Annotated in this window: 99 protein-coding genes and 1 tRNA gene (2 of these 100 running past the window's edge); 40 read left to right on the top strand and 60 right to left on the bottom strand. The window is 51.7% G+C overall.

The annotated features are described in order from the left end of the window. On the bottom strand, nucleotides 1-1,197 hold the 5' portion of the coding sequence (locus OGV57_RS03040) for an ABC transporter substrate-binding protein (protein WP_054528247.1). Its footprint begins 432 nt before the window's first position; 1,197 of the gene's 1,629 nt are visible here — the first part of the coding sequence; it begins with the start codon at nucleotides 1,195-1,197; its stop codon lies beyond the left edge, outside the window. 270 nt (nucleotides 1,198-1,467) lie between these two features. On the opposite strand from OGV57_RS03040, the gene yccA reads away from it, so the two are divergent. Both yccA and tusE read left to right on the top strand, forming a co-directional pair. Beyond that, nucleotides 1,468-2,127, top strand: a complete 660-nt coding sequence (gene yccA, locus OGV57_RS03035; protein ID WP_003035917.1) for an FtsH protease modulator YccA — start codon at nucleotides 1,468-1,470, stop codon at nucleotides 2,125-2,127. Between the two features lie 88 nt (nucleotides 2,128-2,215). Continuing rightward, entirely contained in the window at nucleotides 2,216-2,545 is a 330-nt protein-coding gene (tusE, locus tag OGV57_RS03030) for a sulfurtransferase TusE (RefSeq protein WP_003035914.1), read from the top strand. Here the strand turns inward: tusE and yccX are convergent. Next, nucleotides 2,542-2,823, bottom strand: a complete 282-nt coding sequence (gene yccX / locus OGV57_RS03025; RefSeq protein WP_054528246.1) for an acylphosphatase — start codon at nucleotides 2,821-2,823, stop codon at nucleotides 2,542-2,544. The two genes, tusE and yccX, sit on opposite strands and share 4 nt — an antisense overlap. Before the next feature lie 94 nt (nucleotides 2,824-2,917). On the opposite strand from yccX, the gene rlmI reads away from it, so the two are divergent. Beyond that, nucleotides 2,918-4,108: a 23S rRNA (cytosine(1962)-C(5))-methyltransferase RlmI gene (rlmI, locus tag OGV57_RS03020; protein WP_054528245.1), complete on the top strand. Its 1,191-nt coding sequence runs from the start codon at nucleotides 2,918-2,920 to the stop codon at nucleotides 4,106-4,108. Between the two features lie 57 nt (nucleotides 4,109-4,165). Continuing rightward, nucleotides 4,166-4,483: a heat shock protein HspQ gene (hspQ, locus tag OGV57_RS03015; RefSeq protein ID WP_003035905.1), complete on the top strand. Its 318-nt coding sequence runs from the start codon at nucleotides 4,166-4,168 to the stop codon at nucleotides 4,481-4,483. 61 nt (nucleotides 4,484-4,544) lie between these two features. On the opposite strand, the gene OGV57_RS03010 is transcribed toward hspQ, so the two are convergent. After that, complete coding sequence (locus OGV57_RS03010) at nucleotides 4,545-4,958, bottom strand: CoA-binding protein (protein WP_003035903.1); 414 nt, start codon at nucleotides 4,956-4,958, stop codon at nucleotides 4,545-4,547. A 172-nt stretch (nucleotides 4,959-5,130) separates the two neighbouring features. Here OGV57_RS03010 and OGV57_RS03005 point away from each other — a divergent pair, with 172 nt between their 5' ends. Next, on the top strand, nucleotides 5,131-5,793 hold the full coding sequence (locus OGV57_RS03005) for a DUF2057 family protein (RefSeq protein ID WP_054528244.1): 663 nt from the start codon (nucleotides 5,131-5,133) through the stop codon (nucleotides 5,791-5,793). Between the two features lie 93 nt (nucleotides 5,794-5,886). Then, the gene (mgsA, locus tag OGV57_RS03000; RefSeq protein ID WP_003035897.1) at nucleotides 5,887-6,345 is read left to right on the top strand and encodes a methylglyoxal synthase; all 459 of its coding nucleotides are present in this window, start codon (nucleotides 5,887-5,889) and stop codon (nucleotides 6,343-6,345) included. Nucleotides 6,346-6,377: 32 nt separating this feature from the next. Here the strand turns inward: mgsA and helD are convergent, their stop codons facing one another. Then, a complete protein-coding gene (gene helD, locus OGV57_RS02995) occupies nucleotides 6,378-8,432 on the bottom strand; it encodes a DNA helicase IV (RefSeq protein WP_054528243.1) in 2,055 nt (684 codons plus the stop codon). 125 nt (nucleotides 8,433-8,557) lie between these two features. Here helD and OGV57_RS02990 point away from each other — a divergent pair, with 125 nt between their 5' ends. Together OGV57_RS02990 and yccS are read left to right on the top strand one after the other, a co-directional pair. After that, nucleotides 8,558-9,004 (top strand): YccF domain-containing protein, encoded by a 447-nt coding sequence (locus tag OGV57_RS02990; RefSeq protein ID WP_003035892.1) that lies wholly within the window; start codon nucleotides 8,558-8,560, stop codon nucleotides 9,002-9,004. Nucleotides 9,005-9,022: 18 nt separating this feature from the next. Continuing rightward, the gene (gene yccS / locus OGV57_RS02985; RefSeq protein WP_286530734.1) at nucleotides 9,023-11,176 is read left to right on the top strand and encodes a YccS family putative transporter; all 2,154 of its coding nucleotides are present in this window, start codon (nucleotides 9,023-9,025) and stop codon (nucleotides 11,174-11,176) included. On the opposite strand, the gene OGV57_RS02980 is transcribed toward yccS, so the two are convergent. Further along, nucleotides 11,154-11,768, bottom strand: coding sequence for a TfoX/Sxy family DNA transformation protein (locus tag OGV57_RS02980; RefSeq protein WP_003035889.1), 615 nt, complete (start codon nucleotides 11,766-11,768; stop codon nucleotides 11,154-11,156). The two genes, yccS and OGV57_RS02980, sit on opposite strands and share 23 nt — an antisense overlap. A 217-nt stretch (nucleotides 11,769-11,985) precedes the next feature. Between OGV57_RS02980 and sulA the strand changes: the two genes are divergently transcribed. Beyond that, nucleotides 11,986-12,495: an SOS-induced cell division inhibitor SulA gene (gene sulA, locus OGV57_RS02975; RefSeq protein ID WP_032936288.1), complete on the top strand. Its 510-nt coding sequence runs from the start codon at nucleotides 11,986-11,988 to the stop codon at nucleotides 12,493-12,495. A 357-nt stretch (nucleotides 12,496-12,852) separates the two neighbouring features. Further along, nucleotides 12,853-13,899, top strand: coding sequence for a porin OmpA (gene ompA / locus OGV57_RS02970; protein WP_003035883.1), 1,047 nt, complete (start codon nucleotides 12,853-12,855; stop codon nucleotides 13,897-13,899). A gap of 88 nt (nucleotides 13,900-13,987) precedes the next feature. Here ompA and matP read toward each other — a convergent pair whose 3' ends face one another. Further along, nucleotides 13,988-14,440: a macrodomain Ter protein MatP gene (matP, locus tag OGV57_RS02965; protein WP_003035881.1), complete on the bottom strand. Its 453-nt coding sequence runs from the start codon at nucleotides 14,438-14,440 to the stop codon at nucleotides 13,988-13,990. Between the two features lie 185 nt (nucleotides 14,441-14,625). On the opposite strand from matP, the gene OGV57_RS02960 reads away from it, so the two are divergent. Next, a complete protein-coding gene (locus tag OGV57_RS02960; RefSeq protein ID WP_054528242.1) occupies nucleotides 14,626-16,386 on the top strand; it encodes an AAA family ATPase in 1,761 nt (586 codons plus the stop codon). Between the two features lie 68 nt (nucleotides 16,387-16,454). Beyond that, a complete protein-coding gene (fabA, locus tag OGV57_RS02955; protein WP_003035875.1) occupies nucleotides 16,455-16,973 on the top strand; it encodes a bifunctional 3-hydroxydecanoyl-ACP dehydratase/trans-2-decenoyl-ACP isomerase in 519 nt (172 codons plus the stop codon). Nucleotides 16,974-17,080: 107 nt separating this feature from the next. Here fabA and rmf read toward each other — a convergent pair whose 3' ends face one another. The 6 genes from rmf to rlmKL all read right to left on the bottom strand — a co-directional run bounded on the left by rmf (nucleotide 17,081) and on the right by rlmKL (nucleotide 25,006). Further along, entirely contained in the window at nucleotides 17,081-17,248 is a 168-nt protein-coding gene (gene rmf, locus OGV57_RS02950) for a ribosome modulation factor (RefSeq protein WP_003035871.1), read from the bottom strand. Nucleotides 17,249-17,504: 256 nt separating this feature from the next. Next, nucleotides 17,505-18,068: a membrane integrity-associated transporter subunit PqiC gene (pqiC, locus tag OGV57_RS02945; RefSeq protein WP_003035868.1), complete on the bottom strand. Its 564-nt coding sequence runs from the start codon at nucleotides 18,066-18,068 to the stop codon at nucleotides 17,505-17,507. Continuing rightward, nucleotides 18,065-19,705, bottom strand: a complete 1,641-nt coding sequence (gene pqiB / locus OGV57_RS02940; protein WP_003836843.1) for an intermembrane transport protein PqiB — start codon at nucleotides 19,703-19,705, stop codon at nucleotides 18,065-18,067. Before pqiB ends, pqiC begins: the two co-directional genes overlap by 4 nt. A gap of 4 nt (nucleotides 19,706-19,709) precedes the next feature. Continuing rightward, a complete protein-coding gene (pqiA, locus tag OGV57_RS02935; protein ID WP_003035862.1) occupies nucleotides 19,710-20,963 on the bottom strand; it encodes a membrane integrity-associated transporter subunit PqiA in 1,254 nt (417 codons plus the stop codon). Between the two features lie 14 nt (nucleotides 20,964-20,977). Continuing rightward, complete coding sequence (locus OGV57_RS02930) at nucleotides 20,978-22,885, bottom strand: ABC transporter ATP-binding protein (protein ID WP_054528241.1); 1,908 nt, start codon at nucleotides 22,883-22,885, stop codon at nucleotides 20,978-20,980. Nucleotides 22,886-22,897: 12 nt separating this feature from the next. Continuing rightward, nucleotides 22,898-25,006 (bottom strand): bifunctional 23S rRNA (guanine(2069)-N(7))-methyltransferase RlmK/23S rRNA (guanine(2445)-N(2))-methyltransferase RlmL, encoded by a 2,109-nt coding sequence (gene rlmKL, locus OGV57_RS02925; protein ID WP_054528240.1) that lies wholly within the window; start codon nucleotides 25,004-25,006, stop codon nucleotides 22,898-22,900. Nucleotides 25,007-25,104: 98 nt separating this feature from the next. Here rlmKL and OGV57_RS02920 point away from each other — a divergent pair, with 98 nt between their 5' ends. Next, nucleotides 25,105-26,211, top strand: a complete 1,107-nt coding sequence (locus tag OGV57_RS02920) for a YcbX family protein (protein ID WP_054528239.1) — start codon at nucleotides 25,105-25,107, stop codon at nucleotides 26,209-26,211. Here the strand turns inward: OGV57_RS02920 and zapC are convergent. Continuing rightward, nucleotides 26,208-26,750 carry a cell division protein ZapC gene (gene zapC / locus OGV57_RS02915; RefSeq protein WP_003035852.1) on the bottom strand — a complete coding sequence of 181 codons (543 nt, stop codon included), beginning with the start codon at nucleotides 26,748-26,750 and terminating at the stop codon, nucleotides 26,208-26,210. The two genes, OGV57_RS02920 and zapC, sit on opposite strands and share 4 nt — an antisense overlap. Before the next feature lie 165 nt (nucleotides 26,751-26,915). Then, on the bottom strand, nucleotides 26,916-27,926 hold the full coding sequence (gene pyrD, locus OGV57_RS02910; protein WP_003035851.1) for a quinone-dependent dihydroorotate dehydrogenase: 1,011 nt from the start codon (nucleotides 27,924-27,926) through the stop codon (nucleotides 26,916-26,918). Nucleotides 27,927-28,292: 366 nt separating this feature from the next. Here pyrD and ssuE point away from each other — a divergent pair, with 366 nt between their 5' ends. Genes ssuE through ssuB form a run of 5 tightly spaced genes read left to right on the top strand, consistent with a single transcriptional unit; the run spans nucleotide 28,293 to nucleotide 32,543 of the window. Then, entirely contained in the window at nucleotides 28,293-28,868 is a 576-nt protein-coding gene (gene ssuE, locus OGV57_RS02905) for an NADPH-dependent FMN reductase (protein ID WP_054528238.1), read from the top strand. After that, entirely contained in the window at nucleotides 28,861-29,835 is a 975-nt protein-coding gene (locus OGV57_RS02900) for a sulfonate ABC transporter substrate-binding protein (protein WP_003836853.1), read from the top strand. The genes ssuE and OGV57_RS02900 overlap by 8 nt, the downstream gene beginning before the upstream one ends. Continuing rightward, the gene (gene ssuD, locus OGV57_RS02895; protein WP_054528237.1) at nucleotides 29,832-30,977 is read left to right on the top strand and encodes an FMNH2-dependent alkanesulfonate monooxygenase; all 1,146 of its coding nucleotides are present in this window, start codon (nucleotides 29,832-29,834) and stop codon (nucleotides 30,975-30,977) included. Before OGV57_RS02900 ends, ssuD begins: the two co-directional genes overlap by 4 nt. Before the next feature lie 10 nt (nucleotides 30,978-30,987). Then, complete coding sequence (ssuC, locus tag OGV57_RS02890) at nucleotides 30,988-31,779, top strand: aliphatic sulfonate ABC transporter permease SsuC (protein ID WP_003035843.1); 792 nt, start codon at nucleotides 30,988-30,990, stop codon at nucleotides 31,777-31,779. After that, on the top strand, nucleotides 31,776-32,543 hold the full coding sequence (ssuB, locus tag OGV57_RS02885) for an aliphatic sulfonates ABC transporter ATP-binding protein (RefSeq protein ID WP_003035840.1): 768 nt from the start codon (nucleotides 31,776-31,778) through the stop codon (nucleotides 32,541-32,543). The genes ssuC and ssuB overlap by 4 nt, the downstream gene beginning before the upstream one ends. A 71-nt stretch (nucleotides 32,544-32,614) precedes the next feature. Here ssuB and pepN read toward each other — a convergent pair whose 3' ends face one another. After that, nucleotides 32,615-35,227, bottom strand: a complete 2,613-nt coding sequence (gene pepN, locus OGV57_RS02880) for an aminopeptidase N (protein WP_054528236.1) — start codon at nucleotides 35,225-35,227, stop codon at nucleotides 32,615-32,617. Between the two features lie 266 nt (nucleotides 35,228-35,493). Between pepN and pncB the strand changes: the two genes are divergently transcribed. The 4 genes from pncB (at nucleotide 35,494) to aspC (ending at nucleotide 41,315) form a co-directional block, all read left to right on the top strand. Beyond that, a complete protein-coding gene (gene pncB, locus OGV57_RS02875) occupies nucleotides 35,494-36,696 on the top strand; it encodes a nicotinate phosphoribosyltransferase (RefSeq protein WP_003836860.1) in 1,203 nt (400 codons plus the stop codon). Between the two features lie 167 nt (nucleotides 36,697-36,863). Further along, nucleotides 36,864-38,264 carry an asparagine--tRNA ligase gene (gene asnS, locus OGV57_RS02870; protein WP_003035832.1) on the top strand — a complete coding sequence of 467 codons (1,401 nt, stop codon included), beginning with the start codon at nucleotides 36,864-36,866 and terminating at the stop codon, nucleotides 38,262-38,264. Between the two features lie 600 nt (nucleotides 38,265-38,864). After that, nucleotides 38,865-39,941, top strand: coding sequence for a porin OmpF (gene ompF / locus OGV57_RS02865; RefSeq protein ID WP_016149871.1), 1,077 nt, complete (start codon nucleotides 38,865-38,867; stop codon nucleotides 39,939-39,941). 183 nt (nucleotides 39,942-40,124) lie between these two features. Beyond that, complete coding sequence (aspC, locus tag OGV57_RS02860) at nucleotides 40,125-41,315, top strand: aspartate transaminase (protein WP_003035825.1); 1,191 nt, start codon at nucleotides 40,125-40,127, stop codon at nucleotides 41,313-41,315. A 53-nt stretch (nucleotides 41,316-41,368) separates the two neighbouring features. Here aspC and OGV57_RS02855 read toward each other — a convergent pair whose 3' ends face one another. The 7 genes from OGV57_RS02855 to cmoM all read right to left on the bottom strand — a co-directional run bounded on the left by OGV57_RS02855 (nucleotide 41,369) and on the right by cmoM (nucleotide 52,031). Next, nucleotides 41,369-42,016: an MBL fold metallo-hydrolase gene (locus tag OGV57_RS02855; protein ID WP_003035823.1), complete on the bottom strand. Its 648-nt coding sequence runs from the start codon at nucleotides 42,014-42,016 to the stop codon at nucleotides 41,369-41,371. 28 nt (nucleotides 42,017-42,044) lie between these two features. Beyond that, entirely contained in the window at nucleotides 42,045-42,593 is a 549-nt protein-coding gene (gene mepK, locus OGV57_RS02850; RefSeq protein WP_003035820.1) for a peptidoglycan L,D-endopeptidase MepK, read from the bottom strand. A gap of 177 nt (nucleotides 42,594-42,770) precedes the next feature. After that, complete coding sequence (gene ldtD / locus OGV57_RS02845) at nucleotides 42,771-44,522, bottom strand: L,D-transpeptidase (protein WP_054528235.1); 1,752 nt, start codon at nucleotides 44,520-44,522, stop codon at nucleotides 42,771-42,773. Between the two features lie 245 nt (nucleotides 44,523-44,767). After that, nucleotides 44,768-49,228 (bottom strand): chromosome partition protein MukB, encoded by a 4,461-nt coding sequence (mukB, locus tag OGV57_RS02840; RefSeq protein WP_071684546.1) that lies wholly within the window; start codon nucleotides 49,226-49,228, stop codon nucleotides 44,768-44,770. Continuing rightward, entirely contained in the window at nucleotides 49,228-49,932 is a 705-nt protein-coding gene (gene mukE / locus OGV57_RS02835; protein WP_003035809.1) for a chromosome partition protein MukE, read from the bottom strand. The genes mukB and mukE overlap by 1 nt, the downstream gene beginning before the upstream one ends. Further along, entirely contained in the window at nucleotides 49,913-51,235 is a 1,323-nt protein-coding gene (mukF, locus tag OGV57_RS02830; RefSeq protein ID WP_003836877.1) for a chromosome partition protein MukF, read from the bottom strand. Before mukF ends, mukE begins: the two co-directional genes overlap by 20 nt. Then, nucleotides 51,228-52,031: a tRNA uridine 5-oxyacetic acid(34) methyltransferase CmoM gene (gene cmoM, locus OGV57_RS02825; protein ID WP_003035803.1), complete on the bottom strand. Its 804-nt coding sequence runs from the start codon at nucleotides 52,029-52,031 to the stop codon at nucleotides 51,228-51,230. The genes mukF and cmoM overlap by 8 nt, the downstream gene beginning before the upstream one ends. A gap of 135 nt (nucleotides 52,032-52,166) precedes the next feature. Here cmoM and elyC point away from each other — a divergent pair, with 135 nt between their 5' ends. Then, nucleotides 52,167-52,943 carry an envelope biogenesis factor ElyC gene (gene elyC, locus OGV57_RS02820; protein ID WP_032936335.1) on the top strand — a complete coding sequence of 259 codons (777 nt, stop codon included), beginning with the start codon at nucleotides 52,167-52,169 and terminating at the stop codon, nucleotides 52,941-52,943. Here the strand turns inward: elyC and OGV57_RS02815 are convergent. The 14 genes from OGV57_RS02815 to OGV57_RS02750 all read right to left on the bottom strand — a co-directional run bounded on the left by OGV57_RS02815 (nucleotide 52,920) and on the right by OGV57_RS02750 (nucleotide 68,791). After that, nucleotides 52,920-53,813, bottom strand: coding sequence for a YcbJ family phosphotransferase (locus tag OGV57_RS02815; RefSeq protein ID WP_003035798.1), 894 nt, complete (start codon nucleotides 53,811-53,813; stop codon nucleotides 52,920-52,922). The genes elyC and OGV57_RS02815 overlap by 24 nt on opposite strands. 164 nt (nucleotides 53,814-53,977) lie before the next feature. Then, a complete protein-coding gene (kdsB, locus tag OGV57_RS02810) occupies nucleotides 53,978-54,724 on the bottom strand; it encodes a 3-deoxy-manno-octulosonate cytidylyltransferase (protein WP_003035796.1) in 747 nt (248 codons plus the stop codon). Next, nucleotides 54,721-54,903: a protein YcaR gene (gene ycaR, locus OGV57_RS02805; RefSeq protein WP_003035793.1), complete on the bottom strand. Its 183-nt coding sequence runs from the start codon at nucleotides 54,901-54,903 to the stop codon at nucleotides 54,721-54,723. Before ycaR ends, kdsB begins: the two co-directional genes overlap by 4 nt. 51 nt (nucleotides 54,904-54,954) lie before the next feature. Beyond that, nucleotides 54,955-56,187 (bottom strand): winged helix-turn-helix domain-containing protein, encoded by a 1,233-nt coding sequence (locus tag OGV57_RS02800; protein WP_044712538.1) that lies wholly within the window; start codon nucleotides 56,185-56,187, stop codon nucleotides 54,955-54,957. Between the two features lie 41 nt (nucleotides 56,188-56,228). Then, nucleotides 56,229-57,206, bottom strand: coding sequence for a tetraacyldisaccharide 4'-kinase (gene lpxK / locus OGV57_RS02795; protein WP_044712540.1), 978 nt, complete (start codon nucleotides 57,204-57,206; stop codon nucleotides 56,229-56,231). After that, nucleotides 57,203-58,951 carry a lipid A ABC transporter ATP-binding protein/permease MsbA gene (gene msbA / locus OGV57_RS02790; RefSeq protein WP_003035784.1) on the bottom strand — a complete coding sequence of 583 codons (1,749 nt, stop codon included), beginning with the start codon at nucleotides 58,949-58,951 and terminating at the stop codon, nucleotides 57,203-57,205. Before msbA ends, lpxK begins: the two co-directional genes overlap by 4 nt. Nucleotides 58,952-58,987: 36 nt before the next feature. Next, nucleotides 58,988-61,252: a ComEC family protein gene (locus OGV57_RS02785; RefSeq protein WP_054528233.1), complete on the bottom strand. Its 2,265-nt coding sequence runs from the start codon at nucleotides 61,250-61,252 to the stop codon at nucleotides 58,988-58,990. Between the two features lie 206 nt (nucleotides 61,253-61,458). Next, entirely contained in the window at nucleotides 61,459-61,743 is a 285-nt protein-coding gene (ihfB, locus tag OGV57_RS02780) for an integration host factor subunit beta (protein WP_003035780.1), read from the bottom strand. A gap of 159 nt (nucleotides 61,744-61,902) precedes the next feature. Then, nucleotides 61,903-63,576, bottom strand: a complete 1,674-nt coding sequence (gene rpsA, locus OGV57_RS02775; RefSeq protein WP_003035776.1) for a 30S ribosomal protein S1 — start codon at nucleotides 63,574-63,576, stop codon at nucleotides 61,903-61,905. Between the two features lie 113 nt (nucleotides 63,577-63,689). Continuing rightward, a complete protein-coding gene (cmk, locus tag OGV57_RS02770) occupies nucleotides 63,690-64,373 on the bottom strand; it encodes a (d)CMP kinase (protein ID WP_003035772.1) in 684 nt (227 codons plus the stop codon). A 171-nt stretch (nucleotides 64,374-64,544) separates the two neighbouring features. Further along, nucleotides 64,545-65,306 (bottom strand): metalloprotease LoiP, encoded by a 762-nt coding sequence (gene loiP / locus OGV57_RS02765; RefSeq protein WP_049001090.1) that lies wholly within the window; start codon nucleotides 65,304-65,306, stop codon nucleotides 64,545-64,547. Between the two features lie 138 nt (nucleotides 65,307-65,444). Beyond that, on the bottom strand, nucleotides 65,445-66,728 hold the full coding sequence (gene aroA, locus OGV57_RS02760; protein WP_054528232.1) for a 3-phosphoshikimate 1-carboxyvinyltransferase: 1,284 nt from the start codon (nucleotides 66,726-66,728) through the stop codon (nucleotides 65,445-65,447). Nucleotides 66,729-66,797: 69 nt separating this feature from the next. Continuing rightward, nucleotides 66,798-67,886 (bottom strand): 3-phosphoserine/phosphohydroxythreonine transaminase, encoded by a 1,089-nt coding sequence (gene serC / locus OGV57_RS02755; RefSeq protein ID WP_016149863.1) that lies wholly within the window; start codon nucleotides 67,884-67,886, stop codon nucleotides 66,798-66,800. Between the two features lie 212 nt (nucleotides 67,887-68,098). After that, nucleotides 68,099-68,791, bottom strand: coding sequence for a DUF421 domain-containing protein (locus OGV57_RS02750; RefSeq protein ID WP_054528231.1), 693 nt, complete (start codon nucleotides 68,789-68,791; stop codon nucleotides 68,099-68,101). Between the two features lie 136 nt (nucleotides 68,792-68,927). On the opposite strand from OGV57_RS02750, the gene ycaO reads away from it, so the two are divergent. The 4 genes from ycaO to pflA all read left to right on the top strand — a co-directional run bounded on the left by ycaO (nucleotide 68,928) and on the right by pflA (nucleotide 75,219). Then, a complete protein-coding gene (ycaO, locus tag OGV57_RS02745; RefSeq protein WP_003836899.1) occupies nucleotides 68,928-70,688 on the top strand; it encodes a 30S ribosomal protein S12 methylthiotransferase accessory factor YcaO in 1,761 nt (586 codons plus the stop codon). Nucleotides 70,689-71,093: 405 nt separating this feature from the next. Further along, nucleotides 71,094-71,951, top strand: coding sequence for a formate transporter FocA (gene focA, locus OGV57_RS02740; protein WP_003035756.1), 858 nt, complete (start codon nucleotides 71,094-71,096; stop codon nucleotides 71,949-71,951). Between the two features lie 59 nt (nucleotides 71,952-72,010). Further along, nucleotides 72,011-74,293 (top strand): formate C-acetyltransferase, encoded by a 2,283-nt coding sequence (gene pflB / locus OGV57_RS02735; protein WP_003035753.1) that lies wholly within the window; start codon nucleotides 72,011-72,013, stop codon nucleotides 74,291-74,293. A 185-nt stretch (nucleotides 74,294-74,478) separates the two neighbouring features. After that, on the top strand, nucleotides 74,479-75,219 hold the full coding sequence (pflA, locus tag OGV57_RS02730; RefSeq protein WP_003035751.1) for a pyruvate formate lyase 1-activating protein: 741 nt from the start codon (nucleotides 74,479-74,481) through the stop codon (nucleotides 75,217-75,219). A 43-nt stretch (nucleotides 75,220-75,262) separates the two neighbouring features. Here the strand turns inward: pflA and OGV57_RS02725 are convergent, their stop codons facing one another. Continuing rightward, on the bottom strand, nucleotides 75,263-76,684 hold the full coding sequence (locus OGV57_RS02725; protein WP_003035749.1) for an amino acid permease: 1,422 nt from the start codon (nucleotides 76,682-76,684) through the stop codon (nucleotides 75,263-75,265). 220 nt (nucleotides 76,685-76,904) lie between these two features. Then, the gene (locus OGV57_RS02720; RefSeq protein WP_046671307.1) at nucleotides 76,905-78,053 is read right to left on the bottom strand and encodes an MFS transporter; all 1,149 of its coding nucleotides are present in this window, start codon (nucleotides 78,051-78,053) and stop codon (nucleotides 76,905-76,907) included. A 383-nt stretch (nucleotides 78,054-78,436) separates the two neighbouring features. On the opposite strand from OGV57_RS02720, the gene ycaC reads away from it, so the two are divergent. After that, on the top strand, nucleotides 78,437-79,063 hold the full coding sequence (gene ycaC, locus OGV57_RS02715; RefSeq protein ID WP_003035746.1) for an isochorismate family cysteine hydrolase YcaC: 627 nt from the start codon (nucleotides 78,437-78,439) through the stop codon (nucleotides 79,061-79,063). A 109-nt stretch (nucleotides 79,064-79,172) separates the two neighbouring features. On the opposite strand, the gene OGV57_RS02710 is transcribed toward ycaC, so the two are convergent. From OGV57_RS02710 to lrp, 8 genes are all read right to left on the bottom strand, one after another. Next, nucleotides 79,173-80,036, bottom strand: coding sequence for a dimethyl sulfoxide reductase anchor subunit family protein (locus tag OGV57_RS02710; protein WP_049015937.1), 864 nt, complete (start codon nucleotides 80,034-80,036; stop codon nucleotides 79,173-79,175). 1 nt (nucleotide 80,037) lies between these two features. Beyond that, nucleotides 80,038-80,655, bottom strand: a complete 618-nt coding sequence (dmsB, locus tag OGV57_RS02705; RefSeq protein ID WP_003836904.1) for a dimethylsulfoxide reductase iron-sulfur subunit DmsB — start codon at nucleotides 80,653-80,655, stop codon at nucleotides 80,038-80,040. 10 nt (nucleotides 80,656-80,665) lie between these two features. Beyond that, the gene (gene dmsA, locus OGV57_RS02700) at nucleotides 80,666-83,110 is read right to left on the bottom strand and encodes a dimethylsulfoxide reductase subunit A (protein WP_003836906.1); all 2,445 of its coding nucleotides are present in this window, start codon (nucleotides 83,108-83,110) and stop codon (nucleotides 80,666-80,668) included. A 236-nt stretch (nucleotides 83,111-83,346) separates the two neighbouring features. After that, the gene (gene serS, locus OGV57_RS02695; protein WP_003836908.1) at nucleotides 83,347-84,639 is read right to left on the bottom strand and encodes a serine--tRNA ligase; all 1,293 of its coding nucleotides are present in this window, start codon (nucleotides 84,637-84,639) and stop codon (nucleotides 83,347-83,349) included. 92 nt (nucleotides 84,640-84,731) lie between these two features. Further along, nucleotides 84,732-86,075, bottom strand: a complete 1,344-nt coding sequence (gene rarA, locus OGV57_RS02690) for a replication-associated recombination protein RarA (RefSeq protein ID WP_003836910.1) — start codon at nucleotides 86,073-86,075, stop codon at nucleotides 84,732-84,734. Between the two features lie 10 nt (nucleotides 86,076-86,085). Continuing rightward, nucleotides 86,086-86,697, bottom strand: a complete 612-nt coding sequence (lolA, locus tag OGV57_RS02685) for an outer membrane lipoprotein periplasmic chaperone LolA (RefSeq protein ID WP_003831898.1) — start codon at nucleotides 86,695-86,697, stop codon at nucleotides 86,086-86,088. Between the two features lie 111 nt (nucleotides 86,698-86,808). After that, a complete protein-coding gene (gene ftsK, locus OGV57_RS02680; protein WP_054528229.1) occupies nucleotides 86,809-90,831 on the bottom strand; it encodes a DNA translocase FtsK in 4,023 nt (1,340 codons plus the stop codon). Nucleotides 90,832-90,965: 134 nt separating this feature from the next. Beyond that, nucleotides 90,966-91,460, bottom strand: coding sequence for a leucine-responsive transcriptional regulator Lrp (lrp, locus tag OGV57_RS02675; RefSeq protein WP_002439523.1), 495 nt, complete (start codon nucleotides 91,458-91,460; stop codon nucleotides 90,966-90,968). Between the two features lie 547 nt (nucleotides 91,461-92,007). Here lrp and trxB point away from each other — a divergent pair. From trxB to infA, 5 genes are all read left to right on the top strand, one after another. Next, entirely contained in the window at nucleotides 92,008-92,976 is a 969-nt protein-coding gene (gene trxB / locus OGV57_RS02670; protein WP_003035727.1) for a thioredoxin-disulfide reductase, read from the top strand. A gap of 114 nt (nucleotides 92,977-93,090) precedes the next feature. Then, on the top strand, nucleotides 93,091-94,857 hold the full coding sequence (gene cydD / locus OGV57_RS02665; protein ID WP_048233376.1) for a heme ABC transporter permease/ATP-binding protein CydD: 1,767 nt from the start codon (nucleotides 93,091-93,093) through the stop codon (nucleotides 94,855-94,857). Further along, nucleotides 94,858-96,579: a heme ABC transporter ATP-binding protein/permease CydC gene (gene cydC / locus OGV57_RS02660; RefSeq protein WP_016149854.1), complete on the top strand. Its 1,722-nt coding sequence runs from the start codon at nucleotides 94,858-94,860 to the stop codon at nucleotides 96,577-96,579. It abuts the gene before it with no gap. A gap of 44 nt (nucleotides 96,580-96,623) precedes the next feature. Further along, complete coding sequence (gene aat / locus OGV57_RS02655) at nucleotides 96,624-97,328, top strand: leucyl/phenylalanyl-tRNA--protein transferase (protein WP_003035721.1); 705 nt, start codon at nucleotides 96,624-96,626, stop codon at nucleotides 97,326-97,328. Nucleotides 97,329-97,613: 285 nt separating this feature from the next. Then, nucleotides 97,614-97,832 carry a translation initiation factor IF-1 gene (gene infA / locus OGV57_RS02645; RefSeq protein WP_002211347.1) on the top strand — a complete coding sequence of 73 codons (219 nt, stop codon included), beginning with the start codon at nucleotides 97,614-97,616 and terminating at the stop codon, nucleotides 97,830-97,832. A 79-nt stretch (nucleotides 97,833-97,911) separates the two neighbouring features. Here the strand turns inward: infA and OGV57_RS02640 are convergent, their stop codons facing one another. Then, on the bottom strand, nucleotides 97,912-98,823 hold the full coding sequence (locus OGV57_RS02640) for a LysR family transcriptional regulator (protein WP_003847025.1): 912 nt from the start codon (nucleotides 98,821-98,823) through the stop codon (nucleotides 97,912-97,914). 108 nt (nucleotides 98,824-98,931) lie between these two features. Here OGV57_RS02640 and OGV57_RS02635 point away from each other — a divergent pair, with 108 nt between their 5' ends. The 3 genes from OGV57_RS02635 to OGV57_RS02625 all read left to right on the top strand — a co-directional run bounded on the left by OGV57_RS02635 (nucleotide 98,932) and on the right by OGV57_RS02625 (nucleotide 100,723). After that, nucleotides 98,932-99,792: a pirin family protein gene (locus tag OGV57_RS02635; protein WP_003847027.1), complete on the top strand. Its 861-nt coding sequence runs from the start codon at nucleotides 98,932-98,934 to the stop codon at nucleotides 99,790-99,792. A 16-nt stretch (nucleotides 99,793-99,808) separates the two neighbouring features. Next, nucleotides 99,809-100,486 carry an isochorismatase family protein gene (locus OGV57_RS02630; protein ID WP_016149852.1) on the top strand — a complete coding sequence of 226 codons (678 nt, stop codon included), beginning with the start codon at nucleotides 99,809-99,811 and terminating at the stop codon, nucleotides 100,484-100,486. A gap of 149 nt (nucleotides 100,487-100,635) precedes the next feature. Continuing rightward, nucleotides 100,636-100,723: transfer RNA gene (locus OGV57_RS02625), tRNA-Ser, on the top strand. 141 nt (nucleotides 100,724-100,864) lie between these two features. Here OGV57_RS02625 and rlmC read toward each other — a convergent pair. The 10 genes from rlmC to OGV57_RS02575 all read right to left on the bottom strand — a co-directional run bounded on the left by rlmC (nucleotide 100,865) and on the right by OGV57_RS02575 (nucleotide 109,730). Continuing rightward, nucleotides 100,865-101,992 (bottom strand): 23S rRNA (uracil(747)-C(5))-methyltransferase RlmC, encoded by a 1,128-nt coding sequence (gene rlmC / locus OGV57_RS02620; RefSeq protein ID WP_054528228.1) that lies wholly within the window; start codon nucleotides 101,990-101,992, stop codon nucleotides 100,865-100,867. A 41-nt stretch (nucleotides 101,993-102,033) separates the two neighbouring features. Beyond that, the gene (locus OGV57_RS02615; protein WP_003035378.1) at nucleotides 102,034-102,522 is read right to left on the bottom strand and encodes a YbjO family protein; all 489 of its coding nucleotides are present in this window, start codon (nucleotides 102,520-102,522) and stop codon (nucleotides 102,034-102,036) included. Between the two features lie 59 nt (nucleotides 102,523-102,581). Beyond that, nucleotides 102,582-103,427, bottom strand: coding sequence for a putrescine ABC transporter permease PotI (potI, locus tag OGV57_RS02610; protein ID WP_003035376.1), 846 nt, complete (start codon nucleotides 103,425-103,427; stop codon nucleotides 102,582-102,584). Beyond that, entirely contained in the window at nucleotides 103,424-104,377 is a 954-nt protein-coding gene (gene potH, locus OGV57_RS02605) for a putrescine ABC transporter permease PotH (RefSeq protein WP_044701670.1), read from the bottom strand. Before potH ends, potI begins: the two co-directional genes overlap by 4 nt. Before the next feature lie 9 nt (nucleotides 104,378-104,386). After that, nucleotides 104,387-105,520: a putrescine ABC transporter ATP-binding subunit PotG gene (potG, locus tag OGV57_RS02600; RefSeq protein WP_049016260.1), complete on the bottom strand. Its 1,134-nt coding sequence runs from the start codon at nucleotides 105,518-105,520 to the stop codon at nucleotides 104,387-104,389. Nucleotides 105,521-105,658: 138 nt separating this feature from the next. Continuing rightward, on the bottom strand, nucleotides 105,659-106,771 hold the full coding sequence (gene potF, locus OGV57_RS02595) for a spermidine/putrescine ABC transporter substrate-binding protein PotF (protein ID WP_003035370.1): 1,113 nt from the start codon (nucleotides 106,769-106,771) through the stop codon (nucleotides 105,659-105,661). A gap of 433 nt (nucleotides 106,772-107,204) precedes the next feature. Next, the gene (locus tag OGV57_RS02590) at nucleotides 107,205-107,681 is read right to left on the bottom strand and encodes a type III secretion system chaperone family protein (protein ID WP_003035368.1); all 477 of its coding nucleotides are present in this window, start codon (nucleotides 107,679-107,681) and stop codon (nucleotides 107,205-107,207) included. A gap of 90 nt (nucleotides 107,682-107,771) precedes the next feature. Then, nucleotides 107,772-108,674, bottom strand: a complete 903-nt coding sequence (rimK, locus tag OGV57_RS02585) for a 30S ribosomal protein S6--L-glutamate ligase (RefSeq protein ID WP_003836932.1) — start codon at nucleotides 108,672-108,674, stop codon at nucleotides 107,772-107,774. Between the two features lie 59 nt (nucleotides 108,675-108,733). Then, complete coding sequence (nfsA, locus tag OGV57_RS02580; RefSeq protein WP_054528227.1) at nucleotides 108,734-109,456, bottom strand: nitroreductase NfsA; 723 nt, start codon at nucleotides 109,454-109,456, stop codon at nucleotides 108,734-108,736. Then, nucleotides 109,440-109,730 carry a YbjC family protein gene (locus OGV57_RS02575; RefSeq protein WP_032948923.1) on the bottom strand — a complete coding sequence of 97 codons (291 nt, stop codon included), beginning with the start codon at nucleotides 109,728-109,730 and terminating at the stop codon, nucleotides 109,440-109,442. Before OGV57_RS02575 ends, nfsA begins: the two co-directional genes overlap by 17 nt. Before the next feature lie 172 nt (nucleotides 109,731-109,902). On the opposite strand from OGV57_RS02575, the gene OGV57_RS02570 reads away from it, so the two are divergent. Then, nucleotides 109,903-110,166 (top strand): GrxA family glutaredoxin, encoded by a 264-nt coding sequence (locus OGV57_RS02570; protein ID WP_003035358.1) that lies wholly within the window; start codon nucleotides 109,903-109,905, stop codon nucleotides 110,164-110,166. Between the two features lie 34 nt (nucleotides 110,167-110,200). Here the strand turns inward: OGV57_RS02570 and OGV57_RS02565 are convergent, their stop codons facing one another. Next, a complete protein-coding gene (locus tag OGV57_RS02565) occupies nucleotides 110,201-110,581 on the bottom strand; it encodes an inner membrane protein YbjM (protein ID WP_003035356.1) in 381 nt (126 codons plus the stop codon). A 269-nt stretch (nucleotides 110,582-110,850) separates the two neighbouring features. On the opposite strand from OGV57_RS02565, the gene OGV57_RS02560 reads away from it, so the two are divergent. Next, nucleotides 110,851-112,536: an aspartate:alanine antiporter gene (locus OGV57_RS02560; protein WP_003035354.1), complete on the top strand. Its 1,686-nt coding sequence runs from the start codon at nucleotides 110,851-110,853 to the stop codon at nucleotides 112,534-112,536. 61 nt (nucleotides 112,537-112,597) lie between these two features. Here OGV57_RS02560 and OGV57_RS02555 read toward each other — a convergent pair whose 3' ends face one another. Further along, the gene (locus tag OGV57_RS02555) at nucleotides 112,598-112,897 is read right to left on the bottom strand and encodes a hypothetical protein (protein ID WP_193146821.1); all 300 of its coding nucleotides are present in this window, start codon (nucleotides 112,895-112,897) and stop codon (nucleotides 112,598-112,600) included. Nucleotides 112,898-113,062: 165 nt separating this feature from the next. On the opposite strand from OGV57_RS02555, the gene OGV57_RS02550 reads away from it, so the two are divergent. Both OGV57_RS02550 and OGV57_RS02545 read left to right on the top strand, forming a co-directional pair. Continuing rightward, nucleotides 113,063-114,274, top strand: a complete 1,212-nt coding sequence (locus OGV57_RS02550; RefSeq protein ID WP_054528225.1) for a multidrug effflux MFS transporter — start codon at nucleotides 113,063-113,065, stop codon at nucleotides 114,272-114,274. A gap of 164 nt (nucleotides 114,275-114,438) precedes the next feature. Next, nucleotides 114,439-115,236 (top strand): SDR family NAD(P)-dependent oxidoreductase, encoded by a 798-nt coding sequence (locus tag OGV57_RS02545; RefSeq protein WP_054528224.1) that lies wholly within the window; start codon nucleotides 114,439-114,441, stop codon nucleotides 115,234-115,236. A gap of 12 nt (nucleotides 115,237-115,248) precedes the next feature. On the opposite strand, the gene OGV57_RS02540 is transcribed toward OGV57_RS02545, so the two are convergent. Next, on the bottom strand, nucleotides 115,249-115,343 hold the 3' end of the coding sequence (locus OGV57_RS02540; protein WP_054528223.1) for a DMT family transporter. 820 nt of this gene lie beyond the right edge of the window; 95 of the gene's 915 nt are visible here — the last part of the coding sequence; the start codon falls outside the window, past its right edge; its stop codon occupies nucleotides 115,249-115,251.

The raw sequence follows: 115,343 nt of genomic DNA, 5'->3' as shown, positions 1-115,343 counted from the left end.
ACGCTGGTGCGTTTCGAAAGTGTTGTAGAGCAAATTCAAGCTAAGCGGATGCTCAGGACCAAAACCGGCTTCAGCAAGCAGTTTTTTGGCTTCAGCAATACGTTTTTCGAGCGGCCATGACGCATACTCCGGTGCATGCAGTTTCACCCCACCTATTTCCGGCTGGCTGATAACCCACGCTGCTCGCTGCCCCTGCCCCATCACCTTTTGCGCAATGATGTCTTTATCCAACGCCATATTCAGCGCCCGGCGCACGCGCGGATCATTAAACGGCGCGCGGGTTGTATTGAACTGATAGTAATACGTTGAAAGCTGGGGAGAGACATGCAGTTCATCGCCCATCGTTTTTTTCAGTTGGGCGAACTGATTGACCGGTACGCTATAAACAATGTCGATTTCACCGGCCTTATAGCGATTTACGTCAGCCGACTCTGAGCTGATGGGCAAATAAGTAACTTTATTAATAACCGTATGCCGATCGTCCCAGTAATGTGGGTTACGCTCGGCAACGATGCGCTCATTGACCACCCATTGCGATAGTTTGTACGGCCCACTGCTGACAAAATGTTCTGGTCGGGTCCACTTGTCGCCAAAACGCCCAATCAGAACTTTATCCAGCGGCACCAGCGATGGATGCGCCAGCATCGCCAGAAACGCCGCCGTCGGTTGCGTCAGGGTAATTTGCAGCGTGGTATCATCCAGGGCTTTTACCCCTAGTGTAGCGGGATCTTTATTCCCTTGGGCAATATCAACCGCGTTCGCAACATGCATATTGCCCAGATACGAAGCATAAGGTGAAGCCGTTTGCGGCGAGACCAGACGCTGCCAACTCCAGACAACATCCGGTGCGGTAATCGCAGAGCCATCAGACCAGGTAATGCCCGGACGTAAATGAAAGGTCCAGATAGTATTGTCTTTATTCTCCCAGGATGCCGCAAGGCGGGGCTCGATAGACCCATCCTGATTAACAGCAACCAGACCGTCGAACATATCGCTGATTAAATTAAACTCAACGTTGCTTTCGACTTTATGCGGATCCAGCGATGCCGGCTCACTGCCGTTATTTCTCACCAGTTCCTGCTTTTCAGCCAATGCTGTTCCTGCGGGAACATGAGCTGCCCATGCCGCGCCGTTTATTGATATCATACAGGCGGCCAACAGCGTAAACGTAAATACCTTCGATTTGTGTTGAGTCATTCCCTGCACCTTATTGTTCTGTTTTATGTAGACACCGCTGTCACTGTCAGAGAGATTCAGGAATAACGCAATATTTTTCAGTAACCTATAAGATGTCGATCTGACATTTTCAAACAATAAGTGGTAACATCTAGTTTAGACACTTTTGCTGAAATAATATGCTTAAGTCTGGCGGGTTAAAATGCGTAAAGATGGGTAAAACCGCTGTGTCATTCCCCTTGATTTCATTATCCTCCATCATTAATTACATCTGTCATAAGAGAGTGACTCATGGATCGTATTATTAGTTCTTCGCGCGACCGTACATCGCTACTCAGCACGCATAAAGTGCTGCGCAATACCTATTTTTTGCTCAGCCTGACGCTGGCGTTTTCTGCCATCACCGCAACGGCAAGCACCGTGCTGATGCTGCCATCCCCGGGTCTAATCCTGACGCTGGTGGGTATGTATGGTCTGATGTTCCTGACATATAAAACTGCGGATAAGCCGGTCGGAATTCTGTCTGCTTTCGCATTCACCGGCTTCCTGGGCTACATTCTGGGACCGATTCTGAACACCTACCTGTCTGCAGGCATGGGTGATGTTATCGGTATGGCGCTGGGCGGCACTGCTCTGGTCTTCTTCAGCTGTTCTGCCTATGTGCTGACCACCCGTAAAGACATGTCCTTCCTCGGCGGTATGCTGATGGCAGGTATCGTGGTGGTGCTGATTGGTATGGTTGCGAATATCTTCCTGCAACTGCCAGCTCTGCATCTGGCCATCAGCGCGGTGTTTATTCTGATTTCTTCAGGCGCTATCCTGTTTGAAACCAGCAATATCATCCGTGGCGGTGAAACCAACTACATCCGTGCAACGGTCAGCCTGTATGTTTCGCTGTACAACATCTTCGTCAGCCTGCTGAGCATTCTGGGCTTCGCCAGCCGCGACTAAGTTGTCAACTCGCACTATCCAGCCCCGCTTATGCGGGGCTTTCTTTTTTGGTAAACTGCCGCCAGTTTGACTAACGTAGTGACGAATTATGTTGATCTTTGAAGGTAAAGAAATCAGTACCGATAGCGAAGGCTATCTGAAAGATACCACGCTGTGGAGCGAGCCGCTGGCGGAGAAAATCGCCGAAAACGAAGGCATTACGCTCTCCGCAGAACACTGGGAAGTGGTGCGTTTTGTCCGCGATTTTTATCTGGAATTTAATACCTCCCCCGCTATCCGCATGCTGGTAAAAGCGATGGCCAACAAGTTTGGCGAAGAGAAAGGCAACAGCCGTTATCTCTACCGCCTGTTCCCAAAAGGTCCGGCCAAGCAGGCGACTAAAATTGCCGGCCTGCCGAAACCGGTGAAATGTATTTAATAACGGATACTAAATCCCTTTAGTTCGTCGCCAGGACGATGGGGTTCGCTGAGAACTCTGTCTACCCTGGCGCTTCGCGGCCCCCCGGCTTTCAACCACCTCATCAGTTGTTCCACCCGGTCACCTTCACCGCAGGCGACAACCTCTACGCTGCCGTCATCCATATTCTTCGCGTATCCGGTCAATCCCAGCCGTTGTGCTTCATGCTGGGTGGTGTAGCGAAATCCTACCCCCTGAACCCGGCCATAGACCCAGGCGATTATGCAGACTTTCGACATTGCGGTTCTCCTTATCATCACAGCGCGCGTTGCAAATATGCGTAAAACTCAGGACAATGGCGCCCATTTCTTTGAATTGACAGAATAGTAAATTATGAGTGTACGTTTAGTGTTAGCCAAAGGGCGCGAAAAATCATTACTGCGCCGCCATCCGTGGGTATTTTCCGGTGCTGTCGCACGTATGGAAGGTAAAGCCAACCTCGGTGAAACCATCGATATTGTTGACCATCAGGGTAAATGGTTAGCACGCGGCGCGTACTCACCCGCGTCGCAGATCCGTGCACGCGTCTGGACATTTGACAAGTCTGAGTCCATCGATATTGATTTCTTCACCCGTCGTCTGCAGCAGGCGCAGACATGGCGTGACTGGCTGGCGAAAAAAGACGGTCTGGACAGCTACCGTCTGATCGCCGGCGAATCCGATGGTCTGCCGGGTGTCACCATTGACCGCTTCGGCAACTTCCTGGTGTTGCAGTTGCTCAGTGCGGGGGCTGAATACCAACGCGCAGCGCTGATTAGCGCTTTGCAAATTGTTTTCCCGGGCTGCGCCATTTATGACCGTAGCGACGTAGCGGTGCGTAAAAAAGAAGGTATGGAGCTGACTCAAGGGCCAGTAACGGGCGAGCTTCCGCCAGCACTGCTGCCAATTGAAGAGCACGGCATGAAGCTGCTGGTTGATATTCAGCATGGTCACAAAACCGGCTACTACCTCGATCAACGCGATAGCCGCCTGGCCACGCGTCGTTATGTGGAAAATCAGCGTGTGCTGAACTGTTTCTCTTATACCGGTGGATTTGCGGTTTCAGCATTAATGGGTGGATGCCGTCAGGTCGTCAGCGTTGACACCTCTCAGGAAGCGCTCGATATTGCCCGCCAGAACGTGGAACTGAACAAGCTGGATCTGAGCAAAGCTGAGTTCGTGCGTGATGATGTGTTCAAACTTCTGCGAGCTTATCGCGATCGTGGTGAGAAATTCGACGTCATCGTGATGGATCCGCCGAAATTTGTCGAAAACAAAAGCCAGTTGATGGGCGCCTGCCGCGGCTATAAGGACATCAATATGCTGGCTATTCAGTTGCTCAATCCGGGCGGCGTACTGCTGACTTTCTCCTGCTCTGGGCTTATGACCACCGATTTATTTCAGAAAATCATCGCTGATGCCGCAATAGATGCTGGTCGTGATGTACAATTTATAGAGCAGTTCCGTCAGGCCGCCGATCACCCGGTGATCGCTACCTACCCGGAAGGGCTGTATCTGAAAGGGTTTGCCTGTCGCATCATGTAACTTGAAAAGTGGAATATTACCCTTACATAGAGGGTATCTATTTCCCGGGAGGTGACTATGATTGCCAGCAAATTCGGTATCGGCCAGCAGGTCCGCCATTCCCTGTTAGGTTACCTCGGAGTGGTCGTGGATATCGACCCGGAATATTCGCTTGATCAACCGTCAGCCGATGAGTTGGCGGTTAACGACGAACTTCGCGCCGCTCCCTGGTATCACGTGGTGATGGAAGACGATAATGGTCTGCCAGTACATACGTATCTGGCCGAAGCACAACTGAGTAGCGAGCTACAGGAAGAACATCCGGAGCAACCGTCGATGGATGAACTGGCGCGAACAATTCGAAAACAGCTTCAGGCCCCGCGCCTGCGCAATTGATGCAAACACAGACCCGATTAGCTAATCGGGTCTGTGCGTTTTGTTCGGCTACAGATCCACCTTACTTCGCCAGTCCCAGCCGCGGGATCTCAATCGCCGGGCAACGATCCATCACCACCGTCAACCCTGCATCACGAGCCAGTACGGCTGCTTGCTCGTTAATCACGCCGAGCTGCATCCATAGGGTCTTCGCGCCGATGGCAATTGCCTCCTGAGCAACACCCCACGCCGCTTCGGAATTACGGAAGACATCTACCATATCCACTTTCTCTGGTACATCTGCCAGCGTCGCATAGCCCTGCTGCCCCAGCAGTGTTTTTCCGGCAACTTTCGGTGAAACAGGAATAACGTGATAGCCCTGATCGAGTAAATATTTCATAACCCGATAGCTTGGGCGATCGGGTTTATCGCTTGCTCCCACCAGTGCAATCGTGCGGGTCGTTGTCAAAATGCCAGCAATATCGGTCTCTTTCATCGTTTTCCTCCAGGCTGTTTAGCAAAGTGTACGACAAACCGGACTTTGCGACCATTCATCCCATACTGGCGCATGAGAGCTAAACTCAAAAATATGTCTATATGTTAGTAAACATGATTATCGAAAAATTTAGATACATCTTATACAGATTTTTTCTGGACAGGAGAAACCTATGAAAGCCGGCATTGTGACAGCCTTAATTGCCCTGTGTTTGCCGGTAACCGTTTTTGCTACCTCTCTACGTCTGTCTAATGATATTGACCTTCTGGTGCTGGACGGAAAAAAAGTCTCCAGCTCATTACTGCGTGGTGCCGACAGTATTGAGCTGGAAAATGGTCGGCACCAGCTCGTGTTTCGCGTAGAAAAAACCATTCGCCTGTCCAGCCACGAAGAACGTCTGTATATTTCGCCCCCGCTGGTCATCAGCTTTGATACCCAACTCGTCAGTCAGGTTAATTTTCACCTGCCACGTCTGAGCAACGAGCGAGATGCAACGCATTTTGACGATGCCCCACGCGTAGAACTGCTGGATGGGGATTCCATGCCTATACCGGTTAAGCTGGATATTCTGTCAATCACATCCACCACAAAAATCGTAGATTATGAAATGGAAACAGAGCGCTATAACAAAGCGGCTAAGCATGCGTCTTTACCGCAATTTGCCACGATGATGGCCGATGACAGTTCGCTGCTTTCCGGGGTATCTGAACTGGACCGCGTGCCGCCTCAGTCACAAACGCTGACTGAGCAGCGCTTAAAATATTGGTTTCAACAGGCTGACGCACAAACGCGAAGTAACTTCTTACAATGGGCTGAGAAACAGCCCCCATCGTGACATTTATGTTCGCATACGCATTTTTTTTGTCTTTCTCTTGCAGCGTCAAGTGCTTCCAGTACTCTGTAACAAGGTTAACTTGGGAGCTGTACTATGGAATTAACGACTCGCACATTACCAGCGCAGAAACATATTGCGTTGGTCGCACACGATCACTGCAAAAAGATGTTGATGAGCTGGGTTGAACGCCACCAGCCATTACTGGAAAAACACGTTCTGTATGCTACAGGAACAACAGGAAATTTAATTCAACGCGCGACAGGAATGGACGTCAACGCCATGCTGAGCGGCCCGATGGGGGGTGACCAGCAGGTGGGTGCGCTAATTTCAGAAGGGAAAATTGATGTGCTGATTTTCTTCTGGGATCCGCTCAACGCCGTTCCCCACGATCCTGATGTCAAAGCCCTGCTACGCCTGGCCACAGTCTGGAACATTCCGGTCGCCACCAACGTGTCAACGGCTGATTTTATTATCCAGTCGCCAAACTTCAACGACGCAACGGATATCTTGATCCCGGATTACGCCCGTTATCTTGCAGAACGCCTCAAATAAACGCTAAGCAGGCGGCAACTGCCGCCTGCTTTTCAGGGTTTCCGGGTCACCGGAACGTCTAATTGCTTAAGCTCATCAACAAAACATGATGGCGCGTCTTTGCTAAACAGTAGCCATACCCGATGTCGTGCACGCGTTAGCGCCACATACAGCAACCGCCGCTCTTCAGCATCAGGAAAATCTTCAACAGCCGGGAGTAACGCCTCTTCCATAATCGACTCACGAGCCGGAGCCGGAAAACCGTCATTCCCGTCATGAAGCCCCATAACAATGACGTAATCCGCCTGCTGCCCTTTGCTGGCATGAATAGTCATAAAATCCAACTGCAGCTTGGGCCAGCGGGTGGCCGCTTTGTCCAGGCTGGCTGGCTTCAGATGATGGTACCGCGCCAGCACCAGAATTCTCTCTTCAGCTTTCACAAAACCCGACAGCTTATCCAGCAACAGATCTAACTGACTTTCATCGAGCAACGTGACAGCTTTTTTATCACCGGTCGTCAGACTGTTCAGCGGTTTCGTGAGCTGATGTGGGTTTTGCTGGATAAACTGGTTTGCGACTTCGCCAATCCGGCTATTAAAACGGTAAGTCGTATCCAGATTACAGCTATCGCCCTCACCAAAATTTTGCTGGAATGCGGTCGTCAGAGAAAGCTGTGCTCCGCTGAACCGGTAAATGGCCTGCCAGTCATCTCCCACGGCAAACAGCGTGGTCTGCGAGTTTTGCTTTCGCAAGGCGGCTAACAGGGCGGCGCGCTGAGGGGAAATATCCTGAAATTCATCGACCAGAATATGTTTCCACGGACTGATAAACCGCCCCTTCTCCAGAATGACAATAGCCTGATGGATCAACCCGGAGAAATCGACGGCATTCTCATCCTTCAGGGCACTCTTCCAGGCCTTGAGCAGCGGCGCCATTAGCTTTATGCGTTTACTGAACAGATCGCGGATCTCCTCCGAAGCATTAGCAATCATCTCCGCCTGTGCTCCACCATGCATCCGCATCAAACTAACCCAGCGATCCAACCGGGAGGCCAGACGGCGCTGTAATTTTTCGTCATCCCAGAAGTTACCTTCGGGTACAGACCACAGCATTTCTTCTTCTAACCATTGTCGCCAGCCTTTAGCCTGAGCCTTTTTCTCACTGCACTGCTGACGCCAGGTCGTTATAAAGAGTTGACTGCGAGCGGCGGCATCATTTTCCAGCTTGCTCACTGTTGGAACTTTTTTGCTACCTTGCGAAATAATGTACAACGCCAGTGAATGGAACGTCCGTGCAGTGACCTCGTCCGTATGCAGACGCTCACGAATGCGGTCATCCATCTCCTGGGCTGCTTTGCGTCCAAACGCCAGCAACAGGATCTGTTCTGGCGCGGCTTCTCCTCGTGCAAGCAGCCAGCCCGCACGGGCGACCAATACGGATGTTTTGCCGCTTCCGGCCCCCGCAAGAACCAATAAAGATTGCTCACCGTTCACTACCGCACGCGCCTGAGCCGGATTCAACGGCGAAGATTCAATATGCTGGAAAAACTCAGCATACTCTTCCAGCATTGCCTCGGTGTACGCCTGATTGTGCTGTAAGCGGCAGGCTTCAATGTCCTTCAACCATGCCAGGCATTGACGTAACGCCTCCCGGCAATTTTCAAATTCTTCCAGCCGATTAACCGGGAGCGGTAACGCGGCAAAGGCACGGCGAATCTGCTGCTGCAGCCCTGACGTTTGTTCGCGCGTCAGCCATTTACTTTCACTAGTACGGGCCGCTATCGCATCCAACTGCTGCTGTAAAACCCCCGCAGCAACGTCACTCATTTCCTGGCTCCACTGTTGCCAGAGTGCATTCAAATGATGATGGAAGCGCTGGGTTTCCGCCCACTCTGTACCGTGAAGACGGACCACCTTCTCATCCGGGAGTACAAACTCCAGCTCGCCCCACACCAGACCACGTTTGCAATGAATAGCCAGTAACTGATTGAAGGGAATAAGATACTCGTGACGATCGCCGGAAACTTTAATCCCGGCATTGAGAATAACGGCCCGATCGTAAGGGTGTTGTGCCAGACGTTTTCCAAGAGAAGTAGCTTTCAGTTCCATAAGACTCAAGCGGATCCACACGAAGAGGTTTGCTTATCAGTGTAACCGCCAGAGAAAACGTGCTCCAGCCCAAAAAAACGTTACAATTGCCGAATTCACAGAAAACCAGAGTTAACCGAGGGTTTATGCGTACTGTTCTGAATATTTTAAATTTTGTGCTTGGGGGGTTCGCCACCACCCTGGCCTGGTTACTGGCAACGCTGGTCAGTATCGTGCTTATTTTTACTTTACCCTTGACCCGTTCATGCTGGGAGATAACCCGACTTTCGCTGTTTCCCTATGGCAACGAAGCGATACATGTCGATGAACTGAATCCTGCCGGTAAAAGCGTCCTGTTGAATACCGGCGGCACCGTGCTCAATATTTTCTGGCTAATTTTCTTCGGCTGGTGGTTGTGTCTGATGCACATTGTCTCTGGTATTGCTCAGTGCATAACGATTATTGGTATTCCGGTTGGCATTGCGAACTTTAAAATCGCTGCCATTGCGCTCTGGCCGGTGGGTCGCCGGGTAGTTTCAGTAGAAGTTGCCCGTGCAGCGCGTGAAGCCAATGCACGTCGTCGCTTTGAATAATCAGGACCAATGGCCTTTATGTTAAGTCCTCTGCTCAAACGCTATACCTGGAACAGCACCTGGCTGTACTACGTGCGGATTTTTATCGCGCTATGCGGTACAACGGCGCTGCCCTGGTGGCTGGGTGACGTCAAGCTGACCATCCCTCTCACGCTAGGTATGGTCGCTGCCGCACTTACCGATCTCGATGATCGTCTCGCGGGCCGACTGCGCAATTTAATCATCACGCTGGTGTGCTTTTTTATTGCCTCAGCCTCCGTTGAACTGCTCTTCCCATGGCCCTGGCTGTTTGCTATTGGGTTAACGCTTTCCACCAGCGGTTTTATTCTGCTGGGGGGATTAGGCCAGCGCTATGCAACCATCGCTTTTGGCGCGTTGCTCATCGCCATTTACACGATGCTGGGCACCTCGCTTTACGATCAGTGGTATCAACAACCAATCCTGCTGCTCGCGGGCGCTATCTGGTATAACCTGCTGACGCTCACCGGGCATCTTCTGTTCCCCATCCGCCCCTTACAGGACAATCTGGCCCGCAGCTACGAACAATTAGCGCACTACCTGGAACTGAAGTCGCGTCTTTTTGATCCCGACATCGAAGATGAAAGCCAGGCGCCGTTGTATGATTTAGCCCTCGCTAATGGGCAACTGATGGCAACGCTAAACCAGACCAAAGTGTCGCTGCTGACTCGCCTGCGCGGTGACCGTGGACAACGGGGAACACGTCGCACGCTACATTACTATTTTGTGGCGCAGGATATTCATGAACGCGCAAGCTCCTCACATATTCAATATCAAACGCTACGCGATCATTTCCGTCACAGCGATGTGATGTTCCGCTTCCAGCGGTTGATGTCGATGCAAGGACAAGCCGGTTCACAATTGTCTCGTTGTATTTTATTGCGCACGCCTTACCAGCACGATCCGCACTTTGAGCGCGTCTTCACCCATATAGATGCCGCACTTGAGCGCATGCGCGCCAGTGGTGAGCCTGCAGATCTGCTCAATACGCTGGGATTCTTACTATCGAACCTGCGGGCTATCGATGCGCAACTGGCCACAATTGAGTCTGAACAGGCTCAGGTACTCTCGCGCAATGAGTCTGAAAATCAGCTTGCTGATGACAGTCCCCATGGATTCAGCGATATCTGGTTACGCCTGAGCCGTAATTTCACCCCAGAGTCCGCACTGTTCCGCCATGCCGTCCGCATGTCGTTAGTGCTCTGTGTTGGTTATACCATTATCCAGGTAACCGGCATGAATCACGGATACTGGATCTTGCTGACCAGCCTGTTTGTCTGTCAACCAAACTACAATGCCACCCGACATCGCCTGGCGCTCAGGATTATCGGCACGTTGGTTGGGATTGCCATCGGTTTACCGATCCTGTGGTTTGTGCCCTCTTTAGAAGGGCAGCTAATACTTTTAGTGATCACTGGTGTACTGTTTTTTGCCTTTCGCAACGTCCAGTATGCGCATGCCACCATGTTTATCACGCTGCTGGTATTACTGTGCTTTAACCTGCTCGGCGAAGGCTTTGAGGTTGCGCTGCCGCGTGTCATCGATACGCTAATTGGCTGTGCTATCGCCTGGGCGGCTGTCAGTTTCATCTGGCCAGACTGGCGTTTTCGTAATCTACCACGGGTAATTGAGCGGGCGACTGACGCTAACTGCCGCTACCTTGATGCAATTCTCGAACAATATCATCAGGGTCGTGATAATCGTCTGGCCTACCGTATCGCTCGCCGTGACGCGCATAACCGTGATGCTGAACTCGCCTCCGTGGTGTCAAACATGTCGAGCGAGCCGGATGTGACGGCCCAAACCCGCGAAACGGCGTTCCGTTTACTGTGTCTCAACCATACGTTTACCAGCTATATTTCTGCGCTTGGCGCACATCGCGAACAGTTGACCAATCCAGACGTTCTGGCATTGCTGGATGACGCGGTTTGCTATGTTGATGATGCCCTTCACCATCAACCCGCTGACGAGCAACGCGTATACCAGGCGTTAGAAGGGCTGAAGCAGCGAATTCAGCACCTGGAACCACGCCCGGACAGTAAAGAGCCTCTGGTCGTTCAGCAAGTTGGGTTATTGATCGCTCTGCTCCCGGAAATCCGGCGATTACAGCAGCAAATTGCCGTACTACCTTCTAATACCCCGGTTCCGGCGTAAGAGAACTTACCCACTCCACCAGCTCCTGGCGACGCGTCGCCGGGAGCGCGGCTTCATGTATCCCCCCTACCGCGCCTTCAAGGGCATAGAGTACTTTTACCGTCAGAGCCGGGTTATTTTGCCGAAGTTTCAGCCAGCACATTTGTGCTCCCAACGACCGCATGGTCCCCTCATCTTTAATTCCAACTTCATTCAGCAGAGTCTCCAGATGAAACGTCATATTCGGCAATTCCCGCAGACGATGCTGGGTAAAGCGACTCTGTTTTTCCTTAACCGCTGCATCCAACGAATATCGCGATAACGACACCAGTTGCTGCTGGTTTTGCCACAGGGCATCGTTCACCTGGTAATAATTAAGTACAAGAGGACGTCCCCGCTTAATAAATGTCAGCCAGACAGGAGAATTTTGTACACAATACTGGGCGCTCTGTTCACAGGCGCGAAGATACAACTCACCATTGGCGACCATGGCAAAGACCGTATCGCCAACCGTCAGACTGTAGCCACCAAACAGTGAGCGATAGTGAATTGTCCCCAGAGAAGCCAGATATTCCTGCGATTTATAGATCCTTGCATAAGAAAGCTCTTTCATAAAAATCCTTTTTAAATCATAACGTAAGCAAATGATTTTCAGTAGCGGATCCGTTAATGACGAAAATAGGCAACTTATGCGTATGGAGCAAGATGAATTTTATTTTTCCCGTGACGACAACTAAAAATTGCGAACCTGTTTCCGAAAATAAGGTTGATCTTTGTTGATAGCAGGGTTACTGTATATCCATACAGTAACTCACAGGGCTGGATTGATTATGTACACTTCAGGCTATGCAAATCGTTCTTCGTCGTTCTCTTCCGCATCAAGCAGCATTGCGCGCGTTTCATCAGAGAACGCAACCGCTGGGCTTATCAGTGAAGTGGTCTATCGCGAGGACCAGCCCATGATGACGCAACTACTGCTGCTTCCTCTGCTGCAACAGTTAGGGCAGCAATCACGCTGGCAGCTGTGGCTGACGCCTCAGCAAAAATTAAGCCGGGAGTGGGTGCAGTCAGCCGGACTTCCATTGACAAAAGTAATGCAGATTAGCCAACTCTCCCCCTGCAATACGCTAGAATCGATGATTCGTGCGCTACGCACGGGTAATTACAGTGTTGTCATTGGCTGGCTGGCGGAAGAATTAACGGAAGATGAACATGCCGAACTGGTCAAAGCGGCTGATGAAGGAAATGCGATGGGTTTTATCATGCGTCCTGTTTGCGCACAGTCACTTGCGGGGAGACAGCATTCCGGGCTAAAAATTCACTCGAATTTGTATCATTGAGTAAAATTAGGATTTATCCTGGAATTTTTTTTCATGCTTCAATTTGCCTTTGAGCTTTAACGCGTTTTTCGTCCGAACGCCTGTCTCAAGCGGTTTTCAGGAAATCCTCAGTGCATTTAGTCATCAATAAATGTTAAATATTATGTATACAAGCCTTTTTTTTTCATATGCCTGACGGACTTCACACTTGTAAGTTTTCAACTACGTTGTAGACTTTACATCGCCAGGGGTGCTCGGCGTAAGCCGCAGATATCGGTAGAGCAACTATTGAACTGGTCCCCGGGTGAAGGATTTAACCGTGTTATCTCTCTTCGGAGATATTCATGGCGAATTTTGGATGATAACGAGGCGCAAAAAATGAAAAAGACAGCTATCGCAATTGCAGTGGCACTGGCTGGTTTCGCTACCGTGGCGCAGGCCGCTCCGAAAGATAACACCTGGTATACTGGTGCTAAACTGGGCTGGTCTCAGTACCATGACATTGGCAACAACCAGATCGACAACAACGGACCGACCCACGAAAGCCAACTGGGTGCTGGTGCGTTCGGTGGTTATCAGGTTAACCCGTACGTTGGTTTTGAAATGGGTTACGACTGGTTAGGTCGTATGCCGTACAAAGGCAACACTGAAAATGGCGCATTCAAAGCTCAGGGCGTTCAGCTGACCGCTAAACTGGGTTACCCAATCACTGACGATCTGGACGTTTATACCCGTCTGGGTGGTATGGTTTGGCGTGCAGACGCTAAAAACAACCAAGGCTTCAAAGACCACGACACTGGTGTATCCCCAGTATTCGCTGGTGGCGTAGAGTATGCAATTACTCCTGAAATCGCTACCCGTCTGGAATACCAGTGGACCAACAACATCGGTGACGCGAACACCGTTGGTGGTCGTCCGGATAACGGCCTGTTGAGCGTTGGTGTTTCTTACCGTTTCGGCCAGCAGGAAGAAGCAGCTCCAGTAGTTGTTGCTCCGGCTCCGGCTCCAGAAGTACAGACTAAGCACTTCACTCTGAAGTCTGACGTTCTGTTCAACTTCAACAAAGCAACTCTGAAACCAGAAGGCCAGCAGGCTCTGGACCAGATGTACAGCCAGCTGAGCAACCTGGATCCGAAAGACGGTTCCGTAGTGGTTCTGGGCTTCACTGACCGCATCGGTTCTGACGCTTACAACCAGGGTCTGTCCGAGAAACGTGCTCAGTCCGTTGTTGATTACCTGATCTCTAAAGGTATTCCTTCTGACAAAATCTCTGCACGTGGCATGGGTGAATCCAACCCAGTTACTGGCAACACCTGTGACAACGTGAAAGCTCGCGCTGCACTGATCGACTGCCTGGCTCCGGATCGTCGTGTTGAGATCGAAGTTAAAGGCATCAAAGACGTTGTAACTCAGCCTCAGGCTTAAGTTATCGTCTTATAAAAAACCCCGCTATGCGGGGTTTTTTTTCATCTGTTTCCACTCAAAACAAGCCTCTTGTTACACCAGCCAACCGCTAGTCTTTTCCCAGCAACGCCTGTAAATCCTGTTTCAATGTCGACATTTTGTTCGCGTACTTCTCTTTATGCTCTGCGTCTTCAATCAGCTGCACTATAGTTTCAGAAAGCGTTTTTCCGCGCCGCTGCGCAAGACCTGCCAGACGCTGCCAGACCATAAACTCCAGATCGATCGATTTCTTACGCGTATGTTGATGTTCTGCATTAAAGTGCCGCTTACGCCTCGCCCGGATCGTTTGCTTCATACGATTGAGCAGTGCAGGGTTCATGTATTCTTCAATCCAGGCGTTGACCCGAACCGGTTCATTTTCGAGGGTTAGCAACAAATCAACGGCTTCTTTGGCAGCGCTGGCTTCCACATAGCGGGTAATCAACTCCCCCTCGCGATGCTTCTTCACCAGGTACTTCCATTTCCATCCGCTTTCAAGATTTTCAAGTTGTTGATATTTCATTGCGATCTCAATGTTACCGTGTAACTCTTATCAGAATATCAGCTTTTTCGGCATCTGAAGAAAAGAATATCCAGCCTGTGAACTGCCGCGCGTCATCACAACCGTTTCGCGGCGCTTTCCAGGTGTTTAGTGGTGAGGGTTACGGTATAATCTCGTTTTTTACAACAGACTAAAAAACATCAACTTTGACCATTACGAAACTTGCATGGCGTGATCTGGTTCCTGATACCGACAGTTATCAGGAAGTATTTGCACAGCCGCACGTCACTGACGACACCGACACCTTACTTAGTGATACTCAGCCACGTTTACAATTCGCGCTAGAGCAGCTTCTTCAGCACTGGACAACATCCTCGTTCATGTTGGTTAAAGCACCGGAGGAGCTTGAGTATCTCAACCTTATTGCAAAGGCTGCACGTCCCTTGCACACGGATGCAGGAAGCCTGACTGGCGGTCATTACGACATCTCCGGTCACACTATTCGTTATCGTACAGCTGAAAAAGCGGAAGACAATTTTGCGACGTTGACGCAGGTGGTCAGCGCTGACTGGGCCGAAGCTGAACAACTGTTTGGCTGTCTACGTCAGTTCAATGGCGAAATTACGCTGCAGCCAGGTCTGGTACATCAGGCCAATGGGGGGGTGCTGGTTATCTCATTGCGCACGCTGTTGGCCCAACCTCTGTTGTGGATGCGTCTGAAAGCCATTGTCAGCCACGAGCGTTTTGATTGGGTGGCTTTTGATGAGTCTCGCCCACTGCCTGTCTCTGTTCCGCCTATGCCGCTTAAACTGAAAGTGATTTTGGTGGGTGAGCGTGAATCGCTGGCGGATTTCCAGGATATGGAACCAGAGTTGGCTGAGCAGGCCATTTACAGCGAGTTTGAAGATAATCTGCAGATCGTGGATGCCGAAACCATGACGCAGTGGTGTCAGTGGGTCACGCATACTGCCATGCGCAATAATTTGCCTTACCCCGCTCCTGATGCCTGGCAGGTTTTGATCCGTGAAGCCGTTCGCTATACCGGTGAACAGGATACATTACCTCTTAACCCGCAGTGGATCACCAGACAGTTCAAAGAGGTGGCCCCGTTATGCAAGAGCGAAACCTGCAACGCTGAGCAGTTCAGCCTGATGCTGGCTCAGCGCGAATGGCGTGAGGGATTCCTGGCTGAACGCATGCAGGATGAAATTCTGCAAGAGCAGATCCTTATCGAGACAGAAGGCGAGCGTATTGGCCAGATCAACGCCTTGTCGGTGATTGAGTTTCCAGGCCACCCACGCGCATTTGGCGAGCCTTCTCGTATCAGTTGCGTCGTGCATATTGGCGACGGCGAGTTTACGGACATTGAGCGCAAAGCCGAGCTCGGCGGAAATATTCATGCCAAGGGTATGATGATTATGCAGGCGTTCCTGATGTCGGAACTCCAGCTTGAGCAGCAAATCCCCTTCTCTGCCTCGCTGACCTTTGAGCAATCTTACAGCGAAGTGGACGGTGACAGCGCGTCTATGGCAGAACTGTGCGCATTGATCAGCGCCCTCGCCGACGTGCCTGTTAATCAAAGTATCGCCATTACCGGTTCTGTCGATCAGTTTGGTCGGGCGCAACCTGTCGGTGGTCTGAATGAGAAAATTGAAGGTTTCTTCGCCATCTGCCAGCAGCGTGAGCTGACGGGCACGCAGGGCGTTATCATTCCTTCGGCTAACGTCAGACACCTCAGCCTGCATCCCGCGCTGCTGCAGGCCATAGAAGAAGAAAAATTCACTATCTGGGCGGTGGACGACGTAACTGATGCGCTGCCACTGTTGTTAAATCTGGTGTGGGATGGCGAAGGCCAGACAACGCTGATGCAAACCATTCAGGAGCGTATTGCCACGGCTACGCAACAGGAAGGTCGTCACCGTTTTCCATGGCCGCTACGTTGGCTGAACTGGATTATTCCGAACTGATCGGACTTGTTCAGCGTACACGTGTTAGCTATCCTGCGTGCTTCAATAAAATAAGGCTTACAGAGAACATGGTAGATAAACGCGAATCCTATACGAAAGAAGACCTTCTTGCCTCTGGTCGCGGTGAACTGTTTGGCGCAAAAGGGCCACAACTGCCAGCACCAAGCATGCTGATGATGGACCGTGTCATCAAGATGACCGAAACCGGTGGCAACTTTGACAAAGGTTATGTTGAAGCTGAACTGGATATCAACCCAGACCTGTGGTTCTTCGGTTGTCACTTTATCGGCGATCCGGTGATGCCGGGCTGCCTGGGTCTCGACGCCATGTGGCAGCTGGTTGGATTCTATCTCGGCTGGCTGGGCGGCGAAGGTAAAGGCCGTGCGCTGGGCGTAGGTGAAGTTAAATTCACCGGCCAGGTTCTGCCGACTGCGAAGAAAGTCACTTACCGCATTCACTTCAAACGTATCGTTAACCGTCGCCTGATCATGGGCCTGGCTGATGGTGAAGTGCTGGTTGATGGCCGTCTGATCTACACCGCAAACGATCTGAAAGTGGGTCTGTTCCAGGACACTTCCGCGTTCTAATCCAGGACTGCGTAGCAGCCAGACATTAACGTTTCTCCGTTTTATCTGGTGTGCAAAAAGGCGAAACCTCCGCTCTGCGGAGGTTTCTTTTATCTAAAGAGACAGAATCAGGCCATTAAAACCCTATCCCCCATGGCTTCTCGCCAGCCTCCCAGCCAGTATGACCTCTGATTCAGCGTCTGATAGGGACACATTTCTTTTGAGCGTCCGGCAATGCCGGCCTGATATCCACGTTGATGTGCCCGTTCCAGGCGATCTCGTTTTTGTCTCTTCATGCCTCGTTTCCCTCATTTTTTGGTCTGGTGGAAAAGAAAACAGTGATTACTAAGTGTGCAATCACACTAAACGAATACCCCTAAACATTAGGCTCGTCAATGCGCAAAATTCACGCCAGTGTCATATTTGTGAGCTAGCCTCTAAATCATTTGTACAAAAATAGTCAGTCAGAACAGCTATCTCCACGGCTAAAAAAATAAAAAAAACCGCCCCGGGCGGTGAGCCAGGGGCGGCATAATTTACAATTATTTAAGCTTATGGGATGCGTTTCAGCTCTTGAGCAATAGCCGTCGCTTCCTGACTCCAGGCGTTAGCAAGAACCTTCACCATCTCATCGTAGCCGTCTTTAGTCTGTACAGCTTCGATGTGGAATGGACGTTTGATCAGTTGTCCCTGATGATTCAGCAACCATTCTCCACTCACGATAACCTTACCATCGTAACGACCGTGGAAGCCGGTTACGGTGACGTTCAGCGTGTCCTGAGTGCTTCCCAGCGGCTGCGAAGCAACAACCCAGCCAGGCAACTGCATGCTGAGGTTAGCAACCAGCGTATTGCGCAATTGCTGATCTAATGGGCTGGCCCAGAGATTATTATTGGCTATAACATATTGCACATCGCTGGTCTGGTAAACCACCCCATTACCGGCCAGATAATCAGGTACCGCAATCTGTTCAACCCACAGCAGACGGTTTCCCTGATTGGCGGAGCTCTGCACACCGCCTTGTGCGATAGGGAGCTGGTAATAGCTTTTATTCTCTCCGCTGGAGCTGCATGACGTCAACCAGACCGCCATCATCACCACTAGCCACTTTTTCATTGTTTCGCCCTCTTCGGCTCTGGATCTTTCTTGTCCTTCGCTTCAAATACCAGCGCATTACTCTTATCGTTCAGCGTTTTCAGTACCGGTTGCAGTTCACGTAGCACCTGATCAAGACGCTGCATATCTGCCACCATCTTGTTGTAGGCCGCAGAACCAGGCTGGAAGCCCTGCATGCTACGATTTAGTTCACGCAGCGTGTTCTGCATATCCGCCGGAAGATCCTGCATCGACTGGCTGGACGTGATCTTGTTCATGTTATCCAGCGTGGTTTGCAGATGCTTCATCGTGCGCTGGCTTTCCGACAGCGTATTGGTTGCCTGCTCAATCATCGGGTTCAGCGGCAGATTATTAATCTTATCCAACGCTTCCATCAGACGCTGTTGGATCTGCGCCAGACCACCGCTCACGGTCGGAATAATTTGATAACCATTAAATTCGCGCACACCAGTAATCGGCGGCTCTTTCGGGTAGAAGTCGAGATCGACATAAAGCGCGCCGGTCACCAGGTTCCCGGTTTTGAGCGATGCCCGTAATCCGCGTTTAAGCAATTCCGCCAGATGAGCACCAACATCAGTATCTTCGCCCAGCTGCGCCTTCAGACGTTCTGGTTCGATGCGTACCAGCACCGGAATGCGGTAATCATTGTTGAACACCTGGCGCATATTCGGTGAGAAGAAAGGTACTTTACTCACCGTACCCAAGCGGATGCCACGGAATTCCAGCGGCGCACCAGGCTGCAGGCCACGAATCGAATCTTTAAAGAACATCAGATAATCGATATGATCGGTATACAGTGAATCCTGAATACTTTTTTGATCGTCATAAAGATTAAACGCTGACTGTTGTGCGACCGGCTCGCCCTGCTCTAAACCTTCTGGCACATCAAAACTTACACCACCGCCAAACAGCGTGGAGAGCGAACCCATTTCTACGCGCATACCTGCTGAGGTAAGATCTACGGCGATCCCGCTGTCTTTCCAGAAACGCACATTACTGGTCACCAGACGATCGTTAGGCGCATTAATGAAAAGCTGATAGCTGATCGTACGCTTTTGCGCATCAAATGTGCTGGTTTCAACCGAACCTACACGATAGCCGCGAAAAAGCACCGGATCGCCCGGACTCAACTGACCGGCTTTTTTGCTGTCCAGAATCACACGGATCCCTTTTGCATCTGGCGGGGCCAGCGGCGGTGAATCCAGCAGTTGGTAATTTTCCAGCTTACTGCCTTTATTACCAGGCTGCAGTTCAATATAAGCCCCGGACAATAGCGTGCCGAGCCCACTTATACCTTCACGTCCAACCTGCGGCTTCACCACCCAAAAGACAGAATCTTTATGCAGCAGCTTTTCCATTCCGGAGTTAAGACGCGCTTTAATCTCCACATGGGTCAGATCATCCGTCAGGGTTGCGCTCTCAACGATGCCGACGTCCACACTGCGGCTCTTAATCGTCGTTTTGCCCCCTTCAATACCTTCGGCATTGGTGGTAATAAGCGTGACCTGTGGCCCCTGATGACTGTAGTGATAAAACAGAACCCACGCGCCAATGAGTGCAGTGACGATAGGAAATATCCACACGGGCGACCAGTTTTTTACCTTTTGCACTTTGGCTTCCCCACTTTTAGATTCCATGCTGTCAGGACTCCTCATGGCCTGGTTCTGGTTCACGATCCCACGACAGACGCGGATCAAATGTCATCGCAGAAAACATTGTCATAATGACGACTAAAGCAAACATCAAAGCACCCATTGCAGGATAAATGTTCATTAACCCTCCCATGCGCACCAGCGCAGAGAGTACCGCAATCACAAAGACGTCGATCATTGACCAGCGACCGACAAATTCCACAACTTCATAAATCAGGTGCATACGTTCACTGTCGCGTTTGCCGTGCCCTTTGGCGTCCCAGCATAGCCAGGCAATGGCGATCATTTTCAACGTCGGCACCATAATACTGGCGATAAAGATAACCGCAGCCACCGGATACGAGCCTTCGCTCCAGATTAAAACCACCCCCTCAAGTATGGTTGACGGCAGCTTTGACCCGAGCAAATCGGTAATCATAATCGGCAGAATATTGGCAGGAAGATAAAGCATGATTGACGTAAACAGTAATGCCAACGTCCATTGCAGACTGTTTTTACGCCGCACATAACCTTTCGTCTGACAGCGTGGGCACACCCGTTCATCAGCGGGAAGTATTGCAGTGCAGCAAGAGCAGGAACGCAGTCCCTGTCGAATACCAGGCACGCCAGGTTTTAAGGCCTGCTTTATGACAGGCATTGGCGCAATATCATCCCATAGCCAGCGACGGTCAACGCACTGAAATGCACGCAACTGTAAAACGCAAAAGAAGCACCACGGAATAAAGCTGCTGCCCACGCCGATATCGCCGTAGGCCATCAGCTTAACAAAGCTCACCAGCACGCCGGCGAGGAAGATTTCTGCCATTCCCCAGCTTTTTAACTGAAACAAAATGCGCGCCAGCCATGCTTTAAGCCGCTCGGGCATCTGAACCCGGTTTACCAGTAGCAGGATCGTCAGCAGGCAAAAGGCCGGAACCAGCTGAACGAATAAGATAAAGAAGGTGCCGAGACTGGCGTAATCTTCAGAAAAGAGCACGCTGGGAATTTGCAGCAACGTCACTTCACTACTCACCCCTGCGACGTTCATATTCACAAAGGGAAAGAGGTTTGACAGCAGCAGCATAAATAGTGCGGCTAAAACATAGGCAGTGGGACGCTGCCGGGGCGCGTCCCACTCAACGGTTAACGTAGTGCCACATCGTGGACATGCCGCTTTCTGACCATGCTCAAGGCGAGGTAACGCCACCAGCATGTCACACTGCGAGCACAAAATATGCTTCGCGGCATGGTGATGTTCGCACATAGGTGCTCCTTTAATTATGCGCCATTCTTCAAAGACTCAAGATACTCCCAGCGCTCAAAGGCTTGCTCAAGTTCTTGTTCCGCTTCGTTCAAATTAGCTAACACCTGTTGCGTTTGCTCGTGAGGCTGACTGAAAAACGCGGCGTCAGCAACCTGAGCCTGTAAGGCTTCCAGCTTAGCTTCCAGTTCTTCAAGCAACGCGGGGAGCTGCTCCAGTTCGCGCTGCAGTTTATAGCTTAGTTTGCTGGTGCCGCGTTTGACAATTTCTGCTTTAGGAGCGGTTGGCTCCTCTGTTTTTTTCGCAACTGGCTGCTTAAACGCCACATACTGCGATTGCTGACTGCGCGCATCATGATAACCGCCGACATAACGACCAATTTTACCGCCGCCTTCGAAGATCCAGCATTCGGTCACGGTATTATCGACAAACTGACGGTCGTGGCTCACCAGCAGCACGGTGCCCTGGTAGCTATCAATCAATTCTTCGAGCAGTTCCAGCGTTTCGACGTCAAGATCGTTCGTTGGTTCATCGAGAATCAACAGATTGCTGGGTTTCAGGAACAAACGCGCCAATAACAGGCGATTACGTTCCCCGCCAGAGAGCGCACGTACTGGCGTCATCGCACGTTTTGGATGGAACAGGAAGTCCTGCAGGTAACCCAGCACATGGCGAGGTTTACCGTTAACCATCACCTCTTGCTTACCTTCAGCCAGGTTGTCCATCACGGTTTTATCGGGATCCAGTTCGGCGCGGTGCTGATCGAAATAGGCCACTTCCAGCTTGGTACCGACGTGAATGCGTCCGCTGTCAGCCTGAAGCTGACCTAACATCAACTTCAGCAGCGTTGTTTTGCCGCAGCCGTTAGGTCCGATTAGCGCGATCTTGTCGCTACGCTGCACCTGCGCGGAGAAATCTTTCACCAGCTGCTTTCCGTCAACCTGGTAATCCACATTCTCCATTTCGAAAACAATCTTGCCTGAACGGCTAGCCTCTTCGACTTGCATCTTCGCTGTGCCCATTACTTCGCGACGTTCGCCACGCTCGCGACGCATGGCTTTCAGTGCGCGCACGCGACCTTCGTTACGCGTACGACGCGCTTTGATACCCTGACGGATCCAGACTTCTTCCTGCGCCAACTTGCGGTCAAATTCCGCGTTTTGTAACTCTTCTACGCGCAACGCTTCTTCTTTATCCAGCAGATACTGATCGTAACTCCCCGGATAGGTCACCAGCTTGCCGCGGTCAAGATCGACAATACGCGTCGCCATATTGCGGATAAATGAACGGTCATGGGAAATGAAAATAATTGTCCCATTGAAGGTTTTCAGGAACCCTTCCAGCCAGTCGATGGTTTCAATATCCAGGTGGTTCGTCGGTTCATCCAACAGCAGCACGCGCGGGTTGCTCACTAACGCGCGGCCCAGTGCCGCCTTACGTAGCCAGCCGCCGGAAAGCGATGCCAGCTCCATGTCTGCTTCCAGGCCAAGCTGTTCCAGTACTTCATTAATACGGTTTTCCAGCTGCCACAGATTGTGGTGATCCAGCTGTTCCTGAACCTTCGCCAGTTCCTGGAGGTTTTTATCACTCGGATCGGCGATCACCAGATGCGAGATATCGTGATAACGCTTGAGGTAAACCGCCTGTTCTGCAATCCCTTCGGCGACAAAATCGTAGACGCTACCCTGCACGTTGCGCGGCGGATCCTGCTGCAGACGCGCCACAACCAGATCCTGCTCATAAATAATACGCCCATCGTCAAGACCCTGTTCACGGTTCAGGATCTTCATCAGCGTCGATTTGCCCGCGCCATTACGGCCAACCAGACAGACCCGCTCGTTATCTTCGATATGCAGTTCAGCATTATCAAGAAGCGGCGCATCGCTGAACGACAGCCATGCACCATGCATACTGATTAATGACATTTAATTTTCCTTTCAGGCTGCGGTAATCAGCCAGCAATTGTGGATCTGACGGTTACGGGCAAAGTCCTGGGAAAGCGTTTTTTGGGTGATTTCTTGTGCTTTCAATCCCAGTTCAGCCAAACCGTCGAGATCCATACGGAACCCACGTTTGTTGTTGGAGAACATGATCGTGCCGTCTTTACGCAGCAGACGTTTCAGATCTTTCATCAGCGCCAGATGATCGCGCTGCACATCAAACGAGTCTTCCATACGTTTTGAGTTAGAGAACGTCGGTGGATCGATGAAAATCAGATCAAACTGTTCATTGGCATCACGCAACCAGCCCAGGCAATCGGCCTGAATCAAACGGTGAGCGCGACCGCTCAGGCCGTTCAGACGCAGGTTGCGTTCCGCCCATTCCAGATAGGTACGCGACATATCAACCGTCGTGGTGCTACGCGCACCGCCCAATCCTGCATGTACGCTGGCGCTGCCGGTGTAGGAGAACAGGTTAAGGAAGTCCTTACCTTTACTCATCTGCCCCAGCATACGGCGCGCAATACGGTGATCGAGGAATAAACCCGTATCAAGGTAGTCAGTCAGGTTCACCCACAGGCGCGCGTTGTACTCGCTTACCTCAATGAATTCACCCTTCTCATTCATCTTCTGATACTGATTCTTGCCTTTCTGCCGTTCACGGGTTTTCAGCACCAGTTTATTGGGTGCGATTTCCAGTACTGACAGCGTTGCGGCAATAATGTCAAACAGGCGTTGGCGCGCTTTTTGCGCATCAACTGTCTTCGGTGGGGCATATTCCTGAACCACGACCCACTCACCGTAACGATCCACAGCAACGTTGTATTCCGGCAGATCAGCGTCATACAGGCGATAACATTCAATGCCTTCCTGGCGCGCCCATTTTTCCAGTTTCTTGATGTTCTTGCGCAGGCGGTTAGCATAATCTTCCGCGACCGTGGCAGGCTTGCTGTCCGCGGTGGTCTCTGCAACGTGATAGTTTTTCTGCACACAATCCAGCGGGCCGTTTTTCGCCTTGAACTGCTTGTCGGCACGTAATTGCAGGCTGCTGAGCAGATCCGGAGAGGCGCTGAACAGCGACAAATTCCAGCCGCCAAACTGGTTTTTCATCGTACGGCCCAGCAGGCTGTGCAGGGCAATCAGCGCCGGTTCGCTATCCAGACGTTCGCCGTAAGGCGGGTTACTGATAACTGTCCCATACGGTCCTTTCGGCAACGGATTGCTCAGTTTGGCGACATCTTTAACCTCAAACGTCATCAGATCGGCGATACCGGCGCGGCGAGCGTTACTGCGCGCTTTTTCAATCACGCGCGCATCGCTGTCGGATCCATAAAAATGCGAGGTATAGTCAGCCAGTCCCTTACGCGCACGCACCTGCGCTTCGGCTTTAACTTCTTGCCAGACGGCTTCGTCGTGCTGCGCCCAACCGCTGAAGCCCCAGTACCCGCGGTGCAGGCCCGGCGCGCGATCGGTTGCCCACATCGCAGCTTCAATCAGCAGTGTGCCGGAACCACACATCGGATCGAGTAACGGGGTTCCCGGCTGCCAGCCAGAACGCATAACAATAGCGGCGGCCAGCGTTTCTTTAATCGGTGCCTGACCCGCGCGATCGCGATAGCCACGCTGGTGCAAACCATCACCGCTCAGATCGAGCGCAATGCTGGCGGTATCTTTATTCAACCAGACGTTGATGCGCAGCTCCGGAGATTCACGATCCACATTCGGACGCGGCATATTTTTACGGGTAAATGCATCGACAATCGCATCCTTGACCTTTAGCGCGCCGTACTGACTGTTACGAATGGTTTCGTTCAGGCCGCTAAAATGAACGGCAAACGTAGCACCAGGGTTAAATATCTCTGTCCAGTCGATTGCCTGAACGCCGAGGTACAGATCAAGATCGCTGTAGACCTTGCACTCTCCCATCGGCAGGATAATGCGCGAGGCCAGGCGACTCCACATCAGGCTCTGGTAAACAAGCCGCGTGTCGCCCTTAAAATGGACCCCACCCTGAACGACCTGACACTCCAGCGCGCCGAGGTTTTCCAGTTCAGTTTTTAACAGCTCTTCCAGCCCGCGGGCCGTACTGGCAAACAGAGAATTCATAATGTCACTTTTACTCCGAGAAAATTGCTGCGCATTATAGCTAATATGGGCTGTATGTCATAAAGTTGAAGGCTTATTTTCATTCGAGGGGCTGTACAGTGGTCACGTTAACCCGACTTTTTATTCATCCGGTTAAATCAATGCGCGGCATTGGGCTTACGCATGCCCTGGCAGATATTAGCGGTCTCGCCTTTGACCGTATATTTATGATCACTGAACCTGATGGAACGTTCATAACCGCCCGCCAGTTCCCACAAATGGTCCGTTTTACGCCTTCCCCATTCCACGATGGGCTGCATCTTACGGCTCCAGACGGCAGCAGTGCGCTCGTACGGTTTGCCGACTTCGCCACCCAGGATGCGCCAACTGAAGTATGGGGTAATCATTTTACCGCGCGCATTGCGCCAGTGGCTATTAACCAGTGGCTTAGCAGTTTTTTCTCCCGTGACGTGCAGCTACGCTGGGTCGGTCCGCAGCTGACGCGCCGTGTAAAACGACATGTTGATGTTCCTTTATCCTTCGCTGATGGTTATCCCTATCTGCTGGCCAACGAAGCATCTCTGCGCGATGTGCAACAGCGCTGTCCGGCAAGCGTCAAAATGGAACAGTTCCGCCCCAATCTGGTGGTTTCGGGAGCTGGCGCCTGGGAAGAAGATACCTGGAAAGTGATTCGTATTGGCGACGTCATTTTTGATGTTGCAAAACCCTGTAGCCGCTGTATTTTCACTACCGTTAGCCCGGAAAAAGGCCAGAAACATCCATCCGGCGAACCGCTCGCAACACTGCAAACCTTCCGTACTGCGGTAGATAATGGCGATGTCGATTTCGGCCAGAATCTTATCGCACGCAACAGTGGCGTTATTCGCGTCGGCGATGAGGTAGAGATTTTGGCAACCGGCCCCGCCAGAGCGTACGGCGCAGCGGAATCAGACGACACTGCACCCGAACAACAACCTGATGCCACGGTGCTTATTGACTGGCAGGGACAGACCTTTCGCGGAAATAATCAGCAGGTATTGCTTGAGCAGTTGGAAAACCAGGGTATCCGGGTTCCCTATTCATGCCGGGCAGGCATTTGCGGATGCTGTCGAATTCGACTGGTAGATGGCGAAGTTAGCTCGTTGAAGAAATCAGCGATAGGGGACGACGGAACGATTCTGTGCTGCAGTTGTGTTCCCAAAACGGCAATCAGGCTGGAGAGCTAAACCGCCTGCTCAAGGCTGAAACTGTCAACAACGGCCTGCGGTTTCAGTCTGTCATTCATTATTTTAATCGCATCGCCAAGCTGCATCGTACGCCCGGCGATAACCACACCAGGTTGCGCAAGCAGACAAAGCGCGGCGTTTTCCCCCGGCTCAACCACTAACAGGTTTACCTGTTCATCGGTATCGCTTAAATCAACACAGGCAGCGTCACCCACGACCGGTGACCAGTTAATACCGTGTGCAACAAAGTGCCAGCTTTTCGGCATTTGCGGTTTGAGATAACGAATCGCCACCAGCGCATTGAGCACCAGTTCCGCTTTTTGTTCTTTGGCTAAATCCAGGTAGCGACATTTTTCTTCAAAGGAAAAATAAAGCGCGGCGTCATCAACACAAAAACCTGACGGAGAAAATGCATCAGGAGTGAGCATTTTACGAGCAAAACGCGAACGGAATAACATGCCATTGGCTAAATCGAGCATCATACGATCGTGCTCTTCATCATAATACCAGCGCCAGTTATCGTCGGGTTTAATTCGCATCAGTTTCTCTCCTTTCCTTAATCATCACCGTTACGACAGTATCCTTTTGCCGCTTCGTTTATTGCCCTAATAATAAAAGCTCAGAATGTTTAAATAAGCAACAGTAAAGGAATATAAAACAACCAGGGCTAGAAATAAAGCCCTGGTTTGTGATTAAGGTAGCATTCAGATATTGCTGACGATTTCTTTTATCAACGGCGGACCTTTAAAAATAAAGCCCGAATAAATCTGTACGAGGGTTGCACCAGCAGCTATTTTCTCACGTGCAGCAATCACCGAGTCGATACCACCAACACCAATAATCGGCAGCTGGCCTTTTAATTCCTGAGACAACTGGCGAATAATTTCTGTACTTTTTAATTGTAACGGTCGACCGCTCAGGCCACCCATTTGATCGCAATTTTTCATTCCTTGAACGAGAGAACGATCGAGCGTAGTGTTAGTCGCAATTACGCCATCAATATTATGACGAACTAAACTGTCAGCAACCTGGATCAGTTCTTCCACAGAAAGATCCGGCGCGATCTTTACCGCCACTGGAACATATTTATGGTGGATCGTTTGCAGATCATTTTGCTTATTTTTAATTGCCGTCAGGAGATCGTCTAGCGCCTCGCCGTATTGCAGCGTGCGTAATCCCGGCGTATTCGGTGAAGAGATATTAATAGCGATATAACCCGCATAAGCATAGACTTTTTCCATACAAATCAGATAGTCATCTTTGCCGTTCTCTACTGGGGTATCTTTATTCTTACCAATATTAATCCCCAGAATACCGTCAAAATGCGATTTTTTAACGTTCTCAACCAGGTTATCAACCCCGTGGTTATTAAACCCCATACGGTTGATCAAACCTTCTGCATCGACCAGACGGAACAGACGCGGTTTATCGTTACCCGGCTGAGGGCGTGGCGTCACGGTACCAATCTCAATGGAACCAAATCCCATCGCGCCGAGCGCATCAATGCACTCCCCGTCTTTATCCAGCCCGGCAGCAAGCCCGAGCGGATTCTTAAACGTCAACCCCATACAGGTAACCGGTTTTGCCGGTACTTTCTGGCGCACAAGCGCTTCAAGCGGTGTGCCGGTAATGCGACGTAATTGCTGGAATGTCAATTCATGAGCGCGCTCTGGATCGAGCTGAAAAAGGGCTTTACGAACGAAGGGGTAGTACATGAACTCTCCTGGATTCCCGGTGTGCAAACCGGGGGCGTATTATGTGCGATCGCGAGCAAAAAGGGAATTGACCTGCGGCAATAAATAGCAATCGTTTTCCTCGCCCCTGCTTTTTACACCCTAAATAATTCGAGTTGCAGGAAGGCGGCGAGCAGCAAATCCCCAGGAACGTACACCAGTACGTGACTGGGGTGAGCGAGGAAAGCCAACGCACATGCAACTTGAAGTATGACGGGTATATTTATTTTTCGACTTTTCTATCCCGTATAAATCATTTCGATAAACAAAATCTCTCTGCCAGACTGCATAAATTGTTATCAATGTTAAGCAAAAGCAAACAATTAGTTATAAGAGGAGATTAAAATTATGCGCGTCATTACTCTGGCGGGAAGCCCACGCTTTCCCTCTCGCTCCAGCGCGTTACTGGAATATGCCCGAGAAAAACTAAACGGTCATGATGTCGAAGTCTTTCACTGGAACCTGCATAACTTTGCCCCGGAAGACCTGATCTATGCCCGTTTCGACAGTCCGGCGCTGAACACATTTAGCGAACAATTGCAGAATGCAGACGGGCTGATTGTCGCCACGCCGGTCTATAAAGCCGCTTACTCTGGCGCCCTGAAAACCCTGCTCGATCTGCTCCCCGAGCGAGCGCTGGAAGGGAAAGTAGTTTTGCCGTTGGCTACCGGCGGCAGCGTGGCACATTTGCTTGCCGTCGATTACGCGCTGAAACCGGTACTGAGCGCATTAAAGGCCCAGGAGATCCTGCACGGTGTGTTTGCCGATGATTCACAGGTAATTGATTATCAACATAAACCTCAGTTTACGCCCAACCTTCAGCAGCGTCTGGACAGTGCGCTTGATACCTTCTGGCTGGCGTTGCATCGTCGCGATGTCCAACTTCCTCAACTGAACACCCTGCGAGGTGCCGCCCATGCTTGATCTTCTCAAGCGTCACACGTCATGGCTGGCACTGAGTGGGTTGTTGTCGTTGTCAACTCTGGGGCATGCCGCAGAATCGGCCCCCGATGCCCTGCGTATTGGTTACCAGAAAGGAAGCGTCAGTATGGTGCTGGCCAAAAGCCATCAGCTACTGGAGAAACGCTATCCGCAGACTAAAATCTCGTGGGTCGAATTCCCGGCTGGGCCGCAAATGCTGGAAGCGCTCAACATCGGCAGTATCGATCTCGGCAGCACCGGTGATATTCCGCCAATTTTCGCCCAGGCTGCCGGAGCCGATCTGGTTTACGTGGGCGTCGAGCCGCCCAAGCCGAAAGCCGAAGTGATTCTGGTGCCGAAAAATAGCCCGATCCAGAGCGTCGCGCAGCTTAAAGGACATAAAGTCGCCTTCCAGAAAGGGTCCAGCGCCCACAATTTACTGCTCCGGGCGCTGCAACAGGCTGGACTGAAACTTACCGATATTCAACCGACCTATCTGACTCCCGCCGACGCGCGAGCAGCCTTTCAGCAAGGAAACGTTGATGCATGGGCTATCTGGGACCCCTATTATTCCGCCGCGTTACTGCAAGGTGATGTACGTGTGCTAAAAGACGGCTCAGACCTCAAGCAAACCGGTTCGTTTTATCTCGCCGCCCGTCCCTATGCCGAGAAAAATGGCGCATTTGTTCTTGGCGTACTGGATACCTTTAGCCAGGCCGATGCGTTAACCCTCAGCCAGCGCCAGCAAAGTATTACCCTGCTGGCCAAAACCATGGGACTGCCAGAACCGGTGATTGCGTCTTATCTGGATCACCGTCCGCCAACCACCATTGTGCCAGTCAACGCCTCTGTTGCAGCCCTGCAACAACAAACCGCCGATCTGTTTTATGACAACCGTCTGGTGCCGAAAAAAATCGATATTCGCCAGCGTATCTGGCAACCCACTCAGCAGGCAGGAGAAAAATTATGAGTCTGAACATGTTTTGGTTTTTACCCACCCATGGTGACGGTCATTATCTTGGAACGGAAGAGGGTTCGCGCCCTGTCGATCACGGTTATCTGCAACAAATCGCGCAAACGGCCGATCGTCTTGGGTTTACCGGCGTTCTGATCCCAACTGGTCGCTCTTGCGAAGATGCCTGGCTGGTCGCCGCCTCGATGATCCCGGTCACCCAGCGATTAAAGTTTCTGGTCGCGCTGCGTCCAAGCGTTACCTCGCCAACGGTTGCCGCACGTCAGTCTGCAACGCTCGACAGACTCTCAAATGGCCGGGCGTTATTTAACCTGGTGACCGGCAGCGATCCACAGGAGCTGGCAGGCGACGGCGTGTTCCTCGATCACACCGAGCGCTATGAAGCCTCTGCGGAATTTACTCAGGTCTGGCGGCGCTTGCTGCAAGGTGAAACGGTGGATTTCAACGGCAAACATATTCACGTTCGCGGCGCGAAGCTGTTTTTCCCTCCCGTACAACAACCCCGACCACCGCTTTATTTCGGCGGCTCGTCTGATGTCGCACAAGATCTTGCTGCAGAACAGGTTGATCTCTACCTGACCTGGGGCGAGCCGCCCGAACAGGTGAAAGCGAAGATTGAACAGGTGCGGGCCAAAGCAGCGGCGCTCGGGCGCAAGATCCGCTTCGGTATTCGTCTGCATGTGATCGTACGAGAGACAACGCACGAGGCATGGCAGGCAGCGGATCGTCTGATAGCCCATCTGGATGACGACACCATCGCCAAAGCCCAGGCCGCCTTCTCAAAAACGGATTCGATTGGTCAGCATCGAATGGTTGCACTGCACAACGGTAAACGCGACAAACTGGAAATTAGCCCGAACCTGTGGGCAGGGGTAGGACTGGTACGCGGTGGCGCAGGGACCGCACTGGTTGGAGACGGTCCTACGGTCGCAGCACGTATTAACGAGTATGCCGCGCTGGGAATCGACAGCTTTGTGCTGTCCGGCTATCCGCATCTGGAAGAAGCGTACAAGGTTGGTGAGCTGCTGTTCCCGCATCTGGATGTCGCGATACCCGAAATTCCGCAACCGCAGCGCCTGCAACAGCAAGGAGAAGCGGTTGCAAACGAATTCATCCCGCGCAAAGTCGCACAAAGCTAAGGAGCGGCTAATGGCAACGACGAAAAACAGATGGTTATTGCGCCTCGCGCCCTGGTTTTTACCGGTAGGTCTGGTGGCGCTCTGGCAGCTCGCATCATCAATGGGCTGGCTGTCCAACCGCATACTACCCTCTCCGGAGGGTGTTATCGAAGCCTTCTGGACGCTTTCCGCCAGCGGCGAGCTTTGGCAGCATCTGGCCATCAGTTCCTGGCGCGCGCTGATCGGATTCTCCATCGGTGGATCGATTGGCCTGACGCTGGGACTGATCAGCGGTCTTTCGCGTTGGGGAGAACGCCTGCTGGATACCTCGGTGCAGATGCTGCGTAACGTACCGCATCTGGCGCTGATCCCGCTGGTGATTTTGTGGTTCGGCATTGATGAATCCGCCAAGATCTTTCTCGTTGCGTTGGGCACGCTGTTCCCGATTTACATCAACACCTGGCATGGGATCCGTAATATCGATCGTGGGCTGGTAGAAATGGCGCGTAGCTATGGGTTGTCCGGCTTTTCACTGTTTGTTCATGTCATCCTCCCTGGCGCCCTGCCCTCAATTATGGTCGGTGTGCGTTTCGCTCTCGGGCTGATGTGGCTGACGCTTATCGTCGCAGAAACCATTTCAGCCAATGCCGGTATTGGCTACCTGGCGATGAACGCCCGCGAATTTCTGCAAACCGATGTGGTCGTGGTGGCCATTATTCTCTACGCCTTACTCGGCAAACTTGCCGACGTCAGCGCCCAATTGCTGGAGCGAGTCTGGCTGCGCTGGCACCCGGCTTACCATATAAAGGAGGCTACCGTATGAATACCGCTCGCTTGAACCAGGGTACGCCGCTGTTGCTGAGCGCCGTGACAAAACAATACGCCGCCAATACGGTGCTCAATCAGTTAGATTTGCATATACAGGCCGGGCAATTCGTTGCCGTGGTTGGCCGCAGCGGTGGTGGTAAAAGCACGTTGCTGCGTCTGCTGGCAGGGTTGGAGTCGCCCACCTCAGGCGCATTACTTGCCGGAACCACCCCACTGGCGGAAATTCAGGATGATACGCGTATGATGTTTCAGGATGCGCGTCTGCTGCCATGGAAGACGGTTATCGATAACGTCGGTCTGGGTCTGAAAGGTCACTGGCACAATGCGGCCCGAGATGCGCTGGCCGCCGTTGGACTGGAGAATCGTGCTCAGGAGTGGCCCGCAGCGCTTTCTGGCGGACAAAAACAGCGCGTGGCCCTGGCCCGGGCATTAATTCATCGCCCTGGTCTGCTGCTGCTGGATGAACCCCTCGGCGCACTGGATGCCTTAACCCGCCTTGAAATGCAGGAGCTGATCGTCTCTTTATGGCAAGAGCACGGCTTTACCGTACTGTTGGTCACCCATGACGTCAGCGAAGCGGTAGCAATGGCCGATCGCGTTTTGCTGATTGAGGACGGAAAAATCGGGCTGGATTTAACGGTGGATATTGCACGACCTCGCCGGATTGGTTCCGTGCGTTTGACAGAACTGGAAGCCGAGGTGTTGAACCGGGTGATGCAGCGTGGCGACAATGAAGTTCAGCTACGCAAGCAAGGTTAAAAATGCCGGATGGCGCTACCGCTTATCCGGCCTACGCGTGAATGGTAGGCCGGACCCATCCGGCAATATTATCAGGCTAACGCTTTAGAGATCTTTTCGAACAGATCGCCTGACAGATTCTCCAGACCTTTCAGCTGTTCCAGCGCCGCACGCATCTTCGCCTGACGTTTTGCATCATAACGTTTTAAGCGAATCAGCGGCTCAATCAGGCGTGACGCCACCTGCGGGTTACGGCTGTTGAGCTCAGTCAGCATGTCAACCAGGAACTGATAACCGCTACCATCTTCCGCATGGAATGCTGCCGGGTTGCTGCCCGCGAAGGCACCGATCAGCGAACGGATGCGGTTTGGGTTACTCATGCTAAAAGAGCGATGCTTCAACAGGCCGCGTACCGTTTCCAGCACGTTTCTAGCCGGGCTGGTGGATTGCAGGATAAACCATTTATCCATCACCAGACCGTCATGGTGCCACTTATTGTCATACTCCTGCATCAACGCGTCACGACAAGGAAGCTGCGCCGCGACTGCCGCGGATAGCGCCGCCAGCGCATCGGTCATATTGTTCGCTTCACGGTACTGCTTGCTTACCAGCGTGTCAGCCAGATGGGTTTCGCCAAAGGCCAGGAATCGCAGGCAGGCGTTACGCAGCGTACGCTTGCCAATATCGGCATGCTCAACGCGGTACTCATCAAGATGATTAGCGTTATAGATGGCGAGGAATTCATCCGCCAGCTCGGCCGCCAGCGTGCGGGTTAAAGCTTCGCGAACTTCGGTTATCGCCACCGGATCAATGATGTCGAACAGTTCGGCAATTTCATTTACTGAAGGCAGCGTCAGGATCTCTGCCGCCAGCGCCGGATCGATTTTCTCATCCAGCAAAACTGCGCGGAATGCATCGGCCACGTGTACCGGCAGCGACAGCGGCTGTCCCTGCTGATGGCGGGCAACGTTGAGCTTAATGTAGGTCGCCAGCAGGCTTTGCGCCGCGTCCCAACGAGAGAAATCATTACGCGCGTGACGCATCAGGAAAGTCAGTTGCTGATCGCTCCATTTATATTCCAGTTTTACCGGCGCGGAGAATTCGCACAGCAGCGCCGGAACCGGCTGGAAGTAGACGTTATCAAAGACAAACGTCTGCTCTGCCTGGGTGACGTTGAGTACGGAATTCACCGGGTGCCCGCCTTTTTGTAGCGGGATCACTTTCCCTTCGTTGTCATACAACTCGAGAGCGAATGGAATATGCAGCGGTTGTTTTTCAGCCTGATCCGGCGTGGCCGGCGTGCGCTGGCTAATGGTCAGCGTGTACTGTTCAGTTGATGGGTTATAGTCATCACGCACGGTCAGAATCGGCGTACCGGACTGACTGTACCAGCGGCGGAAATGGGAGAGATCAACGTTAGACGCATCTTCCATCGCCTGCACAAAATCATCACAGGTTGCAGCGCTACCGTCGTGACGCTCAAAGTACAGTTGCATCCCTTTCTGGAAGTTAGCCTCACCCAACAGGGTGTGGATCATACGAATCACTTCCGCACCCTTCTCGTACACGGTCAGGGTATAGAAGTTGTTCATTTCGATGACCATATCCGGGCGGATAGGATGCGCCATCGGGCTGGCGTCCTCAGCAAACTGCAGGCCGCGCATGGTACGCACATTGCTGATGCGGTTTACCGCACGTGAGCCGAGATCGGAACTGAACTCCTGATCGCGGAACACAGTTAAACCCTCTTTCAGGCTCAGTTGGAACCAGTCGCGACAGGTCACGCGGTTGCCGGTCCAGTTATGGAAATATTCGTGACCGATAACGCGCTCAATATCGAGGTAATCTTTGTCGGTGGCGGTATCGGTACGCGCCAGCACGTATTTGGAGTTAAAGATGTTCAGACCTTTATTCTCCATCGCGCCCATGTTGAAGAAATCCACAGCGACAATCATATAGATGTCGAGGTCATACTCGAGGCCAAAGCGCTCTTCATCCCATTTCATGGAGTTTTTCAGCGAGGTCATCGCCCATGGCGCGCGGTCCAGGTTACCGCGATCGACGTACAGTTCCAGTGCCACTTCACGCCCTGAGCGGGTAGTAAAAGTATCGCGCAGGACGTCAAAATCACCGGCCACCAGCGCAAATAAATAGCACGGTTTCGGGAATGGATCCTGCCACTGAACCCAGTGGCGACCATTTTCCAGTTCACCCTGCGCCACGCGGTTACCGTTGGAGAGCAGGAACGGATATTGCGTTTTATCGGCGATTATTTTGGTAGTAAAACGCGCCAGCACGTCCGGGCGATCAAGATACCAGGTAATATGGCGGAAACCTTCTGCTTCGCACTGGGTACACAGCGCATCGCCTGACTTGTACAGCCCTTCCAGCGCGGTATTCGCCGCTGGGCTAATTTCATTCACGATACGCAGCGTAAAACGTTCCGGCAGTTGATTGATGACCAGAGCGCCCTCTTCTTCTTTATACTCTGTCCACAGCTCGTCGTTTACGTGGATCGACACCAGGGTCAGATCTTCGCCATTCAGGCGCAGGGGCGCGTCGGACGCGCCATGACGGACAACCTGGCTCACTGCGGTGACCACGGTTTTTTCAGCATCCAGGTCAAAGGTCAAATCAATATCAGTAATCTGGTAATCCGGCGCACGATAGTCGTGACGGTATTTGGCTTGTGGCTGTTGTGTCATAAAAAAACCTTTAGCATCTTTAATAGAGTCTCGGCTTCAGTCTATTCCTGTTGCGTAAATCGCGCTACGCAGAATGTTCATCTTTTCAGGCACAAACACCCTTTTTGCTACATTTTTATAACACGTGGCACGAATTGCCCTCGACCAGAAAGAGAGCTTATGGTGTGATCGGGGTTCAATAAATCGCTAAACAGGGTATACTCCAGCGGTTTTCTTAGTTGTTTATTGTACTAAACGCTCCCGTGAGAGGATGCTACTGCGCACCTATGACACAATTCGCTTCTCCTGTTCTGCACTCGCTGCTGGATACAGACGCTTATAAGTTGCATATGCAGCAAGCCGTTTTTCACCACTACTATGACGTACAAGTAGCGGCTGAATTTCGTTGCCGTGGCGATGACCTGCTCGGTATTTATGCCGATTCTATTCGTGAGCAGGTGAATGCTATGCAGCACCTGCGACTGCAGGAGGATGAGTACCAGTGGCTCTCCGGCCTGCCTTTCTTTAAAGCTGATTACCTCACCTGGTTACGTGATTTCCGCTATAACCCGGAACAGGTTTGCGTCACCAATGATAACGGTAAGCTAAACATCCGCTTAACCGGTCCGTGGCGTGAAGTGATCATGTGGGAAGTCCCGCTGTTAGCGGTGATTAGCGAACTGGTACACCGTTACCGCTCACCTGAATCAGGCGTCCCGCAGGCACTCGATGAGCTGGAAAGCAAACTAGTAGAATTCTCTGCTTTAACAAAAGATGTCGATATGTCCCGCTTCCATTTGATGGATTTCGGTACGCGTCGTCGTTTTTCGCGCGAAGTACAGCAGGCTATCGTTAAACGCCTGCAGCAAGAGCCCTGGTTTGTCGGCACCAGTAACTACGATCTGGCCCGCCGCCTGTCATTAACCCCAATGGGTACGCAGGCGCATGAGTGGTTCCAGGCTCATCAGCAAATCAGTCCTGAACTTGCCACCAGCCAACGTGTAGCCCTGGCCGCCTGGTTAAATGAGTATCCTGATCAACTCGGCATTGCATTGACCGATTGCATCACCATGGACGCATTTTTACGCGACTTTGGCGTTGAGTTTGCGACCCGCTACCAGGGATTACGCCATGACTCAGGCGATCCGGTGGAATGGGGTGAAAAAGCCATCGCCCATTATGAAAAACTGGGTATTGATCCGCTGAGCAAAACGCTGGTCTTTTCAGATAACCTCGATCTGAAAAAAGCGATTGAACTCTACCGCCACTTCTCTTCCCGCGTACAGTTGAGTTTTGGTATTGGGACACGGCTAACATGCGACATTCCACAGGTTAAGCCGCTCAATATCGTAATTAAGCTGGTGGAATGTAACGGCAAACCAGTGGCGAAGTTATCTGACAGCCCGGGTAAAACCATCTGCCACGATAAAGCATTTGTTCGTGCACTGCGCAAAGCCTTCGATCTCCCGCATATTAAAAAAGCCAGTTAATCCTTCCAGGGAGCCATTTTGGCTCCCTTATTCGCGTTTATTTCCGAAATCTTTCACTCCAGCTACGAATTCTGCTTGTCTGATTGCAGATGCCAGGTAACATAGGTATCCCCCCCATTATGGGTGGACATGTGTTTATATATCCGACTATTAACAGAGAGAATATTATGAGCGTTGTGCCTGTAGCCGACGTACTCCAGGGCCGCGTAGCCGTTGACAGCGAAGTCACCGTGCGCGGATGGGTGCGTACCCGCCGAGATTCAAAAGCTGGCATCTCCTTCCTCGCCGTTTATGACGGTTCCTGCTTTGATCCTGTACAGGCCGTCATCAATAATTCTCTGCCCAATTACAATCAGGACGTACTGCGCCTGACGACGGGTTGTTCAGTTATCGTAACGGGTAAAGTCGTTGCATCACCTGGACAAGGACAGAGCTTTGAAATTCAGGCCACTGAAGTTGAAGTCGCGGGCTGGGTTGAAGATCCTGATACCTACCCAATGGCGGCTAAGCGTCACAGCATCGAGTATCTGCGTGAAGTGGCGCATATGCGTCCGCGCACCAATATGATTGGTGCGGTAGCGCGCGTACGTCATACGCTGGCGCAAGCGCTGCATCGCTTCTTCCACGAGCAGGGTTTCTTTTGGGTATCGACTCCGCTGATCACCGCTTCCGATACGGAAGGTGCCGGTGAAATGTTCCGTGTTTCTACGCTGGATCTGGAAAACCTGCCGCGTAACGATCAGGGTAAAGTCGATTTCGACAAAGACTTCTTTGGTAAGGAAGCCTTCCTGACCGTTTCCGGTCAGTTGAACGGTGAAACCTACGCCTGCGCCCTGTCCAAAATTTATACCTTTGGCCCGACGTTCCGTGCAGAAAACTCTAACACCAGTCGTCACCTGGCAGAGTTCTGGATGCTGGAACCAGAAGTGGCGTTCGCTGACCTGAACGATGTTGCAGGCCTGGCTGAAGCGATGCTGAAATACGCGTTCAAAGCCGTACTGGCAGAGCGTGCGGATGATATGAAATTCTTCGCTGAACGTGTCGACAAGGACGCGATTTCACGCCTGGAACGTTTCATTGACGCTGACTTCGCGCAGGTGGATTACACCGACGCGGTAAGCATTCTGGAAAAATGCGGAAAACAGTTTGAAAACCCGGTTTACTGGGGTGTGGATCTGTCTTCCGAGCATGAACGTTATCTTGCTGAAGAGCACTTTAAAGCGCCGGTGGTGGTGAAAAACTACCCGAAAGATATCAAAGCGTTTTATATGCGCCTTAACGAAGACGGTAAAACCGTTGCTGCAATGGACGTTCTGGCTCCAGGAATCGGCGAAATCATCGGTGGTTCTCAGCGTGAAGAGCGTCTGGACGTGCTGGATGCCCGTATGCTGGAAATGGGTCTGAACAAAGAGGATTACTGGTGGTATCGCGACCTGCGTCGCTACGGTACCGTTCCGCATTCCGGCTTCGGATTGGGCTTCGAGCGTCTGATCGCTTACGTCACCGGCGTGCAAAACGTCCGTGATGTTATTCCGTTCCCGCGTACTCCGCGTAACGCCACCTTCTAAACGTGCGTTATTGTTTCAAAGGCCAGCATTGCTGGCCTTTTTTATACCCTTTTCATGTTATCTGGATACCCACCTCACGTTAAACACAACCATTCAATCCCCTCCACCTGTTACGTAATATTTCATCGCAATACATTTGCACAAAAAATAACCAGTAATTTTATTGTGGATTAGCATTTTCTGATTAAATAGTACATTTTTTAGCCTTTCGCACGGCACTCCAGACGTCCAAAAATCGTTATCTGTAAAATCCAAACTTTCCGGTATTACGGAGAAAAAATAACCTTAGCAAAATTAAATATAAGAAAATCATATAAATAGAAATAAAAACGAGAATTTTCAGCTCAGGGGTATCCGAAGTTTGACGCTGTTCACAAAGTTGCACAAAAATAACATTTTGTTACACATTTTTTCTTTTTGAAACCAAATCTTTATATTTGTAGCACTTTGACGGTAGCGAAACGGTAGTTTGAATGGAAAGATGCCTGTCAGACACATAAAGACACCAAACTCTCATCAATAGTTCCGTAAATTTTCATTGACGGAATTTATTGGCGGCAGTGGCAGGTGTCATATAAAAACCGATGAGGGTAATAAATAATGATGAAGCGCAATATTCTGGCAGTGGTTATCCCTGCTCTGCTGGTAGCCGGGGCAGCTAACGCTGCAGAAGTTTACAACAAAGATGGTAACAAGCTGGATATCTACGGTAAAACCGTTGGTCTGCATTATTTTTCTGACAGCGCTGCTGACGATGGCGATCAGACTTATGCTCGTCTTGGTTTCAAAGGGGAAACTCAGATTAACTCCGAGCTGTCCGGTTACGGTCAGTGGGAATACAACTTTGCCGGTAACAACTCTGAAGGCGGCAGTGACGCTCAGAACGGCAACAAAACCCGTCTGGCATTTGCTGGTCTGAAATATGCCGATCTGGGTTCTTTCGACTACGGTCGTAACTACGGTATCGTTTACGATGCTCTGGGTTACACCGATATGCTGCCAGAATTTGGTGGTGATACCGCATACAGCGACAACTTCTTCGTTGGTCGTGTTGGTGGTGTTGCAACCTACCGTAACTCCAACTTCTTCGGTCTGGTTGACGGTCTGAACTTCGGTATCCAGTATCTGGGTAAAAACGAACGTGATGGCAATACCGGTCGCTCTAACGGCGACGGCGTTGGCGGTTCTGTAAGCTACGAAATGGATGGTTTCGGTATCGTGGGTGCTTACGGCGCAGCTGACCGCACCAACGCGCAGGAAAACTCTTTCTACGGCAATGGCGGTAAAAAAGCTGAGCAGTGGGCGACCGGCGTGAAATACGATGCTAACAACATCTACCTGGCAGCGAACTACGGTGAAACCCGTAACGCGACCCGCATCTCAGGTGCTGGTAACAGCGGTTTTGCGAACAAAACTGAAGACGTATTCGTCGTTGCTCAGTACCAGTTCGATTTCGGCCTGCGTCCGTCCCTCTCCTACAACAAGTCTAAAGCGAAAGACGTAGAAGGTATCGGTGATGTGGATCTGGTCGATTACTTCGAAGTAGGCGCAACCTACTACTTCAACAAAAACATGTCCACCTATGTTGACTACAAGATTAACCAAATCGATTCTGACAACAAACTGGGCGTGAACTCTGACGACATCGTTGCAGTTGGTATCGTTTACCAGTTCTAATAGCAGACCTCTTTGTTAAATGCCTTAAAAACAGGACTTCGGTCCTGTTTTTTTATATCTGCCAGCGGATTCTTGCGTCTTAAAAAAACACCTCAGCTTTTCGTCAGTAACGGTTGGCATTTTGTAAATCTACCGTTAACCTGATAGCGGACTTCCCTTCTGTAATCACTATGGAACCTCGTCATGTTTGAGAACATTACCGCCGCTCCTGCCGACCCCATTTTGGGTCTGGCTGATTTGTTTCGTGCCGATGACCGCCCTGGAAAAATAAACCTCGGGATCGGTGTATATAAAGATGAGACAGGCAAAACGCCGGTGCTGACCAGCGTTAAAAAAGCCGAGCAATATATACTGGAAAATGAAACCACCAAAAACTATCTTGGCATTGACGGTATTCCAGAGTTTGGTCGTTGTACTCAGGAATTACTGTTTGGTAAAACGAGTTCGCTTATCAACGATAAACGCGCACGTACAGCACAGACCCCTGGCGGCACTGGCGCACTGCGCGTGGCAGCTGATTTTCTCGCAAGAAATACGTCGGCTAAACGCGTATGGGTGAGCAACCCAAGCTGGCCGAACCATAAGAGCGTCTTTAACTCTGCCGGTCTGGAAGTTCGTGAATACAACTATTACGATGCGGCGAACCACTCATTAGACTTTGATGCGCTGCTGGCCAGCCTCAGCGAAGCTCAGGCTGGCGATGTGGTACTGTTCCACGGCTGCTGTCATAACCCAACCGGTATCGATCCTACGCTTGAGCAGTGGCAAACGCTGGCTCAGCTTTCTGTCGAGAAAGGATGGTTACCGCTATTTGACTTCGCATACCAGGGCTTTGCCCGCGGTCTGGAAGAAGATGCAGAAGGTCTGCGCGCATTCGCCGCGCTGCACAAAGAGCTGATCGTTGCCAGTTCCTACTCCAAGAACTTTGGTCTGTACAATGAGCGCGTAGGTGCCTGTACGCTGGTTGCTGCTGATGCTGAAACCGTCGACCGTGCGTTTAGTCAGATGAAATCAGCCATTCGCGCTAACTATTCCAACCCGCCAGCACACGGCGCATCCGTAGTTGCCACGATTCTGAGCAATGACGCGCTGCGTGCCATCTGGGAACAGGAACTGACCGATATGCGCCAACGCATTCAGCGCATGCGTTTACTGTTCGTGAATACGCTGCAGGAGAAAGGTGCGAACCGCGACTTCAGCTTTATCATCAAACAGAACGGCATGTTCTCATTCAGCGGCCTGACAAAAGAGCAGGTTCTGCGTCTGCGTGAAGAGTTTGGTGTCTACGCTGTCGCTTCCGGACGTGTAAACGTAGCTGGAATGACGCCAGATAACATGGCGCCGCTGTGCGAAGCGATTGTCGCAGTACTGTAATCTATCGCGTACAAAAAAGGCCGCAATAGCGGCCTTTTTATTTATCTGCGGTATTACCAGACAGGCATTTCGTCCTGCAGGAACGGGTTATGAAGCCGTTCGTTACCCAGCGTAGAAAGTGGGCCGTGACCCGGAATAAACGTCACGTCATCGCCCAGCGGCAACAGTTTACGTTTAATCGAATCGATCAGTTGGCTGTGATCTCCGCGCGGAAAATCGCTGCGCCCTACGCCACCTTTGAAAATCACGTCACCCGAAATCAGTAACTTTGATTGCTCATCAAAGAAGACCACATGTCCCGGTGTATGACCCGGACAATGCAACACCTGCAACGTCACGTTGCCAACGCTGACCCGATCACCTTCGTTCAGCCAGCGATCGGGCGTCAGCGGCTCACAATCGCCCAGGCCAAACATGCGGCTCTGCGCAGGGAGACCCTGTAGCCAGAACTCATCTTCTTTTTCCGGACCAATAACCGGTACACCATAATGCTGTGCCAGTTCAGCTGCCGCCCCAACATGATCAAGATGACCGTGAGTAAGCAGGATCTGCATTAGCGTCAGACCGCTGGCATCCACTTCCTGTTTGATTTTCTCGGCATCGCCGCCGGGATCGACCAACGCGGCCAGACGAGTCTGCTCACACCAGATTAGCGAGCAGTTCTGGGCGAATGCAGTGACCGGAATAATACGATAGTTCATACAGCTCCTGTTTCATTAAGCTTATGGATCACCAGTGCCGTGCAGGGCCGGTGTCGATATGCACAAAGTTACTGCTGGGGTAGTATCCTACACCACCTGCGCGCATAGATAACGCAGCTTTGCGAATATTACTTAATGCGATGCCTTCAATATGGAAATCCATGGCCTGGCCTTTGGTGTGGTAGCTTTTCTTGGCCACACCGCGACTGCGCGCACGTAGTTCATTATTGGTATCGACGGAACGATAACCGGAGATCAGCTGTACGGGTTTACGCGTACCCAGCAGGCCCTGCAGACGGAAGAGTTGATCAAACAGTCCGGGGTCAATGGATTTCACTTTATTGGCCCGAAAATCACGGAAAAAGTGGTTAAGTTTTGCTAATTCGTCCTGAATATAGCCCCTGCCATCAAAAAACTCTGCTTTTATTGACTCACCGGTATGCAGGTTATTCAGAGTCAATATACGCGGACGTGGGGTAGAGAGTGTTGCAAACGCAGGCGTAGGCAGGATGGCAGCGCCGAGGGCAATACCACCAAGCGCCAGCAGTTTGCGGCGATTAGCGTCAAATTTGTCCATGGTATTAAGGTCTACAAGGTCAATGTTATCGTATGTATGCTCTAGCGCACGCGGGAAACCTTATCTGGCTAAGTAGTCCACGTCAAGGCTCCCAACCCCAGGAAATACGGGGCTCACAGCCATTTTGCCCCGTTTCCAGCATAACTTACGACAATCATTTTCCTCGAACTGCTTCATTTATCTGATTAATTGCTCGGCTTTTGACACAATTTGTGCGCTGGATCGCGCTGTCAGATCGTAATTGTAAATATCTGTACGATACTGCGTGCGACCATCCGGGCCAACAAATGCGGTCAGATAGTAGAGGTTGACCGGAATATTCTGGCGAATATTCACGTACCGCGTATCCCCTTGCTTCAGGGCATCCGAGATGCGGGTATCATTCCAACCCGCGTCCTGTAGCAGCATATTCGCCAGCTCAGATGCCTTATTCACACGCACACAGCCGGAACTTAACGCCCGCGTATCTTTCTGGAACAGATTGTGGTTCGGCGTATCGTGCAGATAAATAGCGTCCGAACTCGGCATATTGAATTTATAGCGTCCGAGCGAGTTACGTGCGCCCGGAGCCTGCTGAAAGCGGAACGGCAGATTGGACGCAGTGATGGTGGCCCAGTCAACCTGCCACGGATCTATCGTCTCTTTACTGTTCCAGCCGCGCATTACGGTATAGCCGTGACGTTCAAGATACCCCGGATCATTCCACAATTTAGGCAGAATATCTTTTCGGGCCAGCGTCGGCGGCACGTTCCACGGCGGGTTAACGACCACGTTATTCAGCGCGCTGCTCATCATCGGCGTTTTACGATCGGGGCGCCCGACGATAACGCGCGAGGCCAGCACCTTATTGCCGTTCTGATAATAAACCAGCGAGTAGGCAGGAATGTTTACCATGATGCCGGTAGACAGATCGCTCGGCAAAAGGCGCAAGCGCTGAATATTTAACGCCAGCACGCCAGCACGCTGAGCAGGCGTTACGTTCAGCCAGTCACGCGTCGCAGGACCTATCGCGCCATCAGCCCCAAGCCCTTGCCACGTCTGAAAACGTTTTACCGCATCGACAAGTTCACGATCGTAAGCGCTACGTCCTTCTTTAGCAGATGTACTGACGGTGGACTCCAGCATTCCCGTACGGCGCAAAATTTCACGCAGCGCGGGGATGTCGTTACTCCACTCTCCCGGACGCAGCGTCGCGGTACTGGTGAGCTGAGGCCAGGGCCGCGTATCGCTCACCAGCTTGAGTAGTGATTCATGCATTGCGGCGTACTGCGGATGCTGCGGTGCCAGGCTGGCAACAAACGAAGTTAGTTGACCGTTATCCAGTGCGACCTGCCACTGGTTGATGACGGAAATCGGCGGCGTTGTTAGCGCATAGGGCTTATCGCTATAAAGCCAGCGATTCCCTTTAACGGGAATATTGGCAATAAAGTGCAGGTATCCCAACATCGCATCAGAGAGCACGATATCTCGCGCCTGGCCGGACACTGCCGGATCAGTCAGAAGTGCAACCCAGGTAGTAAACTGCGGCTGAAAACCGGCAATCGCCACCTCGGCTAACTGTTGCTGAAAGGCCTTTACCGCATCACGATTTTCCCACATCGGCTTCATTTCACGTGCGGCATACAGCAATTCCAGCTGGCTCATATACACTGGCGTGAAGCCCGCTGGAAGTTGAGATTGTAATTCGGCGCGGGCTTGATCAACTGACACGCCCTGCGGTAGCGGTTGAATCCCCGCCATAATAGCCGTCGCGGAAGATTGTACCTGCGGCTGCGATAATGCTGTTGGCTGTTCACTGACGCTCGCGGAGCTATCGCCAGGGATCATTTCAGGCTCATCGGCCTGCGCATTGAACAGTGGAGCGAATGTTACGGCCAGGCACAAACTGATTGCCGACAGCCGACGACCACACATTTTATTAAGCAACATCCCTTGCCCCCTGTTTTCTTTATCATACTCTATAGCCAGGCACCATAAATCGGGTGTGCAACGCCTGTAGACGCCAATACAACTGAAGTATGACGAGTAAGCCTGCATACCCGTCAGGCTTATCTTCAGTATATAAACTTCGCCAATGTTTTACCTGGTATAATGTAAAGAAGTTAAAAGAAATTGCACCTGCAATTGAGACTTTTCGGAAAAGAAGAAAGGCGGTCAAATGACCGCCTTTCTATTTAGCTTGCCTGCGAGGAGGCATCTTCAGTCCCCGGCAGTGGTTCCGGTAACTGAGGCGCAAATCCGCGCAGCCCCACCACATGAACGTGCTCGGTGTTCTGGAAGACTTTACGCACCAGTTTGTAGGTCGTGCCTTTCTCTGGGCTGATGTTTTCCGGCGCAGCGATAATCAGCTGCATCTGCAAACGCTCACACAGCTCAAACAGAGTCGCAATAGAACGCGCATCGAGTCGTGCTGCTTCATCAAGGAACAGCAGGCGGCAAGGAGAGATGTCTTTCCCGCGCAATCTGCGACCTTCATCTTCCCAGCTTTGCACCACCATCACCAGAATAGACATCCCGGTCCCGATCGCTTCACCCGTTGACAGCGCGCCAGATTCAGCACGCAGCCAGCCGTCAGAGCCACGGTTAACCTCAACTTCCATTTCCAGATAGTTACGATAGTCCAGCAGCTCTTCACCAATGGTTTGCGGCGTGCGTTGCCCCATGTCGATCTGCGGATTCAGACGCTGATACAGCTTCGCCAGCGCTTCTGAGAAGGTCAGGCGATTGCTGTTAAACAGATCCTGATGCTGTTCATGCTGCTCTGAAAGTACGTCCAGCAAGGTAGCATGCGTTTCACGCACATTGACGTTCAGGCGAACGCTGTTAACCTGGCCAAACGACACACTTTGCAGCCCCTGGTTCAGCATGCGAATACGGTTCTGTTCACGCTGAATGGTCTTACGAATAATGTTCGCCACGCTGCGAGAGCTGATCGCCAGTTTCTGTTCACGAGAGGTTAGCTCTTCCGTCAGACGGCTCAGCTCAATCTCCATCTGTTCGATGGCTTCAACCGGATCGTCGGTACGGATAATATCCTGGCGAATACGTTCACGCAGATGCTGGTAAACCGCGACGAAGAACTGGATTTTGCGCTCTGGGCGTTTTGGATCTTCAGACATACGCAACACATCGCGCAGGTGTTCGTTATCCGCAACCGCCAGACGTAGTGCACCGAGCGCCTTATCCGACATCGAACGCAGTTCGTCACCGGAAAGATAGGCCAACTCGCGACGGTGCAGACGACGTTCCACACCGTTATCTTTCACCATCCGCATGACTGCACACCAGCCGGCTTTGGCGGTGACTACCTGCTCACGCATTTCATGATAATCACGTTCCAGCTTGCGCAGTCTGCGGGTCAGGTTTTCCATCTCCGCTTCGCAGAAGGTCAGTGCTTTCTCAAGTTGGTTGCGGCGTGCACGGTTGTTGCTGAGCTGCGCATGCAGTTCGTCACGACGGATACGCGCGCGCTCTTCGGCACCGCTGTCCGCACGAACGCCAATATCCTGCAGTTCACGTTGTAAATCATTAAGCAGCTCTTTTTTGGTGTCATAGGAGCTTTTTAGCGATGCCATGACCTGGTTGTACTGGCTTAACTGTGCAGCATGACTACGCAGCGCTTCACGAGCGCGGGTACGTTCGGCTTCCGCCTGTTCCAGGCGTTCACGCAATTTTTCGTTCAGATCGCTATTACCGCTCAGCATTTCGGCTGAGTCGGAATAACTAAAGTGCGCCCGACGCTGTACGACTTCAGTCAGCGCAAAAGCCTGCTGACGTGCGTCGCGCTGCATCTGCTGGGAATACGTATAGTCTTCCTTCAGCTGTTCAAACTGCTCAGGGTCATTTTGCAGAACTGAAACAATAGGTTCCAGTTTCGCCAACTGATTACCATGTTGCTGTACAAAACGCGCGGCTTCCTGAGCTTCATCCAGACGCTCGCGAATTTCGTCCACGCGATCGGCCAGCGTGTCATCTGCCAGCAGATTCAAGCGCGGCAGCAGTCGGTTCAGCGCGGAGACGCCCTCTTTCGCCTGTTCAAACTGCATACGGCTTTGCTGATTATCATTTTCATGATTGGTCAGCGCACGTTCCAGTTCAACGCGACGGCTATTCAGTTGGCGAATTTCCGCTTCTGGATCGGCTTCAAACGCCACCGACAGATGGCTGCCGATAAAGCGGCTGAACGCCTGATGCAGACGCTGGGTTTTCTGTACATCAAAGGAGAGCGTGGCGAAACGTTCAGACAGCCCTTCACGCTCGGCATGCAGGGTTTCGATACGGCTTTCGCGCGCGGCACGACCAAAAATAGGCACCTTCGGGAAGCGGGAATAACGCCATTGACGCTCGGCGGTTTTCACCACCACCGCATTTTCCAGTTCATCAACGCTGAAGACGCTATCATCAAACGACTGCGGATCCCCTTCGATGAAATAGAGATCTTCCGGGCAATCCGTCAGCCCTTCAAGCTGTTCGGTAATTAGTGATAGATCTGGTACCACGATGGCATGGCGCGAAGGACCGTACAGCGCAGAGAAGTACGGGGCATCTTCAAGGCTAACGTCATCATAAATTTCTGACAGCAGCACGCCGCCAAAGCGTTCAGCTAGCGCGTTCAGACGCTGATCTTCCGCACCGCCCGGCTGACTTAAACGTTCAATCTCTTCATCAACCGCATTTTTACGTGCACCGACTTCATCACGCTCAACAATGGCCTCACGCTCGCGCTCCAGCAATTGTTGCAGATACTCGGTCACATCCTGGCTGGAGGTAAACTCTTCGCCACACTGCTCGCTAAGCTGATTCAGGCTATTTTGCGCAGCCAGCCAGACAGGTGCCCGCTTCATTAAATGCTGAATACGGGATTGTAGCTGTTCCTGTTCCTGACGCAGCGTCATACGCTGTTCGCTGGCAGACGAGACGCTGTCCGACAAGGCGGCGATGCGCGCTTCCAGTTCCTGGTGCAGCGCTTCCAGCTCATCGATATCAAACTGTTTACCCTGACGCTTGCAGAATTCGGCCAGCAGACGCTCGGCATCCTGCTGTTCGCGCAGACGCTGCTCCAGTTCGCTCAGTCGCATACGCAATGGCTGAACCTGTTCCGCCAGGTGGCGCTGTTCAACGCCTTCGCGCAGCAGTTCACGCGCCACGCTCCAGGCTTCACTACGTGCCAGCGGGCCGTTGATAGCCGCCACCAGCTGATAAGCCTGTTCGAACTGGCTATGCGCGGTTTGCGCCACGCTCATTTTTTGTTCAAGCGTTAGCAGCTTTTCAGTGGCTTCCTGCTCTTTGGCCTGGAAAGTCTCCAGCCATTCTGCGGCGCTGTCGGCTGTCAGATCTGGTAGGTGGCAGAGCTCTTTCGCCCGATTTAGGGCCTGAATCGCCTGGGTATACTGGATGGCTCGCGTCTGCTGGACGTCCAGCGCCTGCTGGTAATCGGCAAGCTGGCTTTTCAGCTCATCCACTTCCAGTTCGGCGGCTTCCGCGCGGGCTTCGTTTTCATCCTGGTGGTCAACGGCTTCCGCAACCACCTCATTTTGTTCTTCAAGACGGATCTGCAGTTCTTCGAGATCCGCTTCGTAGCGTTCAATTTTTTCCTGCTGACGCAGCGCGGTTTGCACCAGATTCAGGTGATCGCTCGCGGCCTGATAATCGGCTTCCAGATCGCCTTCGGCGCCGTTATGCTCGCCCAGTTCACGCGCCATATCCACGTGCTTGTACTGCTCTGCCGCCAGCTGCTTACGTGAGGTATACAGTTCACGACGATATTCCAGTGCTTTATCCAGATGGATACGACGTTCGTTGGCGTGGCGCATATAATCCGCAGCCACATAGTTGGTCGCTTCGCTGATCAAATGCTTAAACAGGTCGCGGTCAGACTGGGTTACACGAATCGCTTCCAGCGTCATGCGGTTTTCACGCAGCGCGGCTTCCATATCCTGGAACGCTTTACGTACGCCGCCGTTTTCCGGCAGCAGGTAGTCACGCAGTGAACGGGTAATGGCGCTGGAGATCCCGCCGTACAGCGAGGCTTCAATCAGACGGTAGAATTTACTACGATCAGACGCGGAGCGCAGACGACGGGCAATGATGCCCAGATCGAACATCAGCGAATGATAATCGGTTATTGAGTTGAACTGCTTAAACTGCACACCTTCCATCTCATCAAGCTTCTCTTTCAGCTCAGGTAGAGACAGTACGCGCGCCTGGCGTTCGTTCAGCGTTTCCGTCACCAGTTGGGTTGGCTGTACCGACATCGGCAGCCCCTGAATGGCAAACGGTTTGATATCCACTTTGCGATCACGACCCGCAACCTGTTGCAGACGCACACCCACGACCACGCGCTGATGACGCGAGTTGAGGACGTCGAGCATTGAGTAACAGACCCCTGCTTTCAGCTTACCGTGCAGACCTTTATCACGTGAACCGCTGGTTGCACCAGCTTCGGTGGTGTTACGGAAATGCAGCAGGGTTAAGTCCGGAATGAGCGCCGTAACAAATGCCGCCATGGTGGTGGATTTACCCGCACCGTTACCACCGGACAGCGTGGTGACCAGCTCATCGAGATCAAACGTACGGGCAAAAAAACCATTCCAGTTAATCAGCGTAAGTGAGCGAAATTTACCGCGTTCAATCATTATTCTTCTTCTCCACTGTCCGGCTGATTCTCTTCGGGCTCATCGTTGAGCTGCAGACGGTTCTCGACCGCCATCGCTTCACCATCACGAATTAAGCGACGCTGTGCTTCACGCGGATCGTCACCGCTACGCACATCCGCGCCAAAGCGGAAGACAGATTCCGTAATACGGAATTTGCTGCTGTCGTGGCCCAGAAACCACACCATGCCTAAGCGGCGCAAGCGGTTGAGCGAAGAACGCACTTTTTCCTGTAGCTTCTGGCGGTCAACGTCAGAACCGGTTGAACGGTTGTTCACCAGCTTCAGCAGTTTGGCTTCATCCGCCAGCGTTAACAGCTCGTCATACAGCTCTTGCTGGGTAAAAATCCCTTCGTTCGCCAGGCGTTCCGGGCTGAGATAGAGATAGCAAAGAATTTTACCCACCATCATGTCCAGTTCAGACAGGACCGAACGCGGAATGAGCGTCGTTGAACGCGGACGAAGGTAAAAGAACCCTTCCGGCGCACGGATCAATTCCACGTTATAGCGGCTGTAAAACTCTTCAAAATATTCCTGAAAATCCATCAGGAAGGCATGATTATCCAGTTCATCCAGACCGATATGGCGGCCCGAACGTAAGGCACTATCCAGCGCCGGAAATAACGGATTCGCCAGCGCCTGCGCCAGCTTTACCGGCATCACTTGTTCAATATTTGTCAATGACATGCGCCTGTACCTTGGCTCCGTAATCATTAATCGGCTGCCATTTGGCTGGCAGTCCGGTGAAGTCTGCTTGCGCTACGCCAAGGCGTACCGCCTGATCGATAACAATACGCGCGACGTCGAAATGACGCGCACGTGGGTATTGCGCCAGATACTCGCGCACTACCAAACCGAGATCCAGTGGTGTTTGTCTGGATTTGTAGATAGCCAGCTGTTCTTCGATGATCGCCGCCAGTTGTTCACGGATCTCGTTAAATTCTTCATATTCCAGATCTTCCGGAAGTTCACCGGTGACCTCTTCGTCACGCAGCACCATCTCCTCGTCACGCATATCCAACAGACGATCGGCGTTGGCATAGGTCAGCGCCCACGGATCGTCAAAGTAAGTCTGCACGGACTGACGCAGACGTTGGGCGAAGACGCGGTTTTTATCCATATCGATCGCGGTACGGATAAATTTATGCACATGACGATCGTAGCCGATCCATAAGTCAATGGACTGCTGACCCCAGCTAATAATGCGGTCGAGCTTGCTTTGTAAATCAAACACCAGCCGATCAACGAAATGCAAATCATCATGCGTCATTGTGGCGTCCTGGATGCGTAACAGGTTAGCCTGCAGCTTATCCCCCGCCGCTTCCAGCGTATCCTGCAGTTCACGCAGCGTACCAGACGTTTCAGAAAGCAACAGTTCACAGCTGGAAATCGCCGCCCGCCAGTCTTTGTTTAGCAACTGTGCGATGTCGTCTTTTACCTGCTGCTGCTGTTCATCCATGATGCGCTGGGTCAGATCGATACTGTCGAAAATCTCCGCCACCGAGTATTTCAATGGCGCATAGACGTTGCGGTGCCAGTGGAACTCATCGCCACCTTCCGCTGCCGCATCCGCCGCGCGCTTCAGTTCGCCTGCAACAATCGACAGTTGCATGGAAAGACGCAGCGTAGAGAACTCGCGCTGACGAATATAGTAATCTGTGATGCCAATCCCGAGCGGCGTTAAACGGTAAATGGCGTTGCCTTCAGCCTGCTCGCTGGTAAAGCGGTTCAGCAGACGTTGACGCACCATGTCGTTGATCGCGTTGTTGGCGCGGACGCCGATGGTTTCGCTGGTTTGCTCAAACGCATCACTCACATGGCGGAACGCATCCACCAGTTCACCTTCACTCATCTCACCGTCAAGTCGCTCACCGTTCAATGTGGCGACCGCCAGCAGGAACGAAAGTCTGTCTACCGGCAGAGAGATGGAGAAGTCATTTTTTCTGGCCCAGGCAACCAGTTCGGGGACTGTCTGGGAAAATTCACTCATAGGTTATCCTTGCATCTGCGGCTCGGGCCGGACGTTTAATCGCGGTGACATGAATATAGCGCCCAAGGCTGATATACGGTTCCTGGCGGCAATAGCGCGTTTCTATTTCTGTTAAAGCATCAAAACAGTCATGCTGTTTTTGTTTATCACGCAGATAATCATGAAACACCCTCACGCCCGTTTTACCGGTTATCTCCCAGCCAATCTCCTCCAGCCAGCCATAGACCTGCTGAGGGTCGCGCGGGAAATCGGGAGACAACGTGCGCCGTTTCTTTTTATACATTCCCTGCTGTACATAGCCGAAATTACCGACCAACACATTACGCATCAACAGGCCATTTGCATTGTAGAACATCAGCGATAAAGCACCGCCCGGGCGTAACATCGACCACAATGTTTTTAAGACGGCTTGTGGATCGGCCACCCATTCCAGCACAGCATGAAACAATATCAGATCAACCTGAGAATCCAAATGCTGTGGGATGTCCTGAGCGGCACAATGTATAAAATGCATGTTGTCGCTCACACCTTGCTCTTCTGCCGCCCGTTGCGCTCGCGCCACCATCTCAGCAGAAAGATCGCACAAGGTAACGTGATGGCCCCGCTGCGCCATCAGAATGGCTGTCTGCCCTTCTCCGCCTCCCGCATCAAGCACACGCAATGTCTGGCCCGCGTAGTCGGCAAGAAGTTTGTCCAGATCCTGCCAGAGGATCGTCTGGCGAAGCTGACCTTTAGTGGTGCCGTAAATGTTACGGGAAAACTTCTCTGCAATGTCATCAAAATTGCGATCCCGCATCAGGCTCTCCACATGCTGGCTTTAGGGTGACTAAGTAAAACCGCTATTTTGTCACACCCACGCCGAGAATGAACCTTCCTGGTGTAATATCGCTGCAGATCCCCTGCTGTATGGTTAAAAAAGGAACCAAAAAGGATGCTTTTTACGCTGAAGAAAGTGATTGGCGGTATGATGCTGCCACTTCCGCTAATGCTCATTATCATGGGTACAGGCCTGGTGCTGCTCTGGTTTAGTCGCTTTCAAAAAACAGGGAAAGTGTGCATTAGCCTGAGTTGGCTGGCGCTGTTACTTCTTAGCTTGCAACCCGTCGCTGATAGCCTACTGAAACCGATTGAGGACAGCTATCCAACCTGGCAGGATACACAAAAAGTGGAATACATTGTGGTGCTGGGCGGAGGGTATACCTGGAATCCTCAGTGGGCACCAAGTTCAAACCTAATCAGCAACAGTCTTCCGCGTCTGAATGAAGGTATTCGCCTCTGGCGTGCTAATCCGGGATCGAAGCTTATCTTTACCGGTGCTGCGGCAAAGAGCAATAACGTCAGTACTGCAGAAGCGGGAGCCCGCGTAGCGCAGTCACTGGGTGTGCCACCCGGTGATATCATCACGCTGGATAAACCTAAAGATACTGAAGAAGAAGCCGCTGCAGTTAAGCAGGCCATCGGCAGCGCGCCGTTCCTGCTGGTGACCTCCGCATCGCACTTACCACGAGCAATGATTTTCTTCCAACAGGCTGGACTACACCCGTTGCCCGCGCCGGCTAATCAGTTAGCAATTGATTCACCGCTAAATCCGTGGGAACGCGCGATCCCCTCTCCCGTCTGGTTGATGCACAGCGATCGCGCTGGTTACGAAACATTGGGTCGCATCTGGCAGTGGTTAAAAGGTTCAGGCGAGCCACGGCAGCAGTGATTTCGTTGCCAGATCAAAGTTGGTGCGATTAAAACGTCCGGTGTTGACTAGTTGCGCCACCTCATCCCATAACACATACAGCCAGCGCCGCCAGATGAAGGACTCCGCCACGGGCGCGCGTTGCAGGTATTGCCAAAGCAGGCTTTCCGCCAGCGCGTTATCCATTAAACGGAACAATTCATACTCTCTGGGCGCCCACAGCATCAACCCCGGTCCCACCATGGCCAGTAGCTGATCGCTACGGGCGTCTTTGAGCATGCTACGTAAACTGAAATTACCGTGGATCAGTACGCAGTTATCATTGAATCCTTCAAATAAAGCGGGTAAACACTCACGGGTACGAAACAGGATCCGCTTATCCTGCATCGTCAAGCCAGTATTGTTGAACTGATTTAACGTGGTCCACAGCACCTCAACACGCTGGCGATACCAGGATGGCCAGATATTCTCTTGCGTGTTATCCACCATTCCCACGCAGCCACGGCTATCCTGCCGATGCCATGACAGCAGACCTTCTACGATCTGATCTTTTAAATGTTCCCAGCGTTCGGGCGTTCGGGCTGGCGCTTCCACCGGCACACCCCGTAAACGCTCAAGCAGTAACACATCGGGGCCGGGATGCTCTTCGTGGGTCAAGACCCCGTAAATGACGGGCATACGCACCGTACCGCTGCGCGCTAACATGGAGGTTTTCCATGCCAGTTGCTGCGCCATACCTGGCGTGGTGAAACTTCTCGCCATCAGCGGCATCGGATTTCCCTGGCTGTCGTACAGTGACCACAGGGCCGTATCCACTTTTTCATTCACGCATTCTATACGACTGAGTTTTTCGCCCAGCAGGTGGCTGAGTTCGGCACGCAACTGTTCCATTTCAGATTGCCCTCATAAATGCTACTGCTTTCATAATGAGCGTCGGGCAGACAGATGTCACCCGGATGAGATCAATTGATGAAAAGAAAAGTGGAGGGAAAGCGCAACGATACGACACTCCTCCCAAAAATACGCATCAATATGGGGGAGTGCCGTGAGAAAAACTAAGGCATTTCGGCGCGAACGCGCTCGAGATCTTCGGTAGTGTCTACGCCGGTACCCGGGACTTCTTTTGCGACGGCAACGTGAATTTTTTCGCCGTACCACAGCACTCGCAGTTGCTCCAGCATTTCGATATGCTCAAGCGGGCTAGGCTGCCAGTTAACATAGCGGCGAATAAAACCGGCGCGATAGCCGTAAATGCCCAGATGGCGCAGGAAGGTGTCCCCCACCGTTTCCAGACTTTTGGCGAAACGATCGCGATCCCATGGGATGGTCGCGCGTGAAAAATAGAGCGCATATCCTTCAGCATCCAAAACGACTTTTACCGCATTCGGATTGAATGCCTCTTCCGCACTGTGAATCGGAGCCGCAAGAGTCGCCATGCCGACCTGACGTTGCGCCAGATTCTCAGCCACCTGGCGAATAATGACCGCCGGAATCATCGGCTCATCACCCTGTACGTTCACAATAACGGTATCATCGCTAAAACCACATTTCTCGACGACTTCCGCCAGGCGTTCCGTACCAGACTGGTGATCGGCGCGGGTCATGCACACTTCCCCCCCCACCGCTTCTACCGCGCGAGCGACATCCTCGTGATCGGTGGCCACGATGATACGTTCAGCGCCAGATTCACGCGCACGCTCCAGGACATGCACGATCATAGGCTTGCCGTTGATATCCAGTAGCGGCTTGCCCGGCAGACGAGTGGACGCATAACGCGCAGGAATAATGACCACAAAACTCATGATTTACTCTCATCAGCAGTCAGAACGCGGGCTTCGGTTTCCAGTAACACAGGAATGCCATCACGCAGTGGGAAAGCAAGGTTATCCAGTTTACAAATCAGTTCCTGTTTTTCCTGGTTAAACCAGAGTTTGCCATTGCATACCGGGCAGGCAATGATTTCAAGCAGACGATGATCCATAGTTCCTCCAGATGGACCGGATTGTGAATCCGTAAATATTAACATAATCGCTTAATGGGCTGGGTCTATTTCCCAACCATGGCGTGCATCAGCAAATAAACCTTCAGGATAACGTCCCAGCGTCACGCGTGTTGCCAGTTGCCAGCGGGCAAAATCGTCAATCGCCTGAAACAATCCTTTTTGCAAAGTCACCCCAGGCTTAACCCCATCCTGTAACCACAGCGAAATCACGTCCAGCACGCCCGTTTTACGGTGCATTTTGGCATCCATTCGCCCAACCAACTGCCCGCGGTGCAGCAACGGCAAGACGAAATAACCGTACTGACGTTTTGGTGCTGGCGTGTAACACTCCAGCCGGTAGCTAAAATCGAATAGCTGCTCTGCCCGTTTACGATCCCAAACCACCGGATCAAAAGGCGATAACACTGCGCTGTGGGTCGCCGTTAATTTGCCCGCCAGCGCCTGTTCGAGCAGCGGCTGAAGGTGGCTATGCAGCCACAGCGTTCCCAGCCCTTCAACGTCGACAGGAATAATCTGTTGCTGTTCCGCCCGTTCGTTGCACCAGTTTTTTAGCGCCGGGCGCTTCAGGCGATAGTAGTCTGCCAGCCATTGTTCGCGGAAAATCCCCAGACTGCGGGCGCTGTTATCCAGCATGACGCTTTCAGCATCTTCCTGCGAAAGTGGGTCGCGTTCATCGTCCCAGTGTGGCATGACGCGATGGGTTAAATCATACACTCGCTGGAAATTACGCCGTTCCACCACCATCACTTTCCCGGCAGTGAACAGCCCTTCAAGATGACGCTTCTGCGGTTTCCATTCCCACCAGCCGCTGGTCCCCTTACGTGGATGCTCAAAATCAGCAGATCGTACCGGTCCGTTATGCTGGATGTGCTGGAGCAGTTGCTCAATTTCATGAGCATGTTCTTTCATCCACGCCGCTTTATACTTCCAGCCCATATTCTCCGGGGCCAGCATGCGGTGACGTATCAGCATAAAATCGCTGCGCGGCAAAAAGCAGGCCTCGTGCGCCCAGTATTCCATCAGTTCGCCCTGCTGTAACGAGTCGTCCAGCCATTGGGGTGAATAATCGCCTAAACGACTAAACAGCACCAGGTAAGGACTTCGCGCCACAATATTGATGGTATCGATTTGCAGTAACGACATGCGCGAAATAGTCGCGAGAATATCTGCCGGGGTTGCCCGACGGCGTGTTTTTTTCAGCAGACCTTGAGCGGCAAGGTGAAGATGACGGGCATCCGTCAGAGAAAGGTGCGGCAACGACATCTATGGCCTCATAAATGATTCGCTGCCGCAGCGTGAATCAGTTAGCGAGTCAGCGAGATTAAGCTATCCAGCAACATGTCAGGCCGATCGCCTGACAAATGTGCGTCAACAGGTAAATACCACCAGTTTTCATCGGCAAATGCCCGGCACTTAACCGCATCTTTTTCCGTCATCACCAGCGTTTGCCCGGCGTTTACAAACGCACTGACGTCACTGTAGGTCAGAGACTGATGGTCTGCCAGCGCAATGCTTTTTTGCACGCTGGCACCGCATGCTTTCAGCGTGGCAAAAAAACGCGGAGGGTGACCAATGCCCGCCATGGCGACAATATTGGGCAATTGCGCTACATCACGGCGTTCGCCTGTACGTAAATTAACGGCCAGCCCCGGTTCAAGTCGCATAGGGATTTCCCCTGGTTGCGCAACGCCACCGTTAACAATAGTCGCATCCACCGATTTTAGACGACCTGCGCGTTCCCGCATTGGACCAGCGGGAAGCCACCAGCCATTGCCAAACCGACGTTCGCCGTCAATAACCACGATTTCAACATCTCGCGCCAGACGATAGTGCTGTAGCCCATCGTCGGTCACAATAATCTGCACGTCATGTTGGGCCAAAATGGCTTTTACCGCATCCGATCTTACCGGGGATACCGCTACCGGCACGCCGGTACGTTGGGCGATCAGCACAGGTTCATCACCCGCTTCTGCGGTAGTGGTCTCTGCGGTCAATAACAACGGGTAAGCAGCCGCTTTCCCGCCGTAACCACGCGACACCACGCCCACGCGAATCCCGCGTTGCTGCAGTTGTTCAACCAGCCAAATCACCACCGGTGTTTTGCCATTGCCGCCGGCTGTAAGGTTTCCGACCACCACAACCGGTACTGGCGCGCGCCAAGCGCGTTTCAGCCCAAGCTTGTAGCATAGACGGATCCCGCCACTCACCAGGCCATAAAGCCAGGAGAGTGGAAGTAACAATCGCCACAGCGGCGATTCACCAGACCAGATACGTGCGATCATTGACCGAATTGCATTTTGTGTAATTGCGCATAGACCCCACGCTGCTCAATCAGGTCGCTATGGGTTCCGCGTTCGACAATCAGACCATCCTCCACCACGATGATTTCGTCGGCTTGTTCAATGGTTGAAAGACGGTGAGCAATGACCAGAGAAGTACGGTTTTTCTGTAGCTCATCCAGCGCAGACTGAATCGCACGTTCAGATTCGGTATCAAGAGCTGATGTTGCTTCATCAAGGATCAGAATTGGACTGTCACGCAACAAGGCACGGGCGATAGCGATACGCTGACGTTGTCCGCCGGAAAGCAGGACGCCGTTTTCACCAATCACCGTATCCAGACCATTATCCATCTTGTTGATGAAATCCATGGCGTAGGCCATCTGTGCCGCTTTTTCGATCTGCTCACGACTGTACATATCGGTACGCGCGTAGGCGATGTTGTTGGCAACCGTATCGTTAAACAGGTGCACATTCTGCGAAACCAACGCAACCTGATCGCGCAGGGATGCCAGGGTATATTCGCGCAGATCGTGTCCGTCCATCAGAATCTGCCCTTCATCAATATCGTAGAAGCGCGTAATCAGGCTAGCGATGGTGGATTTCCCTGAGCCCGAACGGCCAACCAGAGCAACGGTTTTACCCGCGGGAATATTCAGGTTGATGTTACGCAGAGCCGGTACTTCACGTCCCGGATAGGTGAAAGTCACGTTGCGGAACTCGAGATCGCCGGTAGCACGCTCGATAACACGTTTACCTTCATCTTTCTCCTGTTCGCTATCCAGAATCGTAAATAAGGTCTGGCATGCCGCCATACCGCGCTGGAACTGCGCGTTGACGTTGGTCAGCGATTTCAACGGACGCATCAGCGCGATCATTGAGGAGAAGACAACAGTAATTGTCCCTGCCGTCAGGTTTTCCATTACGCTTGGGAAGCTGGCCGCATATAACACGAAGGCCAGAGCCAGAGACGCAATCAACTGGATGATAGGGTCAGAGATAGAAGAAGCGGAAACCATCTTCATACCCTGCAAACGCATCTTGTTGCTGACCTTATCAAAGCGCTTGGTTTCGACTTCCTGACCACCAAAAATCAGAACTTCTTTGTGGCCTTTCAGCATCTGCTCCGCACTGGTCGTAACCTGCCCCATAGTGTTTTGCATGTTTTTACTGATGCTACGAAAGCGCTTGGAAACCACACGGATCGCCACTGACACAATTGGCGCCAGTACAATCAGGATCAGTGACAGCTGCCAGCTGTAATAGAACATCATGATAAACAGGCCAATGATTGAGGCCCCTTCACGTACCACGGTGATCAGCGCGCCGGAAGACGATGACGCGACCTGCTCTGAATCATAGGTAATTCGTGACAACAGCGTACCTGTAGACTGTTTATCAAAAAAGGAGACTGGCATGCCCATCATATGACCAAACAGGCGGCGACGCATGGTCATGACCACTTTGCCTGACACCCATGAGATACAGTAGCTGGAGACATAACTGGTTAAGCCACGAACTATCATCAGCCCAATGACCACCAGCGGCATCCACAGCAGCACCGAACGATCCGTTTTACCAAAACCATCATCCAGTAATGGTTTAAGGAGCGATAACATGAAGGTATCGCTGGCCGCGTTAAGGACTAACGCTATACCCGCCACGATCAGACCCGATTTAAAAGGCGCTATGGTTGGCCATAGTCGGCGAAACGTCTGCCACGTAGAGAGATCTTTATCGTTATGCATTCAAAAAACCAGCATTTGTTAGAATAGCCGCATATTCTACCCGTTATCCTCCGACACGCCAAACCACTGATGATACCAACGAGGTAAAATCTGATCCCGCAAGCTGTGTATTCGCCAGTTTTTTTGGTAAAAATCCAGCGTAATCTGCCCCTGATGTGATGTATCCAGCCATTGATAATTTTGTTTCCGATAACGTTGCTTCACTTTCCAGGATGGCAGACGCCAGGCGTTGTAACGGGATGCAGAGGCTAGTGCGGCCTGCCCGTCAACTCGCTGAATGAGTGCCAGTGATGATGAAGTATTGCTGCCATGATGCGGAACCTGCATCACCGTAGACTGCAGATGCTGCCAGTAGTGACTTAGCATTTTTTGTTCAGCGGGAGACTCAATATCGCCGGTCAGCAGAACACTCTGATACCCATCATCAACTTTAACCACGCAGGAGTGGTTATTTCCCTGCCCTGTATTTCCAAGCACAGGCCAGTGCGCACTGAAGGTTAACCCTTGCCATTGCCAACGTTCTCCGCGAAAACACGGGAGGTGTCCTTTCCAGCCTAGCGGACTTCTTATCCATAGTGATGGCCAGGCTTGTTGTAAGGAGTGCAACCCTCCTCGGTGATCCATATGTTCATGACTTAAAATGACCCCTTCCGGCTCCAGATTATGCCAACGCAACCAGGGAATAATCAGCTGTTGCGCGCTATCACCTTCAGGCCATGCCAGACCGGTATCGTAAAGCAGCGCTTTTCCATTACGCACAATCACCATCGCCAGCCCCTGCCCGACATCCAGCATATGCACTTGCCACACATCTGTACGCGGTGCACGCCAAAGCGGCCCACTCAGCAAAAGTAGCGCAGAGAAACAGACCACCGGTAGCGTACGCAAGATATTTAGTCGCCATGCGATAATCATCATTCCGGGTAAAAATGCGAGCCATTGCCAGCGTGCATCAATATTGATCCACCCTTCAGGCAGGCTCCTGAGCCCCCAAAATAGTAGCGCCAGAGAACGATCCGCTAAATACCACAGATTCGATTCAATCATCACCAGTCCGGCTAAATGCACGATCATGCCTGCTAATATCAAGGGTACGGAAACAAACGTGACCAAAGGGACGGCAAACAAATTAGCCGGAAACGAGGTCAGACTAAAACCGTGAAACATTGCGATTTGTACGGGAAGAAGCAGAAGCGTAATACCCAATTGCAGATGAGCCAGCGCCAGAAATTGACGACCAGCACGCGACAGCGGCCAGTCCGGGAGCGGTACCCATTGGTACCAGAACAGCAGTGCCGCAACGGCGGATGCAGACAACCATAGACTTTGCGAAAGAACGGCAACAGGATCCACCACCAGAATGGCTGCCAGACAGCAGATCCATACCGACCATCCGCTCCACTGCCTGCTGCTAAGTCTTAGCGCCCCCCAGACTAGCAGCGCAACAACCGTTCGTAATGCCGGGGGTTGCAGCCCCGTCAGCCAGGCATATAATGTGGCGCAGACAATCCCACCCACTAATGGAACCTGCCAACAAATCCATCTGGCGGGCAAAAAAAATTGTCCCGCGCGAATTATTCCGCCAGCCAGAAGTGCAGCAAACGCAATATGCAGCCCGGAGATAGCCATCAAATGAGCCGTGCCGGTATCACGCATAATCGTTTTCACCTCTTGTGACACGGACAAGCGCTCACCCATTCCCAGACCCAGTATGACCTGCTGCCAGGGATAGTCGGCGAGTACCGTTTTCAACGAGTCGAGAAATCGCGAACGCAAACTGCATTGTGGTGTGATAACCGAAGCCTGTAAGAATCGCCCCGTCAACGGTTGATGCTGCGCCAATGCGTAACGCTGGCTATCAAATCCGCCTTCGTTTAATTGACCGTGTACGGCGCGGACTTTCAACGTCATCGCCCATGTCTGACCCGCACAAACATCACCGGGTAAATACTGTCCGTACAAGACGATTCCTTGTGCAGGAAAGATTCGTCTCCCCTGAAGGTGAGTGATTTGGCCGTAGTGCGTTGTCATATTGTCAGTTCCGGTTATCTGCACAATGGCTTGCTGGGTTTTCGCAGGCAGCGTATTACCGGCCCACAGAGCCTCTTTCGCAGCCAGGATTCCCCAAAGAAAAAACAGCAGGGTTAGTCCGGCGGAACGTATATATTTGTGGGGGAGAAAACAGAGCAGACATGCCAAACAAAATACAATGCCGATACACAACATGCCTGGCAGCGTAGGTAATAGCATGAGTGGGAGAATGCCGAATAATGCACACGTACTCACCGTTGTTATTTTCATCAATAACCTCCCTGTTACAGGGAGTGTGCAGTACTCTTCGACGATTGTCTGGCATCAATTTATCGTTATACGACCTGAGTTCCGCAGACATTTAGTGGGGGTTGTAACGTACAAATTAACTGGGATGAGGATTCCAGGATAGGCGCACAGAAATGAAAAAAGCACCCATGTGGGTGCTTTTCTCGGCGTTAAGTCTCGCTAAAAACTTAACCGTAAATATTGGCGCGGTCGCGCAGTTCTTTACCTGGTTTAAAGTGCGGAACGTATTTCCCTTCCAGATCCACTTTATCGCCGGTCTTCGGATTACGTCCGGTGCGTGGTGCGCGGTAATGCAAAGAGAAGCTGCCGAAACCGCGGATTTCAATACGCTCGCCCTGCGCAAGAGTCGAGGCCATATGTTCCAGCATCTCTTTAACTGCATCTTCAACCGCTTTCGCGGGAATATGAGGTTGCTGGGTTGCAAGTCTTTCAATCAATTCTGACTTGGTCATGATTCCTCCGGTTCCTTAAAGGCATAATTAGCTGCTGCATTGATTAAGGGCGGCCGTAGCCGCCCTTTGTCATTGATTACAGGACGAATCCTGTAATCTGTCAAGCTACTCGTCATCCTTTGTGCCGTTAACAGCACAAAGGATTTAGAGCACTCGATATTACTCGCCTTTAGCTGCTTTGAAAGCTTCAGCCATTGCGTTGTTAGAGAAGTTAGCATCTTCCTGTTTGTTAACAGTTGCGATTGCATCTTTCTCATCAGCTTCGTCTTTAGCACGAACAGACAGGCTGATTGCACGGTTCTTACGATCAACGCCGGTGAATTTAGCTTCAACGTCGTCGCCTACGCTCAGAACCAGAGTTGCATCTTCAACGCGGTCACGTGAAGCTTCAGAAGCGCGCAGGTAACCTTCAACGCCGTCAGCCAGTTCTACGGTTGCGCCTTTAGCGTCAACTGCAGTGACTTTACCGTTTACGATTGCGCCTTTCTTGTTCAGTGCAACCCAGTTGTTGAACGGATCTTCTGCGAGCTGTTTAACGCCCAGAGAGATACGCTCACGCTCTGCGTCAACCTGCAGAACAACTGCTGCGATTTCGTCGCCTTTTTTGTATTCACGAACTGCTTCTTCGCCTGCAACGTTCCAGGAGATGTCAGACAGGTGAACCAGGCCGTCGATGCCGCCGTCCAGGCCGATGAAGATACCGAAGTCAGTGATAGACTTGATTTTACCTTCAACACGGTCGCCCTTGTTGTGGGTTTCCGCGAACTGCTGCCATGGGTTGTTTTTGCACTGCTTCAGACCCAGGGAGATACGACGACGTTCTTCGTCGATATCCAGAACCATAACTTCCACTACGTCGCCAACGTTAACAACTTTGGACGGGTGGATGTTTTTGTTGGTCCAATCCATTTCGGAAACGTGAACCAGGCCTTCAACGCCTTCTTCGATTTCAACGAAGCAGCCGTAGTCGGTCAGGTTGGTCACGCGACCAGTCAGTTTGGTACCTTCTGGATAACGCTTAGCGATAGCTACCCATGGATCTTCGCCCAGCTGTTTCAGGCCCAGAGATACACGAGTACGCTCGCGGTCGAACTTCAGCACTTTAACAGTGATTTCGTCGCCAACGTTTACGATTTCGCTCGGATGCTTAACGCGTTTCCATGCCATGTCGGTGATGTGCAGCAGGCCGTCAACGCCACCCAGATCAACGAATGCACCGTAGTCAGTGAGGTTCTTAACGATACCTTTAACTTCCATGCCTTCCTGCAGGTTTTCCAGCAGCTGATCGCGTTCTGCGCTGTTTTCGGATTCGATAACGGCACGACGGGAAACAACAACATTGTTACGCTTCTGATCCAACTTGATTACTTTGAATTCAAGCTCTTTGCCTTCCAGGTGCAGCGTGTCGCGGACCGGACGAACGTCTACCAGGGAACCCGGCAGGAACGCGCGAATACCATTCAGCTCAACAGTGAAGCCACCCTTGACTTTGCCATTGATAACACCAGTAACGGTTGCAGCTTCTTCGTAAGCTTTTTCCAGCGTGATCCAAGCTTCGTGACGTTTAGCTTTTTCACGGGACAGCAGGGTTTCACCGAAGCCGTCTTCTACTGCATCCAGAGCAACGTCAACTTCGTCACCAACCTGGATTTCCAGCTCGCCCTGGGCGTTTTTGAACTGCTCTGCCGGAATGGCGGACTCAGATTTCAGACCAGCGTCAACCAGTACTACGTCTTTGTCGATAGCAACAACAACACCACGAACGATGGAACCCGGACGGGTTTCGATTTCTTTTAAGGATTCTTCAAACAGTTGAGCAAAAGATTCAGTCATGTTTAATCTTCAGGTTTCATATTTAACGTCCACCTGGCTCCATGCCGGATGGGGTTGTTTAACATACCCGCTGTCAATCCATTGCAACGGGGGTACTGCAAATTCGGTCGCACTTAAGCGAGAGCCAGTTTTTGGCGCGCGTATTGTAACGCTTTTTCAATCACTTGCTCAATGCTTAATCGGGTTGAATCCAAAACTAAAGCATCAGCAGCAGGAACCAGCGGCGCTACAGCACGGTTACGATCGCGATAATCGCGTTCTTCGATCTCGGCCAAAAGGCGTTCAAAGTTAACACTAAAGCCCTTCTCCTGCAACTGTAGCATACGTCTATGCGCACGTTCTTGCGAGGAGGCGTCCAGAAAAATTTTCACCGGCGCATCCGGGAACACCACGGTCCCCATATCACGTCCATCAGCAATCAGACCTGGGGTTTCGCGAAATGCGCGTTGACGACGTAAAAGCGCTTCACGCACGCGAGGAAACGCCGCGACCTGAGAGGCGGCATTCGCCACTTCCTGAGTGCGTATTTCACCGCTGACATCCTCACCTTCAAGAATGACTTCAAGGTTGCCGTCTGTTGAGATAAAACGCACATCCAGGTGTGAGGCAAGCGGTACCAGAGCATCTTCAGAAGTGACATCAACATGGTGATGTAACGCTGCGAGCGCCAGTACGCGGTAGATCGCGCCTGAATCTAACAGATGCCACTGCAATGCTTCCGCCATTGCCTTGCACAAGGTGCCTTTTCCTGCACCGCTTGGGCCATCAATGGTAATAACCGGGGCAATTGCCGTCATCTTTTTCTCCTTAAACGGGCGTACATTAACGTGAACGCCGCGCATTATACGCGCCAACGCTAATGATCGTTAATACAGAGTGTAAAAACCCGATTAGTCTGTAACGATATGTGGAAGAATTGCGCAATTATAGCGGGCTGGCGAGAAACCAGCCCGGAAGATGGCACTGTTTTACTTTTTATCTGCTGCGATACGTTCACGCATATGCTGAGCGCGATCGTCAGATGCCGGATGAGAATCCATCAGTGATTTTGCATGGCCTGCGTCCATCGTGGCAAACTTATCAAACGCAGTCACTAACCCCTGACGGTCAATACCGCGTTTTTTCAGCAAATCATAGGAAAAGTCATCCGCATCCGATTCCTGGCTACGGGAGAAGGCTGAGTTAATCACACCTTCCGCCAGATCGCCCAACTGAGACTGGGAAAGCTGAGAAGCGACGCCGCTGGTCGCAGAAATAGCATCGCGCGCAGCAAGTGTGGCATACGCGGTCTGCATTGCTTTACGTGAGTGCCCTAAAGAAACATGGCCCAACTCATGACCCAGCACGCCTTCAATTTCATTGTCGGTCATCAGGTCCATCAAGCCCGAATAAACACGTACACATCCATTCGCCATTGCCCAGGCATTGATATCACTGGTCATATAAACTTTATAGTTGACCGGCGTTCCATCAATGTTATTACCCAACGCTTTCGCAATTTTATTCAGACGCTTAGTGTATTTGCTTTTTGCGCCCGCCAGCTGGTTTTCACTATCCATCTGCTTACATGAGCTGTTAGAGAGGGATTTGACATCAGCGTCGGTAAGCGTCGCAGCTTTATAAGCTGCCATACCAGAACTGGCAACAAGGTCGCCATTTACGCCATTTTTACAACCTGCCAGCAACGTAGCGGAAACAGTCAATGCCAAAAAGAGTGATTTATTTTTCATGCTAATCTTCCGATGATATTCATAATAAAAACAAATAAATAAGTTAAATCATCCACAAGTTAGCATTAGTTGTAAGCGTAAAAACAGTGCGGTTACGGACACCGAAACGCCAGTCCGGGGACCGGCGTTTCGTGAAGATCAGGCAGGAGTACTAATACGCGCCAGCTGTTCGAAATAATCCGGGAAGGTTTTGGCGGTACATTTTGGATCAAGAATGGTCACAGGCGTGTCAGACAGCGCCACCAGCGAGAAACACATCGCCATGCGGTGATCGTTGTAGGTCGCGATGTCCGCAAATTGCAATGTTGCAGGCGGGGTGATGCGGATAAAGTCATGCCCCTCTTCCACTTCCGCGCCCACTTTGCGTAACTCCGTCGCCATCGCGAACAGACGATCGGTCTCTTTGACGCGCCAGTTGTAGATATTACGTAATATCGTGGTGCCTTTCGCAAACAGCGCCGCCGTTGCAATGGTCATCGCCGCATCAGGAATATGGTTCATATCCATATCCACTGCGTTCAACTCGCCGCGAGTACAGGCAATAAAATCGTCGCCCCATGTAATGGTAGCACCCATTTTTTCCAGTACATCGGCAAAACGAATATCACCCTGCATGCTGTTACGGCCAATCCCGGTAACTTTTACCGTACCGCCTTTAATGGCACCCGCCGCGAGGAAATAGGAAGCGGAAGAAGCATCGCCTTCAACCAGGTATGCACCCGGTGACTGGTACTGCTGCTGCCCCTTCACGACAAAGCGCTGGTAGTTTTGATTTTCAATTTCAACACCAAACGTTTTCATCAGGTTCAGTGTGATATCAATGTAAGGTTTGGATACCAGGTCACCTTTAATTGCAATCGTCGTATCCTGCGGCGCAAGCGGCGCAGTCATCAGCAGCGCAGTGAGGAACTGGCTGGAAACGCTACCGTCTACCTCAACCTGGCCACCGGTAAAGCCACCGCGCAGACGTAAAGGTGGATAGTTTTCCTGCTCCAGATAGTCAATTTTGGCTCCGCCCTGGCGCAGCGCATCAACCAGATGGCCAATCGGGCGCTCTTTCATGCGCGGTTCGCCCGTCAGCACGATGTCATTGCTGCCCAGACATAGCGCTGCGGCCAGCGGGCGCATGGCGGTTCCGGCATTACCAAGGAACAGTTCCACTGAGCCTTGCGCATGTAATGCACCACCATTGCCAATAATCTCGCAGCGGGTACGATCAGCAGAAAGGGTATAGCTAATCCCTAACACATTCAGAGCATTGAGCATATGGCGAACATCATCGCTGTCCAGCAGGTTGGTCAGGACAGTGGTGCCATTGGCTAATGCGGCCAGCAGCAAAGCGCGGTTAGAAACACTTTTGGATCCAGGCAGATTGATTGTGCCATCCACCCGCGCAATGGGTTGTAACGTCAGGGATTCCATGAAACTCGACTCTCAAAAACAGACATAAAAACCCCACAGACGGGCTGTGGGGATGAAAAGTACAGCAGATTAGCCGCGACGGCGTTCAAAATCGACCATGAAATCGGTCAGTGCTTTTACACCTTCAAGCGGCATTGCATTGTAGATGGACGCACGCATACCGCCGACCACACGATGCCCTTTCAGCGCGTGCAGGCCCGCAGCAAAAGACTCTTCCAGGAACAGTTTATCCAGTGCGCTGTCAGCCAACTGGAACGGTACGTTCATGCGTGAACGGTTGGATTTCGCCACATCGTTACGGTAGAAATCGCTGTTATCAATTACGCCGTACAGCAGTTCCGCTTTTTGCTGGTTAATCTTATCCATTGCATTAACACCGCCCTGCTTTTTCAGCCATTTAAAGACCAAGCCAGACAGATACCAGGCAAAGGTTGGCGGTGTATTGAACATGGAGTCGTTGTCATTCAGCACGGTATAGTCGAGGATTGACGGGCATGATACATGAGCTTTACCCAGCAAATCTTCACGGACGATGACAATCGTCAGGCCGGCCGGGCCGATGTTTTTCTGTGCCCCGGCATAAATTACGCCGTAACGGCTAACGTCAAGCGGTGCGGAAAGAATGGTAGAGGACAGATCAGCCGTGACCACAACGTTGCTGGCAAAATTCGGTGTTTCATCGATCGCAATGCCATCGATAGTTTCGTTCGGACAATAGTGCAGGTACGCCGCGTTATCAGAAAGCTGCCATTCACTCATCGGCTTAACAGCACGCAGGCCGTCAACGCTGACTTTGGCATCAATAACGTTTGGCGTGCAGTATTTTTTCGCTTCTTTAATTGCACTGGCGGCCCAATAACCGGCATCGACGTAATCCGCGGTGGTTTTATCACCCAGAATATTTAACGGGATACCCGCGAACTGCCCACGACCACCGCCATGGCAGAACAACACTTTATAGTTGGAGGGGATGCTAAGAAGATCGCGAAAATCCTGCTCCGCTTCCTCGGCGACCTGGATGAATTCTTTGCCACGGTGGCTAATTTCCATCACCGACGTGCCAAGACCGTTCCAGTCGCGAAGATCCTGTTGAGCCAGTTTAAGTACTTCTGCCGGTAGCATTGCCGGACCTGAACTAAAATTAAAGACCTGAGCCATTTCCCCTCACCACGTTGTGTTGTTGTCCAATCCACATCCTGTCATTGACGATAATCCGGTGACAGACATTGGTATAAGTTATTCCTGTGGATATCGGTTTTATCATTCAGTGACACGCGCCGCAATGGGTAAAACTGACCAGGGTAAAAATGTGTCATTGGTCACACAACAGAATCTATCGGATTGACGGGTAAAAACCGAGATTTTTGCTGTCAGGTAACCCGTTTTGCCTGACTGGCCTTCGACCATTCTGGATTTGCACAGCGTGGACATAATTGATGATCTCCGGCGTTCATTTGCACCACTTCGCTACAACGTATACAGGCATAGTCCCCTGCTTCAGGCATTACTTTAAATCGTTGCGTACAGTGCTTAGGTAAAATACTGAGCCCCGGCTTTACGTCTTCATCGGCAAAGAAGTAGACGCTGATTTGTCCATTCGTCTCCAGAATAGCCAGTTTTACCTGTCCCAATTGCTCCACGCCGTTCAAACGCAGTTCCATAAAGAATTCAAATTCCGTCATATTGGCACTATTGAGCTTTGACCATGCCAGCTCGCCATCTTCAATGATCACGACGGGTTTGCCCTCCAGCAGGTCCTCCATTTTTTCACTATGCGCCATTAGCCACATTACCAACCGATACAGCACAGCAAGAGTAATAAAAACCACCAGCACTGGCAGCATCGGGACATCGTCATAGAATGCCACGTCTCCCGCTGCAGAACCCAGCGTAAGGATGATCAGCACTTCAAAAAGCGACATCTGGCGTACGCCGCGACGTCCGGTGATTTTTAAAAACAGAAAAACCAATATAAAGGTGTAGAGGCTGCGTAACGCAACTTCCCCCAGAAAATCCATGGGCACCTTATCAAGCGCCATACGGTGCAAATCGAAAGCTTTCATTAATATGCTCTAAACGTAGTTGGCTGTAAGAAAGCATAGCCAATGCTTTTATTTACGCCTGAGCTCCGGCGGCGATAGCGCCGTTCATTGAAAACCCGTATCATTGCGCGCTTTCCGTACGACAAAAGTGATTTTCATGACGCAAACATTTATCCCCGGCAAAGATGCCGCTCTGGAAGACTCCATCGCTCGCTTCCAGCAAAAATTGCTCGACCTCGGTTTTCAAATTGAAGAAGCCTCGTGGTTGAATCCCGTCCCTAACGTCTGGTCTGTACATATTCGCGACAAAGAATGCGCGCTGTGCTTCACCAACGGTAAAGGCGCGACGAAAAAAGCGGCGTTGGCTTCCGCGCTGGGCGAATACTTTGAGCGTCTGTCGACTAACTATTTCTTTGCGGATTTCTGGTTGGGCGAAACTATCGCCAATGGCCCGTTCGTGCATTATCCGAACGAAAAATGGTTCCCGCTGACAGAAGAAGACGATGTACCAGAAGGTTTACTGGATGCACGTCTGCGAGCGTTTTACGATCCAGATAACGAACTGACTGGCAGCATGCTTATCGATCTGCAGTCTGGTAATGAAGAACGTGGCGTCTGCGGCCTGCCGTTTACCCGTCAGTCGGATAACCAGATTGTCTATATTCCGATGAATATTATCGGCAACCTGTATGTTTCTAACGGCATGTCCGCGGGTAACACGCCTAACGAAGCGCGCGTTCAGGGCCTGTCTGAAGTCTTTGAGCGTCATGTGAAGAACCGCATTATTGCGGAAAGCATCAGCCTGCCGGAAATCCCGGCCGAAGTCATGGCGCGCTATCCGGCAGTGGTGGAGTCCATCGCCACACTGGAAGCTGAAGGTTTCCCAATTTTCGCCTACGATGGCTCGCTGGGTGGCAAGTATCCGGTGATTTGCGTTGTCCTGTTCAACCCGACCAACGGTACCTGCTTCGCTTCCTTCGGCGCACACCCGGATTTCGGCGTGGCGCTGGAACGTACCGTCACTGAACTGCTGCAGGGTCGTGGTCTGAAAGATCTTGATGTCTTCACCCCACCGACCTTTGACGACGAAGAAGTGGCTGAACACACTAACCTTGAAACCCATTTCATTGATTCCAGCGGTTTGATCTCATGGGATCTGTTCAAGCAGGATGCCGATTATCCGTTCGTTGACTGGAATTTCTCTGGCACCACGGAAGAAGAGTTCGCCACCCTGATGGCCATCTTCAATGCTGAAGATAAAGAAGTGTATATCGCTGACTATGAGCACCTGAGCGTTTACGCGTGCCGCATTATTGTGCCGGGAATGTCTGACATCTATCCGGCAGAAGATCTGTGGTTAGCTAACAACGCTATGGGCGCCCATCTGCGTGACACCATTCTCTCTCTGCCGGGCAGCGAATGGGATAAAGAAGACTATCTCAATCTGATCGAACAACTGGATGAAGAAGGCTTTGACGACTTCACCCGCGTACGCGAGCTACTCGGTCTGGCGACCGGTGCAGATAACGGTTGGTACACCCTGCGTATTGGCGAGCTTAAAGTGATGCTGGCGCTGGCCGGTGGCGATCTGGAGCAGGCGCTGGTGTGGACAGAATGGACGATGGAATTTAACGCCTCCGTCTTTAGCGCGGAACGTGCAAACTACTATCGCTGCCTGCAAACATTGTTGCTGCTGTCTCAGGAAGAGGACCGTCAGCCGCTGCAATATCTGAACGCATTTGTCCGCATGTACGGCGCAGAGGCGGTTGAAGCGGCAAGTGCGGCATTGAGTGGCGAAGCGCCATTCTACGGGTTGCAAACCGTTGATAACGATCTGCAAGCTTTCCCGGCGCATCAGTCTCTGCTGAAAGCCTATGAAAAACTGCAGCGCGCGAAAGCGGCACATTGGTCAAAATAATGACAGTCAGCCTGCGCTAAGTAGGCTAAAAGTATTGTCTGGGATATATTACGGGGCGCTTTAAGCGCCCTGTTTTTTTATTTTGGTCAAATCGGAAAATAAATGTAAAAACAAGGTTAAATATTAGTAGTTGATATTAAAAAAATTAGCATATTAATGTGGTTTTTTATCTCAATTACTCCATTTTAATTAACCGTCTGACAGGAGACAAAAAGAAAAAATTCAACTCACTTTATAATTTTTAAAATTTATTTTTATATGGATAATCAACAAGTTACTCCGTAATCGCATAAAAACCATGCGTCTTGCGGGCCTATAAGCCAGGCGAGATATGATCTATATCAAATTCTCATCTATAATGCTTTGTTAGTATCTCGTCGCCGACTTAATAAAGAGAGAGTTAGTGTGAAAGCTGACAACCCTTTTGATCTTATTCTACCTGCTGCAATGGCCAAAGTTGCCGAAGAAGCAGGCGTCTATAAAGCAACGAAACATCCGCTTAAGACGTTCTATCTGGCAATTACTGCCGGTGTATTCATTTCAATTGCCTTTGTTTTCTATATCACCGCCACAACCGGTACCGGAACTATGCCTTTCGGCATGGCAAAATTAGTAGGTGGTATCTGCTTTTCCCTGGGGCTGATTCTTTGTGTTGTCTGCGGCGCAGACCTCTTCACCTCAACCGTATTGATTGTCGTAGCAAAAGCCAGTGGTCGTATTACCTGGGGCCAATTGGCTAAAAACTGGCTTAACGTTTATGTCGGTAACCTGGTGGGTTGCTTGCTCTTCGTGCTATTGATGTGGCTTTCCGGCGAATACATGACCGCCAACGGCGCGTGGGGGCTCAACGTCCTACAAACAGCCGACCACAAAGTGCACCATACTTTTGTTGAGGCGGTAAGTCTTGGCATCCTGGCTAACCTGATGGTATGCCTGGCGGTATGGATGAGCTACTCGGGCCGCAGCCTGATGGACAAAGCGTTTATCATGGTATTACCGGTCGCAATGTTTGTTGCCAGCGGTTTTGAGCACAGTATCGCAAACATGTTTATGATCCCTATGGGTATTGTAATACGCGATTTCGCCACCCCGGAATTCTGGACCGCAGTTGGGTCTTCTCCGGAGAATTTTTCTCACCTGACCGTGATGAATTTCATCACCGATAACCTGATTCCGGTTACGATCGGTAACATTATCGGCGGCGGTTTGTTGGTCGGGTTGACATACTGGGTCATTTATCTGCGTGGTAACGATCATCATTAATCTGATGATGCCCATTACACGCAGTAAATAAAAAATCCACTTAAGAAGGTAGGTGTTACATGTCCGAGCTTAATGAAAAGTTAGCCACAGCCTGGGAAGGTTTTACCAAAGGTGACTGGCAGAATGAAGTAAACGTACGTGACTTCATTCAGAAAAACTACACTCCATATGAGGGTGACGAGTCCTTCCTGGCTGGCGCAACTGATGCGACCACTGCACTGTGGGACAGCGTGATGGAAGGCGTTAAACAGGAAAACCGCACTCACGCGCCTGTTGACTTTGACACCTCCGTTGCTTCTACCATCACTTCTCACGACGCAGGCTACATCAACAAAGCGCTCGAGAAGATTGTTGGTCTGCAGACTGAAGCTCCGCTGAAACGTGCGATCATTCCGTTTGGCGGCATCAAAATGGTTGAAGGTTCCTGCAAAGCGTACAATCGCGAACTGGACCCGATGCTGAAAAAAATCTTCACCGAATACCGCAAAACCCACAACCAGGGCGTATTCGATGTTTACACCAAAGACATTCTGAACTGCCGTAAATCCGGTGTTCTGACTGGTCTGCCAGATGCGTATGGCCGTGGCCGTATCATCGGTGACTACCGTCGCGTTGCGCTGTACGGTATCGACTACCTGATGAAAGACAAATACGCTCAGTTCGTCTCTCTGCAGTCCGATCTGGAAAACGGCGTAAACCTGGAAGCAACTATCCGTCTGCGTGAAGAAATCGCTGAACAGCACCGCGCTCTGGGTCAGATCAAAGAAATGGCTGCTAAATATGGCTGCGATATCTCTGGTCCGGCTACCAACGCTCAGGAAGCTATCCAGTGGACTTACTTCGGCTACCTGGCCGCTGTTAAATCTCAGAACGGTGCAGCAATGTCCTTCGGTCGCGTATCCACCTTCCTGGATGCTTACATCGAACGTGACCTGAAAGCAGGCAAAATCACCGAGCAAGACGCACAGGAAATGATCGACCACCTGGTCATGAAACTGCGTATGGTTCGCTTCCTGCGTACTCCTGAATATGATGAACTGTTCTCCGGTGACCCGATTTGGGCAACTGAATCTATCGGTGGTATGGGCGTTGATGGCCGTACTCTGGTTACCAAAAACAGCTTCCGCTTCCTGAACACCCTGTACACCATGGGTCCTTCTCCGGAGCCGAACATCACTGTTCTGTGGTCTGAAAAACTGCCTCTGAACTTCAAGAAATTCGCCGCTAAAGTGTCCATCGACACCTCTTCTCTGCAGTACGAGAACGATGACCTGATGCGTCCGGACTTCAACAACGACGACTACGCTATCGCTTGCTGCGTAAGCCCGATGGTTGTTGGTAAACAAATGCAGTTCTTCGGTGCGCGTGCAAACCTGGCGAAAACCATGCTGTACGCAATCAACGGTGGCGTTGATGAAAAACTGAAAATGCAGGTTGGTCCTAAATCTGAACCGATCAAAGGCGACGTTCTGAACTTCGACGAAGTTATGGACCGCATGGATCACTTCATGGATTGGCTGGCTAAACAGTACGTCACTGCACTGAACGTTATTCACTACATGCACGACAAGTACAGCTACGAAGCCTCTCTGATGGCGCTGCACGACCGTGACGTTATCCGCACCATGGCGTGTGGTATCGCTGGTCTGTCCGTTGCTGCTGACTCCCTGTCTGCAATCAAATATGCGAAAGTTAAACCGATTCGTGACGAAGACGGTCTGGCTATCGACTTCGAAATCGAAGGCGAATACCCGCAGTTTGGTAACAACGACTCTCGCGTTGATGACATGGCGGTTGACCTGGTAGAACGTTTCATGAAGAAAATTCAGAAACTGACTACTTATCGTAACGCTATCCCGACTCAGTCTGTTCTGACCATCACCTCTAACGTGGTTTATGGTAAGAAAACTGGTAACACCCCAGATGGTCGTCGTGCTGGCGCGCCGTTCGGACCGGGTGCTAACCCAATGCACGGCCGTGACCAGAAAGGTGCTGTTGCCTCTCTGACCTCCGTTGCTAAACTGCCGTTTGCTTACGCTAAAGATGGTATCTCTTACACCTTCTCTATCGTTCCGAACGCTCTGGGTAAAGACGACGAAGTTCGTAAGACCAACCTGGCGGGTCTGATGGATGGTTACTTCCACCACGAAGCGTCCATCGAAGGTGGTCAGCACCTGAACGTGAACGTCATGAACCGTGAAATGCTGCTGGATGCGATGGAACATCCGGAAAAATATCCGCAGCTGACCATCCGCGTTTCTGGCTACGCAGTACGTTTTAACTCCCTGACTAAAGAACAGCAGCAGGACGTTATCACTCGTACCTTCACTCAGACCATGTAATTGGTTTTGACTGAAATCGTACTTTAAAAAGCGTACAATAAAGGCTCCACGTAAGTGGGGCCTTTTTAATAGCCTGCTTTGTCAGCCATCTATACTTATGGATAGCAGCCAAAACAGACTCGACACAGTTAATAACTGTGCACTAACACTGGCCCCGGATGGGCCACACCTGGAGAAACACCGCAATGTCAGTTATTGGTCGCATTCACTCCTTTGAATCCTGTGGCACTGTTGATGGCCCGGGCATCCGTTTTATTACCTTCTTTCAGGGCTGCCTGATGCGCTGCCTGTATTGCCATAACCGCGATACGTGGGATACGCACGGCGGTAAAGAAGTTACCGTTGACGAATTAATGAAAGAGGTGGTGACCTACCGCCACTTTATGAACGCCTCCGGAGGCGGCGTGACAGCGTCTGGCGGCGAAGCTATCTTGCAAGCTGAATTCGTACGTGACTGGTTCCGGGCCTGTAAAAAAGAAGGTATTCATACTTGTCTGGATACTAACGGTTTTGTTCGTCGCTACGATCCGGTGATCGATGAGCTGCTGGAAGTCACCGACCTGGTCATGCTCGATCTCAAACAAATGAACGATGAAATCCATCAGAATCTGGTGGGTGTGTCTAACCATCGTACACTCGAGTTCGCGCGTTACCTGTCCAACAAAGACATCAAAGTGTGGATCCGCTATGTTGTCGTACCTGGCTGGTCTGACGATGACGACTCCGCACACCGCCTTGGCGAATTTACCCGCGATATGGGCAACGTTGAAAAAATCGAGCTGCTGCCTTACCACGAGCTGGGCAAACACAAATGGGTGGCAATGGGCGAAGAGTACAAACTGGATGGCGTCAAACCGCCGAAGAAAGAGACCATGGAGCGCGTGAAGGGTATTCTCGAGCAATATGGACATAAAGTGATGTATTGATTTTTATGGTGGGTAACAGATACGTTACCCACCTGACTCTGCCTTAACGCCCTCTTCTCGCCAGTAACGGGAAAATCAATCCCAGTCCAACCAGCACAAATGGCGTCACAATATTCAGCGTGAGCTGGAATGTCCACTCTGGGGTGAAGGCTTCCATTTTCGGGAAAATCCCGGTCAGACAGGCAAATGCGGTAAAGGCAAAGCACCAGATCCCCACGGTCATTGCAAGCGATCGGTTGCGAATAAAGACATATTCCGATTTATATTTTTGCGCCAGACGAATAACGGCAATGAACGCCACAAACACCCATAAATAACGCAATGGCATCACGACAGAGTTAAGATTCAATAGCCATTTATACAGATTGTTCATGTCGCCAATTCCCAGTGTTGGCAACATAATCAGAATCGCCACCAGCACCAGCGTCAGAATATAACCATTTACCGGCGTACCGGAAGCGTTGGTTTTACACAGGCTCTCGGGAATATATTTACGATCAGCATCACCCAGCAGAACTTTAAGCGGTGCATCAATAGAAAATACCAATGCCGCAATCTGTCCCAGCGTATTGGCAATCGCGTAAATAACCATCAGCGAATTACCCATACCATAATACTCACCCAGTTTCTGGAAGGCGTAATATTGACCATTCGTCATCAGGTCATCTGGAATATGCCGGGAGTCAAACATCATTCCCATAGCCAGCGACCCGAGAATCGCACATACCGCCACCATAACAGCCAGAACGAGCATCCCTTTCGGAAATTCTTTGCCCGGATTACGTGTCTGATTAACGTATGGCGAAATTTTCTCCGCGCCGCCCACGGCAAAGACCAGCATGGAGATCGTGGTAATGTAGGTAAAATCAATGTGCGGGATAAACGATTCCCAGGTGATATTAGTTGTCGCTATCTGCACATCCGTAATTGCAGGCGCAGTTACCGCCATCACGACATACAAAATGGACATCACAAACATCGCGATGCCTGCAACTGACCCAACAATTTTCAGCGATTTCATGCCACGGGACGCAACCCACATGAAAAAGACAAACAGCGCCAGTGTCAGCCCCTGCAACGCCACGACGGTGTACTCTTTAATCAACGAACCATCGCCCTTCAGCGCCCATCCCAGCGCAATCAGAATAGCCTGCGGTTTTTGCGCCAGATAAGGAATATGCACAACCCAATAGGTCCATGCAGCAAGATAGGCCAGCCCTGGCCCCATGGTATGTTTAATCCAGGTACTGACGCCGCCTTTACCCTCTTTAAAAGTTGAGCCAAGCTGCCCGACGATCAACGCATAAGGTATAAAATAGAGCGCGAAAATAAAGATCCAAGAGGAGACAACAACTAATCCCTGATTGGCATAGTTGTTAACGACGTTGCCAAAACCCCAAACGGTAATAAAAGACATCAATGCAATGTTGTACCATCGCAATTGTTTTTCCTGCACACCAGCCATACGCAATCCTTCGTGGAAGCTTTATGATTATAAATAAATGAGGCGTGGGATTATGCGCGGTAAAATGAGCGAGCGGAAACGGCAGGATGTAAAACTATAACCTTCTGCACACTTTATTTTCAGGAAAGAAGTGTGTGATTAAATAATGCAGGTTCCCATAAAGCATACATAAACAGTATGTATGCTTTATGGGAACCTGTTCATATTCTGTTAAATCAGGTCAAATGTGCGCAATAGAATTGGGTGTATGGCCCGTTTTACGCAACAGCATCAGTAAATAAATAAACGATACGCTGGCGATCATGATAAACAGCAAGCTATCTGAATAATTCTGCATCAGCATCGCAGTAAATGAAGGACCCAGCAGACTGCCCACGGTATAGCTCAATAACAATGCCTGATTCATGGCGACCAGCTGATGATGTTCCACCTTTTCACAGGCCCAGGCCATCGCGACCGGGTAGAGGGTAAAGCCTGCCGCACCCAACATAAACAACGCGGGCGCCATCGCCGCCTGATTCAGCATGGCGATACTCCCGACGATCACCACGAAGACCTGGACGCGTAAAACCAACAGTCGTCCCAGCTTGTCCGCCAGACGGCCAATCGGCCATTGCCCCAGAATACCTGCACTTACCAGGACCGCCATCCAGAAACCAATGCTGGCGTTACTCACCCCCTGATGATTGAGATACAGCGGCATCAGGCCATATAAAGACCCCAGCACAATCCCGGAAATAATACAGCCATTCACGCCCAGACGCGCCTGGCGGAGTTTCAGCATGGAGACAATAGGCGTAGACCGTTGCTCATCACCCTGCTGATTGGCAATGCGCGTAAACAGCAGCGGCAAAACACCCGCCAGGATAGTACCCGTCACCCACGGCAGGACGTTCATCAATTCCGTGGATACTTTACTCACCAGCAGCTGGCCTAAAAACGTCCCCACGTAATAGATCATCATATAGGCGGCAAGCAAACGTCCGCGATTACGCGAAGTCCCGCTGCACATCAGCGCGCTTTCCACCACCACCCAAATCATGGCGCAGCCAACACCGGCGATAAAACGCCAGGTCATCCAGCTCCAGAATCCCACCATAATCCCCAGCCCGACACAGCCCGCGGCAAAAATAAGCGAGGCGATGTAATAGCTGCGGTTAAAACCCAGATGTTTTATTAAATACCCTGTCAACAACGTCCCTACCAGATTACCGGTAAAGTAGGACGAGCTCACCACGCCTACCTGCCAGGTGGGCAGATTTTCATGGGCGAGCCAAAGCGGGACGAGCGTGTTTAACACGGCGATCGCCAGGGTCAACAGAAGTAGCCCGCACAGCAATAGCATGACGGGACGGGTATAGGTGGACATGAATAAAAACCGTGAGGAAGTTCAAATTTCATGCGCATCATGCCACTGCTAAAAACATTGTCAATCGGCGTAATCAGAGGGCTGAGGCGCTTTCTGGTCGATCGATTTGCATTACTGATTCTTAATGTGAATAGATAAAAAATACAAAATCACATCTGCTTGTTTTTATTGATCTAAAACAAAAATCTCGCGTTACGTTCAGTCGAAAAATTTCATGGATTACCCTTACTTTTATTTCTTACTAAACTCAATGCGGGATGCTGAGCTGCATTGTCTTCAAAATAGAACAGTGAGTTCTTATTTAGGCATCTACTCCAGATATCGTTCTTTTCGTAGACTTAAACTCATCAAATTTCCCCACTGAGCTGAACAGGAGAAATATCATGACTAAACCTTACGTAAGACTTGATAAAGATAATGCGGCAGTACTGCTGGTCGACCATCAGGCAGGCCTGCTCTCTCTGGTTCGGGATATCGATCCCGATAAATTTAAAAACAACGTGCTAGCCCTGGGTGACTTAGCAAAATACTTCAACCTCCCAACCATTCTGACAACCAGTTTTGAGACAGGACCAAACGGGCCGCTGGTACCGGAACTGAAAGCGCAATTTCCCGATGCGCCCTATATTGCTCGCCCAGGAAACATTAACGCATGGGATAACGAAGATTTCGTGAAGGCAGTGAAAGCGACCGGCAAAAAGCAGCTGATTATCGCCGGTGTCGTGACAGAAGTTTGCGTCGCCTTCCCTGCGCTCTCAGCTATTGAAGAAGGCTTTGACGTCTTTGTGGTAACCGATGCTTCAGGCACATTTAATGAAATTACCCGTCATTCAGCTTGGGATCGGATGTCTCAAGCAGGCGCTCAGTTGATGACATGGTTCGGAGTAGCGTGCGAGCTGCACCGCGACTGGCGCAACGATATCGAAGGTCTGGCAACGCTGTTCTCGAATCACATTCCGGACTACCGCAATCTGATGACCAGCTACGACACGTTAACTAAGCAGAAGTAAAACCAGGGCGAAAGCCCTAGCCTGACATATTGCCTGATGACGCGCAGCTTTAAGGCCTACAGATCTGTAGGCCTGATAAGACGCAAACCGCCATCCGGCATAGTTTGGATTAACTCGCCACCGCCATACCGACTGTCATATGCAGCCCGTAGAACACGCCACGACCAATCAGCTCGCCGACTAACAGCAAAATAAACGCCACGGAAAGCAGCGGAACAGCAGGCTGGTAGCCCTTCACTTGCGGTACAATCCAGCAGCACAACGCTAATGCCAGCGCCACAATCCGCCACGCCATCAGCGAGCCGTAATCCGGAACCAGCGCAGAAGCCTGTTGAACAGAACTGTGGATCGTCGCCAGTTCAGCCCCCTGCATGACAGACATAATGGCGCTTACGACCAGAGCAAGCACTGAAATTGCCGGCAGCAGGCGCATCGCCCAACCATCCACGCCAGCAATTCTCAGTAACAGATACCCCAGCAGCGGACCGCCCATAAACATCGTCAGGAAGAAGCCCAGCGGAGTCCAGACGCTGTACCAGGTCGGCACAGTATCAATGGTGTTATAAACGCGTACCATCATCCAGACAAAAATCACACCCAGCACCATGGTGACAACTAACCACAGATTGCGTAATGCGGGCGACATTTTTTTCAACGTGGCCAGCAGCCAGCCGATACCACCAACGGCAAAGAAGATTGAACCGCTGGCAATTTCGTTACTCAACGCCGAAGACCCTACGCGATTGAGCGAGTTAAAGGCGCGCATCGGTGAGCCCAGGTGGAGCATAGAAGCAATGAAGCCAATGCCCATTAATACCCACAGCCCAAACATGCAGGCAATCACGCGCTGCTGCGATTCTGGACGTAAGTCACCTTTCATCAACGCCAGCGCCAGAACGATAAAGCCACCAACCACACACTGTCCGAAGACCGTGAAGATCATCAGCGGCCATTCATGCCATCCACTTCCCATCTTACACCTCCTTCGGATTGGCCAGATAACCTGTGGTATCCCCGGTCGGGCGGCTATTGGCGTTAGGTTTGATGACAATACTCGGTTTGGTAAAGTGCGCGCCCGGTAGTGGTGCAACCGCAGCCAAAGCACCGTGTTTTTTGCGCAGTTCATCAATTGGGCCAAAATCCAGCGCACGCAGTGGACAGGACTCGACGCAGATAGGTTTCTTACCTTCAGCGACGCGCTCATGGCAGCCATCGCATTTAGTCATATGCCCTTTTTCAGCATTGTACTGCGGCGCGCCGTAAGGACAGGCCATGTGGCAATACCGACAGCCAATGCACACGTCCTCATCGACAACGACAAAGCCATCTTCACGTTTGTGCATGGCGCCACTCGGACACACCTTGGTACAGGCTGGGTCTTCGCAGTGGTTACACGCAATGGAGAGGTAATAGGCAAAGACATTCTGATGCCAGACGCCGTTATCCTCCTGCCAGTCACCGCCCGCGTATTCATAAATGCGGCGGAAGCTGACTTCCGGGGTTAAATTTTTGAAGTCTTTGCAGGCCAGTTCGCAGGTTTTGCAACCGGTGCAACGGCTGGAATCAATAAAAAATCCATACTGGGTTGTCATCGGTTACTCCTTACACCTTTTCAACCTGAACAAGGTTCGTGTGTGATGGGTTCCCCTTCGCGAGAGGAGACGGACGCTGGGTCGTCAGGACGTTAATACAACCGCCCTGGTCCACGCGTTTTGCGTCCGGGTCATACCACGCCCCTTCGCCTAGTGCCACCACGCCAGGCATCATACGCGGCGTTACTTTCGCCTCGATGTGCACTTCACCACGATCGTTAAAGATGCGCACCTTGTCGCCGTTGTTAATGCCGCGTCTCTGCGCATCCATCGGGTTGATCCACATTTCCTGACGGCAGGATGCTTTCAGAACATCAACGTTGCCATAGGTAGAGTGGACGCGAGATTTGTAGTGGAAGCCGGTCAATTGCAGAGGGAATTTCTCCACCAGAGGATCGTTTATGCTTTCAAATCCTGGGGTATAAATCGGCAGTGGATCAATCACATCACCTTCCGGCAGTTCCCAGGTCGCCGCGATCTCGGCAAGTTGCTGCGAATAAATTTCGATCTTACCTGACGGAGTAGTCAGCGGATTGGCGTCAGGATCCTCACGGAACGCCTTGTACGCCACGTGATGCCCCTGTGGGTCACGCTGTTTAAAGATCCCCTGCTTGCGGAATTCTTCAAACGTTGGCAGTTCAGGAATCGCTTTGCGCGACTGCTCGTACAGATGACGCATCCACTCTTCCTGAGTGCGACCTTCTGTAAACTGCTGCTCAACGCCAAGGCGTTTCGCAAGCTCGCTGGTCATCTGGTAGATAGTCTTGCATTCGAAGCGTGGTTTGATCGCCTGATCGGTGAAAATCACATACGACATATTCCCGCAGGAGGCATCCAGTGCGAAGTCCATCTGCTCCGAAGCGGTACAGTCCGGCAGCAAAATATCCGCGTATTTCGCCGAGGAGGTCATATGGCAGTCGATGACAACGATCATCTCGCACTTCTTATCATCCTGTAGGATTTCGTGTGTGCGGTTGATGTCGGAGTGCTGGTTAATCAGGCAGTTACCCGCATAGTTCCAGATCATCTTAATCGGAACATCGAGCTTATCTTTACCACGAACACCGTCACGCAGCGCCGTCATCTCCGGACCTCGCTCAATGGCGTCCGTCCACATAAACATCGAGATACTGGTTTCTACAGGGTTTTCCAGCGTAGGCATACGTTCAAACGGCAAACTGTATGAGCCCTCACGCGCCCCGCTGTTGCCGCCGTTAATCCCAACGTTACCGGTCAGAATAGCCAGCATAGAAATGGCGCGGGTCGCTATTTCACCATTAGCATGACGCTGCGGTCCCCACCCCTGGCTGATGTATGCCGGTTTAGCGCTACCGATTTCACGTGCCAGTTTGACGATTCGTTCAGCAGGAATCCCGGTAATTTGCGCTGCCCATTCCGGGGTCTTGGCAATACCGTCTTTGCCCTGCCCAAGAATATACGCCTTATAGTGACCGTTTTTCGGTGCATCTGCCGGTAAGGTTTTCTCGTCGTAACCTACGCAATATTTGTCAAGGAACGGTTGATCAACCATGTTTTCGGTGATCAGAACATACGCCAGCCCATTTACCAGCGCGGCATCCGTACCAGGACGGATGGGGATCCACTCATCTTCACGACCCGCACCAGTATCCGTGTAGCGAGGATCGATAATGATCATGCGGGCATTGGATTTCTGTCGCGCCTGTTCAAGGTAATAGGTTACCCCACCCCCGCTCATACGGGTTTCACCTGGGTTATTCCCGAACAGAACCACCAGCTTGCTGTTTTCAATGTCTGACGGGCTGTTACCGTCTGCCCAGCCGCCGTAGGTGTAGTTCAACCCGGCAGCGATTTGCGCTGAAGAGTAGTCACCGTAGTGGTTCAGGTAGCCACCACAGCAGTTCATCAGACGTGCTACCAGCGTTTTGCCCGGTGGCCAGGAGCGTGTCAGGGTGCCGCCCAGCGTACCTGTGCCGTAGTTCAGGTAGATAGACTCGTTGCCGTAGTCTTTGATAAGACGCTGCATATTGCTGGCAATGATGTCGTAGGCTTCATCCCAGCTGATACGCTCAAATTTACCTTCGCCACGCTTGCCGACGCGTTTCATCGGGTATTTCAGACGATCGGGATTATAGACGCGACGACGCATGGAGCGACCTCGCAGACAGGCGCGTACCTGATGCAAACCGTCGTAGTTGTCATCACCGGTGTTGTCGGTTTCAACATACTTTATTTCACCATCTACCACGTGCATACGCAGAGGACAGCGGCTACCACAGTTCACCGTACACGCGCTCCAGATGACTTTCTCACTGGCCTGTGTTGGATTAAGGGCTTCTGCAGCATTTGCAATACGGGTAAATGGCAGGGTAAACGCGCTACTGGCCACCGCCAGTCCGCCTATCGCCGTCGTTTTCACCAAACCTCGGCGACTAACCTCAGCTGCCAGCATGGCATCGGGGATCTTAGTTTTCATAGTGGCTCACTCTGCTGCTCACAATAAACAAAAGGCAAATATCCGTTGTATAGATTTTTATATAGCGTTACTATCGATATAAAGACTGGTAGATACTGAATTTGCGAAAAGACAGAGATAAATACTGACTTTCATTTGAAGGCAGTATTACTCCTATGGAGGTAGATGTTATTGTCCAGCGTCAAACAGGCATAAAAAAAGCGCCCGGAGGCGCTTTTTTAGCAGGGAAAGGTAGCTTAGCCGATGAATTCCAGGCCATTCATGTACGGACGCAACACTTCCGGAACCTGAATGCGGCCATCAGCCTGCTGATAGTTTTCCATTACCGCAACCAGCGTACGTCCTACCGCCAGACCAGAACCATTCAGCGTATGTACTAAACGGGTCTTTTTGTCGGATTTACTGCGGCAACGCGCCTGCATACGACGAGCCTGGAAATCCCACACGTTGGAGCAAGAGGAGATTTCACGATAGGTGTTCTGCGCCGGGATCCACACTTCCAGATCGTAGGTTTTGCATGCGCCGAAGCCCATGTCGCCAGTGCACAGGATGATCTTGCGATACGGCAGACCCAACAGTTGCAGGACCTTCTCAGCATGACCGGTCATCTCTTCCAGCGCGTCCATAGAGTCTTCCGGGCGAACGATCTGCACCATCTCAACTTTATCGAACTGGTGCATACGGATCAGACCACGGGTATCACGACCGTAAGAACCTGCTTCAGAACGGAAGCACGGCGTATGCGCAGTCATTTTGATCGGCAGCGCATCTTCGTCGATGATTTCGTCACGTACCAGGTTGGTCAGCGGCACTTCTGCCGTTGGGATCAACGCATAGTTGCTGCTGTCAGCTTCTTCATCCAGCGGGCGGGTGTGGAACAGATCGCCAGCAAATTTCGGCAGTTGGCCTGTTCCGTACAGCGTGTCATGGTTAACCAGATACGGAACGTAGTTTTCGCTGTAACCATGCTGTTCGGTATGCAGATCCAGCATAAACTGAGACAGCGCACGGTGCATGCGTGCGATCTGGCCTTTCATAACAACGAAACGAGAGCCAGTCAGCTTAACCGCCGCGGCGAAATCAAGACCCGTGTGCATTTCACCCAGAGTAACGTGATCGCGCACTTCGAAATCAAACTCACGTGGTGTACCCCAGCGGCTGACTTCGACGTTGTCATTTTCATCTTTACCCACCGGAACTTCGTCCGCTGGCAGGTTAGGAATGGTCAGCGCAATATCGCGGATCTCGGCCTGTAAGGTATCAAGTTCAGCTTTCGCGGCATCCAGCTCTTCGCCCAGTTTGTTCACTTCCAGACGTAAAGACTCGATATCTTCCCCGCGCGCTTTTGCCTGGCCGATGGATTTCGATCGAGAGTTACGCTCTGCCTGCAGGTTTTCAGTTTGTACCTGCAGAACTTTACGACGCTCTTCAAGAGCGCGCAGCTTATCTACATCCAGCTTAAAGCCCCGGCTTGCCAGTTTTTCTGCGACTGCGTCTGGCTCATTACGCAGCAGATTGGGATCGAGCATGCTTATCCTGTGCTTATCGAATTAAAATAGGAGAAAGTGACCACAGCCTGCGGTCACAGGGATACAGAGACAACATTACCGCAACGATAACACTAACGGTAGCGTTTTATAGGGCTATTTTGATCCTGTCCGGCGAGCCAGGCGAGCTTTTCGCCAATCTTGCCTTCAAGACCTCTGTTTGTGGGGTGATAATAGCGCGTTTGTGCCATTTCCTGCGGGAAGTACTCTTCTCCGGCAGCATAGGCATTTGGTTCATCATGGGCGTAACGATACTCCTGACCGTAGCCCATCTCCTTCATCAGCTTCGTCGGCGCATTGCGCAGGTGAACCGGCACGTCGTAATCCGGACGTTCACGTGCATCAGCCAGCGCAGCTTTGAAGGCGGTGTAAACTGCATTACTTTTCGGCGCGCAGGCCAGATAAACAATCGCCTGAGCAATCGCACGTTCGCCTTCCGCTGGTCCCACACGGGTAAAGCAGTCCCATGCGGAAATTGCCACCTGCATGGCGCGAGGATCGGCATTGCCCACATCTTCAGAGGCAATTGCCAGGCAGCGACGAGCAACATACAGCGGGTCACCGCCTGCACTAATGATGCGCGCATACCAATAAAGCGCTGCATCCGGTGCACTGCCGCGAACCGACTTATGTAATGCGGAGATGAGATCGTAAAAACGATCGCCTTTATTATCGAAGCGTGCGCTGCGCTCACCGGCAATTTCAGTGAGCAATTCTGGTTTCAATACACGCTTGCCAGAATCATCAACTTCGGCCATATCGGCCATCATTTCCAGCGTATTCAGCGCCCGGCGCGCGTCACCATTAACCAGTTCGGCAATAGCCCGACGCGTCTCTGGCGGCAGTACGATATCCTGGCCGCCGTAACCCCGCGCTTTGTCTGACATTGCCTGGTCCAGCACCTGTTCAATGTCGTCGGTGGTTAACGATTTCAGTAAATAAACACGCGCCCGCGACAGCAGCGCCGAGTTCAGTTCAAACGAGGGATTTTCAGTGGTGGCGCCAATAAACGTGATGGTACCGTCTTCAATATGCGGTAAAAACGCATCCTGCTGGCTTTTATTAAAACGGTGAACTTCGTCGACAAACAGGATCGTACGCCGACCAGCGTTACGGTTCTGACGCGCACGCTCAATCGCTTCACGAATCTCTTTTACACCAGACGTAACCGCCGAAATGCGTTCGACATCGGCGTTAGCGTAACGGGCAATGACTTCGGCAAGGGTGGTTTTCCCCGTCCCCGGTGGCCCCCATAAAATCATGGAGTGCAGGTGCCCGGCCTCGATAGCGCGCGGCAAGGGTTTACCCGCAGCCAACAAATGCTGCTGGCCGATATACTGCGCTAGATTTTCTGGCCGCATACGCGCGGCCAGTGGCTGAAAGGTATTATCAGAAAAGTCGAGCGACAGATTGCTCACTCACACGCCTCTACTTACGTTGATCGTCAACCGTTACACCTTGCGGCGGGGTAAAGGTGAATTTGGAAGGTTCAATCGCACCATTCTGCTGAGATTTCAGCTGATAGCTGCTGCGCTGATCGTCTTGCTCAACGGCGCTAAACTGATGGATCGTCCCGTCACGCCCAACATTGATCGTAAACTGCTTCAGGTTACCGCTGCTGGTTTTTGGCGTCAGCACGAAATCATCGCCGTTTTGCTTAATGTTGTACTGCTGCCAGTCACTGGCCTGGTTACGCGCGATCAGCATGAACGGCGTATTGCCCGTGGCGTCTTTCAGCCAGGTCGCGGTCGCCTGTTCAACAAACGGGTTAAAGAACCACAGCGTTTTCCCATCGGAAACCAGGATGCTCTCATCAGGCTGGGTCATATGCCAGTTAAACAGATTAGGACGTTTAACCCATAAATCACCCTGACCTTCCTGCACCGCTGCGCCGCTGCCGTCCGTGACCTTCTGAGTAAAGCTGGCATGGAAGCTACTGACTTTATCCAGACGGCTTTTCAGGTCGCTGGCAGCGTCAGCCCAGACACTGCTCACCACAAAGCTCGACAGTAATGCACAGGTGATTGCGATTCTTTTCATCGTTATTCCTCAAAATACGTCACTCCCAACGGGGAGATCCCTCTGCTATCCATTTCAGGCCAAAAATCAGCATGAGGAAAGTAGAAAATACTGAATTACTTAACTTTGCAATCATTCAAAGGGCGGCGGAGCCAGCACTTCACGATTACCATTATGCCCTTGTTCGCTGACAATACCCTGCGCTTCCATCTGCTCGATGATGCGCGCCGCTCGGTTGTAGCCGATGCGGAACTGACGCTGGACGCCGGAGATTGAGGCTTTGCGTTTCTGGGTCACAAAGTTTACCGCCTGATCGAACAGCGGATCCAACTCTTCGCCACCATCAAAGCCGCCACCGCCGCCTTCGCTTTCGCTGTCAGAAGTAATGCCGTCGACGTATTGCGGACGACCGCGCGCTTTCCAGTCCTGAACCACTGCGTGAACTTCTTCATCGCGGACAAAGGCGCCGTGAACACGCACAGGGATCGTCGAGTTCGGTGCGGAATAGAGCATGTCACCCATACCTAACAGCGATTCCGCTCCGCCCTGGTCAAGGATGGTACGCGAGTCAATTTTACTGGACACGGTAAAGGCGATACGCGTTGGAATGTTCGCTTTAATCAGACCGGTGATAACGTCAACCGACGGTCGCTGGGTTGCCAGCACCAGGTGGATCCCTGCCGCACGCGCTTTTTGCGCCAGACGAGCAATCAGTTCTTCCACCTTTTTGCCAACCGTCATCATCAGGTCGGCGAATTCATCCACCAGCACAACAATATACGGCAGTTTTTCCAGCACCGGATGCTGAACATCCATACTGTCACCCGGCTTCCAGTACGGGTCCGGAATCGGACGCCCCATGCGGGCGGCTTCAGCGATTTTCTCGTTATAACCGGCAAGGTTACGCACGCCAAGCGCCGACATCAGCTTGTAGCGACGTTCCATTTCATTGACGCTCCAGCGCAAGGCGTTAGCAGCATCTTTCATATCGGTCACGACTTCGGTCAGCAGATGCGGAATGCCTTCATAAACCGACAGTTCCAGCATTTTCGGGTCAATCATGATAAAGCGAACGTCTTCCGGCTGCGCCTTATACAGCATGCTGAGGATCATGGCGTTCACCCCAACAGACTTACCGGATCCGGTTGTCCCTGCTACCAGCAGGTGCGGCATTTTTGCCAGATCGGCCACCACCGGTTCGCCCGCAATATCTTTACCCAGCACCACAGTCAGCGGAGATGAGTTATCACGGAATTTAGCGTTATCCAGCACTTCACGCAGATAAACGGTTTGACGTTTTTTATTCGGTAACTCCAGTCCGACATACGGTTTGCCTGGAATAACCTCAACCACACGTACCGCTGCGGTCGACAATGAACGCGCCAGATCTCGCGACAGGTTGGAAATACGCGCCGCTTTAACCCCAGGAGCCAGATTAAGCTCAAAGCGGGTAATCACCGGGCCTGGAGAGTAGTTCACTACATCGGCTTTAATGCGGAAATCCGCCAGACGCGCTTCCACCAGACGTGCCATTTGCTCCAGCGCGAACGTATCTATCGGCTCAACCTCGCTCGGCGGCGGTGTAAGCAGATCTAACGATGGCAGCGGCGTGCTTGGACGGTGCGCCGGACGGCTATCGCCATTACGCATCAGCAGCGGATGGATCAGACTATCCTGCGGCGGCGGCGCAACAGGCTGCGCTGGCTGCTGATAATGCTGCTGCGGTGCAACAGGCTGCGCTGGCTGCTGATAATGCTGCTGCGGTGCGACAGGCTGCGCCGGTTGCTGATAATGCTGCTGCGGTGCAACAGGCTGCGCCGGTTGCTGATAATGCTGCTGCGGTGCGACAGGCTGCGCCGGCTGCTGATAATGCTGCTGCGGTGCAACAGGTTGCGCCGGTTGCTGATAATGCTGCTGCGGTGCAACTGGTTCCTGGTACTGCGGCGCAGGCTCCGGCATCACGCCAGGCGTAAACAGTGGCTCATGCGGCCCCTCATCTACCAGCGTTTTCATTGGCGAAAATTCAAAGTCATCGAGCGAGAACGGATTCGCTCCGGCAGGCTGTTCACCGGAATAGCGCTGCTGCTGAGAAGAAGCAAACTGGCGAGCCAGTTCCGCTTCTGCGGCTGAATCTTCGTCATCAGTCTGGTGGGTATCGTCCTGATACTCTTCGCCATAACGATGCTGCTGCGACTGAGCGAACTGGCGTGCCAGCTCGTCCTGCTGCATTGCATCCATTTCATCGTCATTGTACGCATCTGTATCAAGCTGCTCTTCGCGCGCTTTCTCTTCAGCCATACGCTGTGACGGCAGTTTGATGCCATACGACGCCAATTCCCGGCGAGTAGGCACGCGCACACGATTTGGGCGCGGTAACTGCGGGCCAATCCCCTCTTTCACCTGCGGACGCGGCGCACCGCTGCCCGCAAGGCTAAAGACAGGTGCAACTGCTGCACCCGCCCCTAAAGCGGCGCTTTTTACACCGGCAGCCAGCGGTGCAACAGCAGCAACAGACTCAACGGGCGGTATGGATGCAGTCGTCGGCATAGATGGCGTAGACGGTTTAATACGCTCAGGCTCCTGAGCAGGTTCTGGAATCGGCTGATACCATGCGGCCAGTTGCTCACGCTCACGCGCACGTTTCTCTTCGACTTCTTCAAAGTAATAGAGCGGCGGACGAGTCGGTTTAACTTCTTCAACCACGGGCTCAGGTTCCACCACAAGCGGTTGTTCAACCACAGGCTGCTGGAACGTAGTGCTCTGTTGAGGGATTGATTCCTGCTGATAAACAGGTTGCGGCGCAGGCTCCGGCTGATAAGCAGGCTGCTGGAATGTGGCGTTCTGTTGAGAGGTCGGATCCTGTTGATAGACAGGCTGCAGCACAGGCTCTGGCTGATAAACAGGTTCCGGCTGCGGTGCGTAATATTGCGGCTGCGGACTCTCCTCCACAACCGGCTGTTGCCATGGCTCATACGGCTGCTGCACCGGAGGTTGCGCGTACTGGGCTGGTTGCGGATAACCTTCAGGCGTTGGTGCAATCGCGGCATCACCGGTTTGCGGGCCTGGTGCGGATTGCCAGGCTACGGCTGGGGCCGGTTGCTCCATAACAGTGTTGGTCACGGGCGAGGTTTGCAGCAACGGATCTACCGGCGCGCTCCAGGCCTGAGCGGCCGTTGTAGCTGCAGCTGCTGCAGCCACAGGCTCGGTCACCGAGTGGCCGTTAAGCAGTGGGTCAAGCTCGTCATATTCAGGCAGCGTCGCGCGATTGCCGGAAAACAGCACATCGTTAGGATCGGCAACCACGCCACGGGCGCTGTATTCAATTTCGTCTTCATCATCCATGCGTTTGCCGGAGAACAGCGCCGCATCGGTGTGACGACCAAGCGGGTTGGTAAATTTCTCTGCCAGACGCTTACGGCGCGCTAACGCACCGCGCAGAATACGAGCCCGACGCGATTCATGGGGTTTGCCATCAGCGGCATCGACAGACTCTTCTTCATCTTCATATTCTTCGTCATCGACCCAGGTATCGTCGCGGCGGGTACGGTTGCTGGCAAACGTCAGGATATTGAGTAACCAGCCGCCCAGTTTTTCCGCAATGCTCACCCATGACCAACCGGTGAACAGCGTTAATCCCGCCGCCCAAATGCACAACAACGTCAGCGTGCCGCCGCTGCTGTGCAGTAAAGGTTGTAGCGTAGTGCTGAGCAGACTGCCGATCACGCCGCCAGAGGCGAAATACCAGATGTCATCGGCGTTAATTGCGGCCAGCCCGCAGGAAGTGAGAATCAGCGCCAGAACGCCAATAATGCGCAGCGAGACGGCAAAATAATCGACGTATTCGTCGCTGGCCTGGTGTCGCCAGGCAAACCAACAACCGCCAACAATGATGACGGGAATGGTGTAGGCCATGACGCCAAAAATAAAGAACAGCGTGTCCGCCAACCATGCTCCGGGTATTCCCCCCAGATTATGGATAGGTTCATGCCATGCGGTTTGTGACCAACTGGGATCCGAAGGGTTAAAGCTGAGTAAGGCAGCCATCAACCAGACGGCAAAAAGGGCAATAAGGATCAGTAGCGCTTCCAGAAGTCGGCGCCCGCTGCTTAACTTCGTCAATGTGACGTCTTTGTCTTCAGTGTATTCCTGGCTCAAAAACGGCTCTCCAGGTTTCAGGCTTTTCCTGCCCGATGCTAAAACGGACAACAGCACCGGGTTACCCCGGCACTGTTGCTGTATGGATTAACAGGAGTGTAATCAAACTGCGTCGATTTTGCACCTGTTCCGTGTTAGCGCGTCTTAATTACCAGACGATTGCTCTGTTTGACTTCTTCCATGACTACATAAGTACGTGTGTCATTCACGCCAGGCAGACGCAGCAGGGTTTCCCCCAACAGCTTACGGTATGCCGACATATCCGGTACGCGTGTTTTCAGCAAATAGTCGAAATCACCGGAAACCAAATGACACTCTTGAATTTCTTCAAGTTTTTGTACTGCAGAGTTGAATTGTTCAAACACATCCGGGGCGCCACGATTCAGAGTAATCTCAACAAAAACCAGAAGTGATGCATCCAGATAATGCGGGTTTAACAGCGCTGTATAGCCCTGAATAAAACCCTGTCTTTCCAACCGACGCACACGCTCAAGGCAGGGCGTTGGTGAAAGTCCCACACGTTTAGAAAGCTCGACGTTAGAAATACGCCCATCCTTTTGCAGCTCATTAAGAATGTTACGATCGATACGGTCGAGATCTTTGCCAGGGCGCTTCTTACTATCTACCATTATTATTGTCTCTCTGTATTCCTTCCCTACTCCTGCCTGACTCTACCAACATCACTGTTCAGAGTCGCTACCCATCAAAATAAACCGCAACCCAGAGGGATTTTCGGTTCGCAATGTCTGGGTTTATGGTGAGAAGACCGTTGCCTGTCGGCGGCTATCGACATCACGAATGGCATCTGTCCACACCATGCGTAGATTTCGCTAACACGGTAAACATGGTATCTACATGCATGATTATGCAGCACATACATGACACAGTTTTTTTCTTCCTTGAATGTTTTCGCAAAACAGCAGGGGATTGTCAAAGCAAAACATCGATTTTTAGTACAACATGCCAGTTATTCATTCGCAGTGATGGAAAATCGTCATTTTATCACCTTATAACTGACCGATTTTAAGTAGAAATCGTTATAGTATTACGGCTGATCACCCCGTTCATCGGTTTCTGCTATTACACATATTGTTAACAAAATCGCCATACTCTTTTTTTACGTCTGTAAATTCCCTACAATCCTGCTCATTGCCTGCCAACAACTATGGGGATCTCATGGGCGCAACCAAACACAGTAAACTTCTTATTCTGGGCTCTGGCCCTGCGGGATATACCGCTGCGGTCTACGCTGCACGCGCGAACCTGCAACCGGTACTGATTACCGGTATGGAAAAAGGTGGTCAGTTGACCACAACAACAGAAGTGGAAAACTGGCCTGGCGATCCGCACGATCTTACTGGCCCGCTGCTGATGGAGCGTATGCACGAACATGCGTCCAAATTTGACACTGAAATCATTTTTGATCACATCAGCAAAGTTGATCTGCAAAACCGTCCTTTCCGTCTGACCGGCGACAGCGGTGAATACACCTGTGACGCACTGATCATCGCCACCGGCGCTTCAGCACGTTACCTGGGTCTGCCTTCAGAAGAAGCATTCAAAGGCCGTGGCGTTTCCGCCTGCGCGACCTGCGACGGTTTCTTCTACCGTAACCAAAAAGTTGCGGTGATCGGCGGCGGCAACACCGCTGTTGAAGAAGCGCTATATCTGGCGAATATCGCATCTGAAGTGCATTTGATTCACCGTCGCGACAGCTTCCGCGCGGAGAAAATTCTCATCAAACGTTTGATGGATAAAGTTGAAAACGGCAACATCGTGCTTCACACCCACCGCACGCTGGAAGAAGTGACCGGCGATCAAATGGGCGTAACCGGACTGCGTCTGCGCGATACGCAAAACACTGACAACGTGGAATCACTGGACGTTGCCGGGTTATTTGTCGCTATCGGTCACAGCCCGAATACCGCTATTTTCGACGGTCAGTTGGAACTGGAAAACGGCTACATCAAAGTTCAGTCCGGTATTCACGGCAATGCCACTCAAACCAGCATTCCGGGTGTCTTCGCAGCCGGTGACGTGATGGACCATATTTATCGCCAGGCGATTACCTCTGCGGGCACGGGCTGTATGGCCGCGCTTGATGCAGAACGTTATCTCGACGGTCTGGCGGACGCTTGCAAATAAGTTTTACAAATCAGTAACAAAAGTAAAAAAGGCGACTATAAGTCGCCTTTATTTTTGCCTCGTTGTAACATTGCCCTGCCCAAAAATTCCAATAACTCACCTGCTAAGCGTGCAATGAATAAAACCCGTCAAAAAGAGCTGACCCGCTGGTTAAAACAGCAAAGTGTAATTTCCCAACGATGGCTGAACATTTCGCGCCTGTTGGGGTTCGTGAGCGGCCTGTTAATTGTCGCTCAGGCCTGGCTCATGGCCCGAATTCTGGACCATATGATCATGGCCAATATTCCCCGAGAGGCGCTTCTGCTTCCTTTCATCGTGCTGGTATTGATTTTCATCCTGCGGGCATGGGTCGTTTGGTTACGCGAACGGGTCGGGTTTCACGCAGGGCAGCATATTCGCTTTGAAATTCGCCGCCAGGTGCTTGACCGTCTGCAACAGGCAGGTCCGGCCTGGATACAAGGCAAACCGGCCGGGAGTTGGGCCACGTTGATCCTGGAGCAGATTGACGATATGCATGATTACTATGCACGTTATCTGCCGCAAATGGCGTTGGCCGTATGCGTCCCCTTATTGATCGTGGCGGCGGTATTCCCGTCAAACTGGGTGGCCGCCCTTATTCTGCTTGGAACTGCCCCGCTGATCCCGTTGTTTATGGCGATGGTTGGTATGGGTGCTGCCGACGCTAACCGCCGCAATTTTCAGGCTCTTGCTCGCCTCAGCGGCCATTTCCTCGACCGCCTGCGTGGCATGGAGACGCTAAGAATCTTTGGTCGCGGTGAAGCCGAAACGGAAAGCATCCGCGCTGCGTCACAGGATTTCCGCCAGCGCACTATGGAAGTCCTGCGCCTGGCTTTCCTGTCATCCGGTGTCCTTGAGTTCTTTACCTCCCTGTCCATCGCACTGGTCGCGGTTTACTTCGGTTTTTCCTACCTTGGCGAACTCGATTTTGGACACTACGGCACAGGTGTCACATTGGCTGCCGGCTTCCTCGCGCTCATTCTGGCGCCGGAATTTTTCCAGCCCCTGCGCGATCTGGGCACGTTTTATCACGCCAAAGCACAAGCCGTTGGTGCAGCAGACAGTCTGAAAACCTTCATGGAAACCCCGCTTGCACATCCTGAGCGTGGCGATATTGAGCTGGCGACAAAAGACGCCGTGTCAATCGAAGCACGAGATCTGGTCATCACCTCGCCGGAAGGTAAAGTGCTTGCAGGCCCGCTCAACTTTACCCTGCCAGCCGGTCAACGCGCGGTGCTGGTTGGCCGCAGCGGCTCCGGAAAAAGTTCGTTGCTCAATGTCCTGTCCGGATTTCTCTCTTATCAGGGATCGCTGCGAATTAACGGCTTTGAACTACGTGACCTGTCGCCTGATTGCTGGCGCAAACAGCTGTCCTGGGTTGGACAAAATCCGCAACTCCCTGCCGCCACGTTACGCGATAACGTGCTGCTCGCTCGCCCCGATGCCAGCGAAGAACAGCTGCAGGCCGCACTCGACAGCGCCTGGGTCAGTGAGTTTTTACCGCTACTACCGCAGGGTGTAGATACACCAGTAGGCGATCAGGCGGCTCGACTTTCTGTCGGACAAGCGCAGCGCGTTGCCGTGGCTCGCGCCTTACTCAACCCGTGTCAGTTGCTGCTGCTTGATGAACCCGCCGCCAGCCTGGATGCACACAGCGAACAACGCGTGATGCAAGCGTTGAACGCAGCGTCACGCCGCCAGACTACGCTGATGGTGACACACCAACTTGAAGACCTTGCCGACTGGGACGCTATCTGGGTGATGCAGGACGGACAGATCGTTGAACAAGGCACTTATGCCGAACTTAGCGCAGCCAACGGGGCGTTTACGACATTACTGGCTCATCGTCAGGAGGACATCTAAATGCGCGCTTTGCTACCTTATCTGACGCTGTATAAACGTCACAAATGGATGTTAACCCTGGGGATCGTTCTGGCGATCGTCACACTGTTGGCAAGTATTGGTTTGCTGACGCTTTCCGGTTGGTTCCTGTCGGCTTCTGCTGTGGTGGGTGTCACCGGGATTTACAGTTTTAACTATATGCTCCCTGCCGCCGGGGTACGCGGTGCGGCAATCACCCGCACCGCGGGCCGCTATTTCGAGCGACTGGTCAGCCACGACGCGACGTTCCGCGTGCTGCAACATTTGCGTATATATACCTTCAGCAAACTGCTGCCGCTCTCTCCTGCTGGCCTGTCCCGTTATGGACAAGGTGAATTGCTTAATCGCGTGGTGGCGGATGTCGACACGCTCGATCATCTCTATTTACGCGTGCTCTCCCCGCTTGTAGGCGCTTTTGTCGTCATCATGGTGGTCACGCTGGGGCTAAGCGTTCTCGATTTCACGCTAGCTATTACTCTCGGCGGTATTATGCTGCTGACCTTATTTATCTTGCCCCCACTCTTTTATCAGGCAGGTAAAAGCACCGGGCAAAGCTTGACGCATTTACGTGGGCAGTATCGTCAGCAGCTAACATCCTGGCTGCAGGGCCAGGCTGAACTGACCATCTTTGGTGCCAGTGAACGTTACCGCGCGCAAATGGAAGCCACTGAGTTGCAGTGGCATGAAGCCCAACGACGTCAGTCTGAATTAACGGCGCTATCACAGGCGGTCATGCTGTTAGTCGGCGCACTGGCAGTGGTTGTGATGTTATGGATGGCCTCAGGTGGCGTAGGTGGCAATACCCAGCCTGGTGCGCTGATCGCGCTGTTTGTCTTCTGTGCGCTGGCCGCATTTGAAGCATTAGCACCCGTCACCGGCGCGTTTCAGCATCTCGGACAGGTTATTGCCTCTGCGCTGCGCATCACCGAACTGACTGAACAGCAGCCAGAAGTCACCTTCCCGGATGCCGGTTCCCCGGTTTCTGAGCACGTCACTCTCACACTACGCGATGTATCATTCAGTTATCCGGGACAAGCACAAAAAGCGCTCGACACCCTTTCCCTGCAGGCTCAGCCCGGTGAGCATATTGCGATTCTCGGTCGCACCGGATGCGGTAAGTCAACGTTACTGCAATTGCTCACCCGCGCATGGGATCCGCAGCACGGCGAAATTCTGATTAATGAGCAGCCGATTTCAGCCCTCAGTGAAACCACGCTGCGCCAGAGCATCAGCGTCGTGCCACAGCGCGTGCACCTGTTCAGCGCGACGCTTCGCGACAATCTTCTACTGGCGGCACCGCACGCCAGTGATGACACATTATCCGCGATGCTGTGCCGCGTCGGTCTGGACAAACTGCTTGAGGGTGATGGACTCAACGCCTGGTTAGGCGAAGGGGGTCGACAGCTTTCTGGTGGCGAACTTCGTCGTCTGGCTATCGCTCGTGCCTTATTGCACGATGCCCCACTGATGCTGCTGGACGAACCGACCGAAGGGCTTGATGCAACAACAGAAAGCCAAATGCTTGAATTAATTGGCGATGCCATGCGTGATAAAACCGTATTGATGGTGACACATCGTCTGCGTGGCTTGTCACGTTTTGATCAAATAATAGTGATGGACAACGGACACATTATTGAGCAAGGTAATCACGCAGATTTGTTAGCCCGGCAGGGACGTTATTACCAGTTTAAGCAACGTCTGTAAGCTATTATTGAACGATCAAACTCGCGTAGTGGAGTTTCGCAGTCATGCGCCTGGTGCAATTGTCCCGCCATTCTATAGCCTTCCCTTCACCGGAAGGCGCTTTACGCGAGCCTAACGGTTTGTTGGCGCTTGGCGGCGATCTCAGCCCAGCCCGACTGTTAATGGCCTATCAGCGCGGAATTTTCCCGTGGTTTTCGCCTGGCGACCCCATCCTTTGGTGGTCGCCCGATCCACGCGCCATTCTTTGGCCCGAGAAATTTCATCTCAGCCGCAGCATGAAACGCTTTCATAAAAACTCGCCTTATCGCGTGACGCTCAATTACGCGTTCGGTCAGGTGATTGAAGGCTGCGCGAACGACCGGGAAGAAGGCACCTGGATAACGCATGATGTAGTGGACGCCTACCATCGCCTGCACGAACTGGGCCATGCGCACTCCATTGAAGTGTGGCGAAAAAATGAATTAGTGGGCGGTATGTATGGCGTGGCGCAAGGTACACTATTTTGTGGCGAATCAATGTTCAGCCGTCAGGAAAATGCGTCCAAAACCGCACTGCTTGTTTTTTGCGCTGAATTTATCCGTCAGGGCGGGAAATTAATCGACTGCCAGGTATTAAATAGCCACACAGCTTCGCTGGGCGCCGTCGAAACCCCTCGTCGGGAGTACCTTGAACACCTGAGCAGACTGCGCCAGCAGCGGCTACCGAGCCATTTCTGGGTTCCCAGGACGTTATTTTCGCCTCAGGGGTGAATGTTTTCGGCACATTTTTTGTCGGGGTGTTATAATTGTCGCGCAGAGTTGGTTTAGCCCATTACCCCGCCGCCGTTAAGGAACAGTTCGCGTCAGGCAACGCCTATCGTTTATCTCCTCGTTCCCTTACACGTTGCGCTTTAAGTGCGGCTTTGCCGTGTGTGGTTAGAGTAATGCGCCAAACCCGATTTGCTGTGTTTTAAACGCACAAATCTTTACTTATTAAAAGAACTTCGGCATTATCTTGCCGGTTCAAATTACGGTAGTGATACCCCAGAGGATTAGATGGCCAAAGAAGACAATATTGAAATGCAGGGTACCGTTCTCGATACGTTACCTAATACCATGTTCCGCGTAGAGTTAGAAAACGGTCACGTGGTTACTGCACACATCTCCGGTAAAATGCGCAAAAACTATATCCGCATCCTGACGGGCGACAAAGTGACTGTTGAGCTGACCCCGTACGACCTGAGCAAAGGCCGCATTGTCTTCCGTAGTCGCTGATTGTTTTTAACGCCCGAATGGCGTCCAGATAATAAAAGGTCGGTTTAACCGGCCTTTTTTGTGGGCTGAGGATATGTATTTAATCCTCAATCATCCGCGCATATTCTTCCGTTAAGAAATCTACTAAAGCGCGCACTGAAGGCAATAATCCCCTGCGTGATGGAAAGACTGCGTGAATAATTTCTCGCTTCGGTTCCCAACCGTCGAGCAACGCCACCAGTTCACCCGCGGCTAATTGATCTTTTACCATCAGTTGCGGAAGTTGCACTACCCCCACACCGGCAACTGCGGCTTCACGTAGCGCCAGCATATCGGTGGTAATCATTCGCGGCGTGAAATGCACCTCTGCCCGCGCGCCCTGCGGGCCAAATAACTCCCAACGATGTACATGTTTGCCCGAGGCGAGACTCAAACCAGGCCAGCGTGTCAGCTCCGCCGGAGAGTGTAGCGCCCCCATTTGCTCGATTAACTGCGGGCTGGCATACAAACGATGCCCCCTGTCCGCCAGCACACGCATCACCAGGTCGCTATCCTCAAATGGTCTGGGCCTGACACGAATCGCCACGTCCAGACCTTCTCCAACGACGTCAACACGACGATTTGTCGCCTCCAGTTGCACTGATACGTCAGGATAACGCGCCATAAAACGAGCAAGCATCGGCCCGATATGCACATGCAGCAACGTGACCGGGCACGTCAACTTCACCACGCCACGCGGTTCAACCTGTAACGCGGCAATGGCATCCTGCGCCGCCTGCGCTTCAACCAGCATCGCCTTACAGTGTTCGTAAAAGGTTTGCCCCACTTCCGTCACGTTAAACTGGCGGGTGGTTCGCTGAATCAGTCGAACTCCCAGCCTCTCTTCCAGTTGCGCTATCCGTCGGCTTAGTTTTGATTTCGGTTCATCAAGCGCCCGACCCGCCGCCGCGAATCCTCCTTCCTCTACAACATGCACAAACCATGCAAAATCATTGAGATCTGGCTTCGTCATCTAATTGTCCTATTTATGAGACAGTGAGAACTATTTTAGCTACTACTCAGCTCGCTGTCATGAATATAAGCTTATTCACATCAAGATACCGCCACTGAGGAGACACAAATGAAACACGTAACAGGCGTCTACACCGCACCTCGCCCGCACTGGGTTGGCGATGGATTTCCGGTTCGCTCGATGTTTTCTTACCAGTCTCATGCTGAGCAACTAAGTCCGTTCCTGCTGCTGGATTACGCCGGTCCACATACGTTTACGCCGGGTAACGAAAAACGCGGCGTAGGCGAGCACCCTCACCGTGGTTTTGAGACGGTGACCATCGTTTACAGCGGCGAAGTTGAACACCGTGATTCAACCGGTCGCGGCGGCATTATCGGCCCCGGCGACGTGCAGTGGATGACCGCGGGTGCAGGAATATTACATGAAGAGTTCCATTCACCAGAATTTACCCGTCAGGGCGGCGAACTGGAAATGGTACAGCTGTGGGTCAATCTGCCAGCAAAGGACAAAATGGCCGTTCCGGGTTACCAGGGCATCAACAGCGATGTGATCCCCTCTGTCGCCCTGCCTGATGAAGCAGGAAGCGTTCGGGTGATTGCGGGCAGCTATCAGGATACAAAAGGCCCGGCACATACCTTCTCGCCGCTGAACGTTTGGGATATGCGTTTACAACGTAATCATCAGCTCACGTTGTCCCAGCCGGAAGGATGGAGCACTGCGCTGGTGGTATTGAAAGGGAATATCACCGTAAACGGCACTACGTCTGCCAGCGAAGCGCAACTGGTGGTGCTGAGCCAGCAAGGGAAAACGCTGCATATTGAAGCCTCCAGCGACGCCAGCGTGCTACTGCTTTCTGGAGAACCGTTGAACGAGCCGATTGTAGGTTACGGTCCGTTTGTAATGAACACGAAACAAGAAATCGCTGAAGCCGTACGCGATTTTAACTCCGGCCGCTTTGGCCAAATCTGAATCGAAGGAGAAGAATATGTCCAGTCCTGCAAACTTTAATGGTTCACGTCCGGTCATCGATGTAAATGATTCCGTCATGCTGCTTATCGATCATCAGAGCGGGTTGTTCCAGACCGTCGGCGACATGCCAATGCCAGAACTGCGTGCGCGTGCCGCCGCGCTGGCTAAAATGGCGACCCTGGCGAAGATACCGGTGATTACCACGGCATCCGTACCGCAGGGACCTAACGGCCCGCTGATCCCTGAGATCCACGCTAATGCGCCACATGCCCAATACGTGGCGCGTAAAGGCGAAATCAACGCCTGGGATAACGAAGACTTCGTGAAAGCGGTAAAAACAACAGGTCGCAAGACGCTGATTATCGCCGGTACGATTACCAGCGTGTGCATGGCTTTCCCGGCTATCAGCGCGGTTGCGGAAGGCTATAAGGTCTTCGCAGTGATCGACGCTTCCGGTACTTACAGCAAAATGGCGCAGGAAATCACCCTGGCTCGCGTTGTTCAGGCTGGCGTCGTGCCGATGGATACCGCCGCCGTCGCGTCTGAAATTCAGGGCACATGGAACCGTGAAGACGCCGCCGAATGGGCGGAAGTGTATACCAAAGTCTTCCCGGCTTATCAGTTGCTGATCGAGAGCTACAGTAAAGCCCAGGAAGTCGTGACCAACGGCGAAAAACTGGACTCTCAGCGCTAATCCTATCCTCCGCGCCTGCCTGGGCGGAGGAATATGTATATTGCGTAACCAAACGAGAGTTAACACGTAAATTCTGCTTGACCGTTTTAGCGCAACTCCCTATAGTAGCGCCCCGTTGCCCCCCAAGCGGTCAGGCAGCAATACAATATGGTGAGGTGTCCGAGTGGCTGAAGGAGCACGCCTGGAAAGTGTGTATACGGCAACGTATCCGGGGTTCGAATCCCCGCCTCACCGCCATATTTAAAGAAGAGCTCGTACGCAAGTACGGGCTTTTTTTTCGCATATTGATTTGCCGGATGCGGTGCAAGCACCTTATCCGGCCTACGAATGACGAACAACCTGTAGGCCTGATTAGCGAAGCGCCATCAGGCATAGCAGTTATTGTCGGCTGAGTAGCGTTAACACTTCATAATGCGAGGTGTGCGGGAACATATCGAAAAGCTGAACGCGTTCAATTCGATACCCAGGCAACTCACGAATATCCTTCGCCATGGTTTGCGCATTACAGCTGGAATAAACAATAAAACGCGGTGCCATGCGGGAAAGAAAATCGCACAGCGGTTTCCCAATCCCGCGACGCGGCGGATTCACCAGCACCAGATCCGGAACTTCGCCCTGAGCGGTAGCAAACTGAGTTGAATCCAACGCCTGAAAATGCAGATTCTGCAACCCAAGTTCCTGCGCCGACTGCTTCGCGCAGGTAATCGCCTCTGGCGCGATTTCAATCCCCGTCAGTTTCATTTGCGGTGTAGCGCAGTGCAGACCAAAACCCCCAACGCCGCAAAACAGATCCCACATGTGATTAACCGGAAGCTGACGCACCCAGTCGCGCGCCGTGGCATACAACTGCCCCGCCACCACCGGGTTAGTCTGGAAGAAGCTCTGTGGGCGGATCCACAACGGTACATCGTTAAAGCGTTCCGCCAGCGCCTGTTGTTCCGTCAGGAAGATTTCTGTCTCCCCTTCCATAATCGCCATATGCACCGGCTGAATATTGGCAGTGATCACTTTTAACTGTGGGAGTTGTGCCTGCAGCCAGGGCAGCGCCGCGCGCAGCTGTGCCAGTTTTGCTTCAGAACGCAGGACAAAACGCAGCATCATGCCGCCATCGAACCGGCTTTCCGTTAACAGCAAATATTTCAGTTCCCCGCGTTTACGCGCAACGTTATAGGGCGTTAATCCTGCTCGGGCGATAAACGGCTTAAGCACGGAAAATACGGGGGCAAAAGACTCAGGGTAGAGCGGACAGTCGCACAAATCCTCCGGCGTACCGTCACGATGCAACATCCCCAGCAACGGTTTTTCCACGCTGCCGCTGACCACCATTTTGGCTTTATTGCGAAACGCGCTTTCCGGACCACTGACCGGCGCGCACCATTCTCCGACCGGATAATCGGCCAGCAGATTCTGCAGATCGGCTGTTTTAACGAAGAGTTGATCGGCGACAGGCTGTGTTATCCACTGACAGGAGCGACAGCGTTCGGCGTCATAAAGTGCGCACTGCATACAAAGACCTACAAATTAACCGGGGGCCAAGATTATACACGTTATTGCAAACGGAAGAACCGCCTGCTGGACGCAGGAACAAACAGTAGCAGCAATACCAGCATATCCGGTAGTTTTTGCATCACCAGCGTATGCAGGATTTCGCGTCTGGACTCCCCCGCAATACTGAACAGTTCGGGATATCCGTAGCCCAGCGAAGCAGCCCACAGATAGACGCTGGCGATAATCTGGGTCAACAGATAGATCCAGCGTGCCCAGTTCCGTCCTTTTACCAGCGAAAATGCACAGTAAATTTCGATAAATAGCAGCACCAGACTGCCCAGAAACACCAGCGTCAAATTCCAGGTCTGCACACTGCGATGAATAAACTCACTGGTTCCACGAAACCCAAGCGTATTAAAAATCATCAACAGATCGAGACAGCGGATCATAATAATAGCCAGCGCCGCCACCTGCACCAAAGCAGGGACGTTTAAGCGAGCATGTGATGTGGATGATTTCTTAAAAAATCCCAACGCGTCGTCTTCCATGAAAACGGCGCAACCACCACAGCTGCGCCGTATAGACAGGTTGGCAGATTTTAGTTTTTTCAGCCGCGTCTTGCACGTTGGATATCGCGGATCCGTTGTTTTTCTGTTCGCGCCATCAGATACCACGCGATAAATCCGATAATTCCTACCACACCAAGAATCAGCGTTGCCAGCGCGTTGATCTCCGGGTTCACCCCCATACGTACGCTGGAGAACACCAGCATCGGTAACGTTGTGGCGCCAGGACCAGAGACAAAGCTGGCAATAACCAGATCATCGAGTGACAGCGTGAAGGCTAATAGCCAACCGGAAATCACCGCCGGCATAATCATCGGCAGCGTGATGACGAAAAAGACCTTCAGCGGCGTGGCGCCAAGATCCATCGCAGCTTCCTCAATGGAATGATCCAGTTCGCGCAAACGTGAAGAAATCACCACCGCTACGTACGCTGTACAGAAGGTGACGTGCGCCAGCCAGATGGTCAGCATTCCGCGATCAGCCGGCCAGCCGATGGCGTGAGCCAACGCTACAAACAGCAGCAGCAGCGACAAACCGGTAATGACATCTGGCATAACCAGCGGCGCGGTGATCATAAAGGCGAAACCATTCGAACCACGAAAACGACCAAAGCGCACCATTACCACGGCGGCGATGGTACCAAGGATTGCCGCCATCGTCGCAGCGCCTGCGGCAATCGTTAGGCTCATGCCTACGGCGCTTATCATCGCGGTATCGTGAAAAAGCTCGCCATACCAACGCGTTGACCACCCCGCCCAAACCGTCACCAGCTTCGAGCTGTTAAACGAATAGATAACCAACATCAGCATCGGCGCGTACAGGAAGGTAAAGCCAACTACCAGGATAAAAATACGCCACGGCGAGCGAACGACCGGTAAGTTATTCATCCGTGTTCCCCCACGCTTTTTTGCTGATATTTGTGGAACCACATGATCGGCACAATCAGTAACAGCAGCATAATAATGGCGACAGCAGAAGCCACCGGCCAGTCGCGGTTATTGAAAAACTCCTGCCAAAGCACACGGCCAATCATGATACTGTCCGGGCCGCCCAGCAGCTCAGGGATCACAAACTCGCCAACAGCCGGAATAAACACCAGCATTGACCCGGCAATAATCCCGCCCTTGGTCAACGGCACAATCACGCTAAAGAAAGTCTTCAGCGGTCGGGCACCTAAATCCAGCGCCGCTTCCACCAGCGAGTAATCAATACGGGTCAGCGCGGTATAAATCGGCAGCACCATAAAGGGCAAATAGGCGTAAACAATGCCGATATAGACCGCCAGATTGGTGTGCAAAATAGTCAACGGTTGGTCGATGACACCCAGCCACATCAGAAAGTTGTTCAGGACGCCGTTGTTTTTCAGGATCCCCATCCAGGCATACACGCGAATTAAAAACGAGGTCCAGGACGGTAGGATCACCAGCAACAGCAGAATATTACGCGTTGAGGGTTTACTGTGCGCGACTGCCCATGCCAGCGGGTATCCCAGCAGCAGACAACAGATTGTCGAAATTCCCGCCACCTGTAACGATTGCAGGTAGGCATCGAAATAGAGCGGATCGTCCGTCAGTTGCAGGAAGTTGGCTAAGTTGAGCGTGATGGATAACTGATCGTCAGCCCATGAAACGAGGTCGGTATACGGTGGAATAGCCCGCGCCATTTCCGCCAAACTGATTTTGAAGACGATCAGAAACGGCAGCAGAAACAGAAGCAGCAGCCACACATACGGCAGCGCGATCACCAGCTTGCGCCCGTGCTTCATTTGCAGTCGCGACATAAACAGCCTGAATCGCCCCGCGTTATCCACGCGTGCCGCAGGTTCAAGTGTACTCATCTTCGCTCCTTAAACCGTCAACACCACACAGCTGTCCGCATCCCAACATAAACGGACTTCGTCACCCCAGGTTGGTAACCCTTTACGATAACGATGCTCATTTTGTAGCTGGGCGCTCAACATCTGACCGCTTTTCAAACGTACGTGATACACCGACAAATCACCCAGATAGGCAATGTACACCACTTCGCCTACCGCGAAGTTATAACCCTCTGGCGGAGGCGCTTCGCAGAGCATGATTTTTTCCGGACGTAGCGCAACATACACCGGGACGTTATCGACAACAGAAGCATCGGCGTCCACTTTCAGCGGATGTACCAGTCCTGGAGACTCAATCACCAGACCATCTTCCCGACGTTCTTTCAGCAGTCCCTCAAAAACGTTTACCGAACCGATAAACTCTGCGCTGTAACGCGTGGTCGGATGCTCGTAGATCTCTTCTGGCTCACCAATCTGGACAAATTTTCCACGATTCATGATCGCAATACGACCCGCCATCGTCATGGCTTCTTCCTGATCGTGCGTCACCATCACGCAGGTCACACCGACGCGTTCCAGGATATCCACTACCTCCAGTTGCATGCGGTCTCGGAGTTTTTTATCCAGCGCCCCCATTGGTTCATCCAGCAGCAGCAGTTTTGGACGTTTTGCCAGGCTGCGCGCCAATGCCACGCGCTGACGCTGGCCGCCAGAAAGCTGATGTGGTTTGCGTTTAGCGAACTCCTGCATATGCACGAGTCCCAGCATCTCATTCACCCGACTGGCGATTTCAGCCTTCGGCAGTTTGTCCTGCTTGAGACCAAAGGCAATGTTCTGCTCGACAGTCATATGCGGAAACAAGGCGTAGGACTGAAACATCATATTAATTGGACGCAGATAAGGCGGGACATGCGCTAAATCGACGCCATCAAGCATGATTTGCCCGGTAGTCGGCAGTTCAAATCCCGCCAGCATCCGCAGCAGTGTCGATTTGCCACAGCCGGACGCGCCGAGCAGAGCAAATATTTCACCTTTGTAGATAGTAAGATTGACGTCATCAACGGCGTGCTGACCGTCAAATGACTTGGTCAGATTGCGAATTTCAAGCAGCGGGGTCAGCGCCTTGCGGATTTTCGCTTGTGGGCGTGGGGTTGCATCATTCACTCAGGTGCTCTCCGGCATAAAACAAAGAAACGGTGCAAATAACGCACCATAACGGTGCGTATTGCCGGGTTATATGTGTCCGGGCTCAACGCTGCCCGGCAGGCACAAATCCTGCCGGGTCATGTCCCAAACATCGGTTTATTTCCCGCTTTTTACCTTCGTCCATGCGCGGGTACGTACACGATCGATCTTCGGATCCTGTACTTTCAGTGTGAACAACTTAGCTCGCACATCCGCAGGCGGGTAAATACCCGGGTTGTCACGAACTTCAGGGCTGACCAGAGCCGTCGCTTCTTTGTTGGCATTGGCATAAAACACGTGGTCGGAGATATGCGCAATCACATCAGGGCGCAGCAGGTAGTTGAGGAACTGATAGGCTTCGTCTTTGTTTTTCGCATCGGCAGGCATCGCGAATACGTCAAAGAACGCCATTGCACCTTCTTTAGGAATTGAGAAGGAGATATTGACGCCATTTTTCGCTTCTTTCGCACGGTTTGCGGCCTGCCATACGTCCCCAGCCCAGCCGATTGCAACGCAGGTATCACCGTTTGCCAGGTCGTTGATGTACTGCGAAGAGTGGAAATAGCGAATATTCGGTCGCAGTTTCAACAACAGATCCGTTGCCGGTCCGGTGTAATCATCCGCTTTGGTACTGTTTGGATCTTTACCCAAATAGTTCAGCACTGTGGCGAACACCTCTTCGGGGGCATCAAGGAAAGAGACGCCGCAACTTTTGAGTTTTTCCAGATTTTCTGGCTTGAGGATCAAATCCCAGCTGTCAACCGGCGCATCCGGCCCCAGCACAGCTTTAACTTTATCCACGTTGTAACCAATACCGGTCGTAGCCCACATATACGGCATCGCAAACTTGTTGTCCGGATCGTGTTTGCCCACCAGCTTCAGCAGTTCAGGATCAAGGTTTTTCCAGCCCGGCAATTTGCTCTTATCCAGCGGCTGGAATACGCCCGCGGTCAGTTGACGCTCAAGGAAGCTGGCGGATGGAACGACAAGGTCAAAGCCGGTACTGCCAGCCATGAGCTTACCTTCCAGCACTTCATTGGAATCAAATACGTCATAGATGACTTTAATTCCGGTCTCTTTTTCAAAATTAGCCACCGTGTCCGGGGCAATATAATCAGACCAGTTATATATATGCAGCGTTTTTTGTTCAGCAGCGAGCGTGCCGGCAGAGACGGCCATCAGAGCACCCGCAACCAGGCCTGATAACCATTTTTTATTTAAGGCGGTCATAATCTCTTTCCTTCTGAAAGTTCGTTAACAAACGAACAAAAATGTCACACTCTAATGATATGCAAGAAACGTGCATATTCTTTCATGCGGCACCGATGTAAAGAGAGACCTCTCCTCACGCCGCTATTGCTCGCTGGCATCCGTCCAGGCATTCAACATACATTGTGGCCGTAGAACAGGTCACAAGGGGCTGTTTAAATGATGACGTTGGTAAGCTTCGCAAGAATAACTTTAGCCAGGAATTGTGGATATAGCCCAGATTAAAAAACGTCTTTTATCAATTTTTTATGCAGGAATTGTCTATGACGTAAAGCGGAAGGCGCTGAATAGAGGTGAATAATTCTTTAATGAAAGGTTAAATACAGAATAAAAACGGGCAATACGCAACCGCTCTGGCAGCGGCTGCGCAATATATGTCCAGATTCAGGAAGAATTAATGGAGGAAATGAATTTCAGCGGTGCTATTCTGCGCATCTTCTTCAGCATTAAATAACAGCTGATGCGCACCGGCTTCAAGGATCACCATCGATATCTGCTCTTCGCTCTGGCGAACAAAACATTCAAACTGCTCAAACGTCACGCCCGGCATAACGGATAAAGACTGGCAAACCACCAGTTTTGGCAGATTATCATCCTGCATATCCAGAAAAGCTTTCACCGTCAGTGAGCTGGCATTGATCGCGGACAGATCGGCGGCCAGCGGCAGCAGTGCAGAAGGTCTGACTTCTGCCATCGCGGAAAACAGAATGACGTTATCGACCAAATCAACTTTTGCATCAAAGATGCCGTCAAAATTCTGCATGTGCGGCAAATGCAGCGCCTGACAGGTATCGCATTCAAAAAAACTCATGCCCAGGTCGTCGAGCCATTGACGCAACGTATCCAGAGTGGGAACGACCAGTGATGTCATAATAATGTGCGACCTCTATTGATGAAAAAAATACCGGCACAGCTTACGCAAAAAGAGCGTGTCATACCACGATCGCAATCGATATTGCGCTTAGCCGCCGATTTTAAGGCAAAATTCAGGTGTAGCGTGACGTTCGATCCACTGGATCATCTTGCCAGCTATGTCTATCCCGGTGGTTTTCTCCACGCCTTCCAGCCCCGGAGACGCGTTGACCTCCATGACCAGTGGCCCTCGATCAGCGCGCAGAATATCAACGCCTGCAACGTCCAGGCCCATAGTCCGGGCGGCTTTGAGCGCAATTTCTCTTTCGCGCGGCGTAATACTCGCAATAGTCGCCACACCACCGCGATGGAGATTAGAACGAAAATCGCCCTCTTTAGCCCGTCGTTCAATGGCGGCCACTACTTCGTCGCCCACCACGAAACAGCGGATATCGCGCCCCTTCGCTTCTTTGATATATTCCTGAACCAGGATATGGGCATTCAGCCCACGAAAGGCATCTACCACGCTTTCTGCAGCCTGCCGCGTTTCCGCCAACACCACGCCAATACCCTGGGTGCCTTCAACCAGTTTCACCACTAACGGCGCACCGCCAACCATGTCAATCATGTCGCTGGTATCGTCGGGAGAGTGGGCTATCCCGGTGATGGGTAAATCAATTCCCTGACGCGCCAGCAGCTGTAGCGAACGCAGCTTATCGCGCGCTCGTGTAATCGCTACCGACTCATTCAACGGATAGCTACCCAGCATCTCAAACTGGCGCAGCGCCGCCGTCCCATAAAAGGTAATCGCGGAACCAATCCGCGGGATCACCGCGTCGAAATGGGGAAGCTGACGGCCCTTGTAATGAATAGAAGATGCCGCCGGACTGATGTTCATATAGCAAGAAAGGGGATCGATAACTTCAACCAGGTGACCGCGCTGCATCGCCGCTTCACGCAGGCGTTTACAAGAATAGAGCGTTCCGTCCCGGGACAAAATGGCAATTTTCACCCTGCACCTCTCTGAATGACCTGGTAAAAGCTGGCGTATCATACACTGGGTTAAAATCTTTAGCGCGTGGCCCATCCCTGTTTATGCAAATATTCCAGGATAAAGGGGCGACTTTCTTTAATGATGGTACGGCGAATGTGATCGCTCCAGGTGTCACGACGCGTATTGCTGCCGCGGGTCAGATAGTACTGTGCAAGCTGTTCGTCATACTGCGACAAAACGTCTGTATCGAGCGGCTGATACTGGTTTTCGTGCACAACAAGCGACGCAGGCAGGCGCGGCTTGATATCCGGGTTATCCGCAGGCCAGCCAAGGCACAAACCAAACAGCGGCAGAACGTGCTGCGGCAGCTTCAGCAGTTCGGTGACCGGCTCAATATTGTTACGCAGACCGCCAATGAATACGCCGCCAAGTCCCAGCGACTCTGCCGCCGTCAACGCATTTTGCGCCATCATTGCAGTATCAACCACGCCCAGCAGCAGCAGCTCCGCCAGCCCAAGTTGCGCATCAGGGCAAATCTGCAAATGACGATTAAAATCAGCGCAAAACACCCAGAACTCAGCGGCCTGCGCCACATGCTTTTGGCCGCCAGATAAGGTAGCCAGCGATTCACGCAGAGATTTATCCGTTATACGAACGATCGTCGTGCACTGTAGAAAACTGGAGCTTGACGTTCCCTGAGCGGCGGCAATAATCGCCTCACGCTGTGCATCCGAAATAGCATCATCGGTAAAATGGCGAATGGAACGGTGGCTGCGGAGTAAATCAATGGTTGGTGTCATCTCTTTTGTCTCTGTCTAAATCAGTTGAATCACTTGGTGCGCGTGACATCAGTTGCGGTGCCAGCAGTTGCGCAATACGCCACATCAACGCCACCGCAGCAGGGAGCATCAGCAGTACGCCCAGAAATATCATCACCACGCAGGCTAACGGGCTGTTAAGCGGTGCGGGCAAGGTGAGGTAATCGTTAAGCGATAGCAGCGCCAGCGATAACAAAACCATCCCAATTATTTCCAGCATCAATACGCTTTTGGGTAATACACCAATTGTGCGCATACGCGGCCTCCCGGCGAAATGGCTTTCATTATAAAACGTTCCGGCTTGCCGTGTTTAACAGATATAGCTTGAGGATATCAAAGCAACAGGCCGAACCTGCTTTCCATCCATCACAAATCGCGGCATCATAACAAGTATTGCCATCCGGCCTGATAAGTTCGAGGAGAAAGAGATGTTTGCCGTTATTTTTGGTCGCCCAGGGTGCCCATATTGCGTGCGCGCAAAAGAATTAGCAGAAAAATTAAGCAGTGAGCATGACGATTTTAACTTCCGCTACATTGATATCCATGCTGAAGGAATTACCAAAGCAGATCTGGAAAAAACAGTAGGTAAGCCAGTTGAAACCGTTCCGCAGATTTTCGTCGATCAAAAACACATCGGCGGCTGCACGGATTTTGAAGCATGGGCAAAAGAGAATATGAATCTGTTCGCCTGATAGCTGTTTCTACGCCCTCAGCTTGAGGGCGTCATCAGTTCTTTTTCCGCCGTTGATGCTGATTGAATAAGCTACTGATAAATAAAAAACATAATGCGCCAAGCGCGCACCAAAACACCGCACTAAACAACCACGCCAGCTCTTGCCACAATGAACGCGTCGGCATAAAAACGAAACGCATCAGTAACAGGCAGCACGGCGCCGCCAACATTGCACCAAGAAGGGGTTTGAGTACTTCCCGACGATGGGAAAAAAAGCTTGCTGCAGCACCAGGTAAGATAAAAAACAACAATCCGACCTCAGGATGCCCTGCTGCTCTGAATGCCCCTTTCACGTTCAGCGTTAATGAAAGACACACCACAATAAAGAGCACAAAGCAGCAGACCGCACTCGCCCAACTTTGCTTATGTTTCAATCGTTCCTCCTGACACATTCTCTATCGAACACTCTTTTCGCCCGCAGGCGTCCAGTCAGATAAAGTAACTCGGCATTCCATGCCAAAAACACACCCACACGATTCTTATAGCCGTTGATACGTAATGAGATTAAACTAGCCGCATATATTGTTATGCTGCATTATTCGGGGCTGTGTACGATGCTATCGCCCCTTAATTTCTGGCAAAAACATTAGCGTAAATTGCCATTTCTTTCAATAGCTTACTAGTAAACAAGAAGTTAGTCTCCGTGAATATAAACGTCGCAGATTTGTTAAATGGGAATTACATCCTGTTATTATTTGTGGTCCTGGCTCTGGGCCTGTGTCTGGGCAAATTGCGTCTGGGTTCAGTCCAACTCGGTAATTCCATTGGCGTTTTAGTGGTCTCCCTATTATTAGGTCAGCAGCACTTTAGTATTAACACCGATGCATTAAATCTCGGCTTTATGCTGTTTATTTTTTGCGTCGGCGTCGAAGCCGGCCCCAACTTTTTTTCGATTTTTTTTCGCGATGGGAAAAATTATCTAATGCTTGCCCTGGTGATGGTCGGTAGCGCAATGCTGATCGCCCTGGGGCTGGGTAAGCTATTTGGCTGGGACATCGGCCTGACGGCGGGTATGCTGGCTGGCTCGATGACCTCAACGCCGGTGCTGGTCGGCGCAGGTGACACCTTGCGCCATTCAGGAATGTCAGGAACACAACTTTCAAGCGCTCTCGATAACCTGAGCTTGGGTTACGCCCTCACCTATTTGATTGGTCTGGTCAGTCTGATTGTTGGTGCGCGCTATTTGCCGAAACTTCAGCATCAGGACCTGCAAACCAGCGCCCAACAAATCGCGCGTGAACGGGGCCTGGATACTGATGCCAATCGTAAAGTTTACCTCCCGGTGATTCGCGCCTATCGCGTTGGCCCGGAGCTGGTGGCATGGGCCGATGGTAAAAATCTGCGTGAACTGGGTATTTATCGTCAGACCGGTTGTTACATTGAACGCATCCGTCGCAACGGCATTCTTGCCAACCCGGATGGTGACGCGGTGCTGCAAATGGGCGATGAGATAGCCCTGGTGGGTTATCCGGACGCCCATGCCCGCCTCGATCCCAGCTTCCGTAACGGTAAAGAGGTGTTCGATCGCGATCTGCTCGATATGCGCATCGTCACTGAAGAAATTGTAGTGAAAAACCACAATGCCGTTGGTCGTCGCCTGGCTCAGTTGAAACTGACCGACCACGGTTGTTTCCTGAACCGCGTGATCCGCAGCCAGATTGAAATGCCTATTGATGACAACGTCGTGCTCAACAAAGGTGACGTATTGCAGGTCAGCGGTGATGCTCGCCGCGTGAAAACCATTGCCGATCGTATCGGCTTCATTTCGATTCACAGTCAGGTGACCGATCTGCTGGCCTTCTGCGCCTTCTTTATCATCGGTCTGATGATCGGGATGATCACCTTCCAGTTCAGTAATTTCAGCTTCGGCATCGGGAATGCGGCTGGACTGCTGTTCGCCGGTATCATGCTGGGCTTCCTGCGAGCCAACCATCCAACGTTTGGCTACATCCCACAGGGTGCGCTGAACATGGTGAAAGAATTTGGCCTGATGGTATTCATGGCTGGCGTCGGTTTAAGCGCAGGCAGTGGCATTGGTAATGGCCTGGGGGCCGTCGGTGGTCAAATGTTGATTGCCGGTCTGGTAGTCAGCCTGGTTCCGGTTGTTATCTGTTTCTTGTTTGGTGCTTACGTATTGCGCATGAACCGCGCCCTGCTGTTTGGCGCCATGATGGGCGCACGTACCTGTGCTCCGGCAATGGAAATCATCAGCGACACCGCACGCAGCAACATCCCTGCGTTAGGCTATGCCGGGACCTACGCGATAGCCAACGTTCTGCTGACATTAGCGGGGACACTCATCGTCATTGTCTGGCCTGGCCTTGGTTAGCGCTGAAATTTACCCTTAAACGAAAATTTTTTGCAGGTAAGCAGAACTTTTCTTCAAGGTGTCAGTCATAACTATTGCCACTGCTTTTCTTTGATGTCCCCAATTTGTGGAGCCCATCAACCCCGCCGTTTTGGTTCAAGGTTGATGGGTTTTTTGTTGCCTGAAATTTACTACTGAAAAAATCAATCACGTACGCCAACACCAACACCAACACCAACACCAACACCAACACCAACACCAACACCAACACCAACACCAACACCAACACCAGCAGTATGCCCGTATTCGAAGTCAGTGTACTTATGGTTCCTCGTGCTGCCTGGCAATCAAACACAATTAAATTTAACTGGAACCCTACCATCGAAAATTATGGCTATATACCTGTGACTCATATCTCAATTTTTTGAGTCAAAAGTTTGACAGTTCATTTCAACTCTGTTTTATTGCCTACACGATAATTATCCACAACATCTCTATTTAAATAGTGAACTTTTTCATGCTTTTAATTTACTCATGGTGATAAGTAATGAAGCTGCAAACTGTTATTCATAGAAAGAACATAATTTACTTTACTGTCGGCCTGGCCATGTTGACGATAATGGGAATTCTGGGAGTGGACACTTATTTACCTTCAATTCCCGACATCGCAAAAGAATTTGAAAAAAATGTCTCAACCACGCAGTTGTCGATTATGGTTTATACCCTATGCATTGGTTTTGGACAGCTAATTTTTGGTCCATTATCTGATGCTATTGGCCGGCGAAAAATTATGCTTACAGGTGCGGTTATTTATGGCGTGACAACATATTGTCTCACGCTCTCAACCGGTCTGGTTATGTTTCTGGCGATCCGTGTCATACAAGGTCTTTCTATATCAATAACGCTGGTTACAGCAATCAGCGCAGTTCGAGATGTAACTCGTGGTTCAGTGGCCGCGACGCTGTATGCCATCATCATCACTATCGAAGGTGTCGTTCCCATTGCTTCGCCCCTGCTGGGAGGGATAATTAATGACTTATGGGGATGGCGCGCAATTTTTTTAATGATATGTGGCTATGCTATTATAACGTTAATATACGTTTATTTTAACTTCCCTGAAACACTCAGCCATGAGAGAAGGGTTTCCTATTCATTAAAATCATCATTTAATACGTATAAAGAGATCAGCAAACAACCTCGATTTTATCTACCTTGTCTGTCTCTTGGTCTGTCATTTTCGCTGATTTATTGCTATGTCACAGCCTCCCCATTTATTTTTATGGTTACGTTTGGATACTCATCAACGCAATTTGGTGTGCTTTCATCAATTATTGGAGGCTTCCTACTGCTGGGGGCTGCATTATCAGGTAAACTTCTTAAGAAACGGTCTGCGCCGCAAATTTTGAATTCGTGGCTGAAAATCATCGCCTCATTTATTGTACTGTGTATTCCATTAATAATACTTAGTTATCACGTCAATATTTTTATATTCTTCTTTATTATCCTGATGTTTGCTGGAGGGATGTTCGAATCACTCTATACCTACCTGACCATGTCCAGCCAGCGCACCAACCTGGGAGCGACCTCTGCGTTGATGGGAGCCGCCTCGCTGGTTATTCCGTCAGTCATCGGAGGTGTCGGTAGTTTTTTAATTGAGCTAAATACCAGCATCTGGATGATGTACTTGCTTTTGATAATTTTGATAATGATATACATGTTAAAGAAATATCAAACACTTACAGTAACCGATCGGCGTTAAAATGAGCTGATAGACATTGCTGCTATAAGATCTATAGCAGCAATGGCCCCGACATAACCTGATTTTCATCGCTGAGTGGGGTTCCCCGGAAACGCTTTCTCAAATTTGCAGCATGCCCGTTATGGCACATACTTTACTCGGTGCTAAATGGTGATGGGGTTGCTATGTTACTCTCAGGCAAAGTCGCAGTGATCTTCGGTGGCAGCGGCGCTATTGGTAGTGCGGTTGCGCAGGCGATGGCGCGCGAAGGAGCCCATGTGTATCTGGGCGCGCGCCGTCAGGAAAAGCTGGATTGGACCGCAAGTGGCATCCGAACGGCGGGTGGTACAGTCGAAACCTTTATCACCGATGTACTCGACGAGCACAACGCATCGAAGGAAGTTACCCGCCTTGTACAGCAAACCGGTGGAATAGATGTGGTGGTTAACGCAACGGGATTTATGCACGAACAGGGCAAGCGCATCGATGCATTATCCCTCTCTGAGTTTATGAGCGGTATCACCCCTTTTCTTGCGGCGCAGTTCAATATCGCAAAAGCCGTAACGCCGCACATGGGCGGCAATCGAGCGGGCGTTATTCTCACCATCGTTGCGCCCGCAGCCCCGATGGCGATGCCCGGGCATCTCGGCCATATCGTCGGCTGTGCAGGAACAGAGGCTTTTATTAAGGCGCTCGCCAGCGAGACGGGACCAATAAACATTCGTGTCGTCGGCGTGCGGTCGCATGCGATTGTGGATGCTGTAGCGGCTGGCTCCTATACCGGAGAAATTTTCACCGCTAAAGCACAGTCAATGGGTTTAACCGTCGATCAATGGTTAGAGGGGGCGGCGCAAAGTACCATGCTCGCGCGCCTGCCTACGCTTGCACAAATCGCTGAGGTTACAACCTTTCTCGCTTCAGACCATGCCAGCGCTATGACCGCCACAGTGGTAAATATTACCGGGGGTGCCACCGTAAGCTAATTTACCCGCTTTTCACGCCATGTGCTGCTGCGAGCCTTTTTTTGCACTCGGACGGGAACACAATGCTATACCGCACATAATAACCAACGCGCTCACCAGATGATATG

It is taken from the genome of Citrobacter sp. Cf087 (genome assembly GCF_030334285.1).
GTDB classification, from domain to species: Bacteria; Pseudomonadota; Gammaproteobacteria; order Enterobacterales; family Enterobacteriaceae; genus Citrobacter; species Citrobacter freundii.
Note: the sequence above shows the minus strand (reverse complement) of the source record. Positions and strands in the feature narration are given on the sequence as shown.

What these genes read in the sequence shown, in the direction of transcription:
- pepN (WP_054528236.1), bottom strand. Translation starts at nt 35,227, where the DNA reads ATGACACAACAGCCACAAGCCAAATACCGTCACGACTATCGTGCGCCG.
- ycaC (WP_003035746.1), top strand. Translation starts at nt 78,437, where the DNA reads ATGACTAAACCTTACGTAAGACTTGATAAAGATAATGCGGCAGTACTG.
- ssuB (WP_003035840.1), top strand. Translation starts at nt 31,776, where the DNA reads ATGAATACCGCTCGCTTGAACCAGGGTACGCCGCTGTTGCTGAGCGCC.
- cmoM (WP_003035803.1), bottom strand. Translation starts at nt 52,031, where the DNA reads ATGCGGGATCGCAATTTTGATGACATTGCAGAGAAGTTTTCCCGTAAC.
- rpsA (WP_003035776.1), bottom strand. Translation starts at nt 63,576, where the DNA reads ATGACTGAATCTTTTGCTCAACTGTTTGAAGAATCCTTAAAAGAAATC.
- nfsA (WP_054528227.1), bottom strand. Translation starts at nt 109,456, where the DNA reads ATGACACCAACCATTGATTTACTCCGCAGCCACCGTTCCATTCGCCAT.
- OGV57_RS02815 (WP_003035798.1), bottom strand. Translation starts at nt 53,813, where the DNA reads ATGGAACAGTTGCGTGCCGAACTCAGCCACCTGCTGGGCGAAAAACTC.
- pflA (WP_003035751.1), top strand. Translation starts at nt 74,479, where the DNA reads ATGTCAGTTATTGGTCGCATTCACTCCTTTGAATCCTGTGGCACTGTT.
- OGV57_RS03005 (WP_054528244.1), top strand. Translation starts at nt 5,131, where the DNA reads ATGAAAGCCGGCATTGTGACAGCCTTAATTGCCCTGTGTTTGCCGGTA.
- cydD (WP_048233376.1), top strand. Translation starts at nt 93,091, where the DNA reads ATGAATAAAACCCGTCAAAAAGAGCTGACCCGCTGGTTAAAACAGCAA.
- OGV57_RS02855 (WP_003035823.1), bottom strand. Translation starts at nt 42,016, where the DNA reads ATGAACTATCGTATTATTCCGGTCACTGCATTCGCCCAGAACTGCTCG.
- pqiC (WP_003035868.1), bottom strand. Translation starts at nt 18,068, where the DNA reads ATGAAAAAGTGGCTAGTGGTGATGATGGCGGTCTGGTTGACGTCATGC.
- kdsB (WP_003035796.1), bottom strand. Translation starts at nt 54,724, where the DNA reads ATGAGTTTTGTGGTCATTATTCCTGCGCGTTATGCGTCCACTCGTCTG.
- potI (WP_003035376.1), bottom strand. Translation starts at nt 103,427, where the DNA reads ATGAATAACTTACCGGTCGTTCGCTCGCCGTGGCGTATTTTTATCCTG.
- pqiB (WP_003836843.1), bottom strand. Translation starts at nt 19,705, where the DNA reads ATGGAATCTAAAAGTGGGGAAGCCAAAGTGCAAAAGGTAAAAAACTGG.
- trxB (WP_003035727.1), top strand. Translation starts at nt 92,008, where the DNA reads ATGGGCGCAACCAAACACAGTAAACTTCTTATTCTGGGCTCTGGCCCT.
- aspC (WP_003035825.1), top strand. Translation starts at nt 40,125, where the DNA reads ATGTTTGAGAACATTACCGCCGCTCCTGCCGACCCCATTTTGGGTCTG.
- OGV57_RS02545 (WP_054528224.1), top strand. Translation starts at nt 114,439, where the DNA reads ATGTTACTCTCAGGCAAAGTCGCAGTGATCTTCGGTGGCAGCGGCGCT.
- rlmI (WP_054528245.1), top strand. Translation starts at nt 2,918, where the DNA reads ATGAGTGTACGTTTAGTGTTAGCCAAAGGGCGCGAAAAATCATTACTG.
- OGV57_RS02720 (WP_046671307.1), bottom strand. Translation starts at nt 78,053, where the DNA reads ATGTCCACCTATACCCGTCCCGTCATGCTATTGCTGTGCGGGCTACTT.
- hspQ (WP_003035905.1), top strand. Translation starts at nt 4,166, where the DNA reads ATGATTGCCAGCAAATTCGGTATCGGCCAGCAGGTCCGCCATTCCCTG.
- OGV57_RS02930 (WP_054528241.1), bottom strand. Translation starts at nt 22,885, where the DNA reads ATGTCATTAATCAGTATGCATGGTGCATGGCTGTCGTTCAGCGATGCG.
- OGV57_RS02980 (WP_003035889.1), bottom strand. Translation starts at nt 11,768, where the DNA reads ATGAAAGAGCTTTCTTATGCAAGGATCTATAAATCGCAGGAATATCTG.
- ycaO (WP_003836899.1), top strand. Translation starts at nt 68,928, where the DNA reads ATGACGCAAACATTTATCCCCGGCAAAGATGCCGCTCTGGAAGACTCC.
- msbA (WP_003035784.1), bottom strand. Translation starts at nt 58,951, where the DNA reads ATGCATAACGATAAAGATCTCTCTACGTGGCAGACGTTTCGCCGACTA.
- tusE (WP_003035914.1), top strand. Translation starts at nt 2,216, where the DNA reads ATGTTGATCTTTGAAGGTAAAGAAATCAGTACCGATAGCGAAGGCTAT.
- pqiA (WP_003035862.1), bottom strand. Translation starts at nt 20,963, where the DNA reads ATGTGCGAACATCACCATGCCGCGAAGCATATTTTGTGCTCGCAGTGT.
- serC (WP_016149863.1), bottom strand. Translation starts at nt 67,886, where the DNA reads ATGGCTCAGGTCTTTAATTTTAGTTCAGGTCCGGCAATGCTACCGGCA.
- helD (WP_054528243.1), bottom strand. Translation starts at nt 8,432, where the DNA reads ATGGAACTGAAAGCTACTTCTCTTGGAAAACGTCTGGCACAACACCCT.
- elyC (WP_032936335.1), top strand. Translation starts at nt 52,167, where the DNA reads ATGCTTTTTACGCTGAAGAAAGTGATTGGCGGTATGATGCTGCCACTT.
- ssuC (WP_003035843.1), top strand. Translation starts at nt 30,988, where the DNA reads ATGGCAACGACGAAAAACAGATGGTTATTGCGCCTCGCGCCCTGGTTT.
- yccS (WP_286530734.1), top strand. Translation starts at nt 9,023, where the DNA reads ATGTTAAGTCCTCTGCTCAAACGCTATACCTGGAACAGCACCTGGCTG.
- OGV57_RS02570 (WP_003035358.1), top strand. Translation starts at nt 109,903, where the DNA reads ATGTTTGCCGTTATTTTTGGTCGCCCAGGGTGCCCATATTGCGTGCGC.
- asnS (WP_003035832.1), top strand. Translation starts at nt 36,864, where the DNA reads ATGAGCGTTGTGCCTGTAGCCGACGTACTCCAGGGCCGCGTAGCCGTT.
- ssuE (WP_054528238.1), top strand. Translation starts at nt 28,293, where the DNA reads ATGCGCGTCATTACTCTGGCGGGAAGCCCACGCTTTCCCTCTCGCTCC.
- potF (WP_003035370.1), bottom strand. Translation starts at nt 106,771, where the DNA reads ATGACCGCCTTAAATAAAAAATGGTTATCAGGCCTGGTTGCGGGTGCT.
- OGV57_RS02900 (WP_003836853.1), top strand. Translation starts at nt 28,861, where the DNA reads ATGCTTGATCTTCTCAAGCGTCACACGTCATGGCTGGCACTGAGTGGG.
- pncB (WP_003836860.1), top strand. Translation starts at nt 35,494, where the DNA reads ATGACACAATTCGCTTCTCCTGTTCTGCACTCGCTGCTGGATACAGAC.
- ycaR (WP_003035793.1), bottom strand. Translation starts at nt 54,903, where the DNA reads ATGGATCATCGTCTGCTTGAAATCATTGCCTGCCCGGTATGCAATGGC.
- yccA (WP_003035917.1), top strand. Translation starts at nt 1,468, where the DNA reads ATGGATCGTATTATTAGTTCTTCGCGCGACCGTACATCGCTACTCAGC.
- OGV57_RS02710 (WP_049015937.1), bottom strand. Translation starts at nt 80,036, where the DNA reads ATGGGAAGTGGATGGCATGAATGGCCGCTGATGATCTTCACGGTCTTC.
- OGV57_RS02725 (WP_003035749.1), bottom strand. Translation starts at nt 76,684, where the DNA reads ATGGCTGGTGTGCAGGAAAAACAATTGCGATGGTACAACATTGCATTG.
- loiP (WP_049001090.1), bottom strand. Translation starts at nt 65,306, where the DNA reads ATGAAAAATAAATCACTCTTTTTGGCATTGACTGTTTCCGCTACGTTG.
- OGV57_RS02555 (WP_193146821.1), bottom strand. Translation starts at nt 112,897, where the DNA reads ATGGTAGGGTTCCAGTTAAATTTAATTGTGTTTGATTGCCAGGCAGCA.
- potH (WP_044701670.1), bottom strand. Translation starts at nt 104,377, where the DNA reads ATGAGTACACTTGAACCTGCGGCACGCGTGGATAACGCGGGGCGATTC.
- rmf (WP_003035871.1), bottom strand. Translation starts at nt 17,248, where the DNA reads ATGAAGAGACAAAAACGAGATCGCCTGGAACGGGCACATCAACGTGGA.
- OGV57_RS02990 (WP_003035892.1), top strand. Translation starts at nt 8,558, where the DNA reads ATGCGTACTGTTCTGAATATTTTAAATTTTGTGCTTGGGGGGTTCGCC.
- lolA (WP_003831898.1), bottom strand. Translation starts at nt 86,697, where the DNA reads ATGAAAAGAATCGCAATCACCTGTGCATTACTGTCGAGCTTTGTGGTG.
- mgsA (WP_003035897.1), top strand. Translation starts at nt 5,887, where the DNA reads ATGGAATTAACGACTCGCACATTACCAGCGCAGAAACATATTGCGTTG.
- OGV57_RS02630 (WP_016149852.1), top strand. Translation starts at nt 99,809, where the DNA reads ATGTCCAGTCCTGCAAACTTTAATGGTTCACGTCCGGTCATCGATGTA.
- cmk (WP_003035772.1), bottom strand. Translation starts at nt 64,373, where the DNA reads ATGACGGCAATTGCCCCGGTTATTACCATTGATGGCCCAAGCGGTGCA.
- pflB (WP_003035753.1), top strand. Translation starts at nt 72,011, where the DNA reads ATGTCCGAGCTTAATGAAAAGTTAGCCACAGCCTGGGAAGGTTTTACC.
- dmsB (WP_003836904.1), bottom strand. Translation starts at nt 80,655, where the DNA reads ATGACAACCCAGTATGGATTTTTTATTGATTCCAGCCGTTGCACCGGT.
- rlmC (WP_054528228.1), bottom strand. Translation starts at nt 101,992, where the DNA reads ATGCAGTGCGCACTTTATGACGCCGAACGCTGTCGCTCCTGTCAGTGG.
- OGV57_RS02615 (WP_003035378.1), bottom strand. Translation starts at nt 102,522, where the DNA reads ATGGAAGACGACGCGTTGGGATTTTTTAAGAAATCATCCACATCACAT.
- sulA (WP_032936288.1), top strand. Translation starts at nt 11,986, where the DNA reads ATGTACACTTCAGGCTATGCAAATCGTTCTTCGTCGTTCTCTTCCGCA.
- OGV57_RS02550 (WP_054528225.1), top strand. Translation starts at nt 113,063, where the DNA reads ATGAAGCTGCAAACTGTTATTCATAGAAAGAACATAATTTACTTTACT.
- OGV57_RS02590 (WP_003035368.1), bottom strand. Translation starts at nt 107,681, where the DNA reads ATGACATCACTGGTCGTTCCCACTCTGGATACGTTGCGTCAATGGCTC.
- zapC (WP_003035852.1), bottom strand. Translation starts at nt 26,750, where the DNA reads ATGCGAATTAAACCCGACGATAACTGGCGCTGGTATTATGATGAAGAG.
- rlmKL (WP_054528240.1), bottom strand. Translation starts at nt 25,006, where the DNA reads ATGAATTCTCTGTTTGCCAGTACGGCCCGCGGGCTGGAAGAGCTGTTA.
- mepK (WP_003035820.1), bottom strand. Translation starts at nt 42,593, where the DNA reads ATGGACAAATTTGACGCTAATCGCCGCAAACTGCTGGCGCTTGGTGGT.
- OGV57_RS02640 (WP_003847025.1), bottom strand. Translation starts at nt 98,823, where the DNA reads ATGACGAAGCCAGATCTCAATGATTTTGCATGGTTTGTGCATGTTGTA.
- dmsA (WP_003836906.1), bottom strand. Translation starts at nt 83,110, where the DNA reads ATGAAAACTAAGATCCCCGATGCCATGCTGGCAGCTGAGGTTAGTCGC.
- pyrD (WP_003035851.1), bottom strand. Translation starts at nt 27,926, where the DNA reads ATGTACTACCCCTTCGTTCGTAAAGCCCTTTTTCAGCTCGATCCAGAG.
- mukB (WP_071684546.1), bottom strand. Translation starts at nt 49,228, where the DNA reads ATGATTGAACGCGGTAAATTTCGCTCACTTACGCTGATTAACTGGAAT.
- fabA (WP_003035875.1), top strand. Translation starts at nt 16,455, where the DNA reads ATGGTAGATAAACGCGAATCCTATACGAAAGAAGACCTTCTTGCCTCT.
- aroA (WP_054528232.1), bottom strand. Translation starts at nt 66,728, where the DNA reads ATGGAATCCCTGACGTTACAACCCATTGCGCGGGTGGATGGCACAATC.
- mukE (WP_003035809.1), bottom strand. Translation starts at nt 49,932, where the DNA reads ATGTCATTGACAAATATTGAACAAGTGATGCCGGTAAAGCTGGCGCAG.
- ompA (WP_003035883.1), top strand. Translation starts at nt 12,853, where the DNA reads ATGAAAAAGACAGCTATCGCAATTGCAGTGGCACTGGCTGGTTTCGCT.
- aat (WP_003035721.1), top strand. Translation starts at nt 96,624, where the DNA reads ATGCGCCTGGTGCAATTGTCCCGCCATTCTATAGCCTTCCCTTCACCG.
- ompF (WP_016149871.1), top strand. Translation starts at nt 38,865, where the DNA reads ATGATGAAGCGCAATATTCTGGCAGTGGTTATCCCTGCTCTGCTGGTA.
- OGV57_RS02635 (WP_003847027.1), top strand. Translation starts at nt 98,932, where the DNA reads ATGAAACACGTAACAGGCGTCTACACCGCACCTCGCCCGCACTGGGTT.
- cydC (WP_016149854.1), top strand. Translation starts at nt 94,858, where the DNA reads ATGCGCGCTTTGCTACCTTATCTGACGCTGTATAAACGTCACAAATGG.
- matP (WP_003035881.1), bottom strand. Translation starts at nt 14,440, where the DNA reads ATGAAATATCAACAACTTGAAAATCTTGAAAGCGGATGGAAATGGAAG.
- lrp (WP_002439523.1), bottom strand. Translation starts at nt 91,460, where the DNA reads ATGGTAGATAGTAAGAAGCGCCCTGGCAAAGATCTCGACCGTATCGAT.
- mukF (WP_003836877.1), bottom strand. Translation starts at nt 51,235, where the DNA reads ATGAGTGAATTTTCCCAGACAGTCCCCGAACTGGTTGCCTGGGCCAGA.
- OGV57_RS03010 (WP_003035903.1), bottom strand. Translation starts at nt 4,958, where the DNA reads ATGAAAGAGACCGATATTGCTGGCATTTTGACAACGACCCGCACGATT.
- infA (WP_002211347.1), top strand. Translation starts at nt 97,614, where the DNA reads ATGGCCAAAGAAGACAATATTGAAATGCAGGGTACCGTTCTCGATACG.
- serS (WP_003836908.1), bottom strand. Translation starts at nt 84,639, where the DNA reads ATGCTCGATCCCAATCTGCTGCGTAATGAGCCAGACGCAGTCGCAGAA.
- OGV57_RS02575 (WP_032948923.1), bottom strand. Translation starts at nt 109,730, where the DNA reads ATGCGCACAATTGGTGTATTACCCAAAAGCGTATTGATGCTGGAAATA.
- yccX (WP_054528246.1), bottom strand. Translation starts at nt 2,823, where the DNA reads ATGTCGAAAGTCTGCATAATCGCCTGGGTCTATGGCCGGGTTCAGGGG.
- OGV57_RS02750 (WP_054528231.1), bottom strand. Translation starts at nt 68,791, where the DNA reads ATGAAAGCTTTCGATTTGCACCGTATGGCGCTTGATAAGGTGCCCATG.
- ihfB (WP_003035780.1), bottom strand. Translation starts at nt 61,743, where the DNA reads ATGACCAAGTCAGAATTGATTGAAAGACTTGCAACCCAGCAACCTCAT.
- OGV57_RS02800 (WP_044712538.1), bottom strand. Translation starts at nt 56,187, where the DNA reads ATGTCGTTGCCGCACCTTTCTCTGACGGATGCCCGTCATCTTCACCTT.
- ssuD (WP_054528237.1), top strand. Translation starts at nt 29,832, where the DNA reads ATGAGTCTGAACATGTTTTGGTTTTTACCCACCCATGGTGACGGTCAT.
- lpxK (WP_044712540.1), bottom strand. Translation starts at nt 57,206, where the DNA reads ATGATCGCACGTATCTGGTCTGGTGAATCGCCGCTGTGGCGATTGTTA.
- ldtD (WP_054528235.1), bottom strand. Translation starts at nt 44,522, where the DNA reads ATGTTGCTTAATAAAATGTGTGGTCGTCGGCTGTCGGCAATCAGTTTG.
- OGV57_RS02785 (WP_054528233.1), bottom strand. Translation starts at nt 61,252, where the DNA reads ATGAAAATAACAACGGTGAGTACGTGTGCATTATTCGGCATTCTCCCA.